Consider the following 112067-nt stretch of genomic DNA (forward strand, 5'->3'; position numbering starts at 1 on the left):
GGTCATCAAAGCCATCGAGGCCGAACCCCACCTGGAGACGGCGCGATGAATTTTGAATGGCTAGGCCGTCAGTCCGACAACATCGTCTTCCTCCTCGGCTGGCACGTCCTGCTCGCGGTCACTCCCCTGATCCTGGGCCTTCTGATCGCACTGCCCCTTGGCTGGTGGGCGCATCGCAGCCGCCGGATCTATCCCCTTCTAGTGGGCATCGCGGGACTCCTTTACACTGTCCCGTCCCTGGCACTGTTCGTCCTGTTGCCGCTGGTCCTCGGCACCAAAATCCTGGACCCGCTCAATATCGTGGCAGCCCTGACCGTCTACACCGTGGCGCTGCTGGTACGCGTGGTCGCTGATGCCTTGGATTCCGTTCCCGAAGACACCGTCCAAGCTGCCAAGGCCATGGGATACCGCGGGTACCAAAGCCTCGTCAAAGTCGAGCTTCCCGTGGGCGTGCCGGTCATCAGCGCAGGCCTACGCGTCGCTGCGGTCTCCAACGTGAGCCTCGTTTCCGTGGCCGCCTTGCTGGGCATCCCGCAGCTCGGCTCGCTCTTCACCCAGGGTTTCCAGCTCCGATTCTTCACCCCGATCATCGCCGGCATCATCCTTTGCGTGGTCCTGGCCATGGTCCTCGACGGACTGATCATCCTCCTCAACCGGTGGCTGACACCGTGGACCCCCAAGGTGGTGGCATCGTAATGAACTACTTGTTCAACCCCGCACACTGGGCCGGCGCCGACGGGATCCCCACACTGATCGGGGAGCACCTGCTCTACTCCCTCATCGCCCTCGTAGTCGCAGCCATCATCGCAGTTCCCCTCGGCATCTACATCGGGGTCACCGGCAAGGGCGTCTTCATGATCGCCGGCCTGGCCAACGCGCTCCGCGCCCTCCCCAGCGTTGGTCTGCTGATCCTGCTGGTCCTGCTGATATCGCCTGCTTTCCCGTCCAAAATGGGTTACATCCTGCCCAGCCTCATCGTCCATGGTGCTCCTCGCGGTCCCGCCCATCCTGACCAACACCTACGCCGGAGTCCGCGCTGTGGATGCTGCCGCCGTCGACGCCGCCAAGGGCATGGGCTTCCGCACCATGAAGATCCTCACGGACATCCAGCTTCCCTGCTCGCTCCCGCTCATGCTGTCCGGCGTCCGCAGCGCACTGCTGCAGATCATCTCGACGGCGACCATCGCCGCCTACATCTCGCTCGGCGGACTCGGACGGCTCCTCATCGACGGCAAAGCCCAAAACGATTACGGCCAAATGGTTGCCGGCGCCGTGCTCGTGGCGTTGCTGGCCTTGTTTTTCGACCAATTGCTCGCCTTCATCACCCGCAGGGTCGTCTCACCCGGACTGACCCGGCGCACGGTCAAGTCGACCGTTACGGCCGATACGGTCGAGACCGTGAAAACCCCCGCCACGGTCTAAGCAACTCCCCCGCTTCATCGCCGTCGAGCGCCCTGCCCGACGGCGGCAACACCGTTCAATCCACCCCCACCCGGCCACCGCATGCCCTGCGACGGCCCTCCCCAGAGAGAATTGACATGAAAAAGTACTTGACCGGTTTCGCCCTGGCGGCAGCGGCCGCCATCACCCTGAGCGCCTGTGGCGGCGGGGATCCCATGAGTGCCTCCAACAACAACTCCCAGGCCGCCGGATCCACGGACAGCATCATCGTGGGCTCCGCCGATTTCCCTGAGAGCCAACTGATCGCCAAGATCTATGCCGAGGCTCTGAAGACCAAGGGCGTCCAGGTCACTGAGAAGCCCAGTATCGGCAGCCGCGAAGTCACCCTCCCGGCCCTCAAAGACGGCTCGATCGACCTCATGCCCGAGTACGGCGGGGCCCTTCTGCAGTACTTCGACGCCGCCACCAAGGCATCCTCGCCTGATGACGTCACCAAGGAACTCACCGCGAAGATCCCTGCCGGTCTTGGCCTGCTCACGGCTTCCAACGCCCAAGACAAGGACGTCCTGGCGGTCAAGAAGGAGACAGCCGACAAATACAACCTCAAGTCCATCAACGATCTGCAGCCCGTTGCCAAGGACCTCGTCCTGGGCGGGCCGCCGGAGTGGAAAACCCGCGTCAACGGCGTTGCCGGCCTGAAGTCCGTCTACAGCCTCGACTTCAAGGAATTCTCAGCGCTCGACGCCGGCGGTCCGCTGACGCTGAACGCGCTCCTTTCCGGTCAGGTACAGGTGGCCGACCTCTTCAGCACCGACCCCGCCCTGAAGGACAACAACCTGGTTGCCCTCGAAGACAGCAAGAACCTGTTCCTGTCCGAGAACATCGTCCCCATCATCAACCAGAAGAAGTCCACGGACACCGTCAAGAACGTCCTGAACAAGGTTTCTGCGGCGCTGACCACCGATGACCTGATCCAGATGAACGGCCGCGTCGCCAAGTTCGAGGACATGGGACAGATCGCCAAGGACTGGCTCAAGTCCAAGAACCTGTCCTAGTTCGAGCAACACCGAAGGAGTACGAACCCATGCCCGCTGATTTCACTACCGGAGCTCGTCCGGTCAAGGCCGCCCGGGGTACGGAGCTGACCGCGAAGAGCTGGCAGACCGAGGCGCCGTTGCGCATGTTGATGAACAATCTTGACCCGGAGGTCGCCGAGCGTCCGGATGACCTGGTGGTCTACGGCGGCACGGGACGTGCGGTGCGGTCCTGGGCCGCGTTCGATGCGATCACCCGGACCCTGGAGACCATGGAGAAGGACGAGACCCTGCTGGTGCAGTCCGGCAAGCCGGTGGGTGTGTTCCGCACCAACGAGTGGGCGCCCCGGGTGTTGCTGGCGAACTCGAACCTGGTGGGGGACTGGGCGACGTGGCCCGAGTTCCGGCGCCTGGAGGCCGAGGGTCTGATGATGTACGGGCAGATGACGGCCGGGTCCATGGATCTATATCGGCACCCAGGGCATCCTGCAGGGCACGTACGAAACGTTCGCCGCCGTCGGGAACAAACTCGCTGCCGCCAGGCAAGACACCGCACGCATCCCCGCGGGTGCCTCCGCCGTCGAAGGTTCCGCTGTTGCCGGTTCGGTTGAGGGTCCTTTGGCGGGGACGCTGACCCTGACCGGTGGGTGCGGTGGGATGGGCGGCGCCCAGCCGCTGGCGGTGACCCTGAACGATGGCGCGTGCCTGATCATCGATGTCGACGAGACCCGGTTGCGCCGCCGCGCCGGCAAACGCTACCTGGACGAGGTCGAAACCGATTTGGACGCCGCGATCGCCAAGGTGAAGAAGGCCAAGGACGAGCGCCGCGGCTGGTCCGTCGGGTATGTCGGCAACGCCGCGGAGGTCTTCCCGGAACTGCTGGCCCGCCACAAAGCCGGCGAGCTGAGCATCGACGTCGTGACCGACCAGACCAGTGCCCATGATCCGTTGTCCTACCTGCCCGAGGGCATGACCGTGGCCGAATGGCACACCGAGGCCGCCGCGGACCCGGAAGGGTTCACGAAGAAAGCCCAGGCCTCCATGGCCCGCCAGGTCCAGGCCATGGTCGAATTCCAGGACGCCGGGGCCGAGGTCTTCGATTACGGCAACTCGATCCGCGACGAGGCCCGCAAGGGCGGCTACACCCGGGCGTTCGAGTTCCCCGGCTTCGTGCCGGCCTACATCCGTCCGCTGTTCTGCGAGGGCCTGGGCCCGTTCCGCTGGGTCGCGCTCTCCGGTGACCCCGAAGACATCGCCGTGACCGACAAAGCGATCAAGGAACTGTTCCCGGAAAACACGCACCTGCACAAATGGCTCGACGCCGCGGCCGAACGGGTCGAGTTCGAAGGCCTGCCCGCCCGGATCTGCTGGCTCGGCTACGGCGAACGCGCCAAGGCCGGCCTGTTGTTCAACCAGCTCGTGGCCGAAGGCAAGGTCAAGGCCCCCATCGTGATCGGCCGTGACCACCTGGACTCAGGCTCCGTGGCCTCCCCCTACCGGGAAACCGAGGCCATGGCCGACGGATCGGACGCGATCGCCGACTGGCCCCTCCTGAACGCCCTGCTCAACACCGCCTCCGGCGCCACCTGGGTCTCCATCCACCACGGCGGCGGAGTCGGCATCGGCCGCTCCATCCACGCCGGCCAGGTCTCCGTCGCCGACGGCACCGACCTCGCCGCGCAGAAACTCGAACGCCTCCTGACCAACGACCCCGGCATGGGCGTCATCCGCCACGTCGACGCCGGCTACGACCGCGCCGTCGAAATCGCCAAAGAACGCGGCGTCCGCATCCCCATGAACGAAACCCGCTAAACACCACCCGGGGCCCAATATTGAAAGAATCACTTCCATGATCGAAATCGACGGCCGACGGCTGCGCTTGGCCGATATCGCCACAGTGGCCGCAGGTGGAACAAAGGTGAGCTTGGCGCCGTCGGCCGTTGAACGGATGGCGGCGTCCCAACGGTCGGCGCGCGCAACGGCGCTGACGCGGCCCGTCTACGGACGGTCCACCGGGGTCGGGGCTAATCGCTCGGTCTCCCTGGACGCCGGGGACAATGAAGCAAATGTGCACGGGTTGAATCTCCTGCGCAGCCACGCCGTGGATACCGGAGGAGTCCTTGACCGGGAAACCGTCCGGGCGATGCTGGTCATCCGGCTTTCCCAGCTTGCCGCAGGTTCATCCGGCATCAACCCAGCTGTGGCGGATGCCGTCTTGGACATGCTCAACGCCGATGCCTTGCCGGAGGTGCGGGAATTCGGCGGAATCGGCACCGCGGACCTCAATGCGCTGGCGGGAACGGCCCTCACCCTCCTCGGCGAGCGCCGGACGATGGACGGCGAGGCGATTCCGGCGCCACTGGATACTTGGGCCACCGCGGATGCTTTGCCATTCATCAGTTCCAGCGCACTCACCATCGCGCAGGCCGTCCTGGCTCACCAGAAACTATCGACTCTGCTGCATAACCTGACCACGGTCAGCGCGCTGTCCTTCACGGCAATGTCCGGGAATCCCGAGGCGCTCAGCGCTGAAGTCGCTCGGGCGGCGGATTCGCCCGCTGTCACCGAGATGGCGGGGCTGCTCCGCGGTCTCGTGGAAGGCAGCGGCGCTCCGTCGAGGATCCAGGACCCTTACAGCCTGCGCACTTTGCCTCAGGCTCTTGGCTCAGTGGCGGAGGAACTCGATTCCCTCAAAGGCCTCTTGGAACGACTGGTTGTTGCAGGCAATGAGAATCCGTTGGTATTCGGCTCCGCGGAGGACGGCAGTAATGGAGTAGCCCACCACGGCCTGTTCCAGATGACCGGCCTGGCCCGCCGCGTCGATGCCCTGCAACTCGCCGTCGGCGCGGCGTGCGCAACTAACCTTCGGAGGATCAGCCTGCTGTGCGACCCCGCCTACACTGGCCTCCACCGGTTCCTGGCGGCCGACGACGCCGGGCAGTCCGGCGTCATGATGCTGGAATACGTGGCGGCCGCAGCGGTGGGCCACATTCGGGCCAACGCACAGCCGGTGAGCTTGCAAACCGTGGTCCTCTCCCTCGGCGCTGAAGAAGATGCCAGTTTCGCGAGTGTGGCCACTTCCCGCATGGATTCCACGGTTCGCGCTCTGTCCACAGTGGTGGGCGTCGAACTCGTCTGTGCCGCCAGAGCCCTGAGGATGCAAGACCGCACCCCGGAAGAGTTCGCGAGCTTGCGGTTCCGAAGAGCCTTCGACGCCGGCCTTTCATTGCCCGCCGACGTCCAGGACCGGGACCTCCGCCCGGATGTGGACGCCGCGGTCCAGCTGGTGTTAATCCCAGAGTTCGGCCGCTGAGCAACCGACGCGATGTGGACTAGGTGTAAAGCAGGCCGCGCGTACCTGAAACGCCAAAAAGCCCAGGATTGGCTCGCAAGCTATGGACTGCTGCCGACGACTGGCGTACCTTAAGGTCCAAACACCGCACTGGGGAGGTGGCGTGTTTTGGCCGGGTATCTGGGGCCCCGTAGCATTTCATCGATGCGCCCTGTTCTTTTCGCCCTCTTGGGAGCGATTGCGTGGTTGGCGTGGCTCGCCGGCCCCTCGGAAGCGAGTGACCTCGAGCCAAGCGGTCCAACCGTGCCGCAAACGCTTTCGCTGAGCCCGGTTCCGGTGCACCTTCCCGTACCTGGCTCTGTACTTGGTTCCGGAGGACAGCTCATCCTCCGTATCCCGCCGGCAATTCCCAGTCCGAGCCAACCGGCCGTGATCCCCCCAGCCCCCGTCAATCTGCCTGGAGACACCCAAGTGCCGGTAGTTGGAATCATCAACGCAGTGGCTCCGGTTCTCGAGAAGACGGTCACGGAGCTGCCCGCACTGCCAGTAGCATCGTCGCTACCGGCACTACCGGCTTTGCCAGTACTACCGGCTTTGCCAGCACTACCCCCGTCACCAGCGCTCCCAGCAACACCGTCGACTGTCAGCGGAATCCTTCTTGCAGCGCCATCCGAACCCGCGATTGCCCCTACCGTCCGAGCCCGATCTATAGCAGGCACACCGGTAGGGGCAGGAAGGAACGTCGGTTTCGTGCCGGACGCGCCAGTCCCGGTTCCCGCTGCGGTTTTGGCAGTGACGGGTCAACCGATCGGAGCCGGGGATCCTCCGGCTCGCAAACCGCTCCCACCGGCCGCGTCCCCACGCGAGTCCGGCCCGACGTCGGAATCTCAAGGGGGCTCGGCCCAAGGCGCCGCGGACCTTCCGGAACAACGCGCGCTTGCACCGCCGTCTGGCAGCGGCCCCCTCCCCGACGGCGATCGAAGAGCCGCAGCCGACCCCACGTTCGATCCAGGGTCCTCCCCCGACTGACCAGACCGCCCCTGCCCTTGCGGCAGGCACGGACACCTGCGCCACACATCGCGCACGGTCAAGTCTCAGTCAGGAGAAGAAACCATGAAGAACTGCACCCAAACCGAGAAGACATCCGTCGGCCGATTCATCGGTAATTGGCCCGATCCAATGCGTAAAGGAAGGAGGTAACGCCGCGACGGGCGTCCTGGCGCCCGTCTTGAGACAACGACGCCGGCAGTGCAGTCACGCTGACTGCACTGCCGGCGTCGTGTTGCCGGGGTCAAAGCATCGAAAAGCTAGAACAGCCCGTTCACCACGGCTTGGGTCAGTTGGTGGATGACATCGGTGCGGGCCGGGATATCGCTCCCGTCCTGGCCCTTGGTGTAAACCACGAACACGTAGGAACTGGTGCCCTTAGTGAGGATGCTGGCGTCGTGGAGTTCGTCGTCGAGCAGTCCGTACTTGTGGTAAACGTTGATCCCGGCCGGTACCGCGGCAGGGATGAGGGTCTCGTAGTTCGTGTTCTGCATATATGACAACAGCTGCGCCGTATCCTGCTGGTTCAGAAGCTTTCCGGTGTAGAGCTGGGCGAGGACGCTGGCCATCTCGCCGGGAGTCAGAGTGTTGTTCATGGGGTCATAGCTAACGCCGATCGACTCGGCGTAGGCCTGCAGTTCCGAATAACCCTCCGCTTCCATGATCAAGGACCAGGAGTCGTTGTCACTGTCTTGGATCATCTCACGGATCTGGAATCCGGCGGTGTATTGCCCCAAGGGATCGTCAAGCGACGCGGCACCGGTCTCCACAAGGTGGTAGTAAGCCGCGGCGGCCAGGACCTTGGCCGTGCTGGCGGCCTCGAACGGCGCCTGAACACCGTATTGGTGATTTGAACCGTTGGACAGATCAATCAGGGTGACACCGATCTGGTACTGACTGTTTGCGTTGATGATCCCGTTGATTTCCGAGTCCAATGCGGGGGTCACCCCGGTAACCGGAGCGGCCGGTGCGACCGCTGCGGGAGCCGCTGCCGCCGTCGGGGTTTGGGTTGCGGCCGGTGCGACCGCGGCGGGGGCCGCTGCCGCCGTCGCAACTGCCGACGGCGTCGCGTTGGCCGGAACAGCCGCCGACGGTGTGGCGCTCGCTATCGCTGAAGCGGAACGGGGGGAGACTGAGCGGGCGTGCGCTGCCGAGAAGATCGTGGCGGAGAGAGCCAGCGCCAAGACGACCGCGCAGGCTGCCAGCAAGACCCATCGATATCGGAAGGAACTCCAAAGGTTCCGCCGATTTCTCTCTTGTCCGGGCCTGAGACCGGAGCGCGGGGGCTCTTGCTTTTCCATAGTGAGCCAACCGTAGCTACGGCAGCTATGTAAGAGCTATGAAAACCCTGTCTGTCAGCAACGTGTCGCCTGGGTGAATATCTGGTGTCTAGTGCCCAATTGAAACTCTGAGTCCATACTCAGGATGCGGATCAGGAAGCGTCGCGGATCGGTGAGCCCAATACGGTGAATCTGGTACCGCCCATCTCCCCGGACAGCAATGGCATGGCTTCGCCAATGGCGGCCCGGACGCTGCTAAGTTGCAAGGAGCCCTGGTGTGCCTCAGCGGATTCCCACAATTCGCAGACAAAGACCGTGTCCGGCGCTTCGTCGTTCACGCCCACCTCGTAAAGCAGGCAGCCAGCGTCCCGCAGCTCCGGCTTGGGCCGGAGCAGGATGGACACGACGGCGTCGCGTTGCCCGGGTTTCGTGCCGAGAGTTCCCACATTCGCAAAGGTCATGCGCCCATTGTGCGTCATTCCGCGGGAGTTATAGGGAATCCGAGTATCGACGGACAAAGTTGCTGAGGATCTTCATTGGTTCGGTCGCCGTGATCTTCCGGGCATCGGCCATCAACTGCTCTGCGGCGTCGGATGGGAAGTATCCGGCGTGGCGATAAGTGCCGATCCGGGTGACGAGCCCCTCGGCGTCGAGTTCGGGATGGAACTGCGTGGCGTAAAGATTCCTCTTGATGCGGAACATCTGGACCGGGCAGGCGGCGGAGCCGGCAAGCAATACGGCGTGCGCGGGCAGGACGGTGCATCCTTCCTTGTGGCCAGTGAATGCGACGAACCGTTCGGACATGCCTTCAAGGAGCGGGTCCTGGAGCCCTTCCGCGGTGAGCTTGATGGTTACCCCGCCGAGCCCCTCGCCGTAGGTGCGGTCAATCACCGCACCTTGGTGAAGGCCGAGAGTTCCGACCCCATAGCAGGCGCCGAGAAAAGGAAAGTCCGCAGCGACAATCCTGTCCAGCAACTGCGCGAGTTCCTTCTCCACCCGCTGCTGAACTGGGCTTTTGTGCTCTTGCGGGTCGCTCGAGGTGAAGGGGCTGCCGCCTACGATCACGCCGGAATAGTCCGTGAGATGGAGTTCCGGCAAAGGCCCCTGTTCCATCCTGATGCGTTTCAGCTGCTGCGGAAGCAGTCCACCAAAACGGAGATACGCCAGGTACTCTTCCTCGGCGGCGGCGTCTTCGGCACGAGATGCGAGCAGGAGAAACGGCTTCACAGGCTAATTGTGCGCGCGGCGGCGGTCGTGCGCCAGCGCACCACGGGCGTGGCGGGGCGCAGCGTGGCGAGGCGCGGCGTGGTCGAAGGCGCCTGGGTGAGGCGCCGTTTGCGTGGGTGAGGCGCCGTTCACGCAGAAGAAATGTCCGGAATCCTGCCGTGATGGCAGGATTTCACCGCTCGTCCTTGCTGAATCCGCGGAATCACAACGATCTGAGTGGTACCCGTCACCGGTCTGGACACGAGCGGGGAAATCCGGTTTACATTCCGGAAACATGCCCGTCATGTGTTCTTCACGCCAGGACGGTTTATGTAACGTCCCCGCAATTTTTCCTCGCATTCCCTGAAACACTGACCCGCAAACATTGATGGGAGGAAAGAACGCGGGGAGTGACGGCGGCCCTCCTACGACACTTCGATGAGAAGGGACTTGCACATGCATATCACTGCGGAAAACGTTTGGGTGATGGTGTCAGCGGCACTTGCACTGCTCATGACTCCAGCACTCGGCCTCTTCTACAGTGGCATGACCCGGGCCAAGGCCTCCCTCAACATGATCATGATGAGCTTCATCTCCGCAGGCATCGTCGGTGCCGTGTGGATCCTTTGGGGCTACTCGATGATCAGCGGCAAGAGCGTCCTGGGGATTTTCGGCAACCCGTTCAGCAGCTTCGGTTCGGCTGACCTGGTGGGCTCCACCGATCTCATCAAGTTGGGTTTCAGCGCCACCTTCGCCATGGTCACCGTGGCCCTCATCAGCGGCGCTATTGCTGACCGGGCCAAGTTCACGTCCTGGGTCATCTTCGTTCCCATCTGGATCACACTGGTCTACTGCCCCCTGGCTTTCATGGTCTGGGGTGGCGGCCTCCTGAGCCCGGGCGGAGCCATCAGCTCGGTCTTCGGCCAGGTGATTGACTTCGCTGGCGGCACAGTAGTGGAAATCAGCTCCGGCGCAGCCGCATTTGTCCTGGCCTTGATCCTGGGCAAACGCCACGGCTTCGGAAAAGACCCGAATCACCGCCCGCACAACCTTCCCTTCATCATGCTTGGCGCCGGCCTCCTGTGGTTCGGCTGGTTCGGCTTCAACGCCGGTGCTGCCACAACGGCAGAGCAGGCCGGTTTGATCTGGGTCAACACCCTTGTTGCCCCCGCCGGGGCAATGCTCAGCTGGCTCCTGACCGAGAAGATCCGGCACGGCCACCCCACCTCCCTGGGCGCCGCATCCGGCGTGGTTGCCGGCCTCGTAGCCATTACTCCGGCATGTGCCAATGTGGCTCCTGCCGCTGCCCTCGGCCTGGGGCTCCTGGCTGGCGCGGCCTGCGCCGTGTTTGTCGATCTGAAACACAAGTTCGGCTTCGACGATTCGCTCGACGTCGTGGGCGTCCACCTCGGTGGTGGACTGGTGGGCACCCTCGCGCTCGGTTTCATCGCACTGCCGGTCAACGGTAAGGGCGGAGGATTGTTCTACGGTGGCGGTCTCCAGCAGCTGGTGGCGCAGATTGTCGCCGTTCTTGTCACCTTGGCCGTGTCCGGAATCATGACGACCATCATTGCCTTGGTCATCCACAAGACAGTTGGCTTCCGTGTCAGCCACGAGGCTGAGCTCGACGGCGTGGATCTGTCAGAGCACGCGGAGACCGCCTACGAGTTCGGCGGTATGTCGCGGAGCCACTTCAATGCCCTCCCCCACGTCCATATCCCCGTTGCCGCCACGGTTTCAGCCCCGGCCGGTCCCGCCGTCGGGCGTTCAAGCGAAGGCGGCAAATCCGTCTAACCGGCGCCAGCATTTCCGCCACCGCACGGGGCGCGTACGCTCAATTTGTGGATATCGTCGATTTCCTGTCGGAGCGTTTGAATGAGGATGAGGCCGCGGCACGGAAACTCCTCGGCGATCGCTCTGTTTCCGAAGCGGGCAAATGGTACGAACGCCGCCTTCTCCTTGAATGCGAGTCGAAGCGGAGACTGCTCGCCATCGTGGAATCCGCACGGCAGACGGCCTTGGCCACGATGGTCCGCAACGCGTTAGCCGACACCCCGCAGTGGATTCCAGAGTCGATCGAATGGACCACCAAGTCGCTAAACGCCCTCGCGCTGCCCTATTCGGACCATCCGGATTTTGAACCGAAATGGCTGACGGGGATATAGCTGATCGGCAGGATCTTGCCGAAACATAGTCTTCACGGTCTTTCAAGACCCTCTAGCATCGGCTTTCGGCAACATCTTGCCGATTTAGGCTAAATAGGTGAGAATGAGGCAATAGAACAAGCAAAACGGCAGTATCGTGCCGGTTAATTGGAGGATCGTGGAAGACCTAGCGGCCATAGCTGCGGCCATACGAAAGGCGCGCAAGGAAGCCGGAATCACGCAAGCTGATCTTGCCGACCTTGGGGGAACCTCCGAAAGAACCGTTCGAGCGATCGAAACGGCCACCGGGAATCCTTCGCTAACTGCCGTCGTGGCCGTCGCGAACGCCGTCGGCCTGCATCTGGTGGCCAGCTGATGCCGGATGATCTCCAAGACCTGAGGTTCATCCGCGCTGCGGACGTTTACAAGGGCGGCATCCTGGCCGGCCATATAGTCCGCACGCGCCATGGTGGAATGACCTTTTCCTACGCAGCGGAGTACTTGGCCGCAGGGAGGCCCGCGGTGGCCAGTTCGTTGCCCTTGATGGAGGCGCCGGTCGAGACTCCAGCAGGAGCTCTCCCGCCGTTCTTCGCCGGGCTTCTTCCGGAAGGGCACCGGCTCAGCGTACTCAGGGACGCCACCAAAACCAGCCTCGACGACGAACTCACGCTCCTGCTTGCAGTGGGAGCCGACGCGCCTGGGGACGTCCAAGTGGTTCCCGCCGGTGAAGTCCCGGCGGAACCGGCACCCTTGGCGGACGCCTCAAAACCCGAAGAGCTGGACTTCGCCGCCCTTGCCAACGCAGTGGACCGCCATGCCATCCCGGGCGTCCAAGACAAGGTAAGCGCGTCCATGCTGACCACGCCATTGTCGCTCAGTGGGCAGCGGTATCTTCTCAAGCTGGACCCACCCAATCATGCCCATCTGCTGGCGAACGAAGCGGCGCATCTCTCCGCAGCCAAAGCGCTCAAGATCCCGGTAGCCAAGAGCCAAGTCATCACCGACAGGAATGGGTTGGCAGGGTTGTTGGTGGAACGCTTCGACCGCGTACGAAACAATGACCGGGCCTGGGTGCGCCTGCCCATGGAGGACGGAGCCCAAGTCATGGGCATGCCACCAGCCTCGAAGTACTCCGTGGCGTCGGAAGACGTAGCCTCTGCACTGGCCGGAAGGTGTAAAGCCCCGCTCGTGGCAAGCCGCAATCTGTACCTTCAGTTTGTTTTTGCGTGGCTCGCGTGGCTCACCGGGAACGGCGATCTCCATGCGAAAAATCTCTCGATCCTCGGCGGCGGTAACGGAAGCGGCTTTGCCATGGCACCGATCTACGACATTCCTTGCACCCTGCTCTACGGAGACAACTCACTAGCATTGTCGGTTTCCGGTAAAACGAAGAATCTCAAGGCGAAGCACTGGGCGGAATTCGCGGCGTCCATTGGCTTACCGCAACGCGCGGCGGTCGCCGCCAACGCATTGGCCCTATCAGCTTCCGGGAAAGTCAGGTTGGAAGACCTTCCGTTTACGGGGTCACCGCTCCGGGGCGCCCTGCGGGAGTTGCGATTCCGGCGCGGAGAGCTGGAAGGCTGAGAAGTGTTCGACGGCGGTGCGAACCGCCGTCGAACTGTCCTGCCGGCTCAGGGATGGCCGGTTTTGAGCGGCACGTCGTTCGGTGGCGGGAGAGTTCCACCGCCGCGCAAGACCACCGGCCCGACGGGGGCCGACGTCGACGCCGGTGGGGCGGGCAGTGGTTTGGGTGCGGGTACCGGTTGCGGCGGGGCCGGGAGGGTGATTTTTGATCCGAACGCAGGCGGCGCTGGCTGGTGCAATGACGGGTCGATCAGGTCCGCGAGCCCAGGGTCATTGTCCACCCTGTCTACGCCAAGCTTGGGAAGTCCGAGCAACTCCATCACAGTTTTCGGGATCCCCGCGTGATTTGACCAACGGCTGTCGATTCCTTGTTTGACTGGTCCCCCGAAGAGAATCAGCGGAACCCTTGGACCATAGGCGAGTTGCACGCCGTCGGGCGTATGTTCAAGGTTCGGGGTGGCGACGTGGTCATCCCACCCTCCCCAGTCATCCCAGGTCAGCAGGAACACGGTTTCGTCCCATCCGCCGGCCTTGACCACGGCGTCAACGCTTTGCCAGATCTTGTTCATACCGATGGTGACATCCGCTACCGGGTGCTCGTCCTCCGGCGAGTTGTGCCACAGGTAGCTCAGCTCAGGCAGTTTCCCGGCGGCTGCCTCGGCCACAAAGTGGGAATTCGGGACCAGGTTCGGCGAGCCATTGAGCTGCGTGTAAAACCCGACCGGGTAATTGTTGCTGCCTGTGTAGCACCGCCATCCGATCCCCGCGTCCTGGGCCAGCCCGGGAACGGAGGGCATGTCCCAAAGCGGCGGAGGTTGAGTCCGGGAGGGGTTGCGCAGGGTCGGGGACTGGCCTCCGACGATCAGCAGGTGATTAGGCGTGGAGTTTGTCCCGAAACCGCTGCAGTGGTTTTCCATGAAAGCACCGGTCACAGCAAGGTATTCGTAGAACGGCAGGACCACGGAGGTATCGAACTGGGTGCGGGTCGCCTTGTGCTGGCCTGTCAGCCAATTGAAATAGGCGTGCCGGTCGTGGGGCTGGTCCGAGGCCGGCGGATTGGCTTGGATGGGCCAGTCGGTGGCCACGTTCGCCCCGTAGGGGGCAAGGCCCCGGAAATAGTTGTCCACCGTGTGGTTCTCCTGCACCATAACCACCACGCGCTTGACCCTGCTGTTCGCCATGAAAGTACCCCTCGTCGGCCTGCAGTTCCGGGCTCAGAAGGCCCATGGGAGCGATTATGCCGCCGCACTGTCTTTGGCACCATCGTCGCGAACGGTATTTAAGGCATTGTTCACTTCGAGCGACCCCGCGGATACCTCCCGCCTCATCAGTTCACTGATGATTTAGCTGACAGTTCCCTGTGATTCCGTCCAGCGTGTTCCCGGGCCCCTAGCTTGAGGGCCATGAAGATCAAAACAACTCCGGTCATCATCATCGGAACATTGTCCAGTGTCCTGGTGGGCGGGGCCGCCTTTGCGGCTGTCTCGAACTTCGCCGGCCCTCACGAAGATGGAACTGCTGTCACGTCGATCGGCATGCGCGTCACGCCGGCTGGACAGCAGACCGCACTCGGCGACCTTCCGTTGAACTCCGCTATCTCCCCCGACGGCAAGAAGCTGGCCGTCACCAACAATGGTCAAGGCACTCAGTCCCTGCAACTCGTCGATCTCGCAGACCACGAGGTAGACCAGACCATCCCGTACAAGTCTCCCGAATCGCTCTACATGGGCTTGGCCTGGAGCCCGGACGGCACCAAGCTGTACGCCAGCGCCGCTGCCAACTCCAAAATCCGCACCTACAGCTTCTCCGGCGGACGACTCACCGAGGGCGCTCCTCTGCAGTTGCCCACCACTACACCTTCCGGCAATGCCCTCAACCTCTTCCCCGCAGGTTTGGCACTCACACCCGACGGAAAGCGCCTGATAGTGGCGGACCAACTGGCCGACGCCGTGTCCGTCGTCGATCTCGCCACCGGGAAGGTCTCGACTACTCCGGCCGGACACCGGCCGCTTTCGGTGACCGTTTCTCCAGAGGGCACGACGGCGTATGTCACCAATCAGGGCGCATCCGACGTCTCCGTGGTGGATATTAGCGGTGCCGAGCCGAAGGTTTCCCGCACCTTTGCGGCGGGGCTCCACCCCAACAAGTCCGTCCTGTCCAAGGATGGACGCAAGCTGTACGTCGCCAACGGCGACGACGACACTGTCTCAGCCGTCGACACCACCTCGGGTACGGCCACCAGCATCAGCGTTGCGCCCGAAAAGGGTGCACCGGTGGGAACCAATCCAACAGGGCTGGCCTTGGACGAAGCCGGGCACCGCCTCTTCGTGAGCAACTCGGGGAACAACGACGTCGCCGTCGTCGATCTTGGCAGCAGTACGGTGAGCGGCGTAGTGCCGGTCGGCTGGTACCCGAGTTCGATGGTCTTCAGCGGCGGGACACTGCATGTCACCAACGCGAAAGGGCTGGGCGCCGGACCTAACAACGGACCCGGCCACCCGAACCCCGAGTCAACCGCCCCGGCAGCCGAAAACCAGTACAGCGGATCGATGATCGTTGGCACGCTGAGCAGTTTCGAGGTGCCCCAAGGAGGGCAGCTGCAGAAGGCCACCGAACAGGTCAAAAACAACAACCGCCCGGACACCGCCGGAGGCAACATCATCCCGCGTCAACCCGGCCAACAGAGCCCCATCAAACATGTGATCTACGTGGTCAAGGAAAACCGCACCTACGACCAGGTGCTGGGTAGCCTCGGCAAGGGCAACGGCGATCCTTCGCTGAACCTCTTCGGCGACGAGTCGGCGCCAAACATGCGGGCCTTGTCCAAGAAGTTCACCACCCTTGACAACTTCTATGCCGACGCGGAAGTCAGCGCCAACGGCTGGAACTGGGTGGCCTCGGCCAACTCGAACCCGTACGCAGAACAAATGTGGCCTGCCAACTACTCGGGCCGCAAGGGACAATATCCCAGCGAAGGAAACGCCCCGGAAATCGCGGCGCAACAGCCGGACAACACGTACGTCTGGCAGCGCCTCGCCAAGGCAGGCGTCAGCTTCCGCAACTACGGCTTCTATGTTTCCAACAATGCCACCGGTACCACCACGGCCGCGGACCCTGTCCTGGATGCCCAGACGGACCACAACTACCGCGGATACGACCTGAACTGCCCGGACTCCGCCGGAACGTTTGCGGCGTTGAAGACCAACTGCGGAACCCCGCGTGTTGACGAGTGGGCCAAGGATTTTCAGTCCCAGGTAACCGCGGAAACGGTTCCCACGGTCCAATTCGTGCGGCTTCCCAATGACCACACCCAGGCCACCAAGACCGGCGCGCCCACACCGAAGGCCTACGTGGCGGACAACGACTACGCGCTGGGCAAGCTGGTGGACACCGTGTCGCATTCCTCCGCTTGGAAAGACACTGCCATCTTCGTCACGGAGGACGATGCCCAGAATGGGCCTGATCACGTGGACGCGCACCGCACCCTCGCACTGGCCATCAGCCCTTACACGCAGACCGGGAAAGTCGACTCAACCTTCTACAGCACGGCATCGATGGTCCGCACTATCGGGCTCATTGCCGGCATCGGTCCGCTGACCCAGTTTGATGCCTTCGCGACTCCGATGAACGCGTCCTTCACGGCCAAGCCGGACAACACGTCGTACACCGCCCTTAAGCCCAGCTACGACATGACCACTGTCAACGGGGCCAATGCTCCGATGGCCCCACAAGTAGCCGCGCAGGACACAGCTACTGAAGACAAGATCGACGAACAGCTCTACAACAAGGCCATCTGGCAATCAGTGAACGGTTCCGGCTCGACCATGCCTGATCCCAAGCACAGCGTAATCGGGTCAGTCCCGGGTTCAAGTTCGGGGTCCGGTTCGGGTCCCGGTTCGGGTTCCGGTTCGGCCCCGACCACCGGCAGCCAGCCCGTGGCGAAGGATGCTGACGGCTAGGCAAGTCCACGTTGGGAGGGCGGTCACCGGAAACGGTGGCCGCCCTCGCCTTTTCAGCCGATAATGAGTGTCCCAGCCCTGAACGATAGGTATTGAAGGAGCATGCGTGAGGCACACCAGCCAGAGAGGGGTCTGGGCAAGCCCGTGAAACGGACCATTTCCAGCGCCGAAGTTCCCCCGCGCACCTCTGCCAAGAACATAGCCCCCGCATTGGTGATCGGGCTTCTGGCCGGGGTGCTTGGCTTGGCCCCATGGCTGATCACCGGCGCCCGGCTGCCATTGCAGAACCTGTGGGGCTCGGATGCGCCGTCTCAGCAGATACCTTTGGTGCTCCTCCCGCTCAGCCAATACCAGCTCACAAATCTCGTTGCGCTCTTGACCGTGGGCGGGGCGGTCGCCGGCCTGGCCGTGCGGATCTGGTATCCAGCCCGACGCCGGCTGGTGACGTGGTGTGCCGCTGCGGGTGTTCTGGCAGTCCACATCGCGGCGACAATTCAGGCATTCGTCGTGGTCAACGCCGGCCTGGTGCCGGGATCCAGATCAAGCCTCTACCTGGCCGGGCTGCTGGCAGGAGTCCTTGGCGCCACCGCAGCAAGCCTCATTGCCCTTCTGCTCATCGCCTCAAGGTCCAGATCCCTGGCCGCCCTGGGCGTAGCACTCATCGCCGTCCCCTTCGGCTATTGGTCCGCCGAGTGGTTGGCAAACCTGGCCGGGGTACCCTATGCCTCTCCCGCCATGCCCGTGATCGTACAGTTGCTGCCCGCCGCGCTGGTAGGGGTGACACTGGCATGGTACGGGTTGAGACCAGCCCGCCACGCGCTCGTATGGCTGGCGAGTCTTGCCGTCTTATGGGTGGTGCCGGCAGTTTTCAGGTCGGTGAATTCCGCCTTGGGTACGCGCAGCATCCTGGGGAACCTGCAGGAGATGGCTGTGATGGGCCATCAGGTCCTTTCGAACGCGTTAGGACCCGACGGCGGGGCCGGCGTCGGGGTATTGCTCGCATTGGCGATCGCCCTGGCAGCCATGGTGGCGCGCCGGGCCTCTGTTCGGCGTCGGGCGCGTTAGGCAAAGAGGACCGACGACGACGGCGGCCCTCCAGGCGCTGGCGAAACGCACCGTAATCGTGGCAAAAAAGTGTGTCGCACTTCCCCTGTCGAAGAATAACTTCAGAATCTATTCTGATGATGGACGGGTAAATGCCCGGTCCGTAAAGGCCGCCGGCACGTCCGGGGAAGCCCTTCCCGCTCCGGGGCCGTCTCGATGAGGAGGCGCTATGTCAACTCCCGATCTGCCAACTCGGGGACCTGCCAGGCCGGGTCCATACATTGTTTCGGGAATTCTGCTGGCCATCGCCATTTTGGTGCCATTGTTCGTTCCGGCATATTCAATTGATAAACCGCGATTTGCAGGTATTCCGTTCTTCTATTGGTACCAAATGCTTTGGGTTCCTATTACCGCCGGCCTGATTGGCATCGCCTATCGCTTGGTTTCCAAGGAGGACCGCCGCCGCCGTAAGGCAGTGCGGAGCGGACGCAACGAGGAGCAACAGCCATGAGGGCCTTCACTGTTCCATTGGCGACCACAGCGGATCGGCCCGTCAACGGCGTAGCGCTCACCGTCGTCGTCGTCCTCTTTGTTCTGGTGGCGGTCTTGGGCTTCTTCGCCGCACGGTGGCGTTCGGGTAAGGAAACCGGACTGCACAGCCTTGATGAGTGGGGCCTTGGCGGCCGCGGTTTTGGGACATGGGTGACGTGGTTCCTTCTTGGTGGGGACCTCTACACCGCCTACACGTTCGTGGCGGTACCGGCCGCAATGTGGGCTACTGGCGCTGTCAGCGGTTTCTTCGCTGTGCCGTACACGATCGTGCTGTATCCGATTGTGTTCCTTTTGATGAGCCGCTTGTGGTCCGTCTCGCACCGGCACGGGTTCGTGACGCCGGCGGACTTCGTGGGCGGCCGCTATGGCAGCAGGGCGCTCACGGTGGCGGTGGCGGTCACGGGCATCGTCGCGACCATGCCCTACATCGCGCTGCAACTCGTCGGCATCAAGGCCGTGCTGACGGTGCTGGGGCTCGGCAGCGCCCAGAATGCGCTGTTGACCGACCTGCCCTTGATCATCGCATTCGTTGTCCTGGCCGCGTACACGTACACGTCGGGTCTACGTGCTCCGGCGCTTATCGCGGTGGTGAAGGATCTCCTGATTTATCTCGCGGTGATCGTCGCGGTGATCTATCTGCCCATCAAATTCGGAGGCTGGGACAACATCTTTGGTGCCGCACAGACAAAACTGGACGCCATCAACCCGGCCACGGGCAAGGCGGCCGGCGTCTTTATTCCTGGCGCGGCCAGCTACTCGGCCTATTGGACGCTGGCTCTCGGCTCCGCCCTGGCGTTGTTCATGTATCCGCACTCGGTGACCGGGGTCCTGGCGACCAAGAGCAGGAACACGATTCGCAAGAACGCCGCAGTGCTTCCGCTGTACTCGCTGATGTTGGGATTCCTTGCTCTTCTGGGCTACGCAGCCATCTCGGCGGGTACCAAGCCGACTGACCTGAACGGTGCCGTCAACCCGCAGCTCGTGGTTCCGCAACTGTTCTTGGACAACTTCCCCGCGTGGTTCGCCGGGATCGCGCTGGCGGCAATCGCCATCGGCGCCTTGGTCCCGGCCGCCATCATGTCGATCGCCGCGGCGAACCTGTTCACGCGCAATATCTACCGCGACCTGATCCGGCCCGACGCCGACCCTCGCCAGGAAGCCAAGGTCTCCAAGATCGCCTCGCTCGTGGTGAAGTTCGGTGCGCTGATCTTCGTCATTGCAATGGACCAGTCGGCCGCGATCAATATGCAGCTCCTCGGTGGCATCTGGATTCTGCAGACCTTCCCGGCGATCGTTGCTGGGCTCTACACCCGTTGGTTCCACCGATGGGCGCTCTTCGCCGGCTGGGCCGTCGGAATCATCTACGGGACGGTGGCGGCGTACAACGTGATCAACCCGGTGACGAAGGCCAACTTCGGTGGATCTATCGCTGCCATCCCGGGCACCAATGTACAGGTGTACATCGCTGTGGTGGCATTCGCTATCAACCTGATCGTTGCCGCAGTCCTGTCGCTGATCTTCCGCGCGATGAAGCTCCCCGACGGAAAGGACATCACCCGCACCTCGGACTACGGAGCAGACGAGGACGACCCCAAGGTTGCCGACCTCCAGCGCCAGTACCCGGTAGGCGGAACTGGAGGCGGGACGTTCTGACTGCTCGGAACCGTCCGCGAGATCAGCGCCAAACGGGCCGTTCACTGCTGAGGCGGCGCATACCCCCGCGAAGTGGGCGTGTTTGAGCATGCCTAGGCAGGTTGGCGTAGACCGCGTCGGTGACGGCTGCGAAACAGGTCCCCGAAATAGTGCGCAGCCATGACGGGCGGGTCTCCATTCACGTGCGTTCCTGGCAGGGGCGGGGCTGTTGAGCGGTAGGTGTGTCCGGTGGGGGTGCGGATTTCGAGGACATGCCTTGTCCCGGGGCGTGTTGACCCGGTTTGTGCTGTCCAGCCGGTCAGTTCTTTGGTGTGGTTGCATGCTTCGCACAGTCCCGCCCCGTTGGCCAGGCTGGTGGGTCCGCCGTCGTGCCAGGGGACGATGTGGTCGAAATGCCGGATGGGCGCGTCGCAGTAGGGGGTGCGGCAGGTGTCGTCGCGGGCCTGGATGAAGCGCCGCAGACCTGCCGGGAAGAGCCGCGCCCGCGAATCCACGCCGACAAGCTCCCCGGTCCGGGGAGCCGTGAACAGGCGCCGGAGCCAGACCTTGAAGGCCGGGTCCTCTTCGGCTTGGGACTGTCCGCCCGGCCCGCGCTGCCCGCGCTGGCCGCGCTGGCCGGGTTCGGCGACTGCGGCCTGGCCGGGTTCGGCGACTGCGGGCTGGCCGCGTTTGGTGTTGCCGCTTGTCCCCGCCAGGAGTTCCCTCGCCCAGCCCGCGGGGACGATGCCGTAGCCGGGCAGGCGGGCCGGCTCGCTGTCGCCCTGGAAGAGGGTGCGGTCGGTCATGACGAGCTGGACCTCGACGCCGGTGATCCCCCCAGGCGTTCCGGTGGTCCGCTCCACTAATGCATCAGCCATGACCTGGCCCCGGGACCGGGTATCCCCGTCGGAGCGCAGCGAGTCTGCGTGCCGGGACAGGGCCGCGTGCACGGCGACGCCCTGGGCGACGGGGAGCAGGGCGGTCAGGTAGGTCATGGTGTCCGGTGCCGGGCGGAGGCTGACGTGCCGCTCGGTGGCGGCGTGGCTTGCTCGTTGCGTGACGGAGCGCGGGTCCCGCCGGTAGGCCGCGGTCCGGGCCGCGGCGATGATCGCCTTGTCTCCGGCGCCGTCGAAGACTCCGGTGTCGGCGCAGAGTTCCTCGTCCACGGCGCAGCGGTCCGCAGCGGCCAGGCAGGCTGTTTCCTTCACCAACAGCGTCGCCCGCCATTCGTTCAGCTGACCGGTGTCCAAAGCCGCGAGGGTGTGCGGCATTTCGGTGACGAGGGCGTTGGCGAGTCCGAGGAGCCGGGATCCGCGGGCCGGGGACTCCCGCCTGGCCAACGCGATCTGCGCTCCGACGCCGCGGCCCTGCTCCTCGTTAGGGATGCCCGCCGCCGCGTCGCTGCTCCGCTGGGCGGCGTCGAACGCGACAGCAATCCGTGCCTGGGCGCCGGCGGCCGCGGACTTCAGGTCCTCAAGAGCACGCAACTCGTTTATCAGTTCAGCACTGTCGGAGCCTGGCCGAAGCGAGTTCACGGCATCGATCAGGCCCCGCACCCGGACGCGCAGGACCGCGTCATCTTGAACCGTGGCATCCGGGATCGCGTCGCCGAATGGCGCGCCTGATCCGAATCGCTGTGTTCCCCGTATTCCGGCCATAACCAAAGCCTTCCAGAGGGGTACGACATTATTAGGTCGGAGAACTGCACACGGGCGAAAATTCTTGAGAATAATCCGGACTTTTTTGGGCGGCCAGGAATTCGAACTCCCCCAACCCAGCCATCGCTCGTGGCATTGAGAGGCGCAGGCTATCGATCATTCCGGCTTCGCGTGCCTGATGCTGGGCGCTTCCCAAGTATCTGGAGTGGACTACTTCCTTGACCCCCTGGACTTCGACGCCGGCCGCCCTCGCGGGCCGCTCCATGCTGCCTCGGGAACGGTGGTCCGAGATGCGGCTCTCGCGTGTCTACGCGCTAGCGGACTACACGGACCGGGATTCGTCGAAGGATCCTGTGCTGGCGGCGAAGCTGTTGCGGCGGATCGGGCGGGATATTGGGGAAGGGCTGCTCCTATTAAGTGGCGTGTAAATAGACACGCTCGACTTCCGTGATCTCTCAGTGCCACTGGTCTACGGTTGGCTCAATATCGGGTTTGTTCAAGGGGGACGCATGGAATTCGACGAACGGCTCTCGGCGCTTGCCGCAAAGGTGCGTCAGCAGCGCGAGGCTATTCAGACCGAGGAAGCAACAAAGAACGCATTCGTCATGCCGTTCATCTCAACGATCCTCGGCTACGACGTTTTTAACCCACTTGAGGTCGTGCCGGAGTTCACAGCGGATGTAAGCATCAAGAAGGGGGAGAAGATTGACTACGCCATCGTGAAGGATGGCGAGATACAGATCCTCATCGAGTGCAAGAAGTCCATCGGACCAGTAAGGATCGAACACGCGTCTCAGCTGTTCCGCTATTTTGCAGTCACAAATGCGCGGATCGCCATACTCACCAACGGCGAGGTGTATCAGTTTTTTACTGATCTCGATGCTCCTAACCGTATGGATGAAAAGCCTTTCCTGGTGTTGGATCTCAATGAGATCGATGATTCGCTCCTTCCGGAACTCCGGAAACTCTCAAAAGACGTCTTCGATCTGGACTCAATCATCAACGCGGCTGGCGAACTGAAATACATCGGCGAGCTTAAACGAACCTTGGCTGCACAGTTCCGCGAGCCTGAAGACGAGTGGGTCAAGTTCTTGACCACACGTGTATACACAGGCGCGTATACGCAGCGTGTGCGCGAACAGTTCACTTCGCTCGTCAGAAAGGCATCGAAGCAGTTCCTCAATGACCAGGCAAATGATCGTCTTAAGAAAGCCCTCGGCTCTCAGACCTTTACCCAGGTCGATGATTCGACAACTCTTCCGAAGGTGGTTAGTCAGCCGGCCGTTGAAGCCGCCCTCATCGAAGCCGATCGTGTTGTGCCCACGGCCGAAGAAATCGAGGGTTACCAGATTGTCCGGGCGATCGTTTGCAGCGATGTAAAGCCCTCTAGGGTGTTCCAGCGCGATGCCAAGTCGTACTTCGCCGTACTTCTAGATGACAACAACCGCAGGCCCATAGCGCGCCTGCATTTCAACCGAGCCCAGAAGTACATCGGACTCTTCGACGAACACAAAGAGGAACGGCGTGTTCCCGTTGACTCCCTAGAGGACATTTACGAACACGCTGACGCTCTTCGCGCCAGTGTGAAGGGCTATCTGTAGTTGCTGTCGGCTGAGTGGCGACGCCGACTCGGATGAATACGTTTTCAACTAGGGTTTTCGAAAGAAATGCCGGACCAATTGGCGGGGCGAAATTGCGTCGAAGGATCCATTGGCTATGGGTGACCGCTCCTGCTCGGCGTTTGCGGCGCACTCCAACCCAGTTTCACCTCCGTATCAGCAGTGACACACTTGATGCATGCGGACTGTGACAGTACGCGAGCTAAGGAACCAAGGCGGCGAAGTCCTTGAGCGAGTCGCTCGGGGCGAGATGTTGATCGTTACCCGCGATGGCCACGAGTGGCCAACCAGCCACTCACGGAGGAGCACCCATGACTGAAACCAAACCGGTCGTCGTCGTCGGCGGCACCGGCCATGTCGGCGGCCAAGTGATCGATGAACTGCTCGCAAAGGGAAAGAGCGTCCGGGCCTTGGTCCGGCCAGAATCGGACGCGAGCAAGCTCGAGGCCAAAGGTGTTGAGATTGCGCGTGGCGACATGCTCGACCTTGACTCCCTCATCGCCGCAATGACAGGGGCCGACGCCGTTATCACCTCCGCGGCCGGGTACACCCGCCGCGATAAACAGGCTTTGGAAATCGACACTACCGGCAACACCAACCTCGCCGTCGCTGCGAGCCGGACGGGGGTCAGGCGATTCATTCTGGTCAGCATCCTCACCTCGGACCAGACACCGGACGTCCCGCACTTCTGGCACAAGAAGCTCACGGAAGACAAGCTGGAGGAACTGGGTGTCCCGTTTGTCGCCCTTCGCCCCGGCGCGTTTCTCGACCAGATCACCCAGATGGGAGGAGACCCGTTCGAGAAGAAGCGCCTCACGTGGTTCGGCACCAAGACCGTCCCGCTGACCTTCGTCCTCACTTCCGATCTCGCCGGGTACCTCGCAGCCGCGGTCGACGCGGATGTCGCCGACGGCGAGCGGATCGACATCGGATGGGACCGGGCTGTCAGCATGCAGGATATCGCGGACATCGCTTCGACTTTTGCGGGTGAACAGGTCCGCGTCCGCTCGGTGCCGGCTCCCGTCCTCAATGTCCTCGGCGCCGTACTGGGCCCGTTCGTCCCTATGGTCAAGGACATGAGTTCCATGCTCGCCTGGTTCGAGACCGGCAAATACGTCTCGGACACTTCGCGCCAAGCCGAAGTATTCGGACCGGTCCCGACGGCGGAAAACGCCGTCGCGCGCTTTGCTCGGAGTCTGGGGCACTAGGGGGAGCTACAGGTCCCTCAGCGAGGAATCCGCGTCGAGCCGTGCGAGTCTTGCGACGTGGCCAACGGCTCCAAGGCACAAGAACAAAGGCACGCAGAAGAGGGCTCCCAGCACGAGCAGCCAGTTCGGCATTGCCCAAGCAGCCACCGGCAGGAGATCGAGCTGCAGGCCGCTGAAGACCGCCGTTCCTACAATGGAGCAAAGTGTTCCCAGGAGCGCTCCCACCGCGCCAATGATGAGGCCCACCGCCGCCAACTCGACCATGTAGACCCCTGCTATCGAGGCCCCGGACCAGCCGATGGCTTTGAGGAGACCCACTTCGCGGGCTCTTTGCTTGATCCAGCTGCCACCGACCGACACTCCAACCCCGAGGCAGAAAATGATCAGGAAGCCACCGATCACCCAGCTGACAAGGGCAAGAAGCGCAAACAGGCCTGACAGGGAGCGGATTTGGCCCGCAACGCTGTTCACTGAGTATCCGAGGGTTCGGACTTGGTTTTGTACGTTGACCACTTCGTCTGCTGAGTCAGCGCGAACATATGCCCGGGGGTAGGTTGTTGATTTGGTATCCGGCCGGGCATTGGCGCGGGTTGATTTGAGTAACTTGCTGGATACGTATGCCAGCCTGGGCGCCGTCCGTCCCCGGCGACGAGTTGTCGTAAATGCCTGACACGCGGAGAGATACGGAAACGGGTTCCCCGTTGCTTGGGCCGATCTCCTTCGTGTACACGAAGCTCAATTCCTTGCCGAGCAGTTGGGCGTAGTCCTGGCCTTGGCCCCTGTCGGGGAGGAAAATCTGGCCGTCCCCAGGGCCGTCTACGGAGACGTCTCCGAGCAGTACCTTCGGGGCAATTCCGCTGATAAATGGCGTCCCCATGAACGCACCAGGGTTGTTCGGCGACGGCCAGTTCGCGGGATCCTCTATTGCGAGGTCAATTTGTGCCCAGCCGGAGGATCCCACCACATGATCGATTTGGTCAAACGCGGAAAGCGATTCGTCCGTGATTTCGCGGGCTGAATCCGGACCAACGGAAGTTACCTCAACATAATTCAGGGCGGAGTTGGTGGTGATCTTGTTCGAGTATGAACTAATGCCGGCCCCCACAACGCTGTCGGCGAAAATGAATACCGCAATGCCAAGACTCATGAGGACCGCGAGTGGCCTCAATTTCGAGAGAGAAAGCCGCACAGACCTCGCAGCAAAGACTCTATATCTGTTCAAGGAGCAACTCCTTCATAGGCAGCTGACGGTGAGCAACCTGCTGAAAGACTTCGTCATGGGAAGCGACCAGGACGCCGCACCCGCTGTCGGCGCCCCGTCGCATGGCGTCCAAGATGGCTTCAGTGTTTGTCGCGTCAAGACCCGAACTTGGTTCATCTGCCAGTAGCAGTGAAGGTTCGTTGATCAGTGCGCGGCAAAACGCGACTCTCTGCTGCTGCCCGCCTGAAAGCCTCTTCGCTTGCCGGTCAGCGACCGCTGCCAGGCCGAAGCGTTCCAACTGTTCCATAATCATTGCGCGTGTCATGGCCTGGCTGCCGGCAAGGAGAACATTTTCCAGCGCCGTAAGTTCGGGCAGTAGGTTGCTGCTCTGAAACACCATTCCAATTTCGTTCGAGCGGACGAGACTCGCCGTCCGCGACGACGCATTGGTTCTGTCGTCACCGTTAATCCACACTTTGCCGGCATCGGGGGTTGACAGAAGCCCGGAGATATTCAGAATCGTTGACTTCCCCGAACCTGACTCACCTCGCAGCCAAACGATTTCACCAGCCTCGACGGCGAGGCTGGCTTCCAGGAAGGACAGATTGTCGATTCCCGCGTTCATCCGAAAAAGACTTGGCGATGTTTTCAAGACTCAGCACCGAGGTCACTTGTTCACCCCGAAGTCGTAGGCGCCCGGGACCGCGATCATGGCGGCTGAAATCGAGAGGCTACACGGTGACGCCGTGCCCACTTCCATCCGATACAAAGACGGAAATTCTTTGCACCCCTTCAGAGTCCGGAGTTCCTCGGCGGCCTTGTCGAAGTCGTTTGACCCAAGTCCGGAGCGACTTGCGTTGGTCATGGCGGTCAACGCCCGAAAATAGTTCAGGCCATTTCCTTCGGGTGAACCGATGAGCTGCGGGAGAGCCGACTGGACACGCGGAAACATTGATCTCACGTCCTCGCTGTTTGAGAAATACATGGAGTTAGAGAGCGCCATCAGGGCGCCGGAGAGTCGGTCTTCGACCCCGGGGTCTGCATCAAACGCTTCGAGTCGCCCCAGCGTGGCACCCGGCTCGAGCTGCACCAGGACATCGACCAACTCGATGTATCCACCGAGATTCGCGAATGTCAGGGCGACCGGAAGAGCTGCCCGGCCCCGCTCGATGACCGAACTGTAGCTCCCCCAGGATGAAGATCCAGAACGCTTAAGCGCCACAAGCGCCTTCAGCTGAGTGATCAGATCGGTTTCGGCTGCCTTTAGCACCCTTTCCAGTTCGTCTCGGGTTCGCTCGCTTGCGACCTCTGGAAAACTCGTGTCGAGGAGTCTCGCGGCAAGATACGTCCCATGGACCGACCCTTTGGCGAGAGACGCTGAACGGATAAGTCCGGTCTTCTGGTCGACACGGGGTGCAATCCGGTCCCGGACAAGCCGCTTTGCCTCGGTCTGCGCGTCCAGCAATTCCAGGGAGCGCAGCATTGAGGCGATCAGCGCGTCATCATGCACCTGCCTTGAGTCCAGAAGCCCAACGATATGTTCTTTAGCATCGTTTGGAACCACGAGATCCTTTCTAAGAGTTGCTCTCGCTTCAAGAGCGGCTTGAAAGTCAAGGGTCGATTCATAGTCACCAGGGAGCTTTTTGGAATCCACGTTTTTCAACGCTCGTTCCAGGTCGCCGGGTTTCGGCTTTTGCAGAGCCGAATAGGAATCGAAGAGACGCCACGGAAGATAGGGTTTGTTCTTGATCAAGTTAACGTCAATTTCCCCAAGCCGCAGGAGCACTTCTTCCCCAAAGGACTTTCCAGCGTTCCCGGACCAGCCTTGCATCCTCCCGATATCGATCCAAAACCAGAGCGCGGCGATCTCGGCGCCTAGGTCCTGTTGCCTCGGAGGAATCGTGGAATTAGCCAATTTCGCATCCAATTCGTCAGGCAAAGTTGAGCCGGCAGCCTGAATCAACTTAAGCGCCGACCAGAGCGTCGGCAGGTCGGTCGCGGGCTGCTCTCGGAGTGCCTCGCGGACGGTCTTATTGGCGTTGTCTGCGGCCAGCAGGTAAGAACCAAGGTCCGCGGAGTACAACGCGGTGGTGTACAGGTCCCCACGCTCTTGGCCCTCCCCTTCGGGCATCCTTATGAGGCCGTTGATTCCCTGGAGCTTCTTCAAGTCTTCTTGTATGGCGGAAACATCGTTAGTCGGCGCGGAGGGACCGGCACTGCAGGCAGACAGCCAAAGCAAAGCTATGGTTAGCGCCGCCGATAGTTTGGCGTTTCGTGTGTGCTGCAACTTTCGAAGGCATGTGCTTGGGCTTCTTTTCACTACTGCAGTGCCGATCTCTTCGCTATACGCGTGCGGAAGCAGTGCGCAAATTGCCGTAGTAGAAACCAGTGGCCGCCACATCCGCACCTAGGTAGAATGCTCCCCAACCCATGCAGACGGTGCCGCTCAGATAGGATCCGCGGGCGCCGTTACTGTTGGTCCACTGAAGTGTCGCCGGATTGCTGGTTCCGGATCCCGATACATTGACACCCTTGATGCTGATGGACCCAACTCCGTACTGGTAGAACGATGTCGTGTTGCGGATCCAGTTGGGTGATACGTTCATCACCGCCGACGAGGAAAAACTCCCACAACCGCCATTTGAAACCGGCTGGATCCACATATTTGCCGTGATGGGCTGCCCGTTATCGAAATACGCGGTGCCCGACGCGCTAGTGGCCTGCGCTCCCGACGCTGCCCCAATTGCCATGAGTGCTGTCAGCGCTCCTGCCGCAATTGCCTTCCTTACATTCCTAACCATTTTCATTTGATTCCCTATTCTCAATTGCCGGTCGGCCTTGGAATTCCGACCGCATCTCTAGTCAGACATGAATATTGAACGCGTTCTCGACCTCGTGCCGATCGCATGGAACTAGCCCGGGAATGCGGCTCGCGAGTCGGCAAGAGCAAGTACGGGGGAGCCCGCTTTCGGACCCAGATCAGGCACTGCACAAACAGGACCACCTCCAGCGCCAGCGCGAGAACAAATAGCCTTCCCATCGCCGATGCCTAGGGACGACTGAAGGATTTGTCTTGGGTCGCGTCCGCATCGACGACGAGGGTCATGGTTCCAAGACAGATCGCGCCGATCGCCCAAAGCCATATCGGAAGCGACCCTGGAAAGCCAACGGTCGACGCTGCGATGAAAACGCCACTACCCATACCGCTGATGGCGAACAGACCAGCATCGCGCTTCGGACTTCGCTTTGTTGTGAGCACTAGGACCAGGGCAACCGCGCCAACAGCCAAGGAGGTCCACGCAAGCGGTGGTGTCTTCGGTTGGTGAAGGAGCCCGACAATGGTGCTGCCAGCGACGCACGCGAGCACCAAAACAGTGGCCGTCCTGCGGATAGTTGGTGAAAAGATCACTTTCGTACCCTTCTTGTGGGATGGGGGCCCGAGCGGCCGCCGCAATGGAGTCAGCTACGCGTGCCCATGTGACAGACCAGGGCGACATCGAGGTCGAGAGAAGCGCAAAGAAGGCAACAGAGACGAAGAGAGCGCCCCCAATCACGAGGACGAGGAGTCCACTGATCAACTTGTATCGATGCTCACCCGGAATCGCCCGTCAAGCTGCGTGAAGTTCGGGTGAGTAGGGGATCATTTCGATCCTGATTCCGCTCGCCAGTAACTCACCGGCAGTATCCGCCGGTATAGCGGAGGGCCGGAGAACCAATCGGGGCACGAGTGTCACTGCCCGTTTCTTTCGATCTTTGATGCTCTGGCTTCACGCACGAACTTCCAAAACGACATAAGAGAAGCCGCTACGAGGACTACTCCGGAAACGATGCTCCACGGTGGGTCGCCGCGAACGGCGGAACAGATGTATGCCGAGTAGAAGCCAAAAACGAGCGAAAGGAGAAGCCAAATGATCGAGTTGTGTTTCATGGTGAACTCCTCAGCCGGTGGATCCCGAAAACGGCCCCCGAGTTGCTGGGTTGACCGTCCTTGTGAAGGAGGCTAATGCCACAAAAGCCGTCTCAGTGTAGAAAAGTGGAAACTCAGTGCTGGGAGACCCGAATTTCAGTGTGGAATCGCCCAATCTCCGTGTGGTCGGTGGCGCGTCTCCGTGTAAATCGGGGGTGAGCACGTAGAGCGTGTCACCATCAGACCGCGATCCCGCCAGAGTGGCGTATCGGACTTCGTAGCCCACCCGGCCCCTTCGCAGCGCCGCTCAGCCCCACTTGGTATCTCAAACCCCCTCCCCTGCCGACCGCCCCCTTGACTCCCACCCCCTCCTTCCCTAAACTTTTCATAAAGCAGAATCTAAATTCCACACAGCGGAAACTGATTGAGGCGGGCCAGCCACTTCAGAGACCACTCGGAAGATAGATCAAAGCCCCTCCCCGGAAGGACCTACGATGACGTACACAGTGAATTGCTCCATCCTGCTGACGGAGCTGCCCCTGCTCGAGCGCCCCGCCGCCGCGAAGGCTGCCGGCTTTGACGCCGTCGAATTCTGGTGGCCTTTCGAGACTTCCGTCCCGTCGGACGCCCAGGTAAGCGAGTTCGAGAACGCCATCAAAGACGCTGGCGTGCAGCTCACCGGCCTGAACTTCAACGCCGGCAACATGCCGGGCGGCGATCGCGGCCTGGTCTCCTGGCCGGCCCGCTCCTCCGAGTTCCTCGACAACATCGACGTTGTCGCAGGCATCGGCGAGCGCCTCGGCTGCAAGGCGTTCAACGCCCTCTACGGCAACCGCGTGGACGGCGAATCGGCCGAGAAGCAGGATGCCATCGGCGCCGAAAACCTGGCCAGCGCCGCGCGAGGTGTCGCCCACATCGGCGGTACCGTCCTCCTGGAACCAGTCAGCGGCGCCCCCAAGTACCCCCTCCTCACGGCTGAAGATGCGCTGAAGGTGATCGCCCGAGTCAAGGCAGAGTCCGGCGTCGATAACGTCAAGCTCCTCGCCGACTTCTACCACCTGGCAGTCAACGGAGACGACGTCGAATCCGTCATCGAGAACCACGCCAAGGACTTCGGCCACATCCAGATCGCCGACAACCCCGGCCGCGGCGCTCCCGGAACCGGCGAGCTTCCCCTCGGCGAATGGATCGCCCGCAGCCGCGAACTCGGCTACAGCGGTTACATCGGCCTCGAATACAAGGAACCGCAGGAATCGGCCTTCAGCTGGGCCATCCGCCAGCGCGCTGCCAGCCACTAGCCCCAGCCAACTAGCCCACCCGCGCTAAAACAAAGACTTCAGTAAGGAAAATCATGAGCAACGTTGCAGTTATCGGACTCGGAATCATGGGCCTCCCCATGGCCATCAACCTGGTTAAGGCCGGCCACACTGTCACCGGTTTCAACCGCAGCCAGGACAAGATCGACAAGCTCGTCTCCGAAGGCGGCAAGGGTGCCACCAGCATCGCCGACGCCGTCAAAGACGCCGACGTCGTCATCACCATGGTGCCGGACTCCCCCGACGTCGAAGGCGTAGTCAGCGGACCGGACGGTGTCTTCGCCAACGCGAAGAAGGGCACCCTCTGGATCGACGCGAGCAGCATCCGCCCGGACGTCGCCAAGCGCCTCTCGGACGAAGCAACCGCAGCAGGCATCCGTCCTCTCGACGCCCCGGTATCCGGCGGCGAGCAAGGCGCCATCGACGCCGTCCTCTCCATCATGGTCGGCGGCGAGAAGGCCGATTTCGAGGCAGCACAGGACGTCCTCAACGCGGTCGGTAAGACGATCGTCCACGTCGGCCCCTCCGGCTCGGGCCAGACCGTCAAGGCAGCCAACCAGCTGATCGTGGCAGTCAACATTGAGGTCCTTGGCGAGGCAATCGCCTTCCTTGAGGCCTACGGCGTGGACACCGACGCAGCCCTCAAGGTTCTCGGCGGCGGCTTGGCCGGCTCGAAGGTCCTCGAACAGAAGGGCCAGAAGATGCTCGACCGCAACTTCGACCCCGGATTCCGCCTCGCCCTTCACCACAAGGACCTCGGCATCGTCACCTCGGCCGCCCGCGAAGCCAACGTCGCAGTCCCGCTCGGCGCAGTCGTCGCACAGCTCGTCGCCGCCACTGTCAACCAGGGCGACGGCGGACTCGACCACTCGGGACTCTTCAAGCAGGTCCTCCAGCTCAGCGGCCGAAAGTAAGCAGCTAACAGCTAAGCCACCCCGCACTCGAGAGTTTGTGTACACGTAACGCCCGGAAACACCCCGTATGAGGGCGTTATCTGTACACAAACTCGCTTCAGCACACCCAAAAACAGACTTTCAAGGAGCACACCATGACGAAGATGCGCACTGTAGACGCAGCCGTCGCCATTCTGGAAAAGGAAGGCGCCACCGAGGCGTTCGGCCTGCCAGGCGCGGCAATCAACCCCTTCTACTCGGCCATGCGGGCCCACGGCGGCATCCGCCACACCCTGGCCCGCCACGTTGAAGGCGCCAGCCACATGGCTGACGGTTACAGCCGTGCGGCCGACGGCAACATCGGTATCTGTATCGGCACCTCGGGCCCTGCCGGCACCGACATGATCACCGGCCTCTACGCAGCCTGGGCGGACTCCATCCCCATGCTCTGCATCACCGGCCAGGCCCCCGTTGCCAAGCTGCACAAGGAAGACTTCCAGGCCGTGGACATCGAATCCATCGCCAAGCCGGTCACCAAGATGGCCATGACCATCCTGGAACCGGGTCAGGTCCCGGGTGCCTTCCAGAAGGCCTTCCAGCTGATGCGCTCCGGCCGTCCGGGACCGGTCCTGCTGGACCTGCCGTTCGACGTGCAGATGGCTGAGATCGAATTCGACATCGACGCTTACGAGCCCATCGCCGTCGAGAAGCCGAAGGCCAGCCGCAAGCAGCTGGAAAAGGCGCTGGACATGCTCACCGCAGCCGAGCGCCCGCTGATCGTTGCCGGTGGCGGCATCATCAACGCCGGCGCTTCCGCGCAGCTGGTTGAACTGGCTGAACTGCTGAACGTTCCGGTCATCCCCACCCTGATGGGCTGGGGAACCATCCCGGATGACCACGAGCTGATGGCGGGCATGGTGGGCCTGCAGACCTCGCACCGCTACGGCAACGAGACCATGCTGGCCTCGGACTTCGTGATCGGCATCGGCAACCGCTGGGCCAACCGCCACACCGGTGGTCTGGACACCTACACGGCCGGCCGCAAGTTCGTGCATATCGACATCGAGCCCACGCAGATCGGTCGCGTGTTCTCGCCGGACTTCGGCATCGCGTCCGACGCCGGTGCGGCGCTGGACGGGCTGATCGAGCTGGCACGCGAGCGCCAGGCAGCCAAGTCCCTGCCGGACTACTCCGCTTGGGTTGCCGAGTGCACCGCACGCAAGGGTTCCCTGCAGCGCAAGACCCACTTCGAGAACGTGCCGATCAAGCCGCAGCGCGTGTACGAAGAGATGAACAAGTCCTTCGGCAAGGACACCACCTATGTGTCCACCATCGGCCTGTCGCAGATCGCCGGCGCGCAGTTGCTGCACGTCTTCGGCCCGCGCAAGTGGATCAACGCCGGCCAGGCGGGCCCGCTGGGCTGGACCGCCCCGGCCGCCCTCGGCGTCGTTCGCGGCAAGCCCGATGAGACAGTTGTTGCCCTGTCCGGTGACTACGACTTCCAGTTCATGATCGAAGAGCTGGCCGTGGGCGCACAGTTCAACCTGCCGTACATCCACGTGGTGGTGAACAACTCGTACCTGGGCCTGATCCGCCAGTCGCAGCGCGGCTTCAACATGGAACAGAACGTGTCCCTGGCGTTCGAGAACATCAACTCCCCGGAAACAAAGGGCTACGGCGTTGACCACGTCAAGGTCACCGAGGGCTTGGGCTGCAAGGCCATCCGCGTGGAAAACCCGTCCGATCTGCCCGCCGCGTTCGACAAGGCCAAGGCACTCATGGACGAGTTCAAGGTTCCCGTAGTGGTTGAAGTGATCTTGGAAAAGGTCACCAACATCTCCATGGGCGTTGAAATCAACGGAGTGAACGAATTCGAAGAACTGGCCGAGCGCGGCGAGGACGCCCCCACGGCGATCATCGCCCTGCTGGACTAGTCCTCAACAAGAAACGAAAAGGAGGTACGGAATGCGTGTGGTCATAGCCCCGGACAAGTTCAAGGGATCGCTGTCGGCTCCTGAGGTCGCCAGCCGCTTGAGCGCGGGACTGAAAGCCGGCTTCGCGGCCGGCCGCCCCGGCGAGGGCTTTGAGACCACGCTCATTCCAGTGGCCGACGGCGGCGAAGGGACTCTCGACGCCGCCGTCGGCTCCGGCTTCACCCGCCGGACCGCCACGGTCACCGGACCTACTGGCCAACCGGTCAAGGCCGATTTTGCCGTCCGCGGCGAGGAAGCCGTCATTGAAATGGCTGCGGCCTCCGGACTCGCGGTACTGCCAGGCTTTGGCGACGGCAGCGCCCCGAACACCGAAACGGCCAAGAGCTCCACAAGCCTGGGCACCGGCGAACTCATCCGCGCCGCCCTGGACCTCGGCTGCCGGCACATCATCCTCGGCGTCGGCGGCAGCGCCAACACCGACGGTGGCGCCGGCGTCCTGCAGGGCCTGGGCGCGGTCCTCCTCGACGCCGACGGCCGGGAACTCCCCGGCGGCGGCGCAGCACTGGCCCGGCTGGACCGGATCGACTTCTCCGGTTTCGACGTGCGTTTGGAGGCCACCGAATTTGTCCTGGCGTCCGACGTCGACAATCCCCTTCTGGGCCGCACCGGCGCCGCCGCGATCTTCGGGCCGCAGAAGGGCTCGACGCCGGACGACGTCGCCTCGCTCGACGCGGCGCTGGCCCACTTCGTGCAGGTCCTTGCAGAGGAGCTTGGCCCCGAAGCCCGGGACGCCGCACAGGCTCCGGGCGCTGGCGCGGCCGGAGGCGTCGGCTACATCGCCATCGCGGCACTGAACGCGGCACGCAGGCCGGGCATCGACGTTGTACTCGAATTCACTGAACTGGAGCAACGGCTGGCCGGCGCGGACCTGGTGATTACCGGCGAAGGCAGCCTCGACGAGCAGAGCCTGCTGGGCAAAACGCCCATGGGCGTGGCGCGGGCGGCAGCGCGTTCGGGGATCCCTGTTATTGCGGTCTGCGGCCGCAGTACGCTGAGCCCGGAGCAACTGACTGAGTCCGGTTTCGAGTCGGTCCACGCGTTGACCGAGCTGGAAGCCAATGTAGAGAAATGTATAGCTGAAGCAGGGCCGCTGCTTGAAGAATTAGCTAAGCACATCGGCGTGCGCCTTTCTGAAAAAGCGGCACTCACCCAAGACGCGGCGCAAACCGAGACCAAGGAGCACCTCAATGTCTGAAGAAACCACCACGGCACACGGCCCGTTTCGACCTGGTCATCCGCGGCCAGCGCATCCTCACCACCGCCGGCATCACTGCCCGCGAAGTTGGCGTTCGGAACGGCGTGATTGTCGCCATCGAACCGCTCGGCAACGGCTTGCAAGGCACCGAGGTCATTGAGCTCGCCGACGATGAAACCCTCATCCCAGGTCTCGTGGACACCCACGTTCACGTCAACGAGCCCGGCCGCACCGAGTGGGAAGGCTTTGCCTCCGCCACCCGTGCTGCCGCAGCCGGCGGCGTCACCACCATCATCGACATGCCCCTGAACTCCATCCCGCCCACCACCAACGTGGACGGCCTCAAGCTCAAGCGCGAAGTGGCCGAGGACCAGGCATTCGTGGACGTCGGATTCTGGGGCGGCGCCATCCCGGGCAACAAAAAGGACCTCCGCCCGCTGCACGACGAGGGCGTCTTCGGGTTCAAGTGCTTCCTGCTCCACTCCGGCGTGGACGAATTCCCCCACCTGGAAGCGGACGAGATGGAAGAGGACATGGCCGAGCTCAAGTCCTTCGACTCGCTCATGATCGTCCACGCAGAGGACTCCCACGCGATCGACCACGCACCCCACCCCGGCGGCGCACACTACTCCACGTTCCTCGCCTCCCGCCCCCGCGGCGCCGAGAACAAAGCCATCGCCGAGGTCATCGAACGCGCCCGCTGGACCGGCGCGCGTGCGCACATCCTGCACCTCTCGTCGTCGGACGCGCTGCCCATGATCGCCTCGGCAAAGCGCGACGGCGTGCACCTCACCGTAGAGACGTGCCCGCACTACCTGACGCTCATGGCCGAGGAAATCCCCGACGGTGCGACGGCCTACAAGTGCTGCCCTCCCATCCGCGAAGCCTCCAACCGCGAGCTCCTGTGGAAGGGCCTGCAGGACGGCACCATCGACTGCATCGTCTCGGACCACTCCCCCTCCACACTCGACCTGAAGGATCTGGAAAACGGCGACTTTGCCGTGGCCTGGGGCGGCGTTTCTTCGCTGCAGCTGGGACTTTCGCTGATCTGGACCGAGGCCCGCCACCGCGGAATCTCTCTGGAACAAGTGGTGTCCTGGATGTCCGAGAAGCCCGCTGACCTGGCCCGCCTGCATAACAAGGGGCAGCTGGCGCTAGGTTACGACGCCGATTTCTCGATCTTCGCACCGGACGATGCGTTCGTCGTTGACGTCACCAAACTCAAGCACAAGAACCCGATCACGCCGTACGACGGCAAGGCGCTTTCCGGCGTCGTACGCAAAACGTACCTGCGCGGCAACGAGATCGACGGCCGGACCCCCAGCGGCAAGCTGATTCGCCGCGGCGGCGTGTAGGGCTTCAGCCATGGCTGTCAACGTCCATGCCCCGTACGGGAATCTTCCCGCACGGCTCAACGCCTCGCGGCACCAGCCTGCCGCCCGGCCCGGCCTGCATCCGCGCGGTCTGGCCGTGTGGGTGCAGCCCGGCGAAGGCCGGGAGATCGACCCCGAGATTTGGGCCCGGGCCGCCGAAGCGGTCCTGGCGCGAGCCCGCAAACTTGCTCCGGGGGCGGAAGTCCTCCTTTGGCCTGCTGCCGGAGCTGCAACTTCAGGCGCTTCTTCCGGCCCTGATATTTCTGGTTCCGATGATCCCGACGCCGGAAGCCGCCCCGCTGCTGCCAAGCCGCCTGTCCCTCTGGCCGGCCGGCGCAGCAGCGTAGCAGTGGACCCTGGCCGCCGACACCGTCCTCCTGGACGGTGTCGCGGTCAGCTTCACAGCGATGGAGCACAGCCTCCTGCGCTACCTCGTTGAAAACCTGTCCCGCCCCATCTCACGTGAAGAATTGCAACGCTTTTTGGAGTCACTTGACTGCCCCGGCGCGGCGTTCCGGTCGATCGACGTGTATGTTGGACGCGTCCGGCGCAAGCTGGGCTCCGCCCGCCATGTCATCGCCACAGTGCGTGGAGGCGGGTACCAATTCGTGCCCGGACCAGGCCTCCACAGTCCGCGGACCCGCGGAATACTGCATCTAAGCAGTCCGTTACACCTATAGATTGATCGCCGGCCACGGCGGTTGCCCGACACAAGTCAAGGATCGCAACATGACCCAGAAACTCCTCGCCGGAACCCAGGCCCCCGATTTCGCTCTGCTTAACTCCGAAGGACAGAAGGTTTCCCTGTCCGATTACCGCGGACGCAACGTCATCGTGTACTTCTACCCAGAAGCTGCCACCCCCGGCTGCACCACCGAAGCCTGCGACTTCCGCGACAGCCTCGCAAGCCTCCAGGGCTCCGGCTACGAAGTCCTGGGCATCTCCCCGGACGCCCCGGAAAAGATCGCACGCTTCGCCGGCGACTTCTCCCTGACCTTCCCGCTCCTCTCCGACGAAGACCACGCGGTCGCCCTGGCCTATGGTGCCTGGGGCGAGAAGCTGGTGGACGGCGAAGTGGTGGACGGCCTGGTCCGCTCCACGGTGGTGCTCGACGGCGAAGGCAAAGTCATCCTCACCCAGTACCAGGTGAAAGCCCAGGGCCACGTAGCAGCCCTGAAGACCGAACTCGGGCTCTAGGAGCCAAGCTGCCGCCGGCGGTGTTCCATGACTCTTCGGAGACAGGGATCCACCACTCCCGGGACTTACCTTGGCCGATGTATTCAGGCCAGCGGAAATCCGTCGGCGCGCTGAAATCGGCGGGAAGCAGCGCCGCCAGGGAACCGCGGCGGCGCTTCTCGGCGTCGAACTCTGCCTTGGCCTCCGCCAGCACGTCTGGGGAGGTCAGCAAGTCAAGCACCATGCCGGCAATCATCTTGCCTGTCGCCGTGATGGTGGGGTCGATCGTCTCGGGAATTCCGCCGAGCGCGGTCATAGCCCAGCCGGGGTACGCAGCCCCGTTGGGATCCGGCGCCAACGTGGGCCGCGCTGTGTAGAAGCGGATGGTGGGCGCGTACCAGGTCATCTCCACATAGTCGTCGCTGGTCCAGTTCTGTTGAGTTGCCGGGATGTGCCGGCGCAGTTCTGCTTCGGCGTCCTGCGGGGTGATGAGCCCGGCCGTTGCCGGGTGGAACGGATTCTCCATGGGCTCCACCCCGCACGACGCCTGGATTTCGCGTCCGATCTCACGTGCCCGCTCATCCAAAACCGGCGCTCCAACAGCGGCGATGTTCTCCCAGGCCACCTGCGCGACGGTATGGTTCGCGATGCCCGGCCGGTTGCGCGCCACCCAACGCGAGCTGACGCTGCAGTGCGAAGCCGCCGCGGCGAGTTCGGCGTTGCGATCCAGTACCGCAAGCACGGAATCAGCTTCGGCGAGACTCGGACAGCGCCAGGAATACTGGATTTGGGCCAATCCCGCGGGTTGGTTGTCCGCCGTCGCCTGCCCGGCGGTGAGGATCGCCTCGGACAATGACCAGCCGCCCGCCTGCGGGAGCATGGAATCCTGCGTGGTCTTGGTCAGCGAAAACATGGTGAACAGCGCGGCATCCGCTCCGGGCGCCCGGGCGGCAGAGTGCGACGACGGGATGGGACTGTCGCCGTAGGTGTTGTTCCAGCCCTCCGGACTGTCGCAAGTGAAGGTGTAGATCTTGCTGTAGTACGAACCGCAGTGAGTGTCCCACCGAGCGGTGTTGCACAGCGGCATCATGTAGAAGGGGTGGTACGAGATGATCGCGTCCAGATTGTCGTAGTAGCCCCGAAGACCGTGGACAACTTTGGATCCCTGGACTTTTTCGGCTGGCTCGCCGGTGTAGACCAAGGTGCCCGGTATGTTGTGCCGCTCCATGGCATCTTTTGCAGCGAGGAAGCCTGCGAGCGTCGAGATACCAAGAGCTGAATGCGGATCCGTGTGGCCCGGCGCGAAACGTGACATGCCGGTACGGGGTTCCCGCTTGGTGGATGCCGCCTGGCAATTACCCGGGATGGCATCGAATTCGGCGTAGCCGAGGATCCGCGCGCCGGGACCGGCGGGACTTGTCCATTCGGCGGCGAAGGCAGTGGGCATGCCCCCGCTGCCTTCCTCCACGGTGAAGCCATGTTCTCGCAGCGTTCTGACGTACCAGGCGCAGGACTCATACTCGCGCCACGCAGGTTCGGCCAGTTCCCAAATATTCGTGTGCCAGGCAGAAAGCTGCTCCTTCTGCTGCTCCACCCAGTCCCATGCCGTGGCCTTCAGCTCGGCGTTCTTGACTGCGGTTGACTTCACTGTCGCGCTCATCGCGTTCCTTCCTAGATGCTCACGTGGATGAGGCTCGGGCCCTTCACGGCGAGGGCTTCGGTGACTACCCCGGCGAGCTTGTCCAACGACTCCACGTTGAACGCCGTCAGTCCGAAGCCCTCGGCCAGGCGAACCCAGTCCGGTTGGGTCAGGTTCACGCCGACCGGGACCAAGTCCCGGTCTTCCATGTTCTGCCGGATTTCGCCATAGCCGCCGTTGTTGATGCAGATGATTGGCAAGTCCACGCCCTGCTCCACGGCGGTGATGAACTCCTGGACGGCAAACATGAGGGCACCGTCGCCGATCAGGCCCACCACAGGACGATCGGGATCGGCCACCTTCGCGCCGATCGCGGCCGGCAGTCCGTAACCGAGCGTGGCGTACGCGGGCGTGTACAGGAGCTGGTGCGGCTGCTGCATGGGGAAGAAGGACGTAGTCCCGAAATAGGTGATCTGCGAGGAATCACCTGCAATGACGGTGTCCGCCGGCAACACGCCAGCAAGGATCTCGTTGATCTGTGCCAGCACGGGCGCCATGGAGCGCGCTTCTTCCCGCAGTTCAAGTCGCAGCGGAGCGAGGTCCGGCGTCACGGCCGGAACGTGCCCGGCGAGCGCCACGAGCAGTTGGGGCACGACGGCGGCCGCGTTGCCGAGGAGCTCGACATCCGGCGAAAGATTGCATTCAAGCTGCGAGTGATCGATGTCGATCCGGATGCAGTTGCCTTGCGGCACAATCTTGCCACCCCACAGCTCCGATTCACCCACCTTGGATCCAATGACCAGCAAGGCATCAGACGAGTTGCATAGGTCTTGGGCCGCGGCCAGCCGGATTTCGGAGCCGATGGAAAGCGGGTGCGTCTCCGGAATGGCACCTTTGCCGTTGATTGTGGTCACCACCGGGGCTCGCAAGAGCTCCGCGAGTTCCAGCAGTGTACCGCCGGTTCCCAGTGAGCCGCCGCCGGCCAGGATGACCGGATTGGACGCCCGGCGGAGGATGTCCGCAGCGGTGGCGACGGCGTCGTCGGCTGCTCCTTTCGGCGCACCCAAGGGGCGGGCCTCCAGAGCGGAAGGCTCGACGTCGGACGCGGCTTCCAGCACGTCCAGCGGGACCTCGATGTGGACCGGACGCGGCCGCCCGTGCGCGAAGAAGGCGAAGGCCTCGTGGATCAGCTCCACAGCCTCGCTGCCGCTGGACACCCTCGTACTGCGCCCGATCAAGGCACGCACTGCGCCGGTGGGATCCTTCGTTTCGTGCAGCAGCCCGATGTCCGAGAACTCGCTGCCGCGCGGAGCGCCCGGGGACAGGATAATCATCGGCCGGGACTCGCAGTACGACGTCGCCGCGGCGGACATCGCGTTCAGCAGGCCGGGTCCGGACGTGGTGATCACGACGCCGGGAAGCCCCTTGATCTGGCTCCAACCGTCGGAGCCGTACCCGGCTCCCTGCTCGTGGCGGGTGGTGACCGGGCGGATGCCGAGCGGTTCAAGGTGCCGGTAGAACTCGAGGTTGTGGGTGCCGGGGATCCCGAAGATCGCGTCGATCCCGTAGTTCCGCAGCGTGGTCATGACGGCGAGGCCGACGTTGTTGGTGGGGATGGAACTGGACTGTATGGAGCTGGTCAAGATTGAGTCCTTAAATCGAGGCTTAGAGAACTTTGGAGAGGAACGCCTTTGTTCGCTCATGCTGGGGGCGGGAGATGATCTCGTTGGGATCGCCGGCTTCCACAATGACGCCGCCGTCCATGAACGCCACGACGTCCGCCACTTCGCGCGCAAAACCCATTTCATGGGTCACCACGATCATGGTCATGCCATCGCGGGCCAGGGCTTTCATGACGTCCAGGACTTCGCCCACGAGTTCCGGATCCAATGCGGAGGTTGGTTCGTCGAAGAGCATGAGATCGGGTTTCATGGACAGCGCCCGGGCTATCGCGACTCGCTGTTGCTGTCCGCCCGAGAGCTGGGCCGGATAGTGGCCTGTACGGTCCCCGAGGCCTACCTTGGCCAGGAGTTCGCGCGCTTCAACCTCGGCCTGGGCCTTGGGAACTTTGAGGAGTTTGACGGGCCCCATCATCACGTTTTCGAGGGCTGTCATGTGGCCGAAGAGGTTGAAGGACTGGAACACCATGCCGATGCGGGAGCGGCGCTTGTTGATGTCCTTCTGGTGTGCCTCGATCAGCCGGTCGCCGTGGACTTCGTAACCGATCATGCGGCCACCCACCAGGATGGTTCCTGAGCTGGTGGTTTCGAGGTGGTTGACGCACCGGAGCAGGGTGGATTTGCCGGAGCCGGAGGGTCCTATCAGACAGGCCACTTGTCCGGATTCGACCGTGAAGTTGATGCCTTTGAGGACCTCCATGCCGGAGAAATCCTTATGCACGTTGAGAAACTGGACTTCAGACATTTCCGCTACGCCTTTCGTGCCTGGATGGTGTTGCCGCGGGAGTACCGCTTCTCAATGCGCGCTTGGACGAGCGAGAGGATGGTGGTGAGCAGGATGTACCAAAGGCTTGCGACGATGAGGAGCGGGATCTGCTGGAGGTTGCGCGCGTAGATCTGCTGGGTGTTGTAGAGCAGGTCCCCGACGCCGATCACGATCACCAGCGAGGTGGTCTTGAGCATCGAGATGGTCTCGTTGCCCACCGGCGGAAGGATGATCTTCATGGCTTGCGGGATGACGACGTGGCGCAGTGTTTCCATCCGGCTGAAGCCCATGGCGTGGGAGGCCTCGGACTGTCCCGCGGGAACGCCCATCAGGCCTGCACGCACGATTTCAGCCATGTAGGCGCCTTCGTTCAGGCCCAATCCAAGGATGCCGGCAACGAAGAGCGGCAGGACATCGTTGGTGTTCCACTCGACCAGCATCGGACCGCCAGGTATGCCGATGCCGATAGTAGGGAACAGCACGGCGGCGAAGCCCCAAAAGAGCATCTGGACCAGCAACGGAGTGCCTCGGAAGAACCAGATGTAGGCGCCGGCGACGCCGCGGAGGAGCGGATTGTCCGACATCCTCATGACTGCGATCACCAGGCCGATCACCAATCCCAGGACCATGGCAATGACCGTGAGCTCGATGGTGGTCAGCAGCCCGTTGATGATGCGGATATCGAACAAGTACTTGGCCACGATGGGCCACCCGAAGCCGGGGTTGGTAACGATGACGTAGGCGCCCATCACCGCGAACACCCCCACCACAACCATGGCGGTCAGTTGTCCCGGCCGTTTGCGCCTGAGCACCGGCCGGGAAGCCAGCTCCGCGAAATCAGGCCTCGCCTCCGCGGAGACTTGCTGCGAAGTCACGGTCATGACCCCACCGTCGGGTTGATTTCAGACTTGGTGATGATGCCTGTCTTGAGGTTCCAGGCCTCCATGATCTTGACGTACGTTCCATCGTCCATGAGGGACTGGACAGCCGCCTGGAACGCCTTCGACAGGCCGCCGTCGTCCTTCGGGCTGACCACACCGGAGAGGGATGGTTCAACAAGGATCGAGTCGACGGCGGTGAAGGCGTCCGGCTGCAGCTGTGCGTAGTAGCCCGTCAGTGCGTTGTCCGCCACGAGTGCTTGGGCGCGTCCCGATGCCACAGCCTGGTTGACGTTGTCTTGCTGGGGCAGCAGGAGCGAAACAGGCTTGTCCTTGCCGGCGTCGGCGCACTTTTTCTCGAATTCCTGGAAGCACGCTCAGCGCTTGGGTGGTTCCGGTCTGGGCGGCGACGGTCTTACCGCAGAGGTCCATTTCGGAATTGATTCCCAAAGGGTTGCCCTTCTTGACCATCACGGAGGTTCCACCCCGCATGTAGCTGACCATGTTGACCTTGTCCTTGCGCTCCTCCGTGATGGAGAAGGCGGCCCAGGACGCGTCGTAGCGGCGGGCCTCGATGCCCGCCAGGATGCCGTTGAAGTCGGCCTTTTCGATGTTGATGGTGACCCCCATCTTTTTCGCGACAGCCAATGCCATGTCCGGTTCGAGACCGACAATCTTGCCCTGTTCGTCGGTGAAGTCGATCGGCGCATAAGTCGGGTCCGTCACGAGGGTCAACGAACCCTTGCTCTTGATGGCGGACGGTAACAGCGCCTGAACCTTGGAATCGGGTGTCACAGCCAGCGCGAGTTCCTGTCCGCTCTGAGCGCCTTTGCTCGAGCCTCCCGATGCGTTGCCGGATGCAGTAGCGGCTGCACCTTCGACATTGGAGCACGCCGTTGTCAACACCATGAAACTGACGGCTGCCGCTGCCACGATCGAGCCTTTCACGCCTTTGCGCATCATTTGTGAATCTCCGGTTCGAGTAGGGTTGAAATAACAATATGTTCAACTTATTGTGAGATGAGTAACAACGCGTGTCAAGGGACCATGGCAACATCATGGAGAGATGACTAAGGGGCACCCACAAGGCGCCCACCTGGACCAACGCGACCATCTGGACCACTGCGACCAGACAAATAAAGGAGCAACGGCATGAGCGAGACAAACACGGGACGCCGCACGCGAAGCGTCACAGCCGAAGCAATGGCTGAACGCCGCCAGAGCATCCTGCAGCACACCTTGCAAGTGATCTCCCGCCAAGGAGTGGAAGGCTGCTCCTTCGCCGAGCTGTCCGAGGCATCAGGTTTCAGCATCGGCATGATCCAGCACTACTTCCGGCACCGGGAACGGCTGATCGGCGCCGCAGTCGAGTATCAGATCGAGGAATCCCTCGCCGAGTGGCAGCGGATCTATGATCAAGGCAGCAATGCGATGGAACGGCTCCACGACCTCCTGACCTTCTCCATCCAGGGCGACACCCCCTTCGAAGAGGCCTGGGGTTTCTGGCTGCAGATTTACTCCGCTGCTCACAAGAATTCGGAAATCCGGGAAAGCGTCGCTGCGGTCTGGACCTCATGGCGCGGGTTGTTCGTCCGGGCGCTCGAGGAGGGAGTGGAAGAGAAACTGCTCCAGCCGGCCATCGATATCAACGAGGTGGCCACGTTGCTCCTGGCCACTATCGACGGCCTCGCGATCCAGTCTTTGAACGGAGTCCACAGCCTCTCACCCGCGGCCATGATCGAGACGTTGCACCGCTTCGCGGCCCGGGAGTTCGGCATCGACGCCGAAGAATTCATCCTCACGAAGCGCTCCAAACTCGTGGACGCGCACTAAGACGCCCGGGGCCGCATCGAAGCGGCCGCCAGCAAACGATCACCGAAGGACCACCATGACCCTCGCTCCAGAGCTTTCCCACACTGGCCGAATGGCCAAGCGTGCGGCCGGATTCCAGCCCTCCCCCGTCCGAGCCGCTTTCGATGTCTCCATGCAGCCGGGGATGATCTCCCTGGCCGGCGGGAACCCTTACCTGCCCGTCCTGCCGATGGAGCGTATCGCGGCAATGGCGAGCGACGTCGTCGTTCGCCGCGGACTGGAGGCACTGCAGTACGGCTCCGGTGCGGGAACAGAGGAACTGCAGGCCCTGATCTGCCAAGTCATGGAGCTCGAGGGCATCAAGTCCTCTCCGGAAAACGTGCAGATCACGGCCGGCTCGCAGATGGCGCTGGAACTCGTGACCAAGCTGTTCTGCGATCCAGGTGACGTGGTGATCGCGGAAGGGCCAACCTACGTTGGCGCCCTCGGCGTGTTCGAAGGCTTCCAGGCCGAAGTGGCCCACGTGGCCATGGACAGCGACGGCGTCGATCCAGACCGCCTCCAGGACGTCATTTCCGGGCTCAAAGCGGCCGGCAAGACCATCAAGTTCTTCTATACGATCCCCAACTTCAACAACCCCTCCGGGATCAGCCTTTCCTTGGAGCGGCGCCAGCGGGTGGTGGAAATCTGCCGGGCCGAAGGCGTGTTGATCGTCGAGGACAACCCCTACGGCCTGTTGAGCTTCGACGGCACGCTCAAACCAGCCATGCACACGCTCGACCCGGACAACGTGTTTTACCTGGGTTCGTTCTCCAAGATCTTTGCCCCCGGGCTGCGCGTCGGGTGGGTGGTGGCACCCCGGGATGTTCGGGGACGCCTCCAGATCGCCTCCGAAGCAACCACCATCTGCCCCTCCGTTTTGAGCCAGTTGGTGGTGGAGCAGTACATCAGTAGCTTTGATTGGCGGGACCAGATTGCCGCGTACAGTGCCGTCTACGCTGCGCGCTGCAAGGCCACCCTGGACGCCCTGGCTGCCTACATGCCCGAGGGAACCCGGTGGACCACACCGACCGGCGGATTCTTCACCTGGGTCACCCTGCCCGAGGGCATCGACACCGAGCGCGTGCTAGCCGCGGCCATCCAGGCGGGAGTCGTGTTCGTGCCCGGCAGCGCCTTCTACGCCGACGGCGGCGGCAGCAACCAACTCCGCGTCGCCTTCTCTTACGCCCCGGAAGACCAGCTCACCGAAGGAGTCAAGCGCCTGGCGGAGGCCATCCGCCGGGTTTAGGCCTTGGTCAGGCAGCACGAAACCCCGACGGCGGCACTCACCTGAGTGCCACCGTCGGGGTTTAGCTTTATCTCGGTCCGTCCTGACCCTCTTTGATTCTCAAAAGGCCTCGCCACGCCGGAAGGGGGGTGTGTTGCCGAGGGAACGGAGCGCAAACAAGGTCAGGACGGCGCGGCGCCAACCGAGCGTGAGCGTGGAGGGGTTCGTGGGAGCCGCAGCTATGCCCGGCCGTGGAGGGTGATCTGGTAGCCGTCAAGATCGGCGAAAGTGAAGGTCCGGCCGAATGGGCCGTCGATCGGGGGACTGGTGATGGTGATGCCGTCGGCGGCCAGGGCGTCGTGGATTTCCTGCGCATTGGACGCGTGCATCCACACCCCTATGCCAAGACCCAGGGGAAGGGCCGAGTCGAGGTCGACGCCAGGTAGGGGTTCACGGATGGCGAAGGGCGCCGGAGTGGTGTCGAAGACGATCGCGTGCGGAGGGCCGTCTTGCCGTGTGAAACCGAGGTACTTCTCGTAAAACGCCGCCGAGCGCGGCACGTCACGGGACTGCAGGGAGATGAAATCGGGGCCGGATGCTGTCATGATGCTTCTCCTTTTCCTTGTCAGAAACCTGACATACACACTGTATGTCAGAATATTGACATGAGTCAAAGGGTGTCGGGAATCGATTTGGAAACGTCGTTGGGTTATCTGCTCAAGGAGGCCTCCAGCGCACTGCGTACCGCGATGGAGGCCGTACTGCGCCCCCTCGGCATGAGCATCACCCACTATTCCTGTCTCGAATTGCTCTCGCAGCGACCGGGACTCTCCAATTCCGATCTGGCCCGCGGTACTTTCGTCTCGCGGCAGTCGATGAACGTCCTGCTGCAGGCTCTTGAGCGAGACGGCCTCGTCAGCCGCCCGGAGCAAGCACCAGCAGGCCGTGTGCTGCCCACGGAACTCACTCCCAGCGGGCGAAAGCAGCTCTCCGCTGCCAGCGCCGCTGTTAAAGCCGTCGAGGACCAGATGAAATCCGGCCTCAGCGGCAATGAGCAAACTCAACTGGCGAGCCTGTTGTCCCGATGTGTGGCGTCGCTGGCTGGGGGCATCGAAGACGCTGCCCCGCCCAAACCTTAGCCCGCGTACACCCGCACCCCGTTGACCCAGGTCTCCACCACCTCGATGCCGCTGATGGCGGCCTCGGGAGCTTCCAGCGGGTCCGCGGCCAGGATCACGAAGTCGGCCAGCTTCTCCGGCTCGAGGGAACCCAGGTCCTTCTCGCGTCCCATTGCCCGTGCTCCGTTGATGGTGTGGGCACGGAGTGCCTCGACGACGTCGATCTTGAGATCGTCCGAACCCAGCTGGACGCCGGAGCGGGTCCTGCGGGTCACGGACGTCTGGATGGCTTCCAGCGGACGCGGATCGGCCACGGGGGCATCCGAGCTCATCGTCACGGGCACCGCCGCGGCCACGAATTCGCCGAGCGGGTTGAAGCGCTCGCCCGGGGATCCGATGGCGTCGGTCACGCCGGGGCCCCAGTTGTAGTAGTGCTGGGGCTGGTTGACGGGCATGATCCCCAGCTCGGCCATCTTGTCGATCTGCTCCAGCGTGGGCAGCCCGCAGTGCTCGATCCGGTGCCGGTGGTCCGCTCGCGGGCTCTCCGCGAGCGCCTCGCTGACGGCGTCGAGCACCAGTTGGATGGCCGTGGGCGACTGCGCGTGAGTCGCTGTCTGCAATCCCGCGCCGTGCGCCTTTGCCACCAAAGCCCGGTACTCTGCTGGCTCGTGGTAGAGCGAGCCGGTGCGGCAGGGATCGTCGCGGTAGCCCTCCGGGAAGTACGCCGTCCAGCCGCCCAACGTGCCGTCTGCGTAGAGCTTGATGCCCGCGAAGGACAGAAGGGAGTCGCCGAACTTGTCCACGAGGCCAAGCTCCAGCACCTCGTCCAGGAGGCTCGAAAGGAAGTAGGCGTTGATGCGGGTCACCAGTTCGCCCCGCTCCACAAGATCCAGGTAGGCGCCGAACTCGCGCTTGGTGACCTGGGCATCCCCAATGGTGGTCACGCCGTGGCTGAGGAACTCCCGCTGGGCGTGCAGGAGCTGGGCGCGGTGGTGTTCCTTGCTGTCGCCAAGGTGGAAGTTGGGGCCGTGATGCCCCAGCTTCACGCCTTCGTCTCCGGTGAGGATGTCGCAGGCAGCGTCGGAAAGTTCGCCCGTCAGCTCGCCTTGGGCGTCCCGGAAGAACGTTCCGCCCGGCGGGTTGGGCGTGTTGCCGTCCACCCCCGCGTTGTCGAGCACGTACGAATTCACCACTCCGCCGTGGCCGCTCGCGTTCATGACATACACCTCGCGCGTGGTGGAGACGGTGTCGAATTCCTGCCGGGTGGGGTGGCGCTGCTCAGCCAGGTTGCGGTGCTCGTAGCCATAGCCACGAATGGGCATGTCTCCCGGGTTGTCGGCAGCAGCCTTCGCCAGCAGTGCCAGCATGGTGGGAATGTCCGGCGCCGCTTCCGGCCCGCAGTCCACCCAGCTCAGCAGCTGCCCGTACATCAACGGGTGCGCGTGCGGGTCGATGAAGCCGGGGACCAGCGTGCGGCCCCGGAGGTCGACGACGTCTGGCACCGCCGTCGTGAGCTTGATCGCCTCAGCGCGGCACTCCTGGGGAGTCCCGACGGCGGCAACCCGGTTGCCGATAATAAGCATCGCCTCGGCAACGGAGTTCAGGGCGTCAACGGTGCGGATGCGGCCGCCGAAGAACAGCGTTGCGGCGGGGGCGATGGGAGAAGTTTCATGGGAAGCCAGGAATGACATGGAAAGGGCCTTTGCGGGTAGAAATAGTTCGGACGGCCGGTGCTCAGCCGGCAGGTTCGAGCTCGAACAACGGGGTGTCCGGGGCGCCGGTGCGGGCATGGGATATGACGTTTTGGGCCTGGATCCGGACATATTCGGCCAGGGTGCGGTTCGAGAGGAAGCCGACGTGCGGGGTCACCAGGATTCTCGGGTGACCCATGAGCGGGTGGTCGGCTGGGGCCGGTTCGACGTCGAGCACGTCCAGTGCCGCCGCACGGACATGTCCAGAGTCGACGGCGGCGCGGAGGGCCCCGTTGTCGATCAGCTGACCGCGGCTGACGTTTACCAAATAGCTGCCCGGCCGCATAGTCGCAAGGGTTTCAGCGTTGATGATGTGCCGGGTTTCGTCGGTGAGCGGCACGTGCAAGGACACGACGGCGGACTCCGCCAGCACTTCTTCCAGGCTGGCTCTGCGGATGCCCGCCTTCGCCAGCATCGCCCGGGTAGCCAGAGTGTCCGGGAGATACGGGTCAAAGCCGATGACTTCGCCGAAGACACCGGATGCCAGCTCCCCGAAACGGCTACCGATCCGCCGAGGCCGATGAGTCCCAGCCGCTCCTCGCTGAGCCGGAATACGGTGCCCTCCGGACGGGCGTTCCAATCGCCTTCGGCCACGCGCCCTTGGAAAAACGGGATTTCGCGTGTGACGGCGAGCGCAAGGGCAAGTGCGTGCGAGGCAACTTCTTCGGTGGCGACGCCGGGGAGGTTACTGACCCAAATGCCGCGCTCTTTGGCGGCCTCGAGGTCGATGTTGTCGTAGCCCATGGAGACCAGCGCGATGATTTTCAGGCCCGGAATGGCATCCATGACCTCAGCGGTCACGGGGGCGTAACCGACCAGCAATGCTTCTGCGTCCTTGGCTTGTGAGGCGATGACCACCGGGTCCTGGGTGCCGAGGTAACGCACCTCGTAACCGTTCTCCTCGAGCAACGCGACGCCCGCTGTGTGGTCGAGGTCTTCCATGTCGGTGTAGACGGCCACGGGGCGGACATGCTCAGTGGACAGTACCTCAGTGGACAGTACCTTAATGGACATGGCTCAAGAACTTCCGGGTGCGTTGGTGCTGGGGATTGTCGAAGAACTCGTCCGGCGTGGCCTGTTCCACAATCACGCCGCTGTCGAACAGGGTCACTTCATCGGCCACCCGGCGCGCGAAGCGGACCTCGTGGGTGACCACGATCATGGTCATGCCGTCGTTGGCAAGACTTTCCATGACGTCCAGGACTTCGCCCACCAGTTCGGGGTCCAGGGCAGACGTTGGTTCGTCGAAGAGGAGGACGTCGGGATTCATCACCAACGCGCGCGCAATGGCCACACGCTGTTGTTGTCCACCGGAGAGTTCCGAGGGGTAGTGCCCGGCGCGGTGCGAAAGGCCTACGCGCTGGAGCATGGCCATGGCCTGTTCTTCGGCTTCCTTGTGATGGATTCCCTTGACCGAAGTCAGGCCGAGCATCACGTTTCGGCACGCCGTCAGGTGCGGGAACAGGTTGAATTTCTGGAAGACCATTCCGATGTTCCGGCGTTCCTTGGCGAGCTCGCGCTCCGGCAGGACTACCGGGCCGCTTGGTTTCTCGCGGACTCCGATGCGTCGCCCGCGGAGCCGGATCTCGCCGTCGTCGGCTGGCTCGAGGAGCGCCATGAGGCGCAACATGGTCGACTTGCCGGACCCGGAGGGTCCCAGCACCGCCTTGACCTGTCCCTGATGGATATCGAATTCGACTCCACTCAGGACATGCTGGTCCTGGTAGCTCTTGTGGAGATTCCGCACGCTCAGCACGGGGTCGCTGGTGGACCAGGGTTTCCGGGATGAATTCCGGGCCGCTCTGGGTCATGACTGCACTCCTTGGCCGACTGTTAGGCCGACTGGTTCCAGGGTGGAAAGTTTCTTGGATTTGGACCGTGACGTCCAGACGAATTTCTTCTCCACGTAGCTCTGGAGAACTGTCAGAAGGCTGACGATGATGAGGTAGTAGACGATTGCCGCGGCATAGTACTCCGCATAGCGGAAGGTGATGTTCACGCCTACTTGGGCGGTCGTGAGCAGTTCCTGGAGGGAAATCACCGAGGCCAGCGAGGAGAATTTCACCAGTCCAATGAACTCGTTGCCGGTGGGAGGCAGCGCCGTACGGATAGCCTGCGGCAGGACAACCTTAAGCATGACCTTGACCGGCGACATGCCGAGTGCGCGGCCGGCGAGCGCCTGGCCCTCGTCGATGCTGAGCAGCGCCGAACGGATGATTTCTGCCATGAACGCGGCTTCAACAATGCCCAGGCCGATGAACGCGGCAATGAACGGCGAGAACCAGTCCTGGCGGAGGACGGGGAACAGCTGCGGCAACGCGTTCCAGATGATGAGCAGCACCAGCAGCGCCGGAATGGCCCGGAAGAACCAGGTGTATAGGCTTGCCACGCCTTGACCGATCCGGCTGCGGGAGGTGCGGCCCAGTGCGACCACGAAGCCGATCGCCGTGGCCAGGATTAGTGAAAGCACCGCGACGGCGACCGAGAGGAAGGCCCCGGACATGTAGCTCGGGTTCACGAGTTGCTGGACGAAGATATTGACGTCGAACTCCATCACCAACTCCTTTCGTGTTAGGAGCGGGTGCCGCAGCTCTGCGGCACCCGCGGGAGGGCTAGGGGACGTCGACTATCGTGGCGTCGAGCTTGTTGTCCTTGGCGATCTTGGCCAGAGTGCCGTCCTGGCGCAGTTCCTTCAGTCCCTGCGCAATGGCGGGAGACAGCTGGTCGCCCTTACGGGTGAACACGCCGAAGGTGGTGTCCGCGGGGAAGACTCCAGGGCAATGGCGAGCTTGCCCTCATTCTGGGAGGCCATGTAGGCGGCCGCGACATTGGTCTCGATGAGCGCTTCGGACTTGCCGTTGAGGACAGCAAGCACGGTTTCGGCGGTCTTGGGGTATTCGGTGAGCTTGGGCTCGTCCTTGCCGGCTTTCTTGCACTCGTCTTTGAGCGCGGTGATCCGGGCGGCGTTGGCTGAAGCGCTCTGGGCTGCCACGGAGTGCCCGCACAGGTCCAGGGCGGTCTTGTATTTGTCGGCACTCGCCGGCGCCGAGAGGATTGCGGGACCGGCATTCATCACTGCTGAAGCGTCTGCGACGTCGAGCCTGGCCTTGCTCATGTACAGGCCGCCGAAGATGGCGTCGCAGCGGCGGGTCTGGAGCCCGGGCATGAGGCCATCGAACGTGGTTACGTCGAACTTGGCATCCACGCCCCAGTGCTTGGCGAGCGCACGGGCGGCGTCGGCGTCGAACCCTGCGATGTCACCGTTGGAGCCGTTGGCGTAGTACTCCAGCGGTGCGTATTCGGGGTCGATGCACAGGGTGAGCTTGCCGCTTGTGGTGAGTCCTTTCGGCGCGTTGGCCGAGGCTTGCCCCGTTGAGCTGGGGGAAGCTGCGGCGGAGCAGCCGCTCAACAACAGGGCCAGCGCAGCGGCCGCCAGAGCGGGCTTCGTGAACTTGAGCATGTGCAGATCTCCAATTGAACTGTTGGGGCCGCGCCGGAGCGCGGATTCGGAGTGCGCCGATGTGGCGTTGATCACAATGCTAGCGAAAATGTCGGTTTAAACAAGCGAATCAGTTGTCTATATTGGTTTATACGCCTCTTTTGCGCGACTATTACGATACTTCGCCACAAATCACTTGCGCCGATCTCGGATCGTGAAAGTATTGATCACCACGGCGTTGGTTGGCGCTGCAGGGCGCCGCCCACTTGCTGGGCACCCCTTGCTGCGGCCCCGAAGACAAGGCGGTTATTGTGAAGACCATGCATGATCTGGACGACAGGCTGATCCGCCTGCTGCAGGCCGACGGCCGCGCCTCGTTCAGCGAGCTGTCCAAGCAACTGGGCGTGACGCGCTCTGCCGTCACGGCCAAGGTCAATGAGCTCACGTCCTCAGGAGAGCTGCGAATTGTCGCGGCAGTCCATCCGCGCCTGCTGGGCCTGACCGCCGTCGCGCACGTCTCGATCCAGCTCAACGGCTCCGCACGCGCAGCCCTGGACACGTTGGGTCAACTCGACGGCGCCGTCTTCGCTTCCCTCACCACGGGCCGGTACGGCATCATCGCCGAGCTGCGCTTGCCTACAGTTGAAAGGCTTTACGAAGACGTGGAGGCCATCCGGCTCTGCGAGGGCGTGTCCGGTGTGGATGTCCTGATGTACAAAGAAGTGGTCCGGAGCCTCTTCCTGGGCAAGGAGCCACCGGATCCCCGGCTGGAACTTGACCCGACGGACCTGCTGATCATGAGCGAGCTCCAGGTGGACGGACGCCTCGGCTTCGAAGCCCTCGGGGAGCGGATCGGCCTTTCGGCGAGCGCCGCCAGGATCCGGGTCCTCCGCCTGCTGGAAGCCCGCGTCATGCAGATCGGACCCATTCGGAGCCGTTCCGGTTCCTCGCAATCCATGGCGTTTGGCTTCGGGATCTCGACGGCGGCCGGCACCGAGGAGGCCGTGGCCTTCTTCTCCGGAACTCCCGGCGTGGAGTTCATCGCCAGCTGCCTCGGCAGGCACGATCTTGTGGCTACCGTGGGCGTGAGTTCGTTGGACGAAATGTACGAGGTCCTGGACAAGGCACGCGCCATGGAGTCGGTAGTGAACGTGGAATCGCTGGCTGCACGTGAAAATTGTCCAAGAGCGCTACGCCAAGCCGCTCGACAAGATGCTCGCGCAAACGTGAGCGAGCGTCAGGCTTTCGAGATTGCCTCTTCGAGCGCGCCGAGGACAAGCATCACCGAGGCCTTGTTTGCATTCGGACCCATCATGCCGATCCGCCAAACGGTCGATGGGAACTCACCCGCGCCAGATCCGATTTCCATGCTGAAGTTGTCCAGAAGGTAAGCGCGGACCGCCGCCGAGTCCACGCCGTCGGGCACTCTAACCGTGGTGAGGCTCGGTAATCGCGAACCCTCCGCGGCAAACAGCTCCAGGCCCATCGCCTCAAGTCCGTCCCTCAGTTCCGCCCCGGCCGCGCGGTGCCGCGCCTGAACGTTCGCCAGCCCCTCGGCCAAGATGCGGTCCAATCCGGCCTCGAGCCCGGCGATCATGGTCACCGGCGCCGTGTGGTGATACGTCCGGCTACCACTCGCCGCCCCCACATATCCGCCGAGGAGGCCGATATCCAGGTACCAAGAGCGCGGATCCTTGATACGCCGCTCGAACGCACGCTCGGACACTGTGAAAGGTGACAATCCCGGGGGCACGCCCAAGCATTTCTGCGTGCCGGCGTATCCGACGTCGATGCCCCACTCATCGGCCAACAGCTCCAGCCCGCCGAAGGACGTCACCGCATCGACGATCAGCAAGGCATCCCCCTTGCCAGCACCCAAGGGCTCGACGTCGGACAGGACACCTGTGGAGGTTTCGGCATGGACGGCGGCAATCACCTTGGGATGCGGGTGCGCGGCGAGGACACGTTCGGCGTCCACGGGTTGACCCCATTCATGATCGACGCGCACCACCGTCGCGCCACAGCGCCGGGCCACCTCACACATACGCTCGCCGAACAGTCCGTTAACCGCGATCACTGCCACATCGCCGTCGGACACCGTGTTCACGAAAGCCGCTTCCATACCGCCGGAACCGGTGGCGCTAAGCGGCAGCGTGCGGGCGTTGCTGGTCCCCCACACCTTCCGAAGCCCTGCGCATGTCCGGTCGAGCCGCTCGATGAAGACCGGGTCAAGGTGCCCGATCACAGGATGCGCCAACGCCGCTGTGACTTCCGGATAGCAATTGCTGGGACCCGGTCCGAAAAGAAACCGGGAAGTCAGGACCTCTGGCATGGCGGAACTCCTTTGGCTCGTTGCAGACATTGTCCACCAGACGCCAAACGTGAGCGAGGATTCTGCCTACACTGCGGTATTCTCTTGACACCACGTCGGTCTTTGGCTTGACTATTACGTATGCTGAAATAACAGTTCCATGATGTGGAAGGCTTTGGCGCTCGGCGCATGGGCCCATCCGGCAGAAACCGCCGGAGTTCCGCATAGCCAACACCATGGATGCCAGCACTCGCACGAGGAATGAACAAGCATGCAGCTTGAAGTATTCAACAGCGTGGACCGTGCGGACGCCGTCGACGTCCTCCGCCCATGCCTCGACATCCAACGCTGGGTGGAGCACATCGCAGATGCGCGCCCGTTCAGCAGCCTTGACGCCCTGACTGACTTCGCCCGGGAAACCGCCGAGCCGTTCTCATCCGGCGAAGTCGCCGCCGCATTGGCGCACCACCCCCGGATCGGCGAACGTCCGAAGGCCCAGACCACCGAGGCTGCGATGTCCCGCTCCGAACAGGCCGGCGTCGACCCCAGCGACGACGGCGTCGTGACCGCCCTCGCCGAAGGCAACCTTGAGTACGAGGCCAAGTTTGGCCGCGTCTTCCTGATCCGCGCCGCGGGCCGGACCGCTGCGGAAATCCTTGCCTCCCTCCAAGAGCGCCTGAGCCACACCGCGGAAGAAGAGGACGTCATTGTGGCCGGGCAGCTGCGCGAAATCGCACTGCTCCGCCTTGCCGGCGTGATCAGCGAAGCCAGCGCGAACAGCGAAGGAGCCACCAACAAATGAGCGTTTCCCAGATAACCACCCACATCCTGGACACCGGTTCCGGACGCCCGGCGGCCGGCGTCGCCGTCATTCTCTCCGTGCGCGACGGCGACCACTGGACTCCCCTAGCGAGCGGAGCCACCGACGCGGACGGCCGGATCAAGGATCTCGGTCCCGAAAGGGTCGACGGCGGCAGTTACCGGCTGAACTTCGCGACGGGTCCGTACTACCAGGCTCAGGGCGTGGACACCTTTTTCCCGGAGGTGGACCTGACCTTCACGGTGTCCGACGCCGGTGAGCACTACCATGTGCCGCTCCTCCTCAGCCCCTTCGCGTTCTCGACGTACCGCGGAAGCTAAGACAAGACTCTGGCCGGGGCCCTTCGGGACCCCGGCCAGACTTGTTCAGGGACCTGCTGAGTCCTAGTCGATCGGCGTGACGTACGCGCCCGAGATGCCGCCGTCAACCATGAAGGTAGACGCAGTAATAAACGATGCATCGTCGCTCGCGAGGAAGGCGACCGCTGCGGCGAGTTCCTCCGGCTCGGCGAAACGGCCCAGGGGTACGTGGACCAGGCGTCGCGCTGCACGTTCGGGATCGGAAGCGAAAAGTTCCTTCAGCAACGGAGTGTTGACCGGCCCGGGGCACAGTGCGTTGATTCGGACACCCTTGCGCGCGAATTCGACACCGAGCTCCCGTGTCATCGCCAGCACCCCGCCCTTGGAAGCACTGTAGGAAATCTGCGAAGTCGCCGCGCCCATCACGGCCACGAAGGACGCTGTGTTAATGATGGAGCCCTTGCCTTGCTCCAGCATGTACGGCAGCGCGTATTTGCAGCAGTAATAGACGCTCGTCAGATTGACCTCCTGGACCCGGCGCCAAGCATCAATTCCGGTGTCGAGGATCGAAGCATCGTCCGGCGGCGAAATGCCTGCATTGTTGAACGCGATGTCCACGCTGCCGTAGTGGCTCTTGGCGGCGGCGAAAAGGTCGATGACTTCCTGTTCGTCCGTGACATTGACCTTCACGAAAATGCCATCGACAGCAGCCGCGGCAGCCTCGCCAGCCACCGGATCAATATCCGCAATGACCACATTGGCCCCCTCAGAGGCGAAACGCTTTGCTGTGGCCAGGCCGATTCCGCTGCCACCGCCGGTGATGACGGCCGTGCGGTCCTTGAGTCGGTTTGAGATGAATTCGGTCATGGTGATCTCTCCTTGAATGATCGAGCTTCCAAAGTTGGGGGGTCAGTGTGCGATGAAAACGTTCTTGACTTCGCTGAAGGAATCGAGCGCGTCGGGACCCAGTTCGCGGCCCAGGCCCGACTGCTTGAAGCCGCCGAACGGCGTCGAATACCGCACCGAAGAGTGCGAATTCACCGAGAGGTTTCCGGCGTCCACGCCACGGGCAACACGCAAGGCCCGGCCGACGTCGCGGGTCCAAATAGAACCTGAGAGCCCGTATTCGGTGTCATTGGCAATCCGTATGGCGTCCGCCTCATCGTTGAAGGGCACGACGACGACCACCGGTCCGAAGATCTCCTCGCGCACCGCCGGGTCGTCAAAGGAGCCCGGAACCAGCACAGTGGGCGGGAACCAGAAACCCGGCCCTTCGGGCACCTCGCCCTGAAAGGCGATCGGCGCTCCCGTAGGTACAAAACCCGAGACCGTGTCGCGTTGCCGGGCGGAAATCAGGGGCCCCATGACGGTACTTTCATCCGCCGGGTCACCGACTTTGACAGCGCGAACGGCGGGTTCCAGGAGTTCCAAAAAGGCTTCGTAGGCAGACTTTTCCACCAGAATCCGGGACCGGGCACAGCAGTCCTGGCCAGCGTTGTCGAACGCGCCACCGGGTGCGGCCGCAGCGGCGGCCGGAAGGTCGGCGTCGGCGAACACGATGTTCGCGCTCTTGCCACCCAGCTCCAGCGTGACCCGCTTCACCTGATCGGCACAACCTGCCATGATCTGTTTGCCAACCCCGGTAGACCCGGTAAAGACCACCTTCCGCACGGCGGGGTGGCTCACGAAACGGGCCCCCACCACGGAGCCTTTCCCCGGGATGATGGTCAGCACGCCGTCGGGTAGTCCAGCCTCGCGCGCCAACTCCCCCAGCCTCCTGGCCGTCAAAGGCGTCAGCTCCGCGGGCTTGAGGACCACGGTGTTGCCCGCCGCGAGCGCCGGTGCGAAGCCCCAGGCCGCGATCGGCATGGGAAAGTTCCACGGCACAATGATCCCGACCACACCGAGTGGCTCGTGGAACGTCACATCGAGACCCCCGGCAACCGGGATCTGGCGCCCGAAATGACGTTCAGGAGCCGCTGAGTAATAGTTGATCACGTCCCGCGCGTTGCCGGCTTCCCAGCGGGCGTTGCCAATCGTATGGCCCGCATTGCGGACTTCGAGTTGCGCGAGGTTCTCGAGATCGGCGTCGACGGCGGCCGCGAACCGGCGCAACAGCAGCGCCCTATCCGACGGCGACACTTTCCGCCAGGACTCGAAGGCGGCCGCCGCGCGGGCAATGAGTGCGTCGGTTTCGGCGAGGGATGCCAGTTCAACGGTCTGGAGGAATTCTTCGGTGGCCGGATTGATGATGTCGAACGTTGTGGCAGTCACGCCCAGCTCCTTTCTGTTGATGCTGACGGTGTAGACGGAAGGTGCGGCTCGCCGTCCCGGTACCTTCTGGCGGCTTCAATGAAGCCTTCAAAAAGCCGAAGGTCCGAAGGGTTCTGTTCAGGGTGATACTGAACGCCCAACGCCCAACCTCCCCGGGTCGATTCAACCGCCTCGATGGTGCCGTCCGCTGCACGCGCGGTGACGCAAAGGCCCTCTACCACTTGGTCCAAGACTTGGTGATGGTAGACGGGCGCCGATGCTTCCTCCCCCAAGAGTTCCGCGCTGATACTTCCCGGCACGGAACGGAACTCCACCTCTCCATAGACCCCTGGGGCGGGCTGGTAGTTCGAGTCAGGCAACACGTCCGGCACATGCTGGATGAGGTTTCCGCCCAGTGCCACGTTCAGGATTTGGGCTCCGCGGCAGATCGCAAAGAGCGGAACACCCTTCTCCAACGCGGCCAGCGTCAGCGCAATGTCATGATCGTCCCGCGCTGGCTGGCTGCGAGTGCTCGGGTGGGGTTCGGCGTCGTAGTTTCCGGGGTCGACGTCGGTTCCTCCCACCACGATGAGGCCGTCTACGAGGTCAAGGACGGAGGTATCGGTGCCGAGAGGCGGCAGCAGGAGTGGGGTTCCGCCAGCCGCAACGACGGCTTCCAAGTATGTTGCAGGCAGGATCGCTGCCTTGGCATCCCAAACTCCCCATTTCGCGTCTTGAAGGTAGGTGGTCAGGGCGATGCGGGGTGGCTGTGCTGAATCTCGCGCAGTGTGAGTCATGAGCCCTAGAGCCTTTCAAAGCCGCGGCGAAGCTCCCAGTCCGTGACGGCGGACTCAAAAGCTGCCAGTTCGACGTCGGCGTAGTTCACGTAGTGCCGCACCACTTCCTCGCCGAAGACTTCCTTTGCGATCACGGAGTTGGCGAACAGGTCCCGCGCTTCGCGCATTGTCGTCGGCACGGTGGGAGCACCCGATGTGTAGGCATTGCCAACGGTTGCAGGTTCGAGTTCGAGCTCATTCTCGATTCCGTAGAGCCCGCCGGCCAGCATGGCCGACAGTGCCAGGTACGGGTTCACGTCGCCGCCCGGCAGCCGGTTTTCGAGCCGCGCGCTTTGTCCATGCCCTACCAAACGCACCGAACAGGTGCGGTTGTCGAGGCCCCAGGCCACCGCCGTCGGGGCGAAAGAGCCTTTGACGAACCGCTTGTAGGAGTTGATGTTGGGGGCGTAGAAGAGCGTGAATTCACGCATCGTGGCAAGCACACCGGCAATGAAGTGATCGTAGGTTTTGGTCCGGGTTCCGGTTGCCTTGTCCCAGAAAACCAGCTCATCGTCGAGTCCGCGGAGCGACAGGTGGATGTGGCAGGAATTGCCCTCGCGCTCGTTGGGCTTGGCCATGAAGGTCATGGATTGGCCCATGTCGTGGGCAATGTCCTTGGCCGCGGTCTTGTAGACGGAATGGTTGTCCGCCGTCGTGACCACCGCGTCGTACTTGAAAGCGATCTCATGCTGGCCGAAGTTGCATTCGCCCTTGGCAGATTCCACAGTCATGCCGGCGGCGTACATGTCATTCCGGATCCGGCGCAACAGCGGTTCCACACGGCCGGACCCCAACAGCGAGTAATCCACGTTGTATTGGTTTGCAGGGGTCAGGTGCTTGTAATCCCGGTCCCACGCCTCCTCGAAGGAGTCGTTGTAGACCACGAACTCAAGCTCGGTTCCGGCAAGTGCCTTCCAACCATGCTCCGCCGCTTTGGCAGTTTGACGCTTGAGCATCGCGCGCGGCGAGACGGAGACCGGGCTGCCATCTGTCATCGACAGATCGCACTGGATCAGGGCGCTCCCTTCGCGGTACGGAAGGAGGCGGATGGTGTCCAAATCCATGTCGAAGAGCATGTCGCCATAGCCCTTCTCCCAAGAGGAAATGTCGTAGCCGTCCACGGTGTTCATTTCGGTGTCTACGGCGAGGAGGTAGTTACAGCCTTCGGTGCCGTGCGCCAGGACGGAATCCAAGAAGAATTGCGCGTGAAGGAGCTTGCCTTGAAGCCTGCCCTGCATGTCGGTGAAGCCGAGAATGACGGTGTCTATGGCGCCTTCGCCGATCTGCGCTTTGAGTTGCTCAACGGTGAGCATTCGGTCATTGCGAGGGTGGCTGGAGGTGGAACTGTTGTTCGTGGTGCTGGTCATTTCAGTAGTCCCTTGAGTAGTGCGGCAGTGGACTCGCAGTGCAATTCCATGACGCTTCGGGCCGCTGCAGGCTCGCCGTCGAGGATGGCCTGCACTATCAATCGATGTTCTTGGTTTGAATGTTCGATGTTCCGTTGCAGAAAGGGGATTTCCGCTAGGAATTCGTGGATCTTCGTCTGGATGGTGGTGCTGGCCTTATTGAGTTCGGCCGAGCCCGCAACTGCGGAAAAGGCCAGGTGAAGGCGGGCATCGGCTTGCCTGTATTCCACCGGGGAACCTGCGTTTTCAACCTCGGCCAGAGAATCTGTGAGGAGCCGGCGTTGATCCTCGCTCAGCCTCATGGAGGCCGCACGCTGGCAGGCCCCGGGTTCAATCACCGAACGGAAGATCAGGATGTCGCCGATCTCTTCCTGCCGGTCCTTGTTGTCCAGACGCTCCGGTGGCCGGGCGTTGCCGACCGGTTCGACGATGGTGCCACCGCCCCTCCCCCGGACGGTTGTGACGAAGCCGGCGGCGCGCAATGCGCTAATGGCTTCCCGCAGCGTCGCCCGGGAGACTTGCATCCGCTCCGCCAACTCACGCTCGGGCGGCAGACGCTCGCCGGTTTTGAAGATACCCAGCTGAATAGCAGACCCCAAGTGCTCCACACACGATTCGAAGGCCATGTGTCCACGCACGGGAAGCAAGACCGTCTCCAACAGGGGGGATTCAATCGGTTCGGCGAACAACATGGCGACCTTTCTGGCGTGGTGGCCGCCGGCGGAGTACCGCCGGCGGCCCGCGGGTGTTCTAGTTCAGCAGCTTATCGGCGTCGATGGTCAGGTGTTCCTGCTCCGCACTCGTCATGAAGGTCCGGCGCCCCGTGGTGTACCAGAGCACGGTTGCGAGGAGGAAGACCACCACGACGGCGATTGGCGCGTAGTTGAAGGTGTCCACAGTGATCTCGGCGACCGGAGGAAGAACGAAGAGAATCACGATGACGGCGACCCATACGATCGCTACCCAGTTGATGACGGGACTCCACTTGCCCAGGTGCCACGGGCCGGGGACGAAATTCTTATTGAGCCTCCGGAGCAACACTGGGGTGATGTACGCGATGTAGAGGCCGATGACGGCGACACTCGTGACTGCGAAATACGCGGTGGTATTGAACAGTGCAGGTGAAGCGAGCACAATCGCGCAGCCTACGCAGAGCCAGATCGAATTTGTAGGCGTGCCGCTGCGGGCGTTGACTTTGGCCCAGATGCGGGAACCGGGCAGGGCGTTGTCGCGGGAGAAAGCGTAGGTCATCCGCGAGTTCGCGGTCACCGAGGCCATGCCGCAGAAGAACTGTGCACCCACCACAATGGCGAGCAGGAACTTCGCCATGGTCGGGTTGCCCAGTGCGTCAAGGAAAATCTGCGCCGGCGGAAGGCCGGTTGCCGTAGCTCCGAGGGCGGTGAGGCCGTCTTCCGAACCGTTGGGAATCGCTGCGACAAGCGAGTAGAGCAGGATCCAACCACCAATGATGGAGACGATGACACTCATCACGATGCCCTTGGGCGCTGCGATCGCGGCGTTCTTAGTCTCTTCGGCGACGTGCGCCGAAGCATCGTAGCCCGTGTAGGTGTACTGCGACATGAGCAGGCCCATCAGGAAGACATACGGACCGAAGGTAAAGCCGGTTTCGTTGTGCCACGCGGTCATGGTCCAGTCAAACGACTGGTGGCTGGTTGGCATGATCCACAGCGCCGCCACAATGATTGCCACGCCCACAATGTGCCACCAAGCAGAGACATTGGACAAGAAGCTGACGATCTTGACTCCGAAACTGTTGAGCAGGGCGTGGATGATCATCAGGACGACGAACAGGACGAAAGTACCGATGGCGGTGGGTTCGACGCCGAAAGTCAGCGCCGCAAAGGCCATCATCGTAGTGGCGCAGCCGAAGTCGATGGCGGCTGTGACTGCCACTTCACCGAGGAAGTTGAACCAGCCGACGTACCAGGCCAGGCCCGTTTGTTGCGCTTGGCGAGCCTGCCTGCCCAGAAATACAGGCCACCGGCCGTGGGGTACCGGGAACAGACCTCGGCCATGGAAAGCGCTACACACAGGACCAAGATGCCAACGATTGGCCACCCCAGGTTGATGGCAGCCGGGCCGCCGGACTTGAGGGCGATGCTGAATGAGGTAATGCAGCCAGCCAGGATCGAGATGATGGAAAACGAGACTGCGAAATTGGAGAAGCCGGACATGCCGCGATGTAGCTCTTGCTTGTAGCCAAGCTCGGCGAGGGCCGCAGCATCTGCGTCTTGCACAGCCTGCACCTTCGCTGCCGTAGAACGATCACTCATGATTATTCTCTTTCTAAACGGAAGGGGGGAGCGGGCCGACACCGCTCGCATTGATAGTGACCCACTTCACATCAATATGTCAATGGTCTGACTTCAGGCCAATTTAATTACCTTCCGAGTTTGTGTACACCTAACGCCCCTTAAGAGCCTCTTTAGGGGGCATGATCTGTACACAAACTCGAAACGGTAGGCTGGAAGGCATGGTTTCTGAGGACTCGAACACGGACGGCACGTCACAAAACGGCGCATCGAACAGCACGTCACAAAACAGCACGTCGCGAAACAGCACGCACCACGATGCGGCACAAAGCGGCATGCCGGAGCGCCGTGGGATCACGGTCCGCCGTGCTCCGAAGTTCGTTCCGTTCCTGGTTTTGGGCGGGGTAGTGGGCATCATCGCCGCGGCTTTCGTGGCCTACGGGATCCCCGGCGACGCGAGTTTCGACATAGGAGCGGTCTTCGGGTTCTTCCTCGTGGCGTTTGCCGCCGGTGGCGTGCTGCTGGGTGCCATGGCTGCACTGATCCTGGACAGGGTGAGCGTGCGGCGTTCCCAGCGCGCCATCGTCGAGTCCGTGCCTAACTCAACAGAAGACGACGCCGAAGCGTAGGATCCCGGTCACAAAGGTGAGCGAGGGAAAGTACCACGCCAACATCATGCGACAATTGACCAGTGGCACGTGGCGACGGAAAACTTTCTCATGATCTTCTCCCCGACGAAAAAGGACCTCAGGACGCTTGCGGCGTCTTCGGGGTCTGGGCGCCGGGCGAAGAAGTAGCAAAACTTACCTATTACGGGCTGTATGCGCTGCAGCACCGCGGACAAGAATCGGCTGGTATTGCTACCAGTGACGGCAAGCGCATCAATGTCTACAAGGACATGGGCCTCGTGTCCCAGGCCTTCGACGAGACAACCCTGAACACCCTCACCGGCCACCTTGCCGTCGGCCATTGCCGCTACTCCACCACCGGAGCAAGCCACTGGGCCAACGCGCAGCCCACCCTCGGCGCAACCGCTACGGGTACCGTCGCCCTTGCCCATAACGGCAACCTGACCAACACCACTGAACTCCGGGACATGATCCTCGAGCGCAACGGCGGCCAGCTGACCGGCGAAATGAAGCAGGGCAACACCTCGGACACCGCCTTGGTCACGGCCCTTCTGGAGGGCGAAGAGGGCAAGACCCTCGAAGAGACCGCCATGGAGTTGCTGCCTAAGATCCGCGGCGGCTTCTGCTTCGTTTTCATGGATGAAGGCACCCTTTACGCCGCCCGCGATACTTACGGAATCCGGCCTCTGTGCCTGGGCCGCCTCGAGCGCGGCTGGGTTGTCGCCTCCGAGCAGTCCGCCCTTGCCACCGTCGGCGCGAGCTTCATCCGCGAGATCGAACCGGGCGAGTTCATCGCCATCGACGAGAACGGCGTCCGTTCCCAGCGATTCGCGGAAGCGACGCCGGCCGGTTGCGTTTTCGAATACGTTTACCTTGCGCGTCCGGACGCAGCCATCGGTGGCCGCTCCGTGTATGAGTCCCGCGTGGAAATGGGCCGCCAGCTGGCCCGCGAGAACACCCACGATGCGGACATCGTCATCCCCGTCCCCGAGTCCGGCACTCCCGCCGCAGTTGGTTACGCCGAGGAATCCGGTATTCCGTTCGCACATGGCTTCGTCAAGAATGCCTATGTGGGCCGTACCTTCATCCAGCCTTCGCAAACGCTGCGCCAGCTCGGTATCCGCCTCAAGCTCAACGCCCTCGAGTCGGTGATCCGCGGCAAGCGGGTGGTAGTGGTGGACGATTCGATCGTCCGCGGCAACACGCAGCGCGCCATTGTCCGGATGCTCCGCGAAGCCGGCGCCGCCAGCGTGCACGTAAAGATCTCTTCACCGCCCGTGCAGTGGCCATGCTTCTACGGAATCGACTTCGCTTCCCGCGCGGAACTCATCGCCAACGGTGCCACCGTGGAAGAGATCTCGCAGGCCATCGGCGCTGATTCGCTGGCCTACATCTCCGAAGACGGCATGATCGGCGCCACCATGCAGCCCCGCGAACGCCTCTGCACCGCCTGCTTTACGGGCCGGTACCCCATCGAACTTCCGGGTTCGGACAAACTGGGCAAAAACCTCCTCGAGCGGACCGACCTCGGTGGGCTGCCGACGTCGGGCACGTCCGCCGAAGCCGAAACCGCAGACTCGGACGACCCCGCCAACAAGCCTGGTGCAACGGGTTGCGATCCTGGTCCCGACGCCGAGTTTGAGAACCTGCTGACTGACGCCGATAAGAAAGAGTCTGTATGACCTCCGCATCCTCCGCCGCTGAGAACCCGAGCGGCATCACTTACGCGTCCGCCGGCGTCGACGTTGAAGCGGGCGACCGCGCCGTCGAACTTATGAAGGACGCCGTCAAGGCGACTCACAACAGCTCGGTCCTCGGCGGAGTCGGCGGTTTCGCCGGCTTGTACGACGTCTCCAAGCTGCTCACGTTCAAGAAACCCCTGCTGGCCACGTCCACGGATGGCGTCGGTACCAAGGTTGCCATCGCGCAGGCCATGGACATTCACGACACCATCGGATTCGACCTCGTCGGCATGGTGGTGGATGACATCGTGGTGGTGGGAGCCGAGCCGCTCTTCATGACCGACTACATCGCGTGCGGCAAGGTTGTTCCCGAGCGCATCGCGGACATCGTCCGCGGCATCGCGGCCGCTTGCTCCGTGGCAGGCACTGCCTTGGTGGGCGGCGAAACCGCTGAGCACCCCGGCCTGCTGGGTGAACACGAGTACGACGTCGCCGGTGCAGCTACCGGTGTTGTCGAAGCTGACGCACTGCTCGGCCCGGACCGTGTCCGCGCTGGCGACGTCGTCATCGGCATGGCGTCCTCCGGCCTGCACTCCAACGGCTACTCCCTGGTCCGCCGCGTGATCAACCACGCCGGTTGGGCCCTGGACCGCCAGGTCTCCGAACTCGGCCGCACGCTGGGCGAGGAACTGCTGGAGCCCACCCGCGTCTACGCCGCGGACTGCCTGGACCTGGCCCGTGCCTTCCCGGTAACAACTCTTGGTGCTGGCGCCGTGCATGGTTTCAGCCACGTCACCGGTGGCGGCCTGGCCGCTGAACTTGGCCCGCGTCCTGCCGCAGGGCCTTGTAGCCACGGTTGACCGCGCCACTTGGGAACTGCCGGCCATCTTCAAGCTGGTTTCCGAACTCGGCAACGTGCCGCTCGCCGACCTTGAGCGCACGCTTAACCTGGGCGTCGGCATGGTGGCCATTGTGTCCCAGGAGATTGCCGACGCGGCGGTGGCCCGACTCAATGAGCGCGGACTGCCTTCGTGGATCATGGGTGCCGTGGCGGCGGACTCCGCGTCCGTGGACAAGAGCGGCCCGGACTACGTCCAGGGCGCCAAGGGCGTCGACGGCGGCGCAGTCCGCTTGGTGAACGCCTACGCATAGAGGTCTTTCGGCAGAAAGCCCCGGCCGCCCAGTGGATAACTGGGGCTGCCGGGGCTTTCTCTTGCCTATGAGCTGAGCGCGGGTGGCTAGTTACTCTCCCCAGCCATCAGGCTGAAGGCCGCTCCGGAAGGATCGCCAAGCACTGCCATGCGGCCGATGCCGGGCACATCGAACCCGGGCGCGAAGATCTGCGCGCCGAGCTCCACTGCCTTTGCAACGGATTCGTCCACGTTGGCAACATTGAAGTACGTCATCCAGAACGGCGGCATGCCTTCCATGGGCTGCTTCATTGCGCCTGCCACGGACTTTCCGTCCACCACAAACTGCGTGTACTCCTGCAGATCGCCGGCTGCGGCCGTCTCGCTGGAGCATCCCGTCACGGCTTCGTAGAAAGCGACAGCCTTGGCGACGTCGTTCGTCTGCAGTTCACTCCAGACCACGGTGCCGGGTTCGTTGACGAGTCCGGCGCCGTGATGGCTTCCGGCCTCCCAGAAACCAACCGTTGCGCCAGTTGGGTCAGCAGCGAAGAACATACGGCCACTTCCGTTGGGCACCTCGTCCGGCGGGAAAACGATGTTTCCACCGGCTGCAGCCGCGCGCTCGGCGGCCTCGGTCACGGAATCAACAGCGAGGTAGTTGGCCCAGTAGGACGGAACACCCGAGGCAGCCATGTCCGGCATCTGCTCCATCATGCCCGCAACGTAGCGGTCCTGCAGCTTGGCCATGTAGTAGGTCATGCCATTGCCGGCATCCATCGCATCCAATTCCCAGCCGAACAGGTCACCGTAAAATGCCTTGGAGGCCTCGATGTTCGACGACGACAGGTCAACCCAACATGGAGTTCCCTGCTTGTAGCTATCAACCTGCGGCATTGCTATCCCTTCGTTGAAGATGCCGGCGTGCGCCAGCGGATACCACGTTCAAACTAGTACGGGGGTCCGACACAAACAACAGTCGAACCCCGTCGAAGCAGATCTACGCGTGAACCGCGCGGCCCGTAAAGGCGACCAAACGCTCCAGGCTGGACGCCGTCTCATTGACCTCCTGCGCGGGAGCGAAGCTGCCGCCGGCGCGGACCTGATCGCTAATGGTGTGCTGGGCGAGGACCTCTACATAGTCGGTGAGCTCGTCAGCCACCGACAGCTCGAGGCCCAGCGCCTTGGAGAAGTCCCAAGCGTGAACCAGAAACTCGAGGTTCAGGATGGAGGCGACCATAGGGGCCGGCAGTTCAGCGAAGCCCATGTCGATGGTGCCCTCGAGGCCGCGACGGTAGAAGGCTTCCAGCGCAGGCTGGGCGAGGTCGGCGATGCGCACCTCGGGCGACTTCCCGGCGTCGTCCGCAACTTCCGCGCCCAAAGCCTTGGCGATACCGGAGACGGACCCGGCGAGGTGGTCGACCAGCTGCGTCACAGTAAAGTCGGCGCACGGAGTCTGGGTCTGTGCGTCTGCTTCGGTGATCTGGGACAGCACGCGCTGCACGATCGCAAGAGTGGCGTCCGCAGCGCTGAGTTCGTTGAGATCGGCCGGGGCAGCCGACCATTCGTCGGCTCCGGCGTCGCCAGTGGATGCCTCGGCAAGGAGACGGTCGAGGTAGTGGTTCCAGCCCTCGGCGTGTGCGGCGACGGCTTCCGGCGTCGGAAGTCCTTCGTGTACCAGGCGCACCGAGGTGCCGCCGTCGGCCGGCTCAAGGGTGATGGCCACGGTGGAGACATTGTCAGCAGGGGCCTCAGGCTGCTCCCAACCCCAAGTGAACACGACGCGCTTGCCGGGCTCGATTTCGGTGAAGGTCCCGGCGGCGTGATGGCCCGGCGTGATGGTCCAGCGATACTCGCCGCCCACCGTCAGGTCGACGCGGGCGGCAACAGTCTGCCAGCGGCGGAGCCGTGCGGGCTGCGTGATGAGTTCGAACGCCTGGTCGACGTTGAGGGGAAGAAGAACGGTCTTGTCGTAAATCATGGTGAATCCTCGGTTGTGGGAAGGCGGTCGGTGGTGAAGTTATGAGCGTCAGCAACGAGCATGTCCAGCTCTGCAGTCCAGAACTGCTCAAAAAGCATCCGGAGTTCTCTCATGCCATCGCTGTCCAAGCGGTAGAAGCGGTTGCGTCCCTCTTTGCGGGCGGCAACGAGGCCTACCTGCTCCAGAAGCAACAAGTGTTGCGATACCGCGGATCTGCTCACCGTGAATTCGGCGGCCATCTCCGTCACGGTGCGCTCTCCCGCCGCAAGCATTTGCAGCAGGCGCCGCCTATTCGGCTCCGCGGCAACTTCCAGTGGGTCGAGCATGATTAATACGTTAGCCGTCACTAACGCATTCTGTCAACAGCTCTCGAGAGCGCACTACCAACGAACTACAGCACGGCCGACAAAAAGGCCCGGGTCCGCTCATGCTGCGGGTTGCCAATGACCTCTTCGGCGGGACCTTGTTCAACGATCCGGCCGCCGTGCATGAACACCACGCGGTCCGCCACGTCGCGGGCGAAGGCCATTTCGTGCGTCACCACAATCATGGTCATCCCCGTGCGAGCCAAATCCTTCATTGCCCTGAGGACTTCGCCCACCAGCTCCGGATCCAAAGCCGACGTCGGCTCGTCGAACAGCATCAGCTTCGGCTGCATGCACAGCGCCCGGGCGATCGCCACCCGCTGCTGCTGTCCGCCCGAGAGATGCCGCGGATAGGCATCCGCCTACTCCGACGCCGCTGACCCGCTCAGCTGTCGAGGAAGTCTATGAGGTGCGAAAGGCCCTCGAGGTCATGGCCATCAGGCAATGCGGGGCCAAATACACAAACCTCCAGCTTGCGCGGCTTGAACTGCTCATCGCTGAAGGTGCCGCAAGCGCGGACCCGGAGGCGCTGTTTACTGCCACGCATGCGTTCCACTTGGGCCTCGCGGCACCCGCGCCCAATGGATTCCTGCTGAAAACGCTCGAATCCGTCTGGGACAACCCTGTTCAGCGCCTCATCAGCCGCTCGTATCCCCTGGACGACGCCAAGCTGGAGCGCGTGGCCGACGCTCACAGGAAGATCCTGTCCGCGGCGCGCGCCAACGACCTCGAAACACTGATCCCTTTGCTGGATCTGTGCCACGAGAAGGACTGACCCCGGAAAGTAGACGAAAAAGGCCCGTAGGGTGCGTCGTTAATGACGCGCCCTACGGGCTCAATCGTTTGAGCGACATCCAGGGATGCCACATGACCTCGTGTACGACGGCGGCACGCAACTCGATACCAACGGCACCTGATTGTTGCGACAGCTATCCGATACGGCGGGTGTCTACCTCGTCGTCATCGTCTTCCAAATCCTGTGCGTACTTGTCCTCGTAAGCCGAGTAGTCCGGCTCCGGTGGATCGTCCGCGAATCGGCTCGTCCCACGACTTGATGGACCCGTTAGCTCCCGCTGAAGGGCCGAATAGTCAGTGTTCGGGGAGTAGTACTTGATGTCCCGAGCCTGCTTGGTAGCTTTTGCCTTTTGACGGCCGCGCCCCATGGCGTGACCCCCTTTTGTACTTGGACCGGAGGTGGTCACCTTGGCGATCGGTGAGGCCCCGGAATGTTTGGTCAATTTGTCGTATGTCTAGGTTACATGCTTTCTGGAGCAACTGCTTGCCATGACGTTCGCGAAAGCAGCCTCGCAGTCCCACCTGGCGTCATCACCATTCATCGGCATGAAAAACTTGGGTAGAGTCGCCCTAATATCGGGCCACACGCATGAAAGGCAATAACTCAGACATGGGCCAGGACAACACCTTCCCGGGCAACAGCAGCACGGGCGACGATCAGCCGCCCGTGGACCCTTATTCAGGGGCCGAGCATCCGGGAACTTCGGGCTTCAAGCCGGAGGATGGCGTGCCTGACCAAAGTGAGCCTGAGGACACTGTTCCCGTCGAAAAACCCGACGGAAAAAGGCCCCGACGGCGGTCCGCCCGTGACGTTATGAGGCGGCAATGGCTCATCATTGGTGGCATTGTGCTGGGTGTATTAGTACTCATCGGCGTCGTGATCTGGATCCTGGTTGGAGCCCTGGCCAACCGCCCGGCGGCCGATGCCACACCCGAACCCGCCACGTCCTCCAGCCGTGGCCCGCTCCCGGCAGATGTCGAGGCCAAGGATTACCAGCTAGGCGATTGCTTCGCCGACTTCAACTCCAACGCAACTAAATCCCGTGTGGTGGAGTGCAACACCGACCATTCGGCACAACTGGGCGCAATCTACCGTTACAAGGCAGAGGACTCCTTCCCGGGCGCCACCGCGCTGCAGACCAAGGGTCGCGATGTCTGCCGCACTGTGATGCTGAACGAAGCCTCCAGCAAGTACGTGCTCCTGCAGCAGAACGTGTACCCCAGCTCCACGAGCTGGGGTAACGGGGATCGCCGCGTGGACTGCTTCATCGTGGTGGATTCGGGCAACTCACTAAAGGAATCCATCCTCCAGAAGTAACCCCGCCTGACTCGCAGTTTGGGTGGAGGGCTAGACCTTCCGCCGCACCGTGAGACCGCTACCGGCGGGGGCGCCGCCGTCGGGACCTGACAAGGCTTCCAGCCCCTCGATGGTGAGCTCGTCGACGTCGGCCGCGGTGTCCACCGCCACAGTGTCGCCATCCGCGATCTGTCCGGCGAGGATCTCCTTGGCGAGGCGGTCCCCGATTTCGCGTTGAACCAAGCGGCGCAGCGGACGCGCGCCGTAGGCGGGATCGTAGCCGGACATGGCGAGCCAGGCCCGGGCGCCGTCACTGACCTCAAGGGTGAGCCGGCGGTCGCGCAGCCGTTTGGTCAGCTCATCCACGTGCAGCTCGACGATCCTGGCGAGCTCCTCCACACTGAGCGGATCGAACAGCACAATCTCATCGAGCCGGTTGAGGAACTCGGGCTTGAAGGAGGCATTGACCACGGCCATGACCGCATTCCGTTTAGCCGCCGGGTCCAACGTTGGATCCACGAGGAACTGGCTGCCCGAGTTCGACGTCAGCACCAGGATGGTGTTCCGGAAGTCCACGGTGCGGCCTTGCCCATCGGTGAGGCGGCCGTCGTCGAGCACTTGCAGGAGGATGTCGAACACCTCCGGGTGCGCCTTCTCCACTTCGTCGAGAAGGATGACGGAATACGGACGACGGCGGACCGCTTCAGTGAGTTGGCCACCTTCCTCGTAGCCCACGTATCCCGGAGGCGCACCGACCAGCCGCGCCACGGAGTGTTTCTCCCCGTATTCGGACATGTCGATCCGCACCATGGCACGCTCGTCGTCGAACAGGAAGTCGGCCAGTGCCTTGGCCAACTCCGTCTTGCCAACGCCGGTAGGGCCAAGGAACAGAAAGGAACCCGTGGGGCGGTTGGGGTCGCTGATGCCTGCGCGTGCGCGGCGGACGGCGTCGGAAACGGCGGCCACAGCCTTGGACTGGCCGATCAGCCGCTTTCCGAGCTCCTCTTCCATGTGCAGCAGCTTCTCGGATTCGCCCTGCAACATCCGGCCGGCAGGGATCCCGGTCCAGGCCGAAATAACCTCAGCGATATCGTCCGCAGTGACTTCGTCGGCGACCATGAGGGCGGGTTTCGCTTCACCCCGGGCATCCCGGGCCGATTCTTCCTCTGCTGCCGCACTGAGCTCCCGCTCCAACGCGGGAAGCTCACCGTAGAGAATGCGTGAGGCAGCCTCAAGATCGCCTTCGCGCTGGTATTTTTCGGCAGCGGAACGCAATTCGTCGATTTTCGCTTTGAGGTCACCAACGCGGTTGAGTCCGGCCTTTTCGGCTTCCCACCGCGCATTCAGGGCCGCCAGAGCTTCATTCTTGTCCGCTTTGTCTGCCCGGAGCGCGGCGAGGCGCTCCACCGAAGCTGCGTCCGTCTCGCGCGCGAGGGCAAGTTCTTCCATGGTGAGACGGTCCACGGACCGGCGAAGCTGATCGATTTCCTCCGGTGCGGAATCAATCTCCATGCGCAGCCGGGACGCGGCCTCGTCCACGAGGTCGATCGCCTTATCCGGCAACTGTCGGCCCGAGATATAACGGTTGGAAAGCGTGGCGGCAGCAACCAGGGCTGAGTCTGCGATGGCTACCTTGTGGTGGGCCTCGTAGCGTTCCTTAAGGCCGCGGAGGATCCCGATGGTGTCCTCGACGCTGGGCTCACCCACGTAGACCTGCTGGAATCGGCGCTCCAGGGCAGGATCTTTCTCGACATTCTCGCGGTACTCGTCCAGCGTGGTGGCACCTATGAGCCGCAACTCGCCACGGGCCAGCATGGGCTTGAGCATGTTGCCCGCGTCCATGGCGCTTTCACCCGTAGCACCAGCTCCCACAACCGTGTGTATCTCGTCGATGAACGTGACTACCTGGCCATCGGAATTCTTGATCTCCTCCAAAACGGCCTTGAGGCGCTCCTCGAATTCGCCACGGTACTTGGCCCCGGCAACCATCGAGGCGAGGTCCAGCGCGATCAAGGTCTTGCCCCGCAGGCTTTCCGGGACATCTCCGGCCACCATGCGCTGGGCGAGGCCTTCGACGACGGCGGTCTTGCCGACACCGGGTTCACCGATCAGCACGGGGTTGTTCTTGGTCCGGCGGCTCAAGACCTGGACTACCCGCCGGATCTCGCTGTCTCGCCCAATCACGGGATCCAGCTTGCCGGAGCGTGCCACGGCGGTGAGATCGGTACCGTACTTTTCCAACGCCTGGAAGGTGTTTTCCGGGTCCTGCGAAGTGACTTTCCGGTCTCCCCGGACACCCGGCAAAGCGGCGAGAAGCGCCTCATGGGAGGCACCAGCGTCGCGCAATAGCTTTCCGACAGGGTCACTTCCAGCAGAGAGCCCCAAAAGGAGGTGCTCAGTGGACACATAGGAATCGCCGAGTTTCTCGGCCTCGTTCTGGGCAGTTTGGATTGCCTGCATGGCGGGACGGGAGAGCTGTGCTTGTTGGACGGAGCTGCCCGACGACGACGGCAGTGCTTTAATCGCTGAACTCGCTTGCACGCTCACGGCATCCGGATCCGCTCCGGCGGCGCGCAAAAGCGCGACAGCGACTCCCTCGCGCTGGTCCATGAGCGCTTTGAGGAGGTGCGCAGGCTCCAACTGCGGATTTCCGGCAGTGGAGGCGTTCATAGCCGCCGCGGAAAGAGCCTCCTGGCTCTTGGTGGTGAATTTGACGTCCATGGAAGAGCTCCTTTCGGGAAATGACTGTTTCAAAGTTGAGTCTATTATGCTCAACTTTGGCAAACGGGCTCTCCCGATCCATGTTTGCCGACGGCGAAACTACTGTCCATAGCCCATCACGCTTATGTGGAAAAACCCCTCGCCGTTTGCGCCACCGAACGCAGCGCACGGCCCGCACCCAGGATTTCGGCCAAGGACTAAGCTGTCGCCATGGCCGTGTATGTCGATCCTCCTCTGTGGCCCGCGCACGGGACGGTTTATTCCCACCTCGTCTCAGACACATCGCTCGAGGAACTGCATGCCTTTGCCGAGGCCGCAGGGATCCCCGAGCGAGCTTTCGACGGCGACCACTATGACGTCCCGGAGCGCCGCTACAACGATCTCCTGTCCGCGGGAGCCATCCCTGTGGAGGCCCGCATCCTGGTGCGCAAACTGATCGCGAGCGGCTTGCGGATTCCCGCCCGCGAGCGCAGCAAAGCGCTCACACTGCCGCTGCTGGTGCGCTGGAATTCGACGCTTCCGGGACATGAAGAACTGGGTTTCGAACTCCTGGAACGCTGGGGCGAAGAGCACCGAAAGTATCACAGCCGGACGCATCTATTGGCGGTTCTTGAGGCCTTGGATGTCCTCACGGAACCCGCACTTCCCGCACCATCGGTGACCTTGGCCGCATGGTTCCACGACGCCGTCTACGAAGGAATTGCGGGGCAGGACGAAGAGGAATCGGCCAAGTTGGCCGAGGACCGGCTCGCCACCGCAGGACTTCCCACCGCAGTGGTTGCCGAGGTCGCCCGGCTCGTCAGGCTGACCTCGACGCACAGCCCCGACATGGGAGACGCCACGGGCGCGCTCCTGTGCGACGCCGATCTCTCCATACTCGGCGCCGAGCCCACGGCCTATGCCCGCTACCTGGCTGCTGTCCGCGAGGACTACGCCCACGTCAGTGATGCCGATTTCGCCGCCGGTCGGGCCACTGTGGTCCGCCAACTGCTCGCATTGGATCCGCTTTTCCACAGCGAACGCGCGAAGAGCCTGTGGCTGGATGCCGCCCGCCGCAACCTGGGGGCCGAGCTCTCATGACCGGGCCGTGGATGGTGCACCGGCAGCTTCCCGTTCGCAGTGAGGTTTGAGTGGGGGCTCGACGGCGCCCGCTCAGTTGCGTCGGGCGCGGACCTCGCGATTGTGGTTGACGTCCTCTCCTTCACCACGTGCGTGAGCGTCGCCGTCGATCGTGGCGCCACGGTGTTTCCCTACCCTTGGAAGGACGCAACTGCGGAGGATTTCGCAGCCCACCATGCCGCCCAACTCGCCGTCCCACGGGGAGCAGGCGGCCTGAGCCTCTCGCCGTCGAGCCTTCGGACTGCGCGGTCCCTGAGTCGCGTGGTACTGCCTTCGCCCAACGGCTCCGCCCTTGCCTACGAGCTCGCCCGGGAGGTGCCGCTCATCGCGGCGGTGTCGCTGCGCAACGCGGCCGCTACCGCGGATTGGGTAGCGGCCGAACTATCTTCCGATGCGGTGGTGGCCGTGATCGCGGCCGGTGAACGATGGCCCGGAGGCTCGCTCCGTCCCGCTGTGGAGGATCAGATCGGAGCCGGCGCCTTCATTGCCGGGCTCGCGGCGGCAGGACGGGGCGGTTTCACACCGGAAGACGGCATGGAGGGCTTTGCGCCGGAAGCCCAGGCCGCGATGGCGGTTTTCAACGCTGCCGAACCCCACCTTCATGAAGTTCTCCGCGGCTGTTCCAGCGGCCGGGAGCTGATCGGCGCTGGATACGCCGACGACGTCGAGATCGCCGCCGAACTCGACGCCGGATCCGCTGTGGCCCTGTTGAGGGATGGTGCCTTCCGGCAGCCTTGAGCGCCTGACTCACCCAAAGCGGAAGCGCCCTACTTCACTCCGGTGTATACCGTCACCGAGGCGGATCTGGCGCGGGACCCGCTGGAGCTGACTTTGGCGGTGGCGTACGACGGCGGCAAGCGGGCTGTGGAGCGCGGCTTCAGTTTCGATCTGCGCACCGGAGCCGTCACGGTCAGCTAGCTGCGCTGAGGCGCCGGCTAGAAAATCTGGCGGATGTTGGTCTTCGCGAGATCGATGAGCTCGTCGCCGCGGCCGGACAGGACCGTCCGGATGGCGTAGAGGGTGAATCCCTTGACCTGTTCAGCGTTGACGGCCGGAGGAATGGATAGTTCCTGCCGGGCCGTGCGGACATCGATCAGGGCCGGACCGTCGTGCGCAAAGGCTTCAGCCAGTCCGTCCTTCAACCCGGACGAGTTGTCCACCCGGATTCCGCGGATGCCCACAGCTTCTGCCAGTTTGGCGAAGTCCGGATTCTCCAACTCCGTGCCGAAGTTGACGAATCCCGCAGCCTTCATTTCGAGTTCCACGAAGTTCAGGGAGGAATTGTTGAAGACCACCACTTTGACAGGGAGCTTGTTCTGCACCAAGGTGATCAGCTCACCGAGAAGCATTGTCAGGCCGCCGTCGCCGGCGAGGGCCACCACCTGCCGGCCCGGGTACGCGGCGGCAGCTCCGATGCCGTGCGACAGGGCATTAGCCATGGTTCCGTGGTTGAACGAGCCTAGGAGGCGGCGTCGGCCATTCATGCTCAGGTAGCGGGCGGCCCACACCGTCGGGGACCCGACGTCGCACGTGAAAACGGCATCCGGGGCCGCCAACTCATCCACCAGCCTGCCTACATACTGGGGGTGGATGGGCTGGCCGTCCTTCGCGGGCGAAGCCAGGTCATCGAGTTTGGCGCGCGACTTCGCGTAGTGCTTGAGCGAAGCACTCAGGTGCGTGCGCTTGGTCTTGCGCTCGATCAACGGCAGCAGCGAGGCCGCCGTGTCCTTAACCGTGCCCACGAGCCCGAGGTCAACGGGCGTGCGCCGGCCAAGCTGCTCGCCCCTGACATCCACCTGGATGATCTTCGCGTTCTCCGGGTAGAACTGCTGGTACGGAAAATCGGTGCCCAGCATGAGCAAGGCCTCGCAGCTCTCCATCGCACGGTAGCCGGAACTGAACCCCAAAAGGCCGGTCATGCCGACGTCGAACGGGTTGTCGTATTCGATGTGCTCCTTGCCGCGCATCGCGTGGACGATCGGCGCCCCCAGCGCGTCCGCGAGCGCCATGACTTCGTCATGTGCGCCCGCGGTGCCGGCGCCGGCGAGGATGGTGATTTTGCCGGCCGCGTTGAGGATGTCCGCTGCCTCTGCGAGTTCCCGGACGTTGGGCCGGATCTCCGGCCGGGCAGCGCGGATCACCGCGGTCCGGTTGCTTTGCGCCTCCGCGAGGGCAACATCGCCAGGAATCACGACGACGGCGACCCCCCGCTTTTCGACTGCCGTACGCATGGCGATTTCCAAGACCCTGGGCATCTGGGAAGGGTGGGCGACGTGCTCGACGTAGACGCTGCACTCCCGGAACAACTCCTGGGGGTGCGTCTCCTGGAAGTACTGGCTGCCGATTTCCTCGCTGGGAATGTGGGCGGCGATGGCCAGGACGGGAACCCTGGACTTGTTGGCGTCGTAAAGGCCGTTGATCAGATGCAGGTTACCGGGCCCGCAGGATCCGGCGCACACCGCCAGTTCATCTGTGAGTCCGGCCTCGGCCGCGGCAGCCAGCGCAGCGGCTTCCTCGTGCCTGACGTGGACCCAGCTGATGCTGTCTTCCTCCCTCAGCGCGTCCGTGAATCCATTCAGCGAATCGCCGGGGATCCCGTAGACCCGTTGGACATTGTTGGCTTTGAGGGTGGCGACGATGTTTTTGGCAACGGTGTTCCTAGCGGCGGACATGGACTGTTCCTTTCGAGGGGAGGCAGTGCAGACACGGCCTACGCTACTCCGGAACAGTCCATGGTGCCCGATGCCCGGCGCGCGGAAAGTTAGCGGTAGGTGCTGACAAACGGGCGGTTGCTGGGCACGATCTGCTTGCCCAGGGGCATGAGCGATACGGGGATCAGCTTCAGGTTGGCAATGGCCAAGGGGATCCCGACGATGGTCACGGCCATGGCAAAGGCGGTCACCACGTGGCCGATCGCAATCCAGATGCCCGCTACCAGTAACCAGATGACGTTGCCGAGGAGCGGGAAGATGCCCCCGCCGCCGGGTTTCTCGATGATCATGCGGCCAAACGGCCACAGCGTGTACGAGGCAATACGGAACGAGGCGATGCCCCACGGGATGGTGACGATCAGCAAGCAGCACACTATTCCGGCCATGAAATAGCCCAAGGCCAGGACGAAGCCACCGAAGACGAGCCAGATGATGTTGAGCAGCGTTTTCATATTTCCCATTGTCTCCTGTCTGGCATTGTTGTGGTCTAGGGGTTCACTTCATCTGAGCGAGCGTCGGGGGATGTGGTCAGGCCTTGACGGCCTTGACGGCCTTTGCCGCCCGGACGAACGCACGAACGAGGCCGAGATCCTTCACTCCGCGGGACGACTCGACGCCGCTGGACACGTCTACGCCCCAGGCTTCGGCTTCATGCGCTGCATCTCCGACATTGGACGGGGTCAGCCCTCCGGCCAATAGCCAGTTACGCCCACTCAGGCCCAACTTCCGAACCGTGGAATAGTCCCAAGCCTCCCCCGAACCCGGCACTGCGGCGTCGATCAAGAGCAATTCCTCGCCCCACTCGTCGAACTCCTCCGGAGGGGCACCCATGGTAACGGCCCTGATCAGCCGCATGCCGGCGTCGTGCACGGCCTTAACGTCTTCGGGCGTGCGGCGGCCGTGCAGCTGGATCCATTCCAGGCCGGCCTCGCGGGCGGTTGCGACGGCGTCGGCGGCGGCTTCGTGACGGAAGACTCCGACGGCGGCGACGCCTTCGGGCACATGGATCAAGAGGCCTCGGGCTCGTTCGGTCGATATCTCGCGCGGGCTTTTCGTCAGCACGAAGCCCACCGCGTCTGCGCCGGATTCAACGGCGGCCTGCACGGATTCCGGCGTGCTCAAGCCGCACACTTTGACGAACATTCCGTGCCTCCAACCGTTTATCTCTATACGACGTTAGCAAGGGCCTCCGGGATTGGAGAACCGCGCGGATGTTACGCGGGCCGCGCGCCGGCCAAAGGTGGGCTCGGGCTAGGCTGGAGCGCATGGACATCATCCGCTTTGCCGAGCTCAAACCTGAACCGTGGCGCAACGGCGGCGGGGTGACCCGTGAAATCGCGAGCCACCCGAAAGCGGCGTCGGCACAGGACGGGGCGTGGGACTGGCGCGTCAGTATCGCCGACGTCGGAACGGCCGGCGATTTCTCGACGTTCCCCGGCATGGAACGCGTCATCACGGTGATCGACGGCGAATTGCTGCTCCTTACCGTTAGCGGCGAGGAGCACCCGCTCGAAAAGTACCGGCCGTTCCGGTTTTCCGGCGAGGCGGCCTCGGCCAGCGCACTCCCCACCGGCGATATCCGGGACCTCAACGTGATCGCGCGGACAGGCGAGTTCAAGGGCTACACGTCCATCATCGAACTCTCGAAGAAGCGCGCGCACCCGGTGTTCGAGGGCCAGCTGGCAGTCCTTTTGGAGGGCAAGGCTTCTGTTACTCCCGGCGCGGAGCCGTCGGAAGTGGCTGTGTCTGCGGACGGCTCTGAGGATGGAACCGCCGCCGCGCCTGCGGAGCCAGTCGAACGCGCCGAGTCCGTCGAACTCGCCCGCTACGACGCAGTAGTAGGTTCCGACACCCGGAGCCCGGAGATCCTGGGCCGCGGTTTCCTCGCCGTCATCTCCATTGATCGCGTGGAGCATGCGCACTCCTAGCCGCTGGCATGTCCCCCGGTGAGATCCGCCACCAAACTGGCCTCCCGGCGTCGGGCTTGCTAGCCTCGAAGGAAGGCCCGCAGAGGGACCTCCGGACGACGGTTCAGTACCCGGCATGAGACAAGACTGGCCAAAGGATCTGTCATGTCGTGGTTAATCCTCATCTTGTCGGGTGCACTTGAAGCCGTCTGGGCCGCAGCACTCCACCGTTCCAAAGGCTTCAGCAAACCGCTTCCCTCCGCCATTTTCGTCGTCGCAGTTGTTGCGAGCACCGCAGGCCTGGCCTTCGCGATGCAATCCATCCCGACGGGCACCGCCTACGCGGTGTGGGTGGGTGTCGGCGTCGTTCTCACAGCTGCTTACGCAATGATCACCAAAGTTGAGCGCCCGACGGCGGCCCGTCTGTTGCTGCTCGCAGGGATCGGTGTGTGCGTGGTCGGCTTAAAGGTGGTGGCGTAGCGATGGCCGCCAAGTTTGCATGGACCGTTCTCCTGGGTTCCGCCGTGCTCGAAGCGGTGTGGGCTACAGCCCTTGGCCTGTCCGACGGATTCAGCCAGACCATCCCCACCGTGGTCTTCGCCGTAACAGCAACATTGAGCATGATCGGCCTCGGCATCGCTGTGAAGCGCATTCCCCTTGGCACGGCCTACGCCGTCTGGGTGGGGGTCGGCGCGGCACTGACGGTCGGCTGGGCAATGGCCACCGGCGTCGAACCGGCCAGCCCGCTCAAGCTGCTGTTCATTGCAGGAATCGTGGGCTGCGCCGCTGGGCTGAAGGCCCTTCCGACGGAGAAGCGCGCCTGAGCAGCTTTGGGAGGATTCCCGGAATACTCCCCCGCCTTGCGGAGTTGCCAGCAATGAGACGAACAAACGGCGAAGGAGAAGCATCATGAGCCCGGCAATCACGAATGCACAACTCGGCAATTTGACTGTAAGCCCCCTCGGTTTCGGCGGGATGGCACTGACGCCCGTATACGGCGAAGTGGATCCCGCCGAATCCCTCAAGACACTGCACCATGCCGTGGACGCCGGCATCAGCTTCATTGACACCGCGGACGTTTACGGCGCGGGCGACAACGAGGAACTCATCGCGAAGCTGCTGAGCGATCGCCGCGACGAGGTCCAGTTGGCCACCAAGTTCGGCATCGTGGGCAACCCGCGCGAGGGCTACACCGATGTCCGGGGAGATACCGCGTACGTGGCCCGGGCGGCGGAAGCAAGCCTCCGCCGCCTGGGCACCGACGTCATCGACCTCTACTACATGCACCGCCGCGACCTCCGCGTTCCGATTGTGGAAACCGTGGAGGCCATGGCAGAGCTTGTCCGGGCTGGCAAAGTCCGGCACCTTGGCCTGTCTGAAGTGACAGCCGAGGAGCTGAGGGAAGCCAACGCAGTGCACCCGATCACCGCGGTGCAAAGCGAATGGTCCATCTGGAGCCGGGACGTTGAACGCAACGTCGTCCCGGCTGCGGCCGAGCTGGGCGTGGGCTTCGTACCCTACTCGCCGCTTGGCCGGGGGTTCCTGACCGGGACCGTCAACGCCGAGCAACTCGGCGATAACGACTTCCGGCACCGCATCCCCCGATTTGCCGACGGCGCCCTGGACGCCAACCAAGCGGTTGTTGCGGCTGTGCGCTCGGTGGCCGCCGAGCTATCCGGGAGCACCGGCCGTCCCGTGACCCCGGCGCAGGTTGCCCTGGCCTGGCTTTCGCCCAGGGCCGCCGCCTCCAGCTCAGCGTCGTCCCCATCCCCGGCACGCGCAAGGCGCACAGGATCGATGAGAACCTGGGTGCCCTGTCCCTCGAGCTGAGTGCCGCCCAACTGGACGTGCTCGACGGCGCCGCGGACGACGTCGTCGGCTCCCGGTCCGCGGATCCCACCTGGGTTTCGGAAGGACGAGAGTAGTCGGACGGCCTCGCGCCGCTTCCGTAGAGTGGACGAATGGACTCACTCATTCATTCACTCCGCGACATCACCATCCGGCGAATCTCGGTCAGCGAGATGAACAACAACGTGTATCTGCTGACCTCGAAGGCCTCAGGTGCGCAGCTGTTGATCGACGCCGCGGACGACCTTCCGGCTATCCAAACAATGCTGGCTGAGTCGGCCGCGGACACCGACTCTGTGCCCAAGCTGGCCCTGATCGCCACGACGCACCAGCACTGGGACCACGTCCGCGCGCTTCCAGGGTTGGTGGAAGCCACGGGCGCGAAGACCTCGGCCGGAGTGGACGACGCCGACGCGCTGCCGGTGCCGGTGGACGTGCCGTTGCGCCATGGCGATGTGGGAAACTTCGACGGTTTCGACATCGCCGCGGTGCATTTGCGCGGCCACACTCCGGGTTCAATCGCCTACGTGTACCAGGACCCGGAAGGGCCGGCACACATTTTCAGCGGCGACTCGCTGTTCCCCGGAGGTGTTGGCAACACCCAGAACGATGCCGCCCGCTTTACGTCGCTGTTGAACGATGTGACGGAACGGCTGTTCGGGGCATACCCGGACGACACCGTGGTGCATCCGGGCCATGGGGATCCGACCACACTCGGTGCCGAGCGGCCGCATTTGGCAGCATGGCGCGAGCGGGGCTGGTAATGGCTTTAGCGGCTGCGGCGCTCGTTCGACGCCGGAGCCGACGCACGGCGCGGGCCGCTGCGGGCCGGACGGCCGGAACCCGAGTTGCCGGAACCTGAGCCGTACGAGCCACCGGAGTTGCCGCCGGTGTTCGAGGACCACACAGCCTTGTTGCCCCCTGAGTTGCCGCTGCTGCGTGTGGATGTTGCGGATTCCGTGCGCGGTGCAGACGCCGAGCGGTTGCCCGCGGCAGCACGCTGACCTGTCGCCGGACGGCCGCTGCGACCACCCTGGCCGCCCTGACCCGCGCCTTGACCGCGTGCACCCGGAACGTCGTTGCGGTGAGCGGAAGCTGCGTTGCCGCGACCGCGCGGGTTGCGGGCGACGTCGTCGTTCGCGGCCGCACGACGGTCGGCGCGGTTGACGTCCGTGCGAACGGGTTCGGCGGAAACCTTGCCGCGTCCACCACGACCACCACGGCCACCCGCAGTGGGTGCAGCCTGGGTAGTGCGGCGATTGCGCTTGCGCTGGGCGTTCGCTCCGGTAGAGGAGCCGCCGCCTGGCTGCTGGGTCTTCGCTGCGAGCAGTGCCGCACGGGTACGCGGGTCAACCTTGTCGGCAACCGCGCCCACGAGCTCGGCAACCAGCGGGGAGTTGGCCGTGACGCGCTCGAACGAAACGTCGACGCCGGCAGCCTTCATGAGCTTCTTGACGTCGGACTGCTGCTCGGGAAGCGTCAGCGTGACCACGGTTCCGTCGGAACCTGCGCGGGCCGTACGGCCGGAGCGGTGCAGGTAAGCCTTGTGCTCTGTGGGCGGGTCGACGTGGATGACGAGTTCGACGTCGTCGACGTGCACGCCGCGGGCCGCGACGTCCGTGGCCACCAGGACCCGGACCTCGCCGCTGGAGAACTCGGCGAGGTTGCGGTCACGGGCGTTCTGCGAAAGGTTGCCGTGGAGATCGACGGCGGGGATGCCGCAGTCGGTCAGGGTCTTGGCAAGCTTGCGGGCGTGGTGCTTGGTCCGCATGAACAGGACACGGCGGCCGGCGCCGGAAGCGAGCTCAACGATCAGCTGCTTCTTGACGGTCTGGTCGTTGACCACCAGGACGTGGTGCTCCATGGTGGTGACCGCGGCCTGCGGGTCATCCACGGAGTGGGTCAGCGGGTTGGACAGGTAACGGTTGACCAGCTTGTCAACACCGTTGTCCAACGTCGCGGAGAAGAGCAGTCGCTGGCCCTGGGTGGGGGTCATGTCCATGAGCTTCTTGACCACCGGGAGGAACCCGAGATCTGCCATGTGGTCTGCCTCGTCCAGCACGGTGACCTCGACAGCTTCGAGGGTCAGGATGCGCTGGCGGATGAGGTCCTCAAGGCGGCCGGGGCAGGCGATAACAATGTCGACGCCGGCGCGCAGCGCCTTTTCCTGGCGGGCCTGGGAGATGCCGCCGTAGATGACCGTGGTGTTCAGGCCCATGGCCTTGGCCAGCGGCTCGATGGTGGCGTTGATCTGGGTGGCCAGCTCGCGGGTCGGTGCGAGGACCAGTCCCATGGGGCGGCCGGGCTTGCGGAAGTGCTTGGCTTCGCGCTCGGCGAGACGTGCCACGAGCGGGATAGCGAAAGCGATGGTCTTGCCGGAGCCCGTGCGGCCGCGGCCCAGCACGTCGCGGCCAGCGAGCGTATCCGGGAGGGTCTTGACCTGGATGGGGAATGCTTCTTCGATGCCATCTGCGGCAAGGGACTCGGCGATGGCCTTGGGGGTGCCAAGGGCAGCAAAAGTTGTCATGTGTTTCTAGGGTCTTTCTGGCGGTGTCCAATGGACATCGTCCCCCGACGCCGGTTGGGCCAAGGGTTCGCCGAGGAAAAAGTCAGTGATCGACCGGTAGGCATTTAGCCGTGGCCGGGACCAAAGAGAACGCGTTCATCGACGCAGGATGTGCCTCTCACATGAAAAAAGCCCACTCCCCGTCCTCTGGACAGAGGCAAAAACGGGAACAGGCGGGCATCACTGCACATCAAGTAAGTCCATTCTAGCATCCGCGAGCCGCTCGCCTTCGCACAGCCGACCAGTTCCGCCGTCGAGCGCGCCAAACCGACTCGCAGTTGGGTGCGGACGGGCGTTGCCTCGCGGGGCACGTCAAGGCAGGCTTGAGCCATGACGCACCAGCACGATGGCGGAGCCCACCTTCACAGCGAAACCGACCGCGACGCCGACCCGTCGCAGTTTTGGGACGAGGTGTACCGGGAAAAGCCAAAGAGGTGGAGCGGCAATCCCAATCCGCAGCTGATCGCCGAAGCCAAGGGCCTGGCTCCCGGTACGGCCCGTGCACCTGGGCTGCGGGGAGGGCGCGGACGCGATCTGGCTCGCCCAGCATGGTTGGACGGTGACCGCGGTGGACGTCTCCGCCGTCGCTCTTGAACGGGCTGAAGCCCATGCCGCCGACGCCGGGCTACAGGAGCGGATCGTCTGGCTGCAAAGGAACTTCGGCTCGTGGCACCCCGAAAAGGGCTTCGACCTGGTGTCCTCCCAATTCCTTCACTCTCCGCTCCTTCCGTGGCGCGATTCCCTTGCCTCGGCCGCGGCAGCCGTGGCTCCCGGCGGCGCTTTGCTGGTGGTGGGGCATCATCCGGAAGGCCTGACCCCGTGGAGTGGGCATGCGGATATGAAGGACAAGTTCTTCACGCCCGAGGACTTGATCGACGCGCTCACCAGCGGCCCGGGGACGTGGAGGATCAATGTGGCCGATTCCCGGGAGCGCGCGGTGACGAGCCCGGACGGCCAACACGCCACCACCATCGACAGCGTGCTCCGGGCCACGCGAAGCTCCTCCCCCAAGTAATCCCCACCGCCACCACGACTTAGGCCCGGATGTCGTCCGCGGCGCGGTGCGCCTCTGCGTCCCCCGCACGTCCAACACGCGCCGGCCGCCCGCCGCCAACCCGCGGCGCAATGATGAGTCCTACGACGGCGAGGCACACCGTCAGTGCGAAGACGCCCGCGAAAGAGGCCGCCGTCGTCGTGAGGGCTCCGAAGACAAGCCCGGTCACCGCGAGCGAGAGAGCGCCGCCGAGGGAATCGGAGATAGACATTGCCGAACTGTTGAAGCCCTGGTCCTCTGGACGGGAGAGCGCCAGGGTCATGACGCTCAGCCGCGGGTACATCAGGCCCATACCGGCGCCCGCGAACAGCCATCCCACGATCGCCACGCCGGCGGGCCAAGAGAACACTGTGGTCACAAGGAGCACGGCCACAGCACCGAGCACCAGCACTGAACCGATCCGGACCGCCGGGGCATTGCCGAGCTTGGAACCCAGCCGCCCTTGCACGGCGGAAGCCCCTGCCCACGCCAGCGCCGATCCCGTCAAGGCGAGCCCGGCGAATGCCGGGCTGAAGGAGTAGCGCACCGTGAGAAGGTACGGAACGTAGACCTCGGCACCGAAGAAAGCGGCGGAAGCGATCCCGCGCATGAGGATGACGCTCGGCAGTCCGCGGTGCGCGCCGAGCGTACCGCGCGGAACCAATGGCCGTACGGCCAGCAAAGCAAGGACAAGCGCGACGGCGGCAATCACCCAACCGACGGCGGGCACCTGCCCGGACAGGTTCAGGCCGAGGACAGCAACGGCGGCGAGCGCGGCCCATCCCATGCGGCCGAATGCCCAAGGAACGATTGCAGCTTCAGGCTTTCCCCCGGCCAGCCGTCCCGCCCCGGGGCCTCCGGACCGGGAGCCGGGCGCGGAACTCATGCCCCGCATGACGGGGAGGATCATCGCCAAGGCCGGAACCACCAGCCCTACGACGCCAAGGAATACCCAATGCCAACTGCTCATCTGGGCGACAACGCCGGCTGCAAAAGGGCCGATCATCGAGGGAATGACCCACGCCGCTGAGAACGCAGCAAAGACCTGTGCGTGCAACCTGCCGGGATAGACGCGGGCGATCACCACATAGAGCGCTACGGTCATGGCGCCGCCACCGAGGCCTTGGACGAGCCGTCCAGCCACAAGCATCGGCATGGAAACCGCGGTTCCCGCGATGAGCAGGCCAGCCGCGAACAATGCCACGGAAGCATAGAGCGGAGCGGCCGGGCCACGCCGGTCGGCCCAATTCCCTGCGGCCACCATCCCGATAACGCCTGTTGCGAGAGGCCCGGCAAACGCCAGGGCATAGAGTCCGGCACCGTTCAGCTCGCGGCTCACGATCGGCATGATGGTGGTGACGGCCATCGATTCGAAAGCTGCAAGGAAAACCAGCGCGCAGGAACCCACCGTGGCCAAGAGGTAAGGGCGTTGCAGTATGCCGGCCGTGGCGTCGTCGCTAGTCATCACCCCAGCCTAGGATGCCGGACGAGCTTGGGGCCACGGACCACGGAAACGGCTGTCCGAAACCCGTCCAGCGGATCCCAAAAGACGGCGTGAATACAGCATTTGCCCCGAGATTCAGTCAAAATCCATCCAAATGATTAGTGTTCACTGGTAATTAACTGTTGGCAAACAGTGTATTAAATAGCCAACTATCGATTGTTTCCGTAATCATTTCGTGATGCACTCTTTGGCGTGAACTTCACAAGACGGAACTTCCTGTCAGTTGCAGGATCTGCCACGGCCGCGACGCTTGTCAGCGGAGCAACCGTGAGGACCGCTCCTGCAACGACCGCGCTCCCACAACCCGCCGCTTCGGGCATCGACCACATCATTGTGGTGATGATGGAAAACCGCTCCTTTGATCACTTCGTTGGCTGGATGCCTGGTGCCGATGGAAAGCAGTCCGGCCTGAGCTACGTTGACCGCTACGGCATTCCACACACAACGCACCACCTGACGGATTACCAAGGATGCGGCCATCCCGACCCGGACCATTCTTACGAGGGCGGCCGGATCCAGTACAACAACGGTAAGAACGACGGTTGGCTGCGGGCCGGCGAGAACGATGAGTTCGCTATCGGCTACTACGACTCGAGCGACGTCGACTTCTGGCGCCAGGCCGGCCCCGACTGGACCGTCTGCGACCGCTATTTCGCCGCCACCCTGGCCGAAACCTATCCAAACCGCTTCTATCAGCACTCGGCGGCCACGGACAGGCTCCATAACTCGACCGTGACCAGCACGCTGCCCACCATTTGGGACCGATTGGCGGCTACCGGAGTGTCCGGAAAGTACTACTACGGCGACATTCCGTTCACCGCCCTATGGGGCACCAAGTATCTGGGCATCTCGCACCATTATTCGGAATTCCTGACCGACTGCAGCTCCGGCAAACTCCCGTCAGTTTCCTTCGTGGATCCCCGCTTCACCGATGAATCCAGCGGCACGTCCGGCGACGACCACCCGCACGCCGATATCCGCTCCGGCGAACTTTTCCTGGCCGAGGTCTACAACGCCGTGACCAAAAGCCCCAACTGGGCCAACACCATGCTGGTGGTCAACTACGACGAGTGGGGCGGGTTCTACGACCACGTTGTACCGCAAGCGGCACCGGACAGCAGCCCGGATACCGCCATGCGCGGCTTCCGCGTCCCGTCCTTGGTCGTCTCGCCGAAGGCCCGCAGGCGTTACGTGGCACACGATACGTATGACCACACCTCGGTCTTGAAGGCCATCGAGTGGCGTTGGGGCCTCCAGCCGCTCACGCCCCGGGACAAGGCGGCACGGAACATCGCCGAGGTGCTCGATTTCCAATCAGCACCCAATCTGACAGCCCCGGCCTACATCGTGCCGCCGTACGCGGCCGGACCGGCGTGCTCCCCTGTCGGACCACCCGCGGAAGAAGAGTGGTCGGGCCTGAAACAAAAAGCACTCGCGGACGGATGGACCCTGCCATGACATTCAAGAACCTCACCATTTCCAGGCTGCGTCTCGGATTTGCAGCCATCCTGGTGGTCCTCTTGGGCGCCTCATCCATTGTCTTCGGGATGCAGCAGACGCAGGCAGAGGCGAGCGTGCCGCAGGCGGCCAAGAGCGCCGGTTACCTCCCGGGAGCCCAACACGTGTTTGTGATCAATCTCGAAAACAAGGGCTACAACACCACATGGGGACCAGGCTCGGCAGCCCCATACCTTTCCACCACGCTGCGCAACCAAGGCGTGCTGCTGAACCAGTACTTCGGCACGGCACACAACTCACAGCCCAACTACGTCGCCCAGATTTCCGGGCAAGGCCCCAACCCCCAAATGCAGGCCGACTGCCAGACGTACTCCCCGTTCGTGAAAACCGGAACAGCAGCTCCGGGCCAGGCCGTCGGGGACGGCTGCGTCTTCCCCGCAGACGTTCCCACCGTGGCCGGCCAACTCACGGCAGCCGGGAAAACCTGGAAAGGCTACATGGAAGACATGGGCACCGCGTGCCGCCACCCGGCCCTCGGGGCGGTGGATGACACGCAGAAAGCGAAGGCCGGGGACCAATACGCCGCCCGCCACAACCCGTTTGTCTACTTCGCCGGGATCACCGGATCACCGGACTGCGCCAAGAACAATGTGGACCTCGGGGCCCTGAAGACCGATCTTGCTTCGGTCTCCACCACCCCCAACCTGTCCATGATCACACCGAACCTCTGCCACGACGGACACGACTCCCCCTGCGTGGACGGCCAACCCGGCGGCCTGACCAGCGCGGATGCATGGCTGAAACAATACGTTCCGATGATCACCTCCTCACCGGCATTCCGCCAGAACGGTGTCCTGGTCATCACCTTCGACGAATCCGACAGCCCGCAATCCGACGCCACCGCCTGCTGCGGCGAAGGCCCGGGACCGAACTCCCCACTGCCCGGGATCGTCGGGATGGGCGGCGGCCGCGTCGGCGCCTTGGTCATCTCCCCCTTCACCAAGGGCGGCACCTGGTCCACCACCCCCTACAACCACTACAGCCTCCTCGCCAGCATCGAAGACACCTTCGGCCTCCCCTACCTCGGCTACGCCGGCACCCCCGGACTGAACCGCTTCGGACTCGACGTCTACAACGCCGGCGTCTAGGCTTCCGGAAGAGCAGCCGCCAGCGGGCTACACACCCAGGTGAGTCACGCCGTCGTCGTCCACTCGATCGCCGGGGCCAGTTCCCCGGCGGCGGTGGGCACGACGGCGCCAGTCGCCGTCGAGTCCGGGTTCAGCATCCAGCCGACTCGCTTCGCCGTGCTCAGCATCACGACGCTTTCGACCAGTTCAATTCGGGGAATGCGCTGCTGAATGGCGAGTTCCATCTCCATGACCTCGGCCAGCGAACGTAGCCACATGATGATCACAAAATTGGTGCTCCCCGTGGTGGAAGCCGTGAACCTGACGTTCCGGACGGCCCGTAGCTCGGCGGCCGCGGCTTCATGCTGCCCCGCAGGAACGTTCGCGAACCACTGGCACGTGATGGGAAAACCGGAGTATTGCTGGGCGATTTCGCAGCGGAAGGACAGCATCCTGCTCGCGAGCACCCGTCCGAGCTGCCGCTGCACCGTGGCCGGGTGACGCCCCAGGGCGCGCGCGATGTCCGCGGCGGTGGCCCTTCCGTCCCGGGCGAGGAAAGGCAGCAGTGCCAGATGACTCTCCGGTAGCGGTGTAACAATCTCATTGGGAGCGGAAGGATTGACTGCCTCCGGCCCCGCAAGGGCTCGCAAGGCCTGCTGCTCCGCCCGGCTCAGCACATTGAGCCGCCACGCATAGCCACTGGTATGGATCCGTGTGCAGAGCGAGGTCCGGTACTTGGTGAGGCCCCGGATTTCCTTGAGCTGCGGCAATAGCCGGTTGCTGAACTCGCCCAGGTCCTGGGTGATCACGGTCAACATGAGGTCCCGGTTACTGGCGGCTTCCTCTACTGTGATGACCTCCGGAATCGCCGCTAGCGCGGCCGTGACCCCGGGCCTGAGGTGCATTTCGCAATCAACGTCCAGTAGCGCAAGGCAGGCATTTTTTGGATCACCCATGAGGTGCGCCGTGGTCCAGGCCGCCCCGGACTCGCGCAGCCGCTCCCAGCGGGAGGCCAACGTGGTGGCATGGACATCCAGGACATCGGCGGCGTCGGACCAGCTGATCCGGGGTGAGATCTGCAGGGCATTGATCAGCCGGAGGTCCTCTTCACTGAGTTCCATCAGCGTTCCTCTCTCGGACAGTGCGCGAATCCTGTTAATTGTGGCATGCGGTTGAATTTTTTCAGGTGTTCTGAAATTTGTGAGCCTAGTCACTACAGAATGGTTATGGATACTTACCAAACGTTCAGGAAACAGGAGAACACATGTCGATCGCCGCAGATGCCAAAGAGCTGCAGGGAGAAATCGCCCGGTTCCGTCACGAGCTCCACCAGGAACCTGAAATCGGACTGGACCTCCCGCGCACCCAGGAAAAGGTACTCAAGGCACTCGACGGACTCCCGTACGAAATCACCCTCGGCCAGAGCACGACGTCGGTCACGGCGGTTCTGCGGGGCGGCGCGCCCGGTGCGCTTGCCACGGAACCTGCCCGGAAGCCAACCGTGTTGCTCCGCGCGGACATGGACGGCCTCCCCGTCCAGGAGCGCACCGGCGTCGAGTTCTCCTCGAAGATCGACGGTGCCATGCACGCCTGCGGCCACGACCTCCACACGTCCATGCTCGCCGGAGCCGCCACCCTGCTGGCCGAGCGACGCGATCAGTTGGCCGGCGACGTAGTCCTGATGTTCCAGCCCGGCGAAGAAGGCTTCGACGGGGCCGGCCACATGATCCGCGAAGGCGTCCTGGACGCTGCAGGCCGCCGCGTTGACGCCGCTTATGGCATGCACGTGTTCTCCTCCCTGGAACCGTACGGCCAGTTCTGCACGAAGTCAGGCGTGATGATGAGTGCGTCCGACGGGCTCTTCGTCATGGTCCTGGGCGCTGGTGGCCACGGTTCGGCACCCTATTCGGCCAAGGACCCCGTCACGGCGGCCGCCGAAATGGTGACGGCGTTGCAGGTCATGATCACGCGGCAGTTCAATATGTTCGATCCCGTAGTCCTGACCGTGGGTGTGCTTCAGGCCGGCACCAAACGCAACGTGATTCCCGAATCCGCACGGTTCGAAGCCACCATCCGTACCTTCTCGGAAGCCTCGCGCGACCGGATGATGACCGCCATCCCCCAGCTCCTCAAAGGCATCGCCTCCGCACACGGCTTGGAGGTGGACGTCGACTACCGCGGCGAATACCCGATGACGATCACTGACGAGGACGAGACGCGCACTGCCGAAAACGTCATTTCGGGCATGTTCGGCGAATCCCGGCTCTCCCGCTGGGCCACCCCCATCAGCGGCTCGGAGGATTTCTCGCGGGTCCTGGCTGAAGTGCCGGGAACCTTCGTAGGCCTGGGGGCCGTGCCGCGGGGCGTGGACCACACCACCTCGCCGTTCAACCACTCCCCCTACGCCACCTTCGACGACGGCGTGCTGTCAGACGGTGCGGCGCTCTACGCAGAGCTCGCGGTCTCCCGCATCGCCACCCTCGCCGCCGTCGCTTCCCACAACTAACCAACCCCCAGCTACTTGGAGCAAGACATGACCGCTACCGTAGGCGCATCAGCCACAGTTCAGGTTCACAAGTCCCACCTGCGGACCCTCATCGGCACCGGCATCGGCAACGCCGTCGAATGGTACGACTGGGCCATCTACGCCACGTTCTCACCCTTCATCGCCAGCGCCCTCTTCAGCAATGCCGACCAGACGTCCGCGATCCTCTCCACCTTGGCTATCTTCGCCGTCGGGTTCGTGGCGCGGCCGTTCGGTGGTTTCGTCTTCGGCTGGATCGGCGACAGGATCGGCCGCAAGACGTCCATGACATTCGCGGTCGGCCTCGCCGCCGTCGGCAGCCTGCTGATCGGCATCGCGCCGACGTTCCAGGCAGTCGGGGCCTTCGCCTCGGTCATGCTGCTGGTGGCCCGCCTCATTCAGGGCCTCGCCCATGGTGGCGAGCTGCCGTCGTCGCAGACGTACTTGTCCGAAATGGCGCCGAAGGAAAAGCGCGGCTTCTGGTCCACCCTGATCTACACCTCCGGCACCGCCGGCATCCTGGCCGGAACCCTGCTGGGTGCCATCATGACCGGAGTCCTCAGCAAGGCCGACATGAACGCCTGGGGTTGGCGCGTCCCGTTCCTTGTGGGCGGCGCGCTGGGCATCTACGCCCTGGTCATGCGGGCCAAGATGAAGGAGACCGCGGCGTTCGAAGCCGAAGCTCCGAAGGAAAACCGAGAGCCGATGTGGCCGCAGATCGTCAAGTACCGCAAGCAGGCCCTGCAGGTTATCGGCTTGACGGTCGGACTCACCGTTGTCTACTACATCTGGGGCGTCGTGGCGCCGAGCTACGCGGCAACCACGCTCAAGATGGACCGCGGAGCAGCGCTGTGGGCCGGCGTCATCGGCAACATCGCCTTCATCGCCGCACTCCCGTTCTGGGGCAAGCTGTCCGATCGCATTGGCCGCAAGCCGGTACTGATCGTGAGTGCCGCTGGTGCGGCGCTGTTGCACTTCCCCATGACGTGGCTCCTCAAGGACTCCCCGTGGCAGCTGGCCGTTTCGATGTCGGTCATGTTGTTCTTCATTGCCGGCAGTGCCTCGATTGTCCCGGCTGTTTACGCGGAGCTCTTCCCGACCAAGATCCGCACCGTGGGTGTCGGCGTCCCTTACTCCATTTGCGTAGCGGTCTTCGGCGGTACGGCCCCGTACCTGCAGACCTGGCTCGGAAGCATCGGCCAGGCGAACATGTTCAACGTGTACGCGGTGATTCTGCTGGCGATCAGCATCGCGTTCACGTTCACGATCCCCGAGACGAAGGGCAAGGACCTGACGGTCTAGGCTCCCTCGTTTGGACCGCCCACGTAGCGGTTTCGTCCGGCCCGGAAACCGAAGAAGGCAGCCAGGGAGCCCACCACGAGGAACAGGATGCCAGCCGCCGCGAAACCGCCAGTAGCTTGGTGCAGTTGGCCAACCATCAGGGTTCCCGTGGATCCCAAGCCATAGCCGACGCCCTGCATCATGCCGGAAAGGTGCGCCGCGGTGTGGGAATCGCGGGTACGCAGCATGATCATGGTCAACGCGACGGCCGTGAGGCTCCCCTGCCCAGGCCCAACAATCCGGTCCAGAGCCAGATCAGTTGCGGCGGGCCGAAGATGCTCAAGGCGAAGCCTCCGCCGGTCATGAGTGCCACCACTGCGTTGATGACTCGCTGATCCTTGAAACGTGCGGCGAGCCCCGGAGCAATGAACGAACCAAGCATCTGCAGCACAATCGACACGGACACGATCAAGCCAGCCGTGCCGCCGTCGATCCCGCGTTCACGCAGAATCGGCGCCAGCCACGCGAACACGCTGAAGGACATCATGGCCTGCAGCACCATGAAGATGGTGACCTGCCAGGCGACGGCGGAACGCCAGACGTTCGCACCGCCGTCGGCGGCGTTGTGTCGGACGGGACGCTGGCGGATCGCCAGCGGCAGGAAAAGCAAGAGTACGACGGCGGCCGGCAGCGCCCAGAACCACAGCGCCGAGGTCCAGTGCCCGGTAGCCGCGAACACCGGGTAGGTGAATCCCGCACCCAGCGCGGCGGAAGCGCAGATCGCCGTCGTATAAAGGCCGCCCATGAGTCCGAGGCGGTGCGGGAAATCGCGCTTGACCACACCGGGCAGCAGCACGTTGCAAAGTGCGATTGCTGCGCCGCATGCGGCAGTTCCGGCGAGGAGTGCGGGGAGGTGCCCGGCTCCGGCGAGGTCCACGGGACGCAGCAGCAGCCCGGCCGTCAGCACGGCCATCGCGCCCAGCAATACCCGCTCAGGCCCGAAGCGGCGGGCCAAGATGGGAGCCAGGGGAGCGAAAACACCCAGCAAAGTCACCGGCGCAGTGGTGAGGACCACCACCGCCCAGCCCGGCAGTCCGGCGTCGGCGGTGACTTCCGGAAGGACTGCCGAAAAGCTGGAGAACACCGTCCGCAGGTTCAAGCCGATGAGCACCAGGCAGATCCCCAGGAAGACGGGTCCACGGCGGGTAGTGACCTGAGTGGGCTCAGCGGCGGGAAGCTCGCCGATCTCGGCGTCGACAGGGGTTTCCGGGGTTTCCGGGATTTCCGGGACGCGGGAATGCGTGCTGCTGTTCCTGGGTGTACTTGAAGCGGGGGTCACCAACCCATTCTGGCAGTCACGCGGTGCGAGGGGTGTCCAGTCCATGGAGCGCTCCGGCACTTTGCAGGGATTCCTCTTTCCATCGCCGTCTCGGAAGCGCACCATGATGCTAGGAAACGGGCATTAGGCTGTCATGCGCGCGGGAGGTGCGATGAAAGCTCTCAGGAAATCTGCAAAGTCGCGCAAGGCCCGGGCAGCCAGAACAAGCGCCAGCGAGGGAAGCACCACCGACGCAAGCACGGCCGTCAAGCCCAAACCCCTGTGGGCCCGCCCCTTGGTGTGGCTCGCAGGCGTGGTGGTTGCTGCCCTGGGCATCGCCATCACCAACATGTTGGTACCGATTTTCGGCAATGTCCTGGGCAATCTCACCCAAACAGGCGACCCTGTCCGCGTGGACTTCGTGCAGATTTCCGACGTGGGTGGCCGCTCCTATGCGTTCCCCGGGACGGTGCAGTTCACGGGCCAACAGGTGGACCAGCTCAACTCCCAGTCTCCCGAGGCCCAGCATGGATGGTTGGAGTCGAAGGGCGGCGTGAGTCCCGGCATCATGTACATACAGCTGACGTTGTCCGGGAATCGCAGCGAAGGTGTCCGGATCCTAAACCTCAAGCCGGTGTCCGAATGTTCCCAGCCGCCCTACTCGGGAACAGTGTTTGAGTCGCCCCCCGCTTTCCTCGAAGTTTCCCTGTTGGTTTCCCTGCACTTGGACGATCCCGATCCTTCAGCCATGTATTTCCCATCCGGTGCCTCGGGGGAACGTCCGTATTTCCTCGACAACTCCATTTTTCTGCAGAAGGACCAGCAGCAGGTGATGGTCGTCCAGATCGAGACCAAGAAGTCGTTGTGTTCAGTAGGCCTTGAGCTGTCCGTCCTAGATTCCGGCAAGACCGTGGTGCAGAAGGTCGATAACCACGGAGCACCGTTCCGGGTCACCGCCGAACTTGGCCGGACAGCTTGGCAGCACGTGTACTTGGGTGGCTCGATCTGCCCGAGCTACGTTCCCGCCAGCGCCTCGTGGCTTCGGGGCGAGAAGGGGAACCCCTGCGGCGTTCCATAACGCCACGTTCCGCCGATGGCGGCCCCGAAGTTATCCACATAAGCAGGTTCCGCCACGGGCGTTTGGTCCTGCGACGCTATTCTGGAGGGGATGAGTGAAACCCCAGATTCCCCGGAAACACCGCAGTCTTCGCGCCCCGTGACCCCAGGCAGCCAAGCATCCTTCGGCACCTATGGCGGCCGGCCGGTCAGTTTCGTGCGCCGCGGGACGCGCCTTCAGGGCCGCCGCCAAGCCGCGTGGGAAGAGCACTCGGACCGCTGGGCCATCCAGGCTTCCGCGGCATGTCGCCAACACGTCCGTGCACCCGGACTACGTGTTCGACGCCGAAGCGGAGTTCGGGCGCAGGGCACCATTGATCGTCGAAATCGGTTCGGGACTTGGCGATGCCGTATGCCACGCGGCGGAGGAGAACCCGGACAAGAACTTCCTCGCCGTCGAGGTCTACACGCCGGGCCTGGCCAACACCATGATCAAGATCAACAGCCGCGGCCTAAGCAACGTCCGCGTGGTGGAAGCCAACGCCCCTGAGGTCCTGGCCACGATGCTCCCAGCGGGTTCAGTGAACGAGCTCTGGGTCTTCTTCCCCGACCCTTGGCACAAATCCCGGCACCACAAACGCCGCCTCATCCAGCCGGCGTTCGCCGAACTCGCGGCACGGTCCCTGATAAAGGGTGGTCTCTGGCGGATTGCCACCGACTGGTCCAACTACGCGGTTCACGTGCGCGAAGTCCTCGCCGGCTCCACCGAGTTTGAAAACGTGCACGACGGCGAACGGGCCGGCGCCGGCAGCCCCCTCACGCAAGTGTGGGAATCCGGTGTCGAATCCATGGTGGGCGGCGCACCCGTCAAGGAAGGCCGAGCACCGGTCAGCACCGAGCACACGGGTCCGAATGAGGGAGTGGATCATCTGGGTGGATGGGCTCCACGCTTCGATGGCCGGATCCGGACGAGCTTCGAAAACAAGGCCCACGAGGCTGGACGCATGATCTTCGACCTCAGCTATCGCAGGATCTAACTAGCCGAATATTGGGGGGAGCATGAGCCAGCAGCCGACACACGTCTTCCACCCTCAAGGCCAGACCACGGATGGCCGTGGCCTGGGTGCAGGACTCACGAGCCTCACCGCCAGTTTGCTCGCGCCGGGCGCCGCCGCAGTCACGGTCCCTATCGGGTTATTAAGCGCTCTGATGATGCTCAGCCCCTACGGCGGAACCAGTGATCGCTATTGGATAGTTGCCCTGATCATGGGCGGCATACCGGGCCTATTGGGCATGCTGGCCGTGGTCACTGGGATCGTCGCGATCATACGGTCGAGGCGAATGAATGCCGGTCGCATTACAGGCATCGTCGGCCTGAGCATCATGGCCTTGAATATCGTCGGAACCGCGTTCATGGTTGCAAGGTTCCTGGGTTATCTCTAGACGATCAGACCTGCCACAAGCGCGCAGGACGAAGGTGCGGGTCTTCAGCCTTCATCCAGCCAGATCCCGGGAGCCGGGCCAAAGGGACATATTCTTTGCGTGCCGAACAAGCACCGGATAGCATGTGAGACGTGTCACCGCAGGGTGGCTCGTGCTTATGATCCGCGGCGGGAGAGTCCTGCCGGTACGTTCAGCAGGCGCCGTAGGAGCAAATCCTCCCCAGGAATCTCTCAGGCCCATGTACCGCCGCGGCAAGGCAACTCTGGAAAGCAGCCCGGGCAACCGGACTCACCGACGGTGCAAGCGGAATCTGCGAAAGCAGGAGACGCGGAAACTCTCAGGTCCAATACAGAGCGGGGAGGAACCGAATCATCGTGGTGCGTCCGTGCCACCTGAATTATGGAGTTCCTCATGACCCTGGCACCTGAAGGCCGTAAGCTGCTGCGCGTTGAACAGCGCAATAAAGCCGTCCCGGTCGAACGCAAGCCCGAGTGGATCAAGGCCAAGGTCCAGATGGGCCCGGAATTCGTGGGCCTGAAGAACCTCGTGAAAAAAGAAGGCCTGCACACCGTCTGCGAGGAAGCCGGCTGCCCGAACATCTTCGAATGCTGGGAAGACAAGGAAGCGACCTTCCTGATCGGCGGTTCCGAATGCACCCGCCGCTGTGACTTCTGCCAGATCGACACAGGCAAACCCTCCCCCGTGGACATGTTCGAACCCACCAAGGTGGCCCGCTCCGTCCAGGCCATGAACCTGCGCTACGCCACCGTCACCGGCGTCGCCCGCGATGACCTGGCCGACGAAGGCGTCTGGCTCTACGCCGAAACTGTCCGCAAGATCCACGAACTGAACCCCGGCACCGGCGTGGAACTGCTCATCCCGGACTTCTCCGGCAAACCCGAACACATCGCGGCTATCTGCGACTCCAACCCGGAAGTCTTCGCGCACAACGTCGAGACCGTGCCCAGGATCTTCAAGCGCATCCGCCCCGCGTTCCGCTACGACCGCTCCCTGGACGTCATCACCCAGGGCCGGGCCCACGGCATGGTCACCAAATCCAACCTCATCCTGGGCATGGGCGAAACCCGGGAAGAAATCTCCGAAGCCCTGGCCGACCTGCACGCCGCCGGCTGTGACCTGATCACCATCACCCAGTACCTGCGCCCCTCCGAACGGCACCTGCCCGTGGACCGCTGGGTCAAACCCCAGGAATTCGTGGACCTCGCCACCGAAGCCGAGGAAATCGGCTTCCTCGGCGTCATGTCCGGACCCCTGGTCCGCTCCTCCTACCGCGCCGGACGCCTCTGGGCCACCGCGATGCGCAAAAAAGGCCGCGAAATCCCCGTGCACTTAGAGCACATCGCCGACGGCATCCATGACTCCGGCACCACCCGCCAGGAAGCCCGCACCCTCCTCGCAAACCAGACGACGGCCTGATCCGAATGGGCTCACACATGTTCCCCACCCGGATTGAAATCATCCCCTCAGACGGAATCGTCGAGAAAGTCCAGGCCGCAGTGCCGCTTTCCACAACGCTCACGGTTACCTGCTTGCCCCATCACGGCATCGCGCGGACCATGGAGGCTTCCGTCAAGCTGAGTCTCCTCGGCTACAACGTGATTCCGCACCTCGCCGCCCGCGGGATCAAGGACCGGGCGCAGCTCTCCGGCATCCTCCGGGACTGTGAGGTCGCAGGAATCACCGACGTCTTCGCCGTGGGTGGAGACGGACCGCAGGGCACTGGGCCCTACGGATCGAGCCTGCCCCTCTTGGAGGACATCGCCGAATACACCGGCGGCAGGATCTCGGCAGGTATCGCCGGATACCCCGAGGGCCATCCTTCCGTCAGCGGGCTGGATCTGCTGGATGCCCTGTTGGCCAAACAGCATTTGGCGACGCACGTCGTCACGCAGATGTGCTTTTCCGCCCCGAAGGTCTTCGATTACGCTGCGCTCCTGCGCCGGGAGGGCTTCGAACTGCCGGTGTGGGCCGGGGTGGCCGGCGCGGTTCCCCGCACCAAACTGCTGGCTTTGGCAACGCAGATCGGCGTTGGAACGTCCCTCAAATTCCTCAACGGCAAAGGAACTCTCGCGCGCCACCTTCTGGGCGGGGAAAAATACTCACCGGACAGCCTTGTTTCTGAGCTGACGGCGCACCCGGATCTCGTTTCCGGAATACACCTATACAGCTTCAACAGGCTCGAAGCGCCCACGTGGGCACAGGGCGATCTCACCGATCCAGCGGCCAGCGGACCCGTATCCGCGTAATCACCGGTTGGTTATTCAACCGCTTGACCAAATGGATCCGGGAGACCCCTAGCTCCCCGGGACCGAAATGACCGCGACTGTCTTTTGGTTGTCGTCTCGCAGTTCCACGCCCGAAATCCCGCCGAGCTGGACCGGCGTCGCGCCCGTCACTTTGATGTGCCCGCTGGACGTCGCCGTCCAACCGCAAGCCAATTCTTCCTTGCCGTCGCGGCCCTTGACCCACAGGTACATCGTGCCTTGCGGAGGCATGCTGCGGCCTTCCAGTTGGAGCTCGGTTCCCCACGTTTTCTTGACCATCCCTACCGTGAGCTGCAGACCGTTGTCCGTCTGCACCGAGTAGCTTGCGTCAGGCTTAGGCGGCTGGTTGAGCAGCGGTCCCGCGAGCACTCCCAACCCCAGGCATGCCGCGGCCACGGCCCCCACCAGGGCCACCCACCGGCGTCGGGATTTCCGGCGCCGAGCGGCCATTTTCAGGAGGATTGGCTGCGGGAGCGTTTCAGGAAAGGCCTCCAACGGTGGGTGAGCGTCCGAGGGGGCGGGCAGTGCCGCCCGGGAGGACGCGGAAGGCTCGACGGCGGGGCGCCCGGCGGTGAGCGCGACGGCGTCGGGCACGGGGACGGCGTCGAGCAGGGCCGGCAGGCTCTCCAACTCGCCCAGCTCGCGGCGGCAGTCAGCGCAGCTCTCCAGGTGCTCCTCGAAAGCACGGGTCTCGGCAGGCTCCAAACCGCCAAGCAGGTAGGCGCCCAGCAATTGGTGAAGTCCGGTTTCGTTCACCGCTGCACCCCCATTTCATCCAGAATCGTACGAAGCGCCCTGACGGCGTAGAAGGCCCGGGATTTCACGGTGCCGCTGGGGATGTTGAGCCTCAACGCGGCCTCGTTCACCGTGAAACGTTCGTAATGCAGGGCTACCAGCACCTCTCTGTGTTCAGTGCTGAGCCGCAGGAGCGCTTCCTCCATGAGGACCCGGTTGAGGAGCTCGTCCACGCGCTCCGTTGCTTCTGCGGGATCCTCCATGTCGCGCTCGGCTGCCTCGGCCGGGCGCCGTTGGGCCTTGCGATAGTTGTCGATGATGACGTTGCGGGCTGTGCGGAACAGATAGCTGCGGAGGCTTCCTGTGATCTGCGGGGCACGCTGCCACACGCGAAGGATGGTTTCCTGCACCACATCTTCGGCCAGGTGCGCGTCCGGCATGCAACTCAGTACGAAGCGGCGCAGGGCTGTGCCGTGGTCGCGATAAATCGCGGCCACCACGTCCTCATCGAGCGGCATCGGCGCCTCCTGTCTTTTGCGGCTTCCCCTTCTCGGGCAACACGACGTGCCCGCAGGCAGAATGGTTCAGCCCTGTGAACCATTCTTCACCCGGCGGCGTCGTAGGGGTTAGGCTCCGGCGCCCCCACGGCCGGTCCAACTACAGGAGCAAACCATGAAGAAACCACTCAGCACCGGTCTCAGCGTCCTTGCTCTGGCATTTGCCCTCACTGCGTGTGGAGGTAGCGCCGGGACATCCACTTCTTCAAGCGCTGCGGCGCCCAGCCCCTCGGCGTCCAGTTCGTCGAGTTCAAGCGCGCCTAGCCCCTCGGCGTCGAGCGCTGCCGCTGCCCCGGCAGAGCTGAAGACGGCGACGTCGGGTGCCGGCCAGAGAGTGGTGGCCGCCAACGGCAAGAGTGTCTACTTCTTCACCAAGGACGTCAAGGGTTCCGGGAAGAGCGCCTGCACAGGAGGATGCGCGACGACCTGGCCAGCCGTGACGACGACGGCGGCCACTCCTGCGGTTGAGGGCGTGGGCGGAACCATCGGCACCATCCCGACGGCGGACGGCAAGATGCAGATCACCATCAACGGCATGCCCATTTACTTCTACTCCAAGGACGAAGACTCCAGTGACACCTACGGCCAGGGCGTCGGCGGTGTCTGGTACCTGGTCAGCCCCTCCGGCTCCATGATGACCCCCAGCGGCTCAACCTACTGACGCTCGCTCACTTGTACGGCTCAAACGGCAAACGCTCCTTCAGATCAATCTGAAGGAGCGTTTGCTCTCAAGGGGCTAAAGGTGAGCGAGCGCCTTAGGCGTCTTCGAATTCGTCGGCGTCTTCGAACTCAACCGCGGCGATGATTTCCTTCGTCTCGGGGTGGATCATGAAAGCTTCGTCGTCCTCTTCGATCATGATGTAATTCCCGTGGTCCGTGGTGAAGTGCCACGCGAGGATCGTCTCACCGTCGTGCTCGTAGTTGGGATCGCCCATGGTGATCTTCTCCAGCTTGTAGCCGGCAACGTCGCACAGTTCACGGATGATGAGCTCGAATTCAGGCGCGTTCTCGAGTTCGGCTTCTGCAGCCTCGGCCTGGCGCTCTTCGAGGTTGGGGATCAGGGCAACGCGCTCGGCGATGTGGGCCTTCAGCTGCTCCTCGTCCAGGTAAAGGAGGCCGTCCTGGCTGCGGAGCCATGCTGCGTTGAGGGCGATGATGTCTTCGGTTTCCACGAGGGATTCGAATTCGCCGTCGAGCGCCTCGAGTTCGGCCACGGCTTCCGGGGCGTCCTCGGACTCGTCAAGGTCGCCGTCCAAGTAAGCCTCGGCGTCGTCCTCGGAGAGGGAATCAAATGCTGCGGCGGTGCGGTTGAAAAGCTCAAGGTGGCCGGTGGCGCCCATGGCTTCGAGGCCTTCGCGGACAAAGGTATCCACCTCGTCCCGCTCGGGGACGGTGAACACGTACTGGGCGAAACCGCCGGCGAGTGCTTGCGTCAGGTAGTAGTCCACAAAGTAGCTGCGCAGCGCGTCAGTAGCGATTTCCTCATGGTTGAGGAGCTCCTCGTACATCTCGTTGACCACGGTGACGTTCGCGTCCACAACGTCAGCGTCAGCGGCCTCGATGCTGTCCTTCGTCAGAATGACGGGGTTCTCGTTGATGGTCATGGGATTTCCTCACTGCTAAAAAGCTTGTGCTGCTCCGGACCCTTTCAACGTACGCGGCACCGACGGCCCGGCAAGCTAGGCAGAGGTGAACGTCCGGCAAAGTTTCAGGGCCGCGCGCGGCTGGCTAGGATTCATAGATAGCCTCCTGCCGAAAGTAGCCTCAACGAATGCCTTCCCGCTCAGACGACTCCTGGGAACTGGCGATTCAGACACCCGCCATCAACGACCGCTCCTTGGCGGCCGGCCTCGCTTATGCCATGGGAAGCCGGGTCAGCAGCATCACGTTCGACTCCGCCACGGGGTTGATGATGGGCAAGGTCCGGGGCAGCGGCCCCTCGCCATATTCGACGTCGGCCAAGCTGGTCCGTAAGCCCGGCGGCTGGAGCTGCACTGTAGGCGTGTGCAGCTGCCCCGTCCGAAAGGACTGCAAGCACGTGGCGGCCCTCCTCTTCGCGGCCGAGGACCATCCGGCCGTGCGCGCGCAGCTGCTCAGCGCCCCGGCCTTCGGGCAGACCGCCCAGTCCGCCCAGCACGGTGGAAGCGTTCAGCGCCCAGCGTGGGAGCAGGCGCTCAGCAAGCTCATTGCCACCCCGGGAACCGCAAGCCGGAGCCAGGGGCTCCCCTTGGCACTGGCGTTCGAGGTCGAAGAGCCCGCTCCGCACTTCTCCTACACAGGCCGTCGGGATCCCCTCCGCAGCATCCGCCAACTCAAGGCCCGCCCCGTGATGATGGGCGCGAAGGGCAAGTGGATCCGCGGCGACGTCTCCTGGACCAACCTGAACTACCTCGGCTACAAGCGCGAGTTCAACGACGCGCATATCGAGTGGATGCAGAGTTTCCTGGCCGCGCATTCCACTTCGGACTACCGGCAGCTCACCTCCAGCATGTGGCTTCTGTTGAATGAATTCGCCGGCAAGAACCTGTGGAACTTGTTGGCCGAGGCCGAGGCGATCGGCGTCGCGCTCATTCACTCCGGCGGAACCGAGCCGCTCCGCATCGCCGCGGAGCCCGCCGTCGTCGGGCTTGACCTTAGCCGCGTGGGCGGAAACGGCTCAGGCAACGCCCGGCCCGACGACGGACTCCAGTTGGCATCGTCGGTGACCCTGGGCGGGGACGCCATTGATCCGGTCACCTTGGGCTTGATCGGCCGGCCCGCGCATGGTCTATTCTTCACAGGCCCCGGCGAGGGGCACCTGCCCGGTGTTTCGGCCCCCGAGAACCTCATTACCCTGGCCCCGCTGGAAGGTGGCGAGTCCCAGGAACTCCTGGATTTCGTCATGGGCGCGTCCCGTCTCCAGATCCCGGCCAGGGACGAGGAACGGTTCCTTACGTCGTACTATCCGAAGCTCAAGCAATCCACCCGGGTCACGGCGGTGGACCACTCCGTGGAGCTGCCGGTCCTTGCCGTGCCCACGCTGTCATTGCTGGCCAACTATGGCGCCGACCACCGGGTGCGACTGCACTGGGAGTGGCACTACAAAGCCGGAAAGCTCGTCACAGCCCAGCCCCTTTGGCGGCACCCGGACGATCACGGCTACCGCGACGACGCTGAGGAATCCCGGATCCTGGAGACGGTGAGCCGCCCCTGGGAGGTGGTCGCCGCGATGGGCGAATCCTCGAGCGGCGGATGGGGAGCTCCGCGGTTGGCGGCATCGGTGGAACTTGATGGCCTGGACACCCTTGCCTTCACCGAAGAGGTGCTCCCCCGGCTCAGCGAGCTGTCCGACGTCGTGGTGGAGACTTCCGGCGACATCGCCGACTACCGCGAGGCCACCGAGGCCCCGGTGGTCTCTATCTCGACCAAGGCCACGGACAGCCGCGACTGGTTCGATCTCGGTATCGTCATCACCCTCGAGGGCGAACCCGTGTCCTTCGCCGCCGTGTTTTCGGCCCTCGCGGCAGGCCAGAGCCGCATGCTGCTACCCAGCGGCGCCTACTTCTCGCTCGACCTGCCAGAGCTGCACCAACTCCGGGCACTCATCGACGAAGCCAGGTCCTTGCAGGACAACCCGGACCGGCACGGCCCCCTGCAAATCAGCCGTTTCCAGGCCGGGCTCTGGGACGAGCTCGCGCAGTTGGGGATCGTGGACGAGCAGGCGGCCGCATGGCGCGAGGCCGTCGGCGGATTGCTCGACGACGGCGTGACCGGACTGCCACTGCCGGCCACACTTGACGCTGAGCTACGTCCGTACCAGCTGGAGGGTTTCAACTGGTTGAGTTTCCTGTACCGGCACAGCCTGGGCGGGGTGTTGGCAGACGATATGGGTCTCGGCAAGACCGTGCAGGCGATTGCGTTGATGTGCGCGGCGAAGGTGCAGGCTGAATCCGTCCCTGGAAACAGTGACGGCAGCGCTGCGCGGCGCGCCCCCTTCTTGGTAGTCGCTCCCACCAGCGTCGTCGGCAACTGGGCCGCAGAGGTGGAACGCTTCGCGCCCGGGCTCAGCATGAAGACCGTCGGGGAAACCTTTGCCAAGAGCGGCGCGGATCCGTTGGAAGCCATGGCGGAGACCGACGTCGTCATCACCTCCTATGCGCTGTTCCGGATCGACTACGAGGCCTATGCCTCCAAGGAATGGGCCGGCCTGATGTTGGACGAAGCCCAGTTCGTGAAGAACCACCAGTCCAAGGCCTACCAATGCGCCCGCAAACTCCCGGCGTCATTCAAGCTGGCCATCACGGGCACACCGTTGGAAAACAACCTCATGGAGTTCTGGGCGTTGACCTCAATCGTGGCCCCGGGGCTCTTCTCCAGCCCGCGCCGCTTTGCGGAGTACTACCAGAAGCCGGTCGAGAAGAACGGCGACAAGGCCCAGCTCGCCAAGCTCCGCCGTCGGGTCCGTCCGCTCATGATGCGCCGCACCAAAGAACAGGTCATCAAGGACCTGCCGCCCAAGCAGGAGCAGATTCTGGAAGTGGTGCTGAACCCACGTCACCAGAAGGTGTATCAGACGCACTTGCAGCGCGAACGGCAAAAGATCCTTGGGCTCATTGACGACGTCAATAAGAACCGCTTCACCATTTTCCAATCGCTCACTCTGCTCCGGCAGCTGAGCCTGGACGTTTCCCTGGTGGATGAGTCCCTGTCCGCCGTGCGCTCGTCCAAGCTGGATGTGCTGTTTGAGCAGCTCGAGGACATTGTTGCCGAAGGGCACCGGGCGCTCATTTTCAGCCAGTTCACGGGGTTCCTGGGCAAGGTCCGTCAGCGCCTTGAGGAGGAGGGCACCGAGTTCTGCTATCTCGACGGCAGCACCCGGAACCGGGCCGACGTCGTGAGCGAGTTCAAGAACGGCGCGGCACCCGTGTTCCTCATTTCGTTGAAAGCGGGCGGCTTCGGCCTGAACCTGACCGAGGCCGACTACGTGTTCCTGCTTGATCCTTGGTGGAACCCGGCGTCAGAAGCACAGGCCGTGGACCGCACCCACAGGATCGGGCAGGCGAGGAACGTTATGGTCTACCGCCTCGTGGCCAAGGACACCATCGAGGAAAAGGTCATGGCGCTCAAGACCAAGAAGTCGCAACTGTTCGCGGATGTCATGGAAGGCGACGCCTTGTCCGGTGGTGCCCTGACTGCGGAGGACCTGGCGGGCCTGTTCGCGGAGTAGGGCTACAGTAACGGTCATGGGGGAAGTTCGAGTTTTGGTCGCAGAAGACCACCCGTTCATGAGTCAGGCGCTGAGACAATTTGTGGACTCTGCGCCCGGCTTGACCTGTGTGGGAGAGGTGCGGAACGGCGAACTGGCGGTCAGGCACTGCGCCCTGCTTGTTCCGGATGTAGTGCTCATGGACATGCAAGTGCCCGTTCTGGACGGGGTCGAAGCGACCCGGATCATTGCCCAGACCCACCCGAGCATCAAAATCCTCGCCCTCTCGACGTTCTCATCTGCGGAATACCTGGTTCTTCCGTGCTGAAAGCAGGGGCCTCCGGATACTTGCTCAAAGACGCAGAACCCGACGAAATAGTCCAGGCCGTCTTTGCCGTCCACTCCGGTGAGGCCGTGTTATCGCCGTCGGTGTCCAAGGAGCTTATTGCCAGCATCAGGGGAGACGGGATTCCGGCTAAGTCGCCTGTCGAAGGTATCAACACCCTGATCTCCGCACGGGAATACGACGTCCTCGGCGCCCTGGCGCGAGGAAAGAGCAATTCCGAAATTGCCGCGGACTTGTATGTATCCGAGGCCGTGGTGAAAGCACACCTGACGAGGATCATGGCGAAGCTTCAGGTCCGGGACAGAGTCCAAACCGTCATCAGGGCAGCGCAACTCGGACTTGTCGAACTCTCCTTGGACTGACGAACTTTTGAAAACTGTCAAGGCTACTTTCGGCTGAAATTTTCGCCTTTTGGCAACCCAGACGAATCGCGTCCTGTGGATAACTTGGAGATGTCTTCGCGAACGACAGCCTGCCGAATCTTCAGGAGAGAGACCCACATGGCCGCCAACAATTGGACTGGACGGACCGACACCCGGACACTCAATGGGAAAACTGTGCCCAAGAAGGGCTCACTGATCAACTATCTGGCATGGACGCTGCTGGCTGTCTTCGGGTCGGCAACGTGCCTTTTACAGTTTCAGCACCGCGGCTGGATTTATGTAGTCGGTTTCCTTGCCGGAATTGTCGGCATCGTGGCATCACACCAATACAAGCAATACACCCATTGGATCGGACTCCTTGTGTGGCTAAGCACTTTCGGAACCTTGGCAATGGCCGTGCTGGGCTTCATTCGAGGGCTGACATCGACATAGGTGGCTGACCCTGAAAACAGACGTCTAAACACGGACTTGTGCGCGAACCACCCAGCTGCCTGCCTCCAGGCCAGCACTGAAGGTTCCGCCAAAGACCTTCACCCTTTCTTCCATGCCGATCAGCCCGCGGCGCGATGTGCCGTAGATATGACTGACCGACGGCGACGCAGAAACAGAGTTCCGCACTGTGAGTGCCACATGCCTTTGGGTGACGGCTATGACGATCCGGCACCTTGCTCCGGAACCGGCGTGTTTAGCCACATTGGTGATGGATTCCTGAAGCACCCTGAAAAGCGCAGTATGCACTGCCTGCGGCAAAACGAAGCTTCCATCGTCCTCAAGTTCGCAACTTGTCTTTATGCCAACTGACCGCAACCGTTCGGCCAATCGCCAGGCCCCGTCCATCAGCGACAGCGCTCCCGCCGTATTTGTGCCCTCAACGGCATTCCGCAAATCGCCCATAGGTGCAGTGCCATCTTGGTGCAGCACGGAGAGCATAGCGCGCAAGTCGCGCAAGGCCCCGCGAGAGGCGTCGCCAATGACCCTCAATGCGCGGCTGGACACCGTAGGGTCCGCGGCATGTTCTGCGGCCCGCGCTTGCATGGCAATCAGCGTGATCTCATGGGCGACCACATCATGCAGGTCACGTGCGATCGATTTACGCTCGTTCTCGGCAGCGGACTGGCGTTCGAGACCAAGGTCAACAATGCGCTGCTCATCGCTTTGGCGTTGCTGCCTATGGCGTCGGATCGTTCCGCCAATGGCCCAAGAAATCGCCAGAGCCGGAACGGACACAAGAAGCATCGGAGCATGTGCTGGCCAGATGATGCAAAACATCCCTAGCCACAATACTGAGAAAGCGATTGCACACCTGACGAACGTCGCCGTCGCGGTCGCCGCCAGAACCCCAAGCAGCCCCACCATGATGACAAGCGGATACAGGTAGCCGCCCGAGAACAAACCCACAGCTAGCGCCGGAACCAGGGCCGCTGCAGCAAACGTGCTTCGCAGCCACGCAAGCAGGATTGCCCCCGACGACCAAAAAATAACGCCCCGGCGAATGATTGCCAGGTTCTGGTCCGGGACCACGGCACCGGAGAACAGGCCGGCAATATCCGAAAACAAAGACAGCATCACGACGGCGGTTACGGCCAGCATGGTCCGGTGGCCGATTTGGGCGGCATCCCAGAAGCGGCCGCCTGCCGGCGCTGACACCGGATCAGATACTCTCCGCCCCTCTTGGACCATCACACCAACAATTATGCCGAACGCACCTTTCACGCCAGCATTCGCCAGGTTCACACATTTGGCTACACCTGAGGGACACCCCGGGATGTCACAGCTGATCTAGGCTGGACCGCATGGCTATCATCCATCGAGCAACCCTGAGTCCCAGCAAACTCAAGCTCATCGAAAAGTACTTGCCCGTCCAGCCGTGGTTCGCCAAGGATGGCTCAGCGCCGCCAGAGCTGCTCGGTGCGTACCGCTTCGATGACCCGGACGGCGAAGTCGGCCTCGAGACCCACTTGGTCTCCCAAGGCGGCAAGGTCTATCAGGTTCCGTTGAGCTACCGGGGTTCGGAAATGCACGGCGCGAAGGACTCGCTGCTCGGCACCATGGAACACTCCGTATTGGGCCCAAGGTGGGTGTACGACGGCTGCGCCGATCCCGTCTACGTCGCTGCCTTGGTCACCGCCATCCTCACGGGACAGCGGGAAGCCGATCAGTTCGTCGAAATGGACGGCGCGCTGGAGCCACGCAAGAGTTCCGTCAACGTCAAAGGCAGCGGAACACCCGGAAGCGAAGTCCCTGTGCTGACCCCGGCAGCTCCGATCACCCAGGACAGCGTCACCAGCATCGACGCCGGTGCACTCACGCTTCAGGTCAATCGCGTCCTGGAACCGGGGGCGCCGGGTGGGGAAGATTCGGCTTGCCTGCGGGGTACGTGGGCCGAGCAAAGCCGCCCGGTGCTGCTGGCGTCCCTCTCCCAGGCCTAGAGGGCTACTCCCCCGGTCGCGGCCGCCAGACTACAACTGCCTGGGACCGCGCCCGGGGACGCTGCCCGCGGGCCAGGCTGACGACGTCGCCGGCTGCTCCTGCCGCAAAAATGCGGGCCTCCGCCGGGCTCCGCCGGCGTTGAAGTTCTTCACTCAGCTCGGCCACGCGGAACTGTAGTGCGGCCACTTGGTTTTCAAGATCGAGGATGCGTTTGATGCCCTCAAGGGACACGCCCTCGTGGGAAAGCCGCTGGACCTCCCGCAAACGGTCGACGTCCCGCTGGGAATAGCGACGGGACTTGCCCGGGGCACGGCTTGGGGACACAATGCCGAGACGGTCGTATTGGCGCAGGGTCTGCGGGTGCATCTCGGCCAATTCGGCCGCGACAGAGATGACGAAGATCGGCTGGTTGATGTCGATACCCATGCCCATGCTTACGTCCTCTCCCATGTGTTTTGCCGCTACAAGCGGGCCTTGGCTGCAAGGTCGTGGCGAGGATCGGCGTCGGCCGTTGCGGCAGCGAATGCCTTGACGGCCTCCTCCGCCTCTTTGTTCAGGTTCTGCGGAACAGCGACGTCGATCGTCACCAGCAGATCGCCGGTGCCCTTCGATGTCTTGACGCCTCGGCCTTTGACCCGGAGCGTGCGGCCGGAAGGCGTGCCGGCCGGGACGCGGACGGTGACGGTGTCGCCGTCGAGCGTTGGCACGTGGATGTTGGCACCCAAGGCGGCCTCTGCGAAGGTGACCGGCACGTGGATGCGGATGTTATCGCCGTCGCGGATAAAGAAATCGTGGGGCTTGACGTTCACCGTAATGATGAGGTCCCCGTTGCCAGCGGCACCCGGATTGCCCTTGCCGCGCTGGCGGACCTTCTGGCCATCCCTGATGCCCGCGGGAATCTTGACGTCGATGACGTTGCCGTTGCTTTCGCGCAGGCTCACCGTGGTGCCGTGAATGGATCCGGCAAAGGAAATTGAGGTTGACGCCGTGCGGTCGCTGCCCTTCTGCGGGGTCCGCTGGTAGCCGGGCTGCGCGCCGAAACCGCCGCCAAACAGGTCTGCGAACTCGGGAGGGATTCCCCCGGCACCGGCAGGCTGACGACCGCCCCCGCCCCCGAACAGTCCACCAAACAGGTCCTCGAACCCGCCATTGGCCGGCCCGCCGCGTCCCGCAGCGCCTGGAGCGAACCGTGCCCCGCCCATGGCGCGAATAGCGTCGTACTGCTGACGCTCGTCAGCGTCCGAAAGCACCGAATAGGCCTCGGAGATGTCCTTGAACTTCTTCTCCGCGGCCGCATCTCCGGAATTGGTATCCGGGTGGTACTGCCGCGCAAGCTTGCGGTACGCCTTCTTAATGTCAGCGTCAGAGGCGTCCTTGGCGACACCAAGGATGGCGTAAAAATCCTTCTCAACCCAGTCCTGGCTGGCCAAGGGCGTTTCCTTTCGTTCTGTGTTGCGTTTGCGCTTCGCTGGATAGGGGGCCGTGCCCGCTCCGCGGTGCCCGCCACGCCGCGGCCCCCTATCCAGCTACGCTGCGCTCATCCCACCTTAGGCGAGTCCCGCCTCAGGCGAGCTAAACGCGTGAGCCGTCGCGGATGAGGGGCCAGGGAGTGGCATCTAAGGATCTGGCCGAGGGCCCCGACACGAGCTTGCGAGTGTTGGGAAGGCCAATATCCGCTGCCGGAGCGTGGCGGCTTGGGTCTGTAAGGACCGAGCCGCCACGCGTAGGGGCGGGGCCCCCTCATCCGCGAAGGCGCGGTGAGTACAACTGAGGCGAGAACCTAAGCCGGAACCGCCACGATGACCTGTGCCGCACGCAGCACGCGGTCGCCGGAGCGGTAGCCGGAGCGCAGCACCTGGCTGACCGTATCTACGTCGATGTCCTCGCCCGGTTGCTGGATGAGGGCTTCGTGGATCGTGGGGTCGAATTCGACTCCGGTTTCCGCGATGCGCTCCAGGCCGTACGTCTTCAGCGCGGTCTCCAGCTTGGCGGCGATCGCGGCGAACGGGCCGTCCACGAGGTCGCCGTGCTGGCGGGCGGCGTCGACGTCGTCGAGCACCGGCAACAGGGAGTTCAGGACGCCGATGACGGCCATTTCCCCTGCGACGGCGCGGTCGCGTTCGACCCGCTTGCGGTAGTTGACGTACTCGGCCTGCAGCCGCAGGAGGTCGTTGCGGAGTTCAGCAGCCTGCGCTTCTGCCGCAGCACCGGGGGCCACCGACTCTTCAGCCGGAACCTCGACACCGTTGAGGATTTCCTCAGCCTGGGACAAGGCATCGCCCTCGGCGGCAGCGGCGTTGGAATCAGCTGCCGATCCTTGCGGGTGACGGGCGGCCCCGGTTTCCGGATCAACCTTGCGGTTGTCCCGAATAACTGGCTTCTGCTGACCGGCGCGTTCCTGCTCGGTGCCCTCGTTGTTGGAAGGTGAGTGATCTGCGTCGTTGCCGTGGTGAGGCATGGTTACTTCTTCTTTTCGTCTTCGTCGATGATCTCAGCGTCGACGATGTCCTCTTCAGCCGAAGCGGAAGCGGAACCCGTCGGGGCGCCAGCGGCACCTTCGGCACCTGCGGGGTCAGCTGCAGCGCCCTGCGAGTAGATTGCTTCGCCGAGCTTCGACTGTGAGGCCTGCAGCTTCTCGAATGCAGTCTTCACCGCCGCGTCATCGGTGCCTTCGAGGGCCTTCTTGAGGGCGTCGACGTCGGCCTTGACCTCGGTCTTGACCTCTTCAGGCAGCTTGTCGTCGTTTTCGGCGATGAGCTTGTCCACGGAGTAGGCGAGCTGCTCGGCGGTGTTGCGGGTGTCGGTTGCCTCGCGGCGGGCCTTGTCTTCGGCTGCGTGCTCCTCGGCTTCACGGACCATGCGGTCAATGTCTTCCTTGGACAGCGCGGTGCCGCCGGTGATGGTCATCGACTGCTCCTTGCCGGTGCCCTTGTCCTTGGCGGACACGTGGACAATACCGTTGGCGTCGATGTCAAAGGTGACCTCAACCTGGGGAACGCCGCGCGGTGCCGGAGCGATGCCGGTCAGTTCGAACGTGCCCAGCGGCTTGTTGTCGCGGGTGAATTCACGCTCGCCCTGGAAGACCTGGATGGCCACGGACGGCTGGTTGTCGTCAGCAGTGGTGAAGGTCTCGGAACGCTTGGTGGGGATGGCTGTGTTGCGCTCGATCAGGTGCGTCATGATGCCGCCCTTGGTTTCGATACCGAGGGAAAGCGGGGTGACGTCGATCAGGAGAACGTCCTTGCGCTCACCCTTCAACACACCGGCCTGCAGTGCCGCGCCAACGGCAACAACTTCATCCGGGTTGACGCCCTTGTTGGGTTCCTTGCCGCCGGCGAGTTCCTTGACGAGATCGTAGACGGCGGGCATACGGGTAGAACCGCCCACCAGCACGATGTGGTCGATCTCGGAGAGCTTGATGCCGGCTTCGGAAATGACGTCGTGGAACGGCTTCTTGGTGCGCTCCAGCAGGTCCTTGGTGAGGTCCTGGAACTTGGCACGGGTCAGCTGCTCGTCCAAGTGGACCGGGCCGTCGGGGGTGACGGAGAGGTACTGGAGGGAAACGTTGGTGCTGGTGGAGGAGGAGAGTTCCTTCTTGGCCTGCTCCGAAGCCTCGCGCAGACGCTGCAGGGCGATCTTGTCCTTGGAAAGGTCGATGCCCTTGACCTTGAGCTGGTTCAGCAGGTAGTCAACAACGCGCTGGTCCCAGTCGTCGCCGCCGAGGCGGTTGTCACCGGCAGTGGCGCGGGCACCTGGATGGTGGAGAAGCCGTCTTCGTCCTTGCCGACTTCCAGCAGGGAGACGTCGAAGGTACCGCCGCCAAGGTCGAAGACCAGGATGAGCTCGTCTTCCTTGCCCTTGTCCAGGCCGTAGGCGAGTGCAGCCGCGGTGGGCTCGTTCACGATGCGGAGGACGTTGAGGCCTGCGATTTCGCCGGCTTCCTTGGTGGCCTGGCGCTCAGCGTCGTTGAAGTAGGCTGGGACGGTGATAACAGCGTCCGTGACCTTTTCGCCGAGGTAGGACTCGGCGTCGTTCTTCAGCTTCATGAGGATACGCGCGGAGATTTCCTGCGCGGTGTACTTCTTGTCGTCAATGGCGACCGTCCAGTCGGTGCCCATGTGGCGCTTCACGGAAGCGATGGTGCGGTCGATGTTGTTGACGGCCTGGCGCTTGGCGATTTCGCCCACCAGGACTTCACCGGACTTGGAGAATGCAACTACCGACGGCGTGGTGCGGCCACCCTCGGCGTTGGCAATGACGGTGGGCTCGCCACCTTCGAGAACAGAGACGACGGAGTTGGTTGTTCCGAGGTCGATACCTACAGCGCGTGACATATGTTGCTTCCTTTCAATGGCCGACGATCGAGATTCACCTGCTGGAAGCCGCGGGGGC

The 112067-nt window shown here is 63.3% G+C and carries 103 protein-coding genes, 11 pseudogenes and 2 riboswitches (1 of these 116 only partly in view); of the genes and pseudogenes, 60 read left to right on the forward strand and 54 right to left on the reverse strand.

Annotated features, from left to right (window positions below; genetic code table 11):
* The 6 genes and pseudogenes from ACF0H6_RS09355 to ACF0H6_RS09380 all read left to right on the forward strand — a co-directional run.
* Nucleotides 1-49: the final stretch of an ABC transporter ATP-binding protein gene (locus ACF0H6_RS09355; protein WP_395249353.1), read on the forward strand. It extends 1058 nt beyond the left edge of the window; 49 of the gene's 1107 nt are visible here — the last part of the coding sequence; the start codon falls outside the window, past its left edge; its stop codon occupies nt 47-49.
* Nucleotides 46-696, forward strand: a complete 651-nt coding sequence (locus tag ACF0H6_RS09360; protein WP_395249354.1) for an ABC transporter permease — start codon at nt 46-48, stop codon at nt 694-696. Before ACF0H6_RS09355 ends, ACF0H6_RS09360 begins: the two co-directional genes overlap by 4 nt.
* Nucleotides 697-981: 285 nt before the next feature.
* Entirely contained in the window at nt 982-1422 is a 441-nt protein-coding gene (locus ACF0H6_RS09365) for an ABC transporter permease (protein ID WP_395249355.1), read from the forward strand.
* Nucleotides 1423-1538: 116 nt separating this feature from the next.
* Entirely contained in the window at nt 1539-2456 is a 918-nt protein-coding gene (locus ACF0H6_RS09370; RefSeq protein ID WP_395249356.1) for an ABC transporter substrate-binding protein, read from the forward strand.
* A gap of 29 nt (nt 2457-2485) precedes the next feature.
* Nucleotides 2486-4247: pseudogene (locus ACF0H6_RS09375) on the forward strand (urocanate hydratase).
* A 37-nt stretch (nt 4248-4284) separates the two neighbouring features.
* Nucleotides 4285-5748: an aromatic amino acid lyase gene (locus ACF0H6_RS09380; RefSeq protein ID WP_395249357.1), complete on the forward strand. Its 1464-nt coding sequence runs from the start codon at nt 4285-4287 to the stop codon at nt 5746-5748.
* A 1286-nt stretch (nt 5749-7034) separates the two neighbouring features.
* On the opposite strand, the gene ACF0H6_RS09385 is transcribed toward ACF0H6_RS09380, so the two are convergent.
* The 3 genes from ACF0H6_RS09385 to ACF0H6_RS09395 form a co-directional block, all read right to left on the reverse strand.
* A complete protein-coding gene (locus tag ACF0H6_RS09385) occupies nt 7035-7982 on the reverse strand; it encodes a serine hydrolase (protein ID WP_395249358.1) in 948 nt (315 codons plus the stop codon).
* Between the two features lie 224 nt (nt 7983-8206).
* Nucleotides 8207-8515 carry a putative quinol monooxygenase gene (locus tag ACF0H6_RS09390; RefSeq protein ID WP_395249359.1) on the reverse strand — a complete coding sequence of 103 codons (309 nt, stop codon included), beginning with the start codon at nt 8513-8515 and terminating at the stop codon, nt 8207-8209.
* Between the two features lie 28 nt (nt 8516-8543).
* On the reverse strand, nt 8544-9281 hold the full coding sequence (locus ACF0H6_RS09395; RefSeq protein ID WP_395249360.1) for a glutamine amidotransferase: 738 nt from the start codon (nt 9279-9281) through the stop codon (nt 8544-8546).
* 435 nt (nt 9282-9716) lie between these two features.
* On the opposite strand from ACF0H6_RS09395, the gene ACF0H6_RS09400 reads away from it, so the two are divergent.
* The 4 genes from ACF0H6_RS09400 (at nt 9717) to ACF0H6_RS09415 (ending at nt 12988) form a co-directional block, all read left to right on the forward strand.
* Entirely contained in the window at nt 9717-11054 is a 1338-nt protein-coding gene (locus ACF0H6_RS09400; protein WP_395249361.1) for an ammonium transporter, read from the forward strand.
* 47 nt (nt 11055-11101) lie between these two features.
* Nucleotides 11102-11425 carry a DUF6221 family protein gene (locus ACF0H6_RS09405; RefSeq protein ID WP_395249362.1) on the forward strand — a complete coding sequence of 108 codons (324 nt, stop codon included), beginning with the start codon at nt 11102-11104 and terminating at the stop codon, nt 11423-11425.
* A gap of 157 nt (nt 11426-11582) precedes the next feature.
* Nucleotides 11583-11780 (forward strand): helix-turn-helix transcriptional regulator, encoded by a 198-nt coding sequence (locus ACF0H6_RS09410; RefSeq protein WP_395249363.1) that lies wholly within the window; start codon nt 11583-11585, stop codon nt 11778-11780.
* Entirely contained in the window at nt 11780-12988 is a 1209-nt protein-coding gene (locus tag ACF0H6_RS09415) for a type II toxin-antitoxin system HipA family toxin (protein WP_395249364.1), read from the forward strand. The genes ACF0H6_RS09410 and ACF0H6_RS09415 overlap by 1 nt, the downstream gene beginning before the upstream one ends.
* Before the next feature lie 47 nt (nt 12989-13035).
* On the opposite strand, the gene ACF0H6_RS09420 is transcribed toward ACF0H6_RS09415, so the two are convergent.
* The gene (locus ACF0H6_RS09420; protein ID WP_395249365.1) at nt 13036-14169 is read right to left on the reverse strand and encodes an alkaline phosphatase family protein; all 1134 of its coding nucleotides are present in this window, start codon (nt 14167-14169) and stop codon (nt 13036-13038) included.
* Between the two features lie 222 nt (nt 14170-14391).
* Here ACF0H6_RS09420 and ACF0H6_RS09425 point away from each other — a divergent pair, with 222 nt between their 5' ends.
* From ACF0H6_RS09425 to mctP, 4 genes are all read left to right on the forward strand, one after another.
* Nucleotides 14392-16947: an alkaline phosphatase family protein gene (locus tag ACF0H6_RS09425; protein WP_395249366.1), complete on the forward strand. Its 2556-nt coding sequence runs from the start codon at nt 14392-14394 to the stop codon at nt 16945-16947.
* Between the two features lie 102 nt (nt 16948-17049).
* Nucleotides 17050-18012 (forward strand): hypothetical protein, encoded by a 963-nt coding sequence (locus ACF0H6_RS09430; protein WP_395249367.1) that lies wholly within the window; start codon nt 17050-17052, stop codon nt 18010-18012.
* A gap of 208 nt (nt 18013-18220) precedes the next feature.
* A complete protein-coding gene (locus tag ACF0H6_RS09435; protein WP_395249368.1) occupies nt 18221-18502 on the forward strand; it encodes a DUF3311 domain-containing protein in 282 nt (93 codons plus the stop codon).
* Entirely contained in the window at nt 18499-20196 is a 1698-nt protein-coding gene (gene mctP, locus ACF0H6_RS09440; RefSeq protein ID WP_395249369.1) for a monocarboxylate uptake permease MctP, read from the forward strand. The genes ACF0H6_RS09435 and mctP overlap by 4 nt, the downstream gene beginning before the upstream one ends.
* Nucleotides 20197-20288: 92 nt before the next feature.
* On the opposite strand, the gene ACF0H6_RS09445 is transcribed toward mctP, so the two are convergent.
* Nucleotides 20289-21833 carry an HNH endonuclease gene (locus tag ACF0H6_RS09445; protein ID WP_395249370.1) on the reverse strand — a complete coding sequence of 515 codons (1545 nt, stop codon included), beginning with the start codon at nt 21831-21833 and terminating at the stop codon, nt 20289-20291.
* Nucleotides 21834-22051: 218 nt separating this feature from the next.
* Between ACF0H6_RS09445 and ACF0H6_RS09450 the strand changes: the two genes are divergently transcribed.
* The 4 genes from ACF0H6_RS09450 to ACF0H6_RS09465 all read left to right on the forward strand — a co-directional run bounded on the left by ACF0H6_RS09450 (nt 22052) and on the right by ACF0H6_RS09465 (nt 24660).
* On the forward strand, nt 22052-22261 hold the full coding sequence (locus ACF0H6_RS09450; protein WP_395249371.1) for a hypothetical protein: 210 nt from the start codon (nt 22052-22054) through the stop codon (nt 22259-22261).
* 81 nt (nt 22262-22342) lie between these two features.
* Nucleotides 22343-23434 (forward strand): type I restriction endonuclease, encoded by a 1092-nt coding sequence (locus tag ACF0H6_RS09455; RefSeq protein WP_395249372.1) that lies wholly within the window; start codon nt 22343-22345, stop codon nt 23432-23434.
* A gap of 196 nt (nt 23435-23630) precedes the next feature.
* Nucleotides 23631-23771: a type II toxin-antitoxin system Phd/YefM family antitoxin gene (locus tag ACF0H6_RS09460; protein WP_395249373.1), complete on the forward strand. Its 141-nt coding sequence runs from the start codon at nt 23631-23633 to the stop codon at nt 23769-23771.
* Nucleotides 23764-24660 (forward strand): SDR family oxidoreductase, encoded by an 897-nt coding sequence (locus ACF0H6_RS09465; protein ID WP_395249374.1) that lies wholly within the window; start codon nt 23764-23766, stop codon nt 24658-24660. Before ACF0H6_RS09460 ends, ACF0H6_RS09465 begins: the two co-directional genes overlap by 8 nt.
* A 6-nt stretch (nt 24661-24666) precedes the next feature.
* On the opposite strand, the gene ACF0H6_RS09470 is transcribed toward ACF0H6_RS09465, so the two are convergent.
* The 6 genes from ACF0H6_RS09470 to ACF0H6_RS09495 all read right to left on the reverse strand — a co-directional run bounded on the left by ACF0H6_RS09470 (nt 24667) and on the right by ACF0H6_RS09495 (nt 29789).
* Complete coding sequence (locus ACF0H6_RS09470) at nt 24667-25131, reverse strand: FtsX-like permease family protein (RefSeq protein WP_395249375.1); 465 nt, start codon at nt 25129-25131, stop codon at nt 24667-24669.
* Between the two features lie 55 nt (nt 25132-25186).
* Entirely contained in the window at nt 25187-25807 is a 621-nt protein-coding gene (locus ACF0H6_RS09475) for a hypothetical protein (RefSeq protein ID WP_395249376.1), read from the reverse strand.
* Between the two features lie 61 nt (nt 25808-25868).
* A complete protein-coding gene (locus ACF0H6_RS09480) occupies nt 25869-26486 on the reverse strand; it encodes an ABC transporter ATP-binding protein (RefSeq protein ID WP_395249377.1) in 618 nt (205 codons plus the stop codon).
* A 42-nt stretch (nt 26487-26528) separates the two neighbouring features.
* The gene (locus ACF0H6_RS09485; protein ID WP_395249378.1) at nt 26529-28028 is read right to left on the reverse strand and encodes a hypothetical protein; all 1500 of its coding nucleotides are present in this window, start codon (nt 28026-28028) and stop codon (nt 26529-26531) included.
* Between the two features lie 175 nt (nt 28029-28203).
* The gene (locus ACF0H6_RS09490) at nt 28204-28611 is read right to left on the reverse strand and encodes a hypothetical protein (RefSeq protein ID WP_395249379.1); all 408 of its coding nucleotides are present in this window, start codon (nt 28609-28611) and stop codon (nt 28204-28206) included.
* A 980-nt stretch (nt 28612-29591) separates the two neighbouring features.
* Nucleotides 29592-29789, reverse strand: a complete 198-nt coding sequence (locus tag ACF0H6_RS09495; protein WP_395249380.1) for a hypothetical protein — start codon at nt 29787-29789, stop codon at nt 29592-29594.
* Nucleotides 29790-30262: 473 nt separating this feature from the next.
* Here ACF0H6_RS09495 and ACF0H6_RS09500 point away from each other — a divergent pair, with 473 nt between their 5' ends.
* The 7 genes and pseudogenes from ACF0H6_RS09500 to bcp all read left to right on the forward strand — a co-directional run bounded on the left by ACF0H6_RS09500 (nt 30263) and on the right by bcp (nt 37736).
* Complete coding sequence (locus ACF0H6_RS09500; RefSeq protein WP_395249381.1) at nt 30263-31066, forward strand: hydroxypyruvate isomerase family protein; 804 nt, start codon at nt 30263-30265, stop codon at nt 31064-31066.
* A gap of 53 nt (nt 31067-31119) precedes the next feature.
* Nucleotides 31120-31998: a 2-hydroxy-3-oxopropionate reductase gene (locus ACF0H6_RS09505; RefSeq protein WP_395249382.1), complete on the forward strand. Its 879-nt coding sequence runs from the start codon at nt 31120-31122 to the stop codon at nt 31996-31998.
* Between the two features lie 134 nt (nt 31999-32132).
* A complete protein-coding gene (gene gcl / locus ACF0H6_RS09510) occupies nt 32133-33911 on the forward strand; it encodes a glyoxylate carboligase (RefSeq protein ID WP_395249383.1) in 1779 nt (592 codons plus the stop codon).
* Nucleotides 33912-33942: 31 nt separating this feature from the next.
* Nucleotides 33943-35166: a glycerate kinase gene (locus ACF0H6_RS09515; protein ID WP_395249384.1), complete on the forward strand. Its 1224-nt coding sequence runs from the start codon at nt 33943-33945 to the stop codon at nt 35164-35166.
* Complete coding sequence (gene allB, locus ACF0H6_RS09520) at nt 35163-36521, forward strand: allantoinase AllB (protein ID WP_395249923.1); 1359 nt, start codon at nt 35163-35165, stop codon at nt 36519-36521. Before ACF0H6_RS09515 ends, allB begins: the two co-directional genes overlap by 4 nt.
* Nucleotides 36522-36531: 10 nt before the next feature.
* A pseudogene (locus tag ACF0H6_RS09525) lies at nt 36532-37199 on the forward strand (winged helix-turn-helix domain-containing protein).
* Between the two features lie 69 nt (nt 37200-37268).
* Nucleotides 37269-37736, forward strand: a complete 468-nt coding sequence (bcp, locus tag ACF0H6_RS09530; protein ID WP_395249385.1) for a thioredoxin-dependent thiol peroxidase — start codon at nt 37269-37271, stop codon at nt 37734-37736.
* Here the strand turns inward: bcp and ACF0H6_RS09535 are convergent.
* The 6 genes from ACF0H6_RS09535 to ACF0H6_RS09560 are packed head-to-tail and all read right to left on the reverse strand — an operon-like array spanning nt 37672 to nt 43640.
* The gene (locus ACF0H6_RS09535) at nt 37672-39375 is read right to left on the reverse strand and encodes an amidohydrolase (protein WP_395249386.1); all 1704 of its coding nucleotides are present in this window, start codon (nt 39373-39375) and stop codon (nt 37672-37674) included. The two genes, bcp and ACF0H6_RS09535, sit on opposite strands and share 65 nt — an antisense overlap.
* 11 nt (nt 39376-39386) lie before the next feature.
* Nucleotides 39387-40997, reverse strand: coding sequence for a thiamine pyrophosphate-binding protein (locus ACF0H6_RS09540; protein ID WP_395249387.1), 1611 nt, complete (start codon nt 40995-40997; stop codon nt 39387-39389).
* 22 nt (nt 40998-41019) lie between these two features.
* Nucleotides 41020-41778 carry an amino acid ABC transporter ATP-binding protein gene (locus ACF0H6_RS09545; protein WP_395249388.1) on the reverse strand — a complete coding sequence of 253 codons (759 nt, stop codon included), beginning with the start codon at nt 41776-41778 and terminating at the stop codon, nt 41020-41022.
* 5 nt (nt 41779-41783) lie between these two features.
* Nucleotides 41784-42674 carry an amino acid ABC transporter permease gene (locus ACF0H6_RS09550; protein WP_395249389.1) on the reverse strand — a complete coding sequence of 297 codons (891 nt, stop codon included), beginning with the start codon at nt 42672-42674 and terminating at the stop codon, nt 41784-41786.
* Nucleotides 42675-42676: 2 nt separating this feature from the next.
* Nucleotides 42677-42931 carry a hypothetical protein gene (locus ACF0H6_RS09555; protein ID WP_395249390.1) on the reverse strand — a complete coding sequence of 85 codons (255 nt, stop codon included), beginning with the start codon at nt 42929-42931 and terminating at the stop codon, nt 42677-42679.
* The gene (locus ACF0H6_RS09560) at nt 42852-43640 is read right to left on the reverse strand and encodes a transporter substrate-binding domain-containing protein (RefSeq protein WP_395249391.1); all 789 of its coding nucleotides are present in this window, start codon (nt 43638-43640) and stop codon (nt 42852-42854) included. The genes ACF0H6_RS09555 and ACF0H6_RS09560 overlap by 80 nt, the downstream gene beginning before the upstream one ends.
* 189 nt (nt 43641-43829) lie before the next feature.
* Here ACF0H6_RS09560 and ACF0H6_RS09565 point away from each other — a divergent pair, with 189 nt between their 5' ends.
* A complete protein-coding gene (locus ACF0H6_RS09565) occupies nt 43830-44510 on the forward strand; it encodes a TetR/AcrR family transcriptional regulator (protein ID WP_395249392.1) in 681 nt (226 codons plus the stop codon).
* A gap of 55 nt (nt 44511-44565) precedes the next feature.
* Nucleotides 44566-45777, forward strand: a complete 1212-nt coding sequence (locus tag ACF0H6_RS09570; protein ID WP_395249393.1) for a PLP-dependent aminotransferase family protein — start codon at nt 44566-44568, stop codon at nt 45775-45777.
* Nucleotides 45778-45995: 218 nt separating this feature from the next.
* Here the strand turns inward: ACF0H6_RS09570 and ACF0H6_RS09575 are convergent, their stop codons facing one another.
* A complete protein-coding gene (locus ACF0H6_RS09575) occupies nt 45996-46361 on the reverse strand; it encodes a VOC family protein (protein ID WP_395249394.1) in 366 nt (121 codons plus the stop codon).
* Nucleotides 46362-46421: 60 nt separating this feature from the next.
* Here ACF0H6_RS09575 and ACF0H6_RS09580 point away from each other — a divergent pair, with 60 nt between their 5' ends.
* A complete protein-coding gene (locus ACF0H6_RS09580; RefSeq protein ID WP_395249395.1) occupies nt 46422-46895 on the forward strand; it encodes a MarR family winged helix-turn-helix transcriptional regulator in 474 nt (157 codons plus the stop codon).
* On the opposite strand, the gene ACF0H6_RS09585 is transcribed toward ACF0H6_RS09580, so the two are convergent.
* From ACF0H6_RS09585 to ACF0H6_RS09615, 7 genes and pseudogenes are all read right to left on the reverse strand, one after another.
* The gene (locus ACF0H6_RS09585) at nt 46892-48565 is read right to left on the reverse strand and encodes an amidohydrolase (protein ID WP_395249396.1); all 1674 of its coding nucleotides are present in this window, start codon (nt 48563-48565) and stop codon (nt 46892-46894) included. The two genes, ACF0H6_RS09580 and ACF0H6_RS09585, sit on opposite strands and share 4 nt — an antisense overlap.
* A gap of 43 nt (nt 48566-48608) precedes the next feature.
* Nucleotides 48609-49205: an NAD(P)-dependent oxidoreductase gene (locus ACF0H6_RS09590; protein WP_395249397.1), complete on the reverse strand. Its 597-nt coding sequence runs from the start codon at nt 49203-49205 to the stop codon at nt 48609-48611.
* Nucleotides 49154-49639, reverse strand: a pseudogene (locus ACF0H6_RS09595) (C-terminal binding protein); the annotation flags it as partial. The pseudogene ACF0H6_RS09595 and the gene ACF0H6_RS09590, both read right to left, overlap by 52 nt.
* Nucleotides 49629-50372 (reverse strand): amino acid ABC transporter ATP-binding protein, encoded by a 744-nt coding sequence (locus ACF0H6_RS09600; RefSeq protein ID WP_395249398.1) that lies wholly within the window; start codon nt 50370-50372, stop codon nt 49629-49631. The pseudogene ACF0H6_RS09595 and the gene ACF0H6_RS09600, both read right to left, overlap by 11 nt.
* 60 nt (nt 50373-50432) lie before the next feature.
* A complete protein-coding gene (locus ACF0H6_RS09605; protein WP_395249399.1) occupies nt 50433-51179 on the reverse strand; it encodes an amino acid ABC transporter permease in 747 nt (248 codons plus the stop codon).
* A 58-nt stretch (nt 51180-51237) separates the two neighbouring features.
* A complete protein-coding gene (locus ACF0H6_RS09610; RefSeq protein ID WP_395249400.1) occupies nt 51238-51369 on the reverse strand; it encodes a hypothetical protein in 132 nt (43 codons plus the stop codon).
* Nucleotides 51318-52085: a transporter substrate-binding domain-containing protein gene (locus ACF0H6_RS09615; RefSeq protein ID WP_395249401.1), complete on the reverse strand. Its 768-nt coding sequence runs from the start codon at nt 52083-52085 to the stop codon at nt 51318-51320. The genes ACF0H6_RS09610 and ACF0H6_RS09615 overlap by 52 nt, the downstream gene beginning before the upstream one ends.
* 299 nt (nt 52086-52384) lie before the next feature.
* On the opposite strand from ACF0H6_RS09615, the pseudogene ACF0H6_RS09620 reads away from it, so the two are divergent.
* Nucleotides 52385-52957 (forward strand): annotated as a pseudogene (locus ACF0H6_RS09620) (AsnC family transcriptional regulator); the annotation flags it as partial.
* Nucleotides 52958-53301: 344 nt separating this feature from the next.
* Here ACF0H6_RS09620 and ACF0H6_RS09625 read toward each other — a convergent pair.
* The gene (locus ACF0H6_RS09625) at nt 53302-54396 is read right to left on the reverse strand and encodes a pyridoxal-phosphate-dependent aminotransferase family protein (RefSeq protein ID WP_395249402.1); all 1095 of its coding nucleotides are present in this window, start codon (nt 54394-54396) and stop codon (nt 53302-53304) included.
* A 250-nt stretch (nt 54397-54646) separates the two neighbouring features.
* On the opposite strand from ACF0H6_RS09625, the gene uraD reads away from it, so the two are divergent.
* Together uraD and uraH are read left to right on the forward strand one after the other, a co-directional pair.
* Nucleotides 54647-55177, forward strand: coding sequence for a 2-oxo-4-hydroxy-4-carboxy-5-ureidoimidazoline decarboxylase (gene uraD, locus ACF0H6_RS09630; protein ID WP_395249403.1), 531 nt, complete (start codon nt 54647-54649; stop codon nt 55175-55177).
* Entirely contained in the window at nt 55174-55515 is a 342-nt protein-coding gene (gene uraH / locus ACF0H6_RS09635; protein ID WP_395249404.1) for a hydroxyisourate hydrolase, read from the forward strand. Before uraD ends, uraH begins: the two co-directional genes overlap by 4 nt.
* Nucleotides 55516-55578: 63 nt before the next feature.
* On the opposite strand, the gene ACF0H6_RS09640 is transcribed toward uraH, so the two are convergent.
* From ACF0H6_RS09640 to ACF0H6_RS09670, 7 genes are read right to left on the reverse strand one after another with little or no spacing between them, the layout of a single operon-like run.
* The gene (locus tag ACF0H6_RS09640) at nt 55579-56361 is read right to left on the reverse strand and encodes a 3-oxoacyl-ACP reductase (protein WP_395249405.1); all 783 of its coding nucleotides are present in this window, start codon (nt 56359-56361) and stop codon (nt 55579-55581) included.
* 42 nt (nt 56362-56403) lie between these two features.
* Nucleotides 56404-57768: an aldehyde dehydrogenase family protein gene (locus ACF0H6_RS09645; protein WP_395249406.1), complete on the reverse strand. Its 1365-nt coding sequence runs from the start codon at nt 57766-57768 to the stop codon at nt 56404-56406.
* Nucleotides 57765-58544: a gamma-glutamyl-gamma-aminobutyrate hydrolase family protein gene (locus ACF0H6_RS09650; protein ID WP_395249407.1), complete on the reverse strand. Its 780-nt coding sequence runs from the start codon at nt 58542-58544 to the stop codon at nt 57765-57767. Before ACF0H6_RS09650 ends, ACF0H6_RS09645 begins: the two co-directional genes overlap by 4 nt.
* 5 nt (nt 58545-58549) lie before the next feature.
* Entirely contained in the window at nt 58550-59950 is a 1401-nt protein-coding gene (locus tag ACF0H6_RS09655) for a glutamine synthetase family protein (RefSeq protein WP_395249408.1), read from the reverse strand.
* A complete protein-coding gene (locus ACF0H6_RS09660; protein ID WP_395249409.1) occupies nt 59947-60681 on the reverse strand; it encodes a FadR/GntR family transcriptional regulator in 735 nt (244 codons plus the stop codon). The genes ACF0H6_RS09655 and ACF0H6_RS09660 overlap by 4 nt, the downstream gene beginning before the upstream one ends.
* Before the next feature lie 58 nt (nt 60682-60739).
* Nucleotides 60740-61903: an amino acid permease gene (locus tag ACF0H6_RS09665; protein WP_395249410.1), complete on the reverse strand. Its 1164-nt coding sequence runs from the start codon at nt 61901-61903 to the stop codon at nt 60740-60742.
* Nucleotides 61858-62283 (reverse strand): amino acid permease, encoded by a 426-nt coding sequence (locus ACF0H6_RS09670; protein WP_395249411.1) that lies wholly within the window; start codon nt 62281-62283, stop codon nt 61858-61860. Before ACF0H6_RS09670 ends, ACF0H6_RS09665 begins: the two co-directional genes overlap by 46 nt.
* A 200-nt stretch (nt 62284-62483) precedes the next feature.
* Between ACF0H6_RS09670 and ACF0H6_RS09675 the strand changes: the two genes are divergently transcribed.
* The 3 genes and pseudogenes from ACF0H6_RS09675 (at nt 62484) to purM (ending at nt 65725) form a co-directional block, all read left to right on the forward strand.
* The gene (locus ACF0H6_RS09675; protein WP_395249412.1) at nt 62484-62891 is read left to right on the forward strand and encodes a hypothetical protein; all 408 of its coding nucleotides are present in this window, start codon (nt 62484-62486) and stop codon (nt 62889-62891) included.
* 62 nt (nt 62892-62953) lie between these two features.
* Nucleotides 62954-64573, forward strand: coding sequence for an amidophosphoribosyltransferase (gene purF, locus ACF0H6_RS09680; RefSeq protein ID WP_395249413.1), 1620 nt, complete (start codon nt 62954-62956; stop codon nt 64571-64573).
* Nucleotides 64570-65725: pseudogene (gene purM / locus ACF0H6_RS09685) on the forward strand (phosphoribosylformylglycinamidine cyclo-ligase). Before purF ends, purM begins: the two are co-directional and overlap by 4 nt.
* A gap of 86 nt (nt 65726-65811) precedes the next feature.
* Here purM and ACF0H6_RS09690 read toward each other — a convergent pair.
* From ACF0H6_RS09690 to ACF0H6_RS09705, 4 genes and pseudogenes are all read right to left on the reverse strand, one after another.
* Nucleotides 65812-66597, reverse strand: a complete 786-nt coding sequence (locus ACF0H6_RS09690) for a VOC family protein (protein ID WP_395249414.1) — start codon at nt 66595-66597, stop codon at nt 65812-65814.
* A gap of 103 nt (nt 66598-66700) precedes the next feature.
* Nucleotides 66701-67681 (reverse strand): TIGR03086 family metal-binding protein, encoded by a 981-nt coding sequence (locus ACF0H6_RS09695; protein WP_395249415.1) that lies wholly within the window; start codon nt 67679-67681, stop codon nt 66701-66703.
* On the reverse strand, nt 67678-68007 hold the full coding sequence (locus tag ACF0H6_RS09700; protein ID WP_395249416.1) for an ArsR/SmtB family transcription factor: 330 nt from the start codon (nt 68005-68007) through the stop codon (nt 67678-67680). Before ACF0H6_RS09700 ends, ACF0H6_RS09695 begins: the two co-directional genes overlap by 4 nt.
* Nucleotides 68008-68072: 65 nt before the next feature.
* A pseudogene (locus tag ACF0H6_RS09705) lies at nt 68073-68408 on the reverse strand (amino acid ABC transporter ATP-binding protein); the annotation flags it as partial.
* 47 nt (nt 68409-68455) lie between these two features.
* Here ACF0H6_RS09705 and ACF0H6_RS09710 point away from each other — a divergent pair.
* Entirely contained in the window at nt 68456-68821 is a 366-nt protein-coding gene (locus ACF0H6_RS09710; protein ID WP_395249417.1) for an FCD domain-containing protein, read from the forward strand.
* Nucleotides 68822-68975: 154 nt separating this feature from the next.
* Here the strand turns inward: ACF0H6_RS09710 and ACF0H6_RS09715 are convergent, their stop codons facing one another.
* Nucleotides 68976-69209 carry a DUF3073 domain-containing protein gene (locus ACF0H6_RS09715; protein WP_395249924.1) on the reverse strand — a complete coding sequence of 78 codons (234 nt, stop codon included), beginning with the start codon at nt 69207-69209 and terminating at the stop codon, nt 68976-68978.
* A gap of 221 nt (nt 69210-69430) precedes the next feature.
* Between ACF0H6_RS09715 and ACF0H6_RS09720 the strand changes: the two genes are divergently transcribed.
* Nucleotides 69431-70159, forward strand: coding sequence for a septum formation family protein (locus tag ACF0H6_RS09720; protein WP_395249418.1), 729 nt, complete (start codon nt 69431-69433; stop codon nt 70157-70159).
* A 30-nt stretch (nt 70160-70189) separates the two neighbouring features.
* Here ACF0H6_RS09720 and clpB read toward each other — a convergent pair whose 3' ends face one another.
* Entirely contained in the window at nt 70190-72859 is a 2670-nt protein-coding gene (gene clpB / locus ACF0H6_RS09725) for an ATP-dependent chaperone ClpB (protein WP_395249419.1), read from the reverse strand.
* A gap of 210 nt (nt 72860-73069) precedes the next feature.
* Between clpB and ACF0H6_RS09730 the strand changes: the two genes are divergently transcribed.
* Genes ACF0H6_RS09730 through ACF0H6_RS09740 form a run of 3 tightly spaced genes read left to right on the forward strand, consistent with a single transcriptional unit; the run spans nt 73070 to nt 74896 of the window.
* A complete protein-coding gene (locus ACF0H6_RS09730; protein WP_395249420.1) occupies nt 73070-73939 on the forward strand; it encodes a DUF4031 domain-containing protein in 870 nt (289 codons plus the stop codon).
* Nucleotides 73940-73978: 39 nt separating this feature from the next.
* Nucleotides 73979-74716, forward strand: a complete 738-nt coding sequence (locus tag ACF0H6_RS09735; RefSeq protein WP_395249421.1) for a 2-phosphosulfolactate phosphatase — start codon at nt 73979-73981, stop codon at nt 74714-74716.
* 42 nt (nt 74717-74758) lie between these two features.
* A complete protein-coding gene (locus ACF0H6_RS09740; RefSeq protein WP_395249422.1) occupies nt 74759-74896 on the forward strand; it encodes a hypothetical protein in 138 nt (45 codons plus the stop codon).
* Between the two features lie 17 nt (nt 74897-74913).
* On the opposite strand, the gene poxB is transcribed toward ACF0H6_RS09740, so the two are convergent.
* The 3 genes from poxB to ACF0H6_RS09755 all read right to left on the reverse strand — a co-directional run bounded on the left by poxB (nt 74914) and on the right by ACF0H6_RS09755 (nt 77832).
* A complete protein-coding gene (gene poxB, locus ACF0H6_RS09745) occupies nt 74914-76650 on the reverse strand; it encodes a ubiquinone-dependent pyruvate dehydrogenase (RefSeq protein WP_395249423.1) in 1737 nt (578 codons plus the stop codon).
* 89 nt (nt 76651-76739) lie between these two features.
* Entirely contained in the window at nt 76740-77141 is a 402-nt protein-coding gene (locus tag ACF0H6_RS09750; protein WP_395249424.1) for a YccF domain-containing protein, read from the reverse strand.
* A 76-nt stretch (nt 77142-77217) separates the two neighbouring features.
* A complete protein-coding gene (locus tag ACF0H6_RS09755; RefSeq protein WP_395249425.1) occupies nt 77218-77832 on the reverse strand; it encodes a phosphoribosylanthranilate isomerase in 615 nt (204 codons plus the stop codon).
* A 122-nt stretch (nt 77833-77954) separates the two neighbouring features.
* On the opposite strand from ACF0H6_RS09755, the gene ACF0H6_RS09760 reads away from it, so the two are divergent.
* From ACF0H6_RS09760 to ACF0H6_RS09780, 5 genes and pseudogenes are all read left to right on the forward strand, one after another.
* Entirely contained in the window at nt 77955-78617 is a 663-nt protein-coding gene (locus ACF0H6_RS09760; protein WP_395249426.1) for a HutD family protein, read from the forward strand.
* Between the two features lie 69 nt (nt 78618-78686).
* Nucleotides 78687-78752: riboswitch (guanidine-III (ykkC-III) riboswitch) on the forward strand.
* A 9-nt stretch (nt 78753-78761) separates the two neighbouring features.
* Nucleotides 78762-79076, forward strand: a complete 315-nt coding sequence (locus tag ACF0H6_RS09765) for a DMT family transporter (protein ID WP_395249427.1) — start codon at nt 78762-78764, stop codon at nt 79074-79076.
* A 2-nt stretch (nt 79077-79078) separates the two neighbouring features.
* Entirely contained in the window at nt 79079-79420 is a 342-nt protein-coding gene (locus ACF0H6_RS09770) for a DMT family transporter (protein WP_395249428.1), read from the forward strand.
* An 85-nt stretch (nt 79421-79505) separates the two neighbouring features.
* Nucleotides 79506-80521 (forward strand): annotated as a pseudogene (locus tag ACF0H6_RS09775) (aldo/keto reductase).
* A gap of 36 nt (nt 80522-80557) precedes the next feature.
* Nucleotides 80558-81208 carry an MBL fold metallo-hydrolase gene (locus ACF0H6_RS09780; protein ID WP_395249429.1) on the forward strand — a complete coding sequence of 217 codons (651 nt, stop codon included), beginning with the start codon at nt 80558-80560 and terminating at the stop codon, nt 81206-81208.
* A 5-nt stretch (nt 81209-81213) separates the two neighbouring features.
* Here ACF0H6_RS09780 and ACF0H6_RS09785 read toward each other — a convergent pair whose 3' ends face one another.
* Nucleotides 81214-82971 (reverse strand): DEAD/DEAH box helicase, encoded by a 1758-nt coding sequence (locus ACF0H6_RS09785; protein ID WP_395249430.1) that lies wholly within the window; start codon nt 82969-82971, stop codon nt 81214-81216.
* 369 nt (nt 82972-83340) lie between these two features.
* Here ACF0H6_RS09785 and ACF0H6_RS09790 point away from each other — a divergent pair, with 369 nt between their 5' ends.
* Nucleotides 83341-83604 carry a hypothetical protein gene (locus ACF0H6_RS09790; protein WP_395249957.1) on the forward strand — a complete coding sequence of 88 codons (264 nt, stop codon included), beginning with the start codon at nt 83341-83343 and terminating at the stop codon, nt 83602-83604.
* On the forward strand, nt 83510-84025 hold the full coding sequence (locus tag ACF0H6_RS09795) for an SAM-dependent methyltransferase (RefSeq protein ID WP_395249431.1): 516 nt from the start codon (nt 83510-83512) through the stop codon (nt 84023-84025). The genes ACF0H6_RS09790 and ACF0H6_RS09795 overlap by 95 nt, the downstream gene beginning before the upstream one ends.
* Before the next feature lie 19 nt (nt 84026-84044).
* Here ACF0H6_RS09795 and ACF0H6_RS09800 read toward each other — a convergent pair whose 3' ends face one another.
* Nucleotides 84045-85508: an MFS transporter gene (locus tag ACF0H6_RS09800; RefSeq protein WP_395249432.1), complete on the reverse strand. Its 1464-nt coding sequence runs from the start codon at nt 85506-85508 to the stop codon at nt 84045-84047.
* Nucleotides 85509-85739: 231 nt separating this feature from the next.
* Between ACF0H6_RS09800 and ACF0H6_RS09805 the strand changes: the two genes are divergently transcribed.
* Entirely contained in the window at nt 85740-87005 is a 1266-nt protein-coding gene (locus ACF0H6_RS09805; RefSeq protein ID WP_395249433.1) for an alkaline phosphatase family protein, read from the forward strand.
* On the forward strand, nt 87002-88153 hold the full coding sequence (locus tag ACF0H6_RS09810) for an alkaline phosphatase family protein (protein ID WP_395249434.1): 1152 nt from the start codon (nt 87002-87004) through the stop codon (nt 88151-88153). Before ACF0H6_RS09805 ends, ACF0H6_RS09810 begins: the two co-directional genes overlap by 4 nt.
* 44 nt (nt 88154-88197) lie before the next feature.
* Here the strand turns inward: ACF0H6_RS09810 and ACF0H6_RS09815 are convergent, their stop codons facing one another.
* Nucleotides 88198-89253: an Lrp/AsnC family transcriptional regulator gene (locus ACF0H6_RS09815; protein ID WP_395249435.1), complete on the reverse strand. Its 1056-nt coding sequence runs from the start codon at nt 89251-89253 to the stop codon at nt 88198-88200.
* A 143-nt stretch (nt 89254-89396) separates the two neighbouring features.
* Here ACF0H6_RS09815 and ACF0H6_RS09820 point away from each other — a divergent pair, with 143 nt between their 5' ends.
* Both ACF0H6_RS09820 and ACF0H6_RS09825 read left to right on the forward strand, forming a co-directional pair.
* A complete protein-coding gene (locus ACF0H6_RS09820; RefSeq protein WP_395249436.1) occupies nt 89397-90638 on the forward strand; it encodes a M20 family metallopeptidase in 1242 nt (413 codons plus the stop codon).
* Nucleotides 90639-90665: 27 nt separating this feature from the next.
* A complete protein-coding gene (locus ACF0H6_RS09825; RefSeq protein WP_395249437.1) occupies nt 90666-91958 on the forward strand; it encodes an MFS transporter in 1293 nt (430 codons plus the stop codon).
* Here the strand turns inward: ACF0H6_RS09825 and ACF0H6_RS09830 are convergent.
* A pseudogene (locus tag ACF0H6_RS09830) lies at nt 91955-93219 on the reverse strand (CynX/NimT family MFS transporter). The gene ACF0H6_RS09825 and the pseudogene ACF0H6_RS09830 sit on opposite strands and share 4 nt — an antisense overlap.
* 208 nt (nt 93220-93427) lie before the next feature.
* Here ACF0H6_RS09830 and ACF0H6_RS09835 point away from each other — a divergent pair.
* The 5 genes and pseudogenes from ACF0H6_RS09835 (at nt 93428) to ACF0H6_RS09855 (ending at nt 98021) form a co-directional block, all read left to right on the forward strand.
* Nucleotides 93428-94333 (forward strand): hypothetical protein, encoded by a 906-nt coding sequence (locus tag ACF0H6_RS09835; RefSeq protein WP_395249438.1) that lies wholly within the window; start codon nt 93428-93430, stop codon nt 94331-94333.
* Nucleotides 94334-94423: 90 nt separating this feature from the next.
* Nucleotides 94424-95348 (forward strand): annotated as a pseudogene (gene trmB, locus ACF0H6_RS09840) (tRNA (guanosine(46)-N7)-methyltransferase TrmB).
* 22 nt (nt 95349-95370) lie between these two features.
* Entirely contained in the window at nt 95371-95754 is a 384-nt protein-coding gene (locus ACF0H6_RS09845) for a hypothetical protein (protein WP_395249439.1), read from the forward strand.
* A gap of 158 nt (nt 95755-95912) precedes the next feature.
* Nucleotides 95913-96010, forward strand: a riboswitch (glycine riboswitch).
* 155 nt (nt 96011-96165) lie between these two features.
* Nucleotides 96166-97191, forward strand: a complete 1026-nt coding sequence (lipA, locus tag ACF0H6_RS09850; protein WP_395249440.1) for a lipoyl synthase — start codon at nt 96166-96168, stop codon at nt 97189-97191.
* A gap of 17 nt (nt 97192-97208) precedes the next feature.
* On the forward strand, nt 97209-98021 hold the full coding sequence (locus ACF0H6_RS09855) for a methylenetetrahydrofolate reductase (RefSeq protein WP_395249441.1): 813 nt from the start codon (nt 97209-97211) through the stop codon (nt 98019-98021).
* Nucleotides 98022-98069: 48 nt separating this feature from the next.
* Here ACF0H6_RS09855 and ACF0H6_RS09860 read toward each other — a convergent pair whose 3' ends face one another.
* Together ACF0H6_RS09860 and ACF0H6_RS09865 are read right to left on the reverse strand one after the other, a co-directional pair.
* Nucleotides 98070-98795 (reverse strand): anti-sigma factor family protein, encoded by a 726-nt coding sequence (locus ACF0H6_RS09860; protein ID WP_395249442.1) that lies wholly within the window; start codon nt 98793-98795, stop codon nt 98070-98072.
* Entirely contained in the window at nt 98792-99292 is a 501-nt protein-coding gene (locus ACF0H6_RS09865) for a sigma-70 family RNA polymerase sigma factor (protein ID WP_395249443.1), read from the reverse strand. Before ACF0H6_RS09865 ends, ACF0H6_RS09860 begins: the two co-directional genes overlap by 4 nt.
* A 154-nt stretch (nt 99293-99446) precedes the next feature.
* Between ACF0H6_RS09865 and ACF0H6_RS09870 the strand changes: the two genes are divergently transcribed.
* Nucleotides 99447-99992 (forward strand): hypothetical protein, encoded by a 546-nt coding sequence (locus ACF0H6_RS09870; protein WP_395249444.1) that lies wholly within the window; start codon nt 99447-99449, stop codon nt 99990-99992.
* A 94-nt stretch (nt 99993-100086) separates the two neighbouring features.
* Here the strand turns inward: ACF0H6_RS09870 and ACF0H6_RS09875 are convergent, their stop codons facing one another.
* The gene (locus ACF0H6_RS09875; RefSeq protein WP_395249445.1) at nt 100087-100935 is read right to left on the reverse strand and encodes a hypothetical protein; all 849 of its coding nucleotides are present in this window, start codon (nt 100933-100935) and stop codon (nt 100087-100089) included.
* Nucleotides 100936-101102: 167 nt separating this feature from the next.
* Here ACF0H6_RS09875 and ACF0H6_RS09880 point away from each other — a divergent pair, with 167 nt between their 5' ends.
* The 3 genes and pseudogenes from ACF0H6_RS09880 to ACF0H6_RS09890 all read left to right on the forward strand — a co-directional run bounded on the left by ACF0H6_RS09880 (nt 101103) and on the right by ACF0H6_RS09890 (nt 105677).
* A complete protein-coding gene (locus ACF0H6_RS09880; protein ID WP_395249446.1) occupies nt 101103-104537 on the forward strand; it encodes an SNF2-related protein in 3435 nt (1144 codons plus the stop codon).
* 16 nt (nt 104538-104553) lie between these two features.
* Nucleotides 104554-105224 (forward strand): annotated as a pseudogene (locus ACF0H6_RS09885) (response regulator).
* Between the two features lie 138 nt (nt 105225-105362).
* Nucleotides 105363-105677 (forward strand): hypothetical protein, encoded by a 315-nt coding sequence (locus tag ACF0H6_RS09890; RefSeq protein WP_395249447.1) that lies wholly within the window; start codon nt 105363-105365, stop codon nt 105675-105677.
* 24 nt (nt 105678-105701) lie between these two features.
* On the opposite strand, the gene ACF0H6_RS09895 is transcribed toward ACF0H6_RS09890, so the two are convergent.
* On the reverse strand, nt 105702-106892 hold the full coding sequence (locus ACF0H6_RS09895; protein ID WP_395249448.1) for a sensor histidine kinase: 1191 nt from the start codon (nt 106890-106892) through the stop codon (nt 105702-105704).
* A gap of 146 nt (nt 106893-107038) precedes the next feature.
* Between ACF0H6_RS09895 and ACF0H6_RS09900 the strand changes: the two genes are divergently transcribed.
* Nucleotides 107039-107674 carry a hypothetical protein gene (locus ACF0H6_RS09900; RefSeq protein ID WP_395249449.1) on the forward strand — a complete coding sequence of 212 codons (636 nt, stop codon included), beginning with the start codon at nt 107039-107041 and terminating at the stop codon, nt 107672-107674.
* A 4-nt stretch (nt 107675-107678) separates the two neighbouring features.
* Here ACF0H6_RS09900 and ACF0H6_RS09905 read toward each other — a convergent pair whose 3' ends face one another.
* From ACF0H6_RS09905 to dnaK, 4 genes and pseudogenes are all read right to left on the reverse strand, one after another.
* Nucleotides 107679-108101, reverse strand: coding sequence for a heat shock protein transcriptional repressor HspR (locus ACF0H6_RS09905; RefSeq protein WP_395249925.1), 423 nt, complete (start codon nt 108099-108101; stop codon nt 107679-107681).
* Between the two features lie 35 nt (nt 108102-108136).
* A complete protein-coding gene (locus tag ACF0H6_RS09910; RefSeq protein WP_395249450.1) occupies nt 108137-109105 on the reverse strand; it encodes a DnaJ C-terminal domain-containing protein in 969 nt (322 codons plus the stop codon).
* A 350-nt stretch (nt 109106-109455) separates the two neighbouring features.
* Nucleotides 109456-110133 (reverse strand): nucleotide exchange factor GrpE, encoded by a 678-nt coding sequence (locus ACF0H6_RS09915; RefSeq protein ID WP_395249451.1) that lies wholly within the window; start codon nt 110131-110133, stop codon nt 109456-109458.
* A 2-nt stretch (nt 110134-110135) separates the two neighbouring features.
* Nucleotides 110136-112009, reverse strand: a pseudogene (gene dnaK / locus ACF0H6_RS09920) (molecular chaperone DnaK).
* Nucleotides 112010-112067 lie beyond the last annotated feature (58 nt).

The organism is Arthrobacter sp. NA-172 (assembly GCF_043952055.1).
GTDB lineage: Bacteria > Actinomycetota > Actinomycetes > Actinomycetales > Micrococcaceae > Arthrobacter.

Bases quoted from the DNA above. Each gene is read 5' to 3' on its own strand.
- ACF0H6_RS09900 (WP_395249449.1), top strand. From the start codon at position 107,039: ATGGCTATCATCCATCGAGCAACCCTGAGTCCCAGCAAACTCAAGCTC.
- ACF0H6_RS09380 (WP_395249357.1), top strand. From the start codon at position 4,285: ATGATCGAAATCGACGGCCGACGGCTGCGCTTGGCCGATATCGCCACA.
- ACF0H6_RS09655 (WP_395249408.1), bottom strand. From the start codon at position 59,950: ATGACCAGCACCACGAACAACAGTTCCACCTCCAGCCACCCTCGCAAT.
- poxB (WP_395249423.1), bottom strand. From the start codon at position 76,650: ATGTCCGCCGCTAGGAACACCGTTGCCAAAAACATCGTCGCCACCCTC.
- ACF0H6_RS09565 (WP_395249392.1), top strand. From the start codon at position 43,830: ATGAGCGAGACAAACACGGGACGCCGCACGCGAAGCGTCACAGCCGAA.
- ACF0H6_RS09660 (WP_395249409.1), bottom strand. From the start codon at position 60,681: ATGTTGTTCGCCGAACCGATTGAATCCCCCCTGTTGGAGACGGTCTTG.
- ACF0H6_RS09800 (WP_395249432.1), bottom strand. From the start codon at position 85,508: ATGACTAGCGACGACGCCACGGCCGGCATACTGCAACGCCCTTACCTC.
- ACF0H6_RS09585 (WP_395249396.1), bottom strand. From the start codon at position 48,565: ATGTCATTCCTGGCTTCCCATGAAACTTCTCCCATCGCCCCCGCCGCA.
- ACF0H6_RS09415 (WP_395249364.1), top strand. From the start codon at position 11,780: ATGCCGGATGATCTCCAAGACCTGAGGTTCATCCGCGCTGCGGACGTT.
- ACF0H6_RS09535 (WP_395249386.1), bottom strand. From the start codon at position 39,375: ATGAGCGCGACAGTGAAGTCAACCGCAGTCAAGAACGCCGAGCTGAAG.
- clpB (WP_395249419.1), bottom strand. From the start codon at position 72,859: ATGGACGTCAAATTCACCACCAAGAGCCAGGAGGCTCTTTCCGCGGCG.
- ACF0H6_RS09500 (WP_395249381.1), top strand. From the start codon at position 30,263: ATGACGTACACAGTGAATTGCTCCATCCTGCTGACGGAGCTGCCCCTG.
- ACF0H6_RS09905 (WP_395249925.1), bottom strand. From the start codon at position 108,101: ATGGGTATCGACATCAACCAGCCGATCTTCGTCATCTCTGTCGCGGCC.
- mctP (WP_395249369.1), top strand. From the start codon at position 18,499: ATGAGGGCCTTCACTGTTCCATTGGCGACCACAGCGGATCGGCCCGTC.
- ACF0H6_RS09815 (WP_395249435.1), bottom strand. From the start codon at position 89,253: ATGGAACTCAGTGAAGAGGACCTCCGGCTGATCAATGCCCTGCAGATC.
- lipA (WP_395249440.1), top strand. From the start codon at position 96,166: ATGACCCTGGCACCTGAAGGCCGTAAGCTGCTGCGCGTTGAACAGCGC.
- ACF0H6_RS09835 (WP_395249438.1), top strand. From the start codon at position 93,428: ATGAAAGCTCTCAGGAAATCTGCAAAGTCGCGCAAGGCCCGGGCAGCC.
- uraH (WP_395249404.1), top strand. From the start codon at position 55,174: ATGAGCGTTTCCCAGATAACCACCCACATCCTGGACACCGGTTCCGGA.
- ACF0H6_RS09465 (WP_395249374.1), top strand. From the start codon at position 23,764: ATGACTGAAACCAAACCGGTCGTCGTCGTCGGCGGCACCGGCCATGTC.
- ACF0H6_RS09785 (WP_395249430.1), bottom strand. From the start codon at position 82,971: ATGACAACTTTTGCTGCCCTTGGCACCCCCAAGGCCATCGCCGAGTCC.
- ACF0H6_RS09750 (WP_395249424.1), bottom strand. From the start codon at position 77,141: ATGAAAACGCTGCTCAACATCATCTGGCTCGTCTTCGGTGGCTTCGTC.
- ACF0H6_RS09825 (WP_395249437.1), top strand. From the start codon at position 90,666: ATGACCGCTACCGTAGGCGCATCAGCCACAGTTCAGGTTCACAAGTCC.
- ACF0H6_RS09495 (WP_395249380.1), bottom strand. From the start codon at position 29,789: ATGAAACACAACTCGATCATTTGGCTTCTCCTTTCGCTCGTTTTTGGC.
- ACF0H6_RS09690 (WP_395249414.1), bottom strand. From the start codon at position 66,597: ATGCCGCAGGTTGATAGCTACAAGCAGGGAACTCCATGTTGGGTTGAC.
- ACF0H6_RS09870 (WP_395249444.1), top strand. From the start codon at position 99,447: ATGAAGAAACCACTCAGCACCGGTCTCAGCGTCCTTGCTCTGGCATTT.
- ACF0H6_RS09865 (WP_395249443.1), bottom strand. From the start codon at position 99,292: ATGCCGCTCGATGAGGACGTGGTGGCCGCGATTTATCGCGACCACGGC.
- ACF0H6_RS09770 (WP_395249428.1), top strand. From the start codon at position 79,079: ATGGCCGCCAAGTTTGCATGGACCGTTCTCCTGGGTTCCGCCGTGCTC.
- gcl (WP_395249383.1), top strand. From the start codon at position 32,133: ATGACGAAGATGCGCACTGTAGACGCAGCCGTCGCCATTCTGGAAAAG.
- ACF0H6_RS09720 (WP_395249418.1), top strand. From the start codon at position 69,431: ATGAAAGGCAATAACTCAGACATGGGCCAGGACAACACCTTCCCGGGC.
- ACF0H6_RS09700 (WP_395249416.1), bottom strand. From the start codon at position 68,007: ATGCTCGACCCACTGGAAGTTGCCGCGGAGCCGAATAGGCGGCGCCTG.
- ACF0H6_RS09560 (WP_395249391.1), bottom strand. From the start codon at position 43,640: ATGATGCGCAAAGGCGTGAAAGGCTCGATCGTGGCAGCGGCAGCCGTC.
- ACF0H6_RS09820 (WP_395249436.1), top strand. From the start codon at position 89,397: ATGTCGATCGCCGCAGATGCCAAAGAGCTGCAGGGAGAAATCGCCCGG.
- ACF0H6_RS09790 (WP_395249957.1), top strand. From the start codon at position 83,341: ATGACGCACCAGCACGATGGCGGAGCCCACCTTCACAGCGAAACCGAC.
- ACF0H6_RS09475 (WP_395249376.1), bottom strand. From the start codon at position 25,807: ATGAGTCTTGGCATTGCGGTATTCATTTTCGCCGACAGCGTTGTGGGG.
- ACF0H6_RS09760 (WP_395249426.1), top strand. From the start codon at position 77,955: ATGGACATCATCCGCTTTGCCGAGCTCAAACCTGAACCGTGGCGCAAC.
- ACF0H6_RS09420 (WP_395249365.1), bottom strand. From the start codon at position 14,169: ATGGCGAACAGCAGGGTCAAGCGCGTGGTGGTTATGGTGCAGGAGAAC.
- ACF0H6_RS09880 (WP_395249446.1), top strand. From the start codon at position 101,103: ATGCCTTCCCGCTCAGACGACTCCTGGGAACTGGCGATTCAGACACCC.
- ACF0H6_RS09545 (WP_395249388.1), bottom strand. From the start codon at position 41,778: ATGTCTGAAGTCCAGTTTCTCAACGTGCATAAGGATTTCTCCGGCATG.
- ACF0H6_RS09570 (WP_395249393.1), top strand. From the start codon at position 44,566: ATGACCCTCGCTCCAGAGCTTTCCCACACTGGCCGAATGGCCAAGCGT.
- ACF0H6_RS09490 (WP_395249379.1), bottom strand. From the start codon at position 28,611: ATGGCAATTGGGGCAGCGTCGGGAGCGCAGGCCACTAGCGCGTCGGGC.
- ACF0H6_RS09390 (WP_395249359.1), bottom strand. From the start codon at position 8,515: ATGACCTTTGCGAATGTGGGAACTCTCGGCACGAAACCCGGGCAACGC.
- ACF0H6_RS09400 (WP_395249361.1), top strand. From the start codon at position 9,717: ATGCATATCACTGCGGAAAACGTTTGGGTGATGGTGTCAGCGGCACTT.
- ACF0H6_RS09360 (WP_395249354.1), top strand. From the start codon at position 46: ATGAATTTTGAATGGCTAGGCCGTCAGTCCGACAACATCGTCTTCCTC.
- ACF0H6_RS09455 (WP_395249372.1), top strand. From the start codon at position 22,343: ATGGAATTCGACGAACGGCTCTCGGCGCTTGCCGCAAAGGTGCGTCAG.
- ACF0H6_RS09445 (WP_395249370.1), bottom strand. From the start codon at position 21,833: ATGGCCGGAATACGGGGAACACAGCGATTCGGATCAGGCGCGCCATTC.
- ACF0H6_RS09810 (WP_395249434.1), top strand. From the start codon at position 87,002: ATGACATTCAAGAACCTCACCATTTCCAGGCTGCGTCTCGGATTTGCA.
- ACF0H6_RS09615 (WP_395249401.1), bottom strand. From the start codon at position 52,085: ATGCTCAAGTTCACGAAGCCCGCTCTGGCGGCCGCTGCGCTGGCCCTG.
- ACF0H6_RS09515 (WP_395249384.1), top strand. From the start codon at position 33,943: ATGCGTGTGGTCATAGCCCCGGACAAGTTCAAGGGATCGCTGTCGGCT.
- ACF0H6_RS09460 (WP_395249373.1), top strand. From the start codon at position 23,631: ATGCGGACTGTGACAGTACGCGAGCTAAGGAACCAAGGCGGCGAAGTC.
- ACF0H6_RS09755 (WP_395249425.1), bottom strand. From the start codon at position 77,832: ATGTTCGTCAAAGTGTGCGGCTTGAGCACGCCGGAATCCGTGCAGGCC.
- ACF0H6_RS09605 (WP_395249399.1), bottom strand. From the start codon at position 51,179: ATGGAGTTCGACGTCAATATCTTCGTCCAGCAACTCGTGAACCCGAGC.
- ACF0H6_RS09890 (WP_395249447.1), top strand. From the start codon at position 105,363: ATGGCCGCCAACAATTGGACTGGACGGACCGACACCCGGACACTCAAT.
- ACF0H6_RS09855 (WP_395249441.1), top strand. From the start codon at position 97,209: ATGTTCCCCACCCGGATTGAAATCATCCCCTCAGACGGAATCGTCGAG.
- ACF0H6_RS09765 (WP_395249427.1), top strand. From the start codon at position 78,762: ATGTCGTGGTTAATCCTCATCTTGTCGGGTGCACTTGAAGCCGTCTGG.
- ACF0H6_RS09715 (WP_395249924.1), bottom strand. From the start codon at position 69,209: ATGGGGCGCGGCCGTCAAAAGGCAAAAGCTACCAAGCAGGCTCGGGAC.
- ACF0H6_RS09435 (WP_395249368.1), top strand. From the start codon at position 18,221: ATGTCAACTCCCGATCTGCCAACTCGGGGACCTGCCAGGCCGGGTCCA.
- ACF0H6_RS09845 (WP_395249439.1), top strand. From the start codon at position 95,371: ATGAGCCAGCAGCCGACACACGTCTTCCACCCTCAAGGCCAGACCACG.
- ACF0H6_RS09695 (WP_395249415.1), bottom strand. From the start codon at position 67,681: ATGATTTACGACAAGACCGTTCTTCTTCCCCTCAACGTCGACCAGGCG.
- ACF0H6_RS09875 (WP_395249445.1), bottom strand. From the start codon at position 100,935: ATGACCATCAACGAGAACCCCGTCATTCTGACGAAGGACAGCATCGAG.
- ACF0H6_RS09425 (WP_395249366.1), top strand. From the start codon at position 14,392: ATGAAGATCAAAACAACTCCGGTCATCATCATCGGAACATTGTCCAGT.
- ACF0H6_RS09675 (WP_395249412.1), top strand. From the start codon at position 62,484: ATGGTTTCTGAGGACTCGAACACGGACGGCACGTCACAAAACGGCGCA.
- ACF0H6_RS09430 (WP_395249367.1), top strand. From the start codon at position 17,050: ATGCGTGAGGCACACCAGCCAGAGAGGGGTCTGGGCAAGCCCGTGAAA.
- ACF0H6_RS09625 (WP_395249402.1), bottom strand. From the start codon at position 54,396: ATGCCAGAGGTCCTGACTTCCCGGTTTCTTTTCGGACCGGGTCCCAGC.
- bcp (WP_395249385.1), top strand. From the start codon at position 37,269: ATGACCCAGAAACTCCTCGCCGGAACCCAGGCCCCCGATTTCGCTCTG.
- ACF0H6_RS09780 (WP_395249429.1), top strand. From the start codon at position 80,558: ATGGACTCACTCATTCATTCACTCCGCGACATCACCATCCGGCGAATC.
- ACF0H6_RS09575 (WP_395249394.1), bottom strand. From the start codon at position 46,361: ATGACAGCATCCGGCCCCGATTTCATCTCCCTGCAGTCCCGTGACGTG.
- ACF0H6_RS09370 (WP_395249356.1), top strand. From the start codon at position 1,539: ATGAAAAAGTACTTGACCGGTTTCGCCCTGGCGGCAGCGGCCGCCATC.
- ACF0H6_RS09650 (WP_395249407.1), bottom strand. From the start codon at position 58,544: ATGACTCACACTGCGCGAGATTCAGCACAGCCACCCCGCATCGCCCTG.
- ACF0H6_RS09480 (WP_395249377.1), bottom strand. From the start codon at position 26,486: ATGAACGCGGGAATCGACAATCTGTCCTTCCTGGAAGCCAGCCTCGCC.
- ACF0H6_RS09915 (WP_395249451.1), bottom strand. From the start codon at position 110,133: ATGCCTCACCACGGCAACGACGCAGATCACTCACCTTCCAACAACGAG.
- ACF0H6_RS09670 (WP_395249411.1), bottom strand. From the start codon at position 62,283: ATGAGTGATCGTTCTACGGCAGCGAAGGTGCAGGCTGTGCAAGACGCA.
- uraD (WP_395249403.1), top strand. From the start codon at position 54,647: ATGCAGCTTGAAGTATTCAACAGCGTGGACCGTGCGGACGCCGTCGAC.
- ACF0H6_RS09640 (WP_395249405.1), bottom strand. From the start codon at position 56,361: ATGACCGAATTCATCTCAAACCGACTCAAGGACCGCACGGCCGTCATC.
- ACF0H6_RS09365 (WP_395249355.1), top strand. From the start codon at position 982: ATGGTGCTCCTCGCGGTCCCGCCCATCCTGACCAACACCTACGCCGGA.
- ACF0H6_RS09730 (WP_395249420.1), top strand. From the start codon at position 73,070: ATGGCCGTGTATGTCGATCCTCCTCTGTGGCCCGCGCACGGGACGGTT.
- ACF0H6_RS09580 (WP_395249395.1), top strand. From the start codon at position 46,422: ATGAGTCAAAGGGTGTCGGGAATCGATTTGGAAACGTCGTTGGGTTAT.
- ACF0H6_RS09505 (WP_395249382.1), top strand. From the start codon at position 31,120: ATGAGCAACGTTGCAGTTATCGGACTCGGAATCATGGGCCTCCCCATG.